Source organism: Clostridium sp. MSTE9 (assembly GCF_000277625.1).
GTDB lineage: Bacteria > Bacillota > Clostridia > Oscillospirales > Acutalibacteraceae > Faecalispora > Faecalispora jeddahensis.
Genome location: NZ_AKFU01000035.1, coordinates 400,251 through 492,210 on the forward strand (window position 1 = coordinate 400,251; position 91,960 = coordinate 492,210).

95 protein-coding genes, 5 tRNA genes and 1 riboswitch are annotated in these 91,960 nt (G+C 51.8%); of the genes, 20 read left to right on the forward strand and 80 right to left on the reverse strand.

What is annotated here, in order from left to right; genetic code table 11:
- The first annotated feature begins 7 nt into the window (after positions 1-7).
- Complete coding sequence (locus tag HMPREF1141_RS10735; protein WP_009064191.1) at positions 8-2,674, forward strand: YfhO family protein; 2,667 nt, start codon at positions 8-10, stop codon at positions 2,672-2,674.
- 183 nt (positions 2,675-2,857) lie between these two features.
- Here HMPREF1141_RS10735 and HMPREF1141_RS10740 read toward each other — a convergent pair whose 3' ends face one another.
- The 5 genes from HMPREF1141_RS10740 to asd all read right to left on the reverse strand — a co-directional run bounded on the left by HMPREF1141_RS10740 (position 2,858) and on the right by asd (position 7,553).
- Positions 2,858-3,853 carry a spore photoproduct lyase family protein gene (locus tag HMPREF1141_RS10740; protein WP_187119571.1) on the reverse strand — a complete coding sequence of 332 codons (996 nt, stop codon included), beginning with the start codon at positions 3,851-3,853 and terminating at the stop codon, positions 2,858-2,860.
- Positions 3,854-4,057: 204 nt separating this feature from the next.
- On the reverse strand, positions 4,058-4,528 hold the full coding sequence (locus HMPREF1141_RS10745) for a hypothetical protein (RefSeq protein ID WP_009064317.1): 471 nt from the start codon (positions 4,526-4,528) through the stop codon (positions 4,058-4,060).
- On the reverse strand, positions 4,525-5,295 hold the full coding sequence (gene dapB, locus HMPREF1141_RS10750) for a 4-hydroxy-tetrahydrodipicolinate reductase (RefSeq protein ID WP_081488007.1): 771 nt from the start codon (positions 5,293-5,295) through the stop codon (positions 4,525-4,527). The genes HMPREF1141_RS10745 and dapB overlap by 4 nt, the downstream gene beginning before the upstream one ends.
- Positions 5,296-5,518: 223 nt before the next feature.
- Positions 5,519-6,406, reverse strand: a complete 888-nt coding sequence (gene dapA, locus HMPREF1141_RS10755) for a 4-hydroxy-tetrahydrodipicolinate synthase (protein WP_009063781.1) — start codon at positions 6,404-6,406, stop codon at positions 5,519-5,521.
- A 67-nt stretch (positions 6,407-6,473) separates the two neighbouring features.
- Positions 6,474-7,553 carry an aspartate-semialdehyde dehydrogenase gene (gene asd, locus HMPREF1141_RS10760; protein ID WP_009064104.1) on the reverse strand — a complete coding sequence of 360 codons (1,080 nt, stop codon included), beginning with the start codon at positions 7,551-7,553 and terminating at the stop codon, positions 6,474-6,476.
- Between the two features lie 113 nt (positions 7,554-7,666).
- Positions 7,667-7,842, reverse strand: a riboswitch (Lysine riboswitch).
- Between the two features lie 98 nt (positions 7,843-7,940).
- Between asd and queA the strand changes: the two genes are divergently transcribed.
- The 12 genes from queA to HMPREF1141_RS10815 all read left to right on the forward strand — a co-directional run bounded on the left by queA (position 7,941) and on the right by HMPREF1141_RS10815 (position 17,978).
- The gene (gene queA / locus HMPREF1141_RS10765) at positions 7,941-8,990 is read left to right on the forward strand and encodes a tRNA preQ1(34) S-adenosylmethionine ribosyltransferase-isomerase QueA (RefSeq protein WP_009063517.1); all 1,050 of its coding nucleotides are present in this window, start codon (positions 7,941-7,943) and stop codon (positions 8,988-8,990) included.
- Between the two features lie 130 nt (positions 8,991-9,120).
- Positions 9,121-10,251, forward strand: a complete 1,131-nt coding sequence (gene tgt, locus HMPREF1141_RS10770; RefSeq protein ID WP_035316982.1) for a tRNA guanosine(34) transglycosylase Tgt — start codon at positions 9,121-9,123, stop codon at positions 10,249-10,251.
- A gap of 67 nt (positions 10,252-10,318) precedes the next feature.
- On the forward strand, positions 10,319-10,651 hold the full coding sequence (yajC, locus tag HMPREF1141_RS10775; protein WP_009064050.1) for a preprotein translocase subunit YajC: 333 nt from the start codon (positions 10,319-10,321) through the stop codon (positions 10,649-10,651).
- Positions 10,652-10,744: 93 nt separating this feature from the next.
- Positions 10,745-11,173, forward strand: a complete 429-nt coding sequence (locus HMPREF1141_RS10780) for a TIGR04086 family membrane protein (protein WP_009063747.1) — start codon at positions 10,745-10,747, stop codon at positions 11,171-11,173.
- A 66-nt stretch (positions 11,174-11,239) separates the two neighbouring features.
- Positions 11,240-11,389, forward strand: coding sequence for a six-cysteine ranthipeptide SCIFF (scfA, locus tag HMPREF1141_RS17140; RefSeq protein ID WP_009063491.1), 150 nt, complete (start codon positions 11,240-11,242; stop codon positions 11,387-11,389).
- 89 nt (positions 11,390-11,478) lie between these two features.
- A complete protein-coding gene (gene scfB, locus HMPREF1141_RS10785) occupies positions 11,479-12,843 on the forward strand; it encodes a thioether cross-link-forming SCIFF peptide maturase (RefSeq protein WP_009064172.1) in 1,365 nt (454 codons plus the stop codon).
- A gap of 361 nt (positions 12,844-13,204) precedes the next feature.
- Positions 13,205-14,002, forward strand: a complete 798-nt coding sequence (gene proC / locus HMPREF1141_RS10790; protein ID WP_009063577.1) for a pyrroline-5-carboxylate reductase — start codon at positions 13,205-13,207, stop codon at positions 14,000-14,002.
- A 130-nt stretch (positions 14,003-14,132) separates the two neighbouring features.
- On the forward strand, positions 14,133-14,822 hold the full coding sequence (locus HMPREF1141_RS10795) for a stage II sporulation protein M (protein ID WP_009064284.1): 690 nt from the start codon (positions 14,133-14,135) through the stop codon (positions 14,820-14,822).
- 31 nt (positions 14,823-14,853) lie between these two features.
- The gene (xerD, locus tag HMPREF1141_RS10800) at positions 14,854-15,756 is read left to right on the forward strand and encodes a site-specific tyrosine recombinase XerD (protein ID WP_009064063.1); all 903 of its coding nucleotides are present in this window, start codon (positions 14,854-14,856) and stop codon (positions 15,754-15,756) included.
- 42 nt (positions 15,757-15,798) lie between these two features.
- On the forward strand, positions 15,799-16,749 hold the full coding sequence (locus HMPREF1141_RS10805; protein WP_009063725.1) for a membrane protein: 951 nt from the start codon (positions 15,799-15,801) through the stop codon (positions 16,747-16,749).
- Positions 16,750-16,776: 27 nt separating this feature from the next.
- On the forward strand, positions 16,777-17,649 hold the full coding sequence (locus HMPREF1141_RS10810) for an SseB family protein (RefSeq protein ID WP_009063562.1): 873 nt from the start codon (positions 16,777-16,779) through the stop codon (positions 17,647-17,649).
- 38 nt (positions 17,650-17,687) lie between these two features.
- Positions 17,688-17,978 carry a YciI family protein gene (locus HMPREF1141_RS10815; RefSeq protein WP_009064038.1) on the forward strand — a complete coding sequence of 97 codons (291 nt, stop codon included), beginning with the start codon at positions 17,688-17,690 and terminating at the stop codon, positions 17,976-17,978.
- 51 nt (positions 17,979-18,029) lie between these two features.
- Here HMPREF1141_RS10815 and HMPREF1141_RS10820 read toward each other — a convergent pair whose 3' ends face one another.
- From HMPREF1141_RS10820 to HMPREF1141_RS10835, 4 genes are all read right to left on the reverse strand, one after another.
- The gene (locus tag HMPREF1141_RS10820) at positions 18,030-19,109 is read right to left on the reverse strand and encodes a tyrosine recombinase XerC (protein WP_035316916.1); all 1,080 of its coding nucleotides are present in this window, start codon (positions 19,107-19,109) and stop codon (positions 18,030-18,032) included.
- Positions 19,110-19,358: 249 nt separating this feature from the next.
- Entirely contained in the window at positions 19,359-20,141 is a 783-nt protein-coding gene (locus HMPREF1141_RS10825; RefSeq protein ID WP_242824590.1) for a DUF6873 family GME fold protein, read from the reverse strand.
- A 73-nt stretch (positions 20,142-20,214) separates the two neighbouring features.
- Positions 20,215-21,402 carry an ABC transporter permease gene (locus HMPREF1141_RS10830; protein ID WP_009063975.1) on the reverse strand — a complete coding sequence of 396 codons (1,188 nt, stop codon included), beginning with the start codon at positions 21,400-21,402 and terminating at the stop codon, positions 20,215-20,217.
- A complete protein-coding gene (locus HMPREF1141_RS10835; RefSeq protein ID WP_009064113.1) occupies positions 21,395-22,477 on the reverse strand; it encodes an efflux RND transporter periplasmic adaptor subunit in 1,083 nt (360 codons plus the stop codon). The genes HMPREF1141_RS10830 and HMPREF1141_RS10835 overlap by 8 nt, the downstream gene beginning before the upstream one ends.
- A gap of 119 nt (positions 22,478-22,596) precedes the next feature.
- Between HMPREF1141_RS10835 and HMPREF1141_RS10840 the strand changes: the two genes are divergently transcribed.
- A complete protein-coding gene (locus HMPREF1141_RS10840; protein WP_155863585.1) occupies positions 22,597-22,794 on the forward strand; it encodes a hypothetical protein in 198 nt (65 codons plus the stop codon).
- On the opposite strand, the gene radA is transcribed toward HMPREF1141_RS10840, so the two are convergent.
- From radA to HMPREF1141_RS10985, 29 genes are all read right to left on the reverse strand, one after another.
- Positions 22,763-24,130 carry a DNA repair protein RadA gene (radA, locus tag HMPREF1141_RS10845; protein WP_009064345.1) on the reverse strand — a complete coding sequence of 456 codons (1,368 nt, stop codon included), beginning with the start codon at positions 24,128-24,130 and terminating at the stop codon, positions 22,763-22,765. The genes HMPREF1141_RS10840 and radA overlap by 32 nt on opposite strands.
- A 154-nt stretch (positions 24,131-24,284) precedes the next feature.
- Positions 24,285-25,010, reverse strand: a complete 726-nt coding sequence (locus tag HMPREF1141_RS10850; protein ID WP_147584581.1) for an N-acetylmuramoyl-L-alanine amidase — start codon at positions 25,008-25,010, stop codon at positions 24,285-24,287.
- 218 nt (positions 25,011-25,228) lie between these two features.
- A tRNA-Cys gene (locus HMPREF1141_RS10855) sits at positions 25,229-25,303 on the reverse strand.
- 65 nt (positions 25,304-25,368) lie between these two features.
- A tRNA-Gly gene (locus HMPREF1141_RS10860) sits at positions 25,369-25,444 on the reverse strand.
- 6 nt (positions 25,445-25,450) lie between these two features.
- Positions 25,451-25,526, reverse strand: a tRNA-Phe gene (locus tag HMPREF1141_RS10865).
- A gap of 6 nt (positions 25,527-25,532) precedes the next feature.
- Positions 25,533-25,609: transfer RNA gene (locus HMPREF1141_RS10870), tRNA-Asp, on the reverse strand.
- Positions 25,610-25,612: 3 nt separating this feature from the next.
- Positions 25,613-25,689 (reverse strand) — tRNA-Val (locus HMPREF1141_RS10875).
- 119 nt (positions 25,690-25,808) lie between these two features.
- A complete protein-coding gene (gene hslO / locus HMPREF1141_RS10880; RefSeq protein WP_009064338.1) occupies positions 25,809-26,708 on the reverse strand; it encodes an Hsp33 family molecular chaperone HslO in 900 nt (299 codons plus the stop codon).
- Between the two features lie 4 nt (positions 26,709-26,712).
- On the reverse strand, positions 26,713-27,483 hold the full coding sequence (locus HMPREF1141_RS10885; RefSeq protein WP_009063588.1) for a class I SAM-dependent methyltransferase: 771 nt from the start codon (positions 27,481-27,483) through the stop codon (positions 26,713-26,715).
- Positions 27,480-27,785, reverse strand: coding sequence for a YerC/YecD family TrpR-related protein (locus HMPREF1141_RS10890; protein WP_009063659.1), 306 nt, complete (start codon positions 27,783-27,785; stop codon positions 27,480-27,482). Before HMPREF1141_RS10890 ends, HMPREF1141_RS10885 begins: the two co-directional genes overlap by 4 nt.
- Positions 27,786-27,945: 160 nt before the next feature.
- Positions 27,946-29,244: a diaminopimelate decarboxylase gene (gene lysA / locus HMPREF1141_RS10895; protein WP_009063925.1), complete on the reverse strand. Its 1,299-nt coding sequence runs from the start codon at positions 29,242-29,244 to the stop codon at positions 27,946-27,948.
- Between the two features lie 26 nt (positions 29,245-29,270).
- Positions 29,271-29,861 (reverse strand): ribosome biogenesis GTP-binding protein YihA/YsxC, encoded by a 591-nt coding sequence (yihA, locus tag HMPREF1141_RS10900; protein ID WP_009064079.1) that lies wholly within the window; start codon positions 29,859-29,861, stop codon positions 29,271-29,273.
- A gap of 10 nt (positions 29,862-29,871) precedes the next feature.
- The gene (gene lon, locus HMPREF1141_RS10905; protein WP_009063803.1) at positions 29,872-32,328 is read right to left on the reverse strand and encodes an endopeptidase La; all 2,457 of its coding nucleotides are present in this window, start codon (positions 32,326-32,328) and stop codon (positions 29,872-29,874) included.
- Positions 32,329-32,418: 90 nt separating this feature from the next.
- Positions 32,419-33,732, reverse strand: coding sequence for an ATP-dependent Clp protease ATP-binding subunit ClpX (gene clpX / locus HMPREF1141_RS10910; RefSeq protein ID WP_009063560.1), 1,314 nt, complete (start codon positions 33,730-33,732; stop codon positions 32,419-32,421).
- Positions 33,733-33,759: 27 nt separating this feature from the next.
- The gene (clpP, locus tag HMPREF1141_RS10915) at positions 33,760-34,341 is read right to left on the reverse strand and encodes an ATP-dependent Clp endopeptidase proteolytic subunit ClpP (RefSeq protein ID WP_009064157.1); all 582 of its coding nucleotides are present in this window, start codon (positions 34,339-34,341) and stop codon (positions 33,760-33,762) included.
- A gap of 114 nt (positions 34,342-34,455) precedes the next feature.
- Complete coding sequence (tig, locus tag HMPREF1141_RS10920; RefSeq protein ID WP_009064092.1) at positions 34,456-35,748, reverse strand: trigger factor; 1,293 nt, start codon at positions 35,746-35,748, stop codon at positions 34,456-34,458.
- 94 nt (positions 35,749-35,842) lie between these two features.
- Positions 35,843-36,532: a metallophosphoesterase gene (locus HMPREF1141_RS10925; protein ID WP_009064309.1), complete on the reverse strand. Its 690-nt coding sequence runs from the start codon at positions 36,530-36,532 to the stop codon at positions 35,843-35,845.
- Positions 36,533-36,554: 22 nt separating this feature from the next.
- The gene (gene thrC / locus HMPREF1141_RS10930) at positions 36,555-38,069 is read right to left on the reverse strand and encodes a threonine synthase (protein ID WP_009064295.1); all 1,515 of its coding nucleotides are present in this window, start codon (positions 38,067-38,069) and stop codon (positions 36,555-36,557) included.
- A gap of 170 nt (positions 38,070-38,239) precedes the next feature.
- A complete protein-coding gene (locus tag HMPREF1141_RS10935; protein WP_009063742.1) occupies positions 38,240-38,611 on the reverse strand; it encodes a YraN family protein in 372 nt (123 codons plus the stop codon).
- The gene (locus tag HMPREF1141_RS10940) at positions 38,604-39,221 is read right to left on the reverse strand and encodes a ribonuclease HII (RefSeq protein WP_009063902.1); all 618 of its coding nucleotides are present in this window, start codon (positions 39,219-39,221) and stop codon (positions 38,604-38,606) included. Before HMPREF1141_RS10940 ends, HMPREF1141_RS10935 begins: the two co-directional genes overlap by 8 nt.
- On the reverse strand, positions 39,218-40,087 hold the full coding sequence (gene ylqF / locus HMPREF1141_RS10945; protein ID WP_009063863.1) for a ribosome biogenesis GTPase YlqF: 870 nt from the start codon (positions 40,085-40,087) through the stop codon (positions 39,218-39,220). Before ylqF ends, HMPREF1141_RS10940 begins: the two co-directional genes overlap by 4 nt.
- Positions 40,084-40,725: a signal peptidase I gene (gene lepB / locus HMPREF1141_RS10950; RefSeq protein WP_009064307.1), complete on the reverse strand. Its 642-nt coding sequence runs from the start codon at positions 40,723-40,725 to the stop codon at positions 40,084-40,086. The genes ylqF and lepB overlap by 4 nt, the downstream gene beginning before the upstream one ends.
- Positions 40,726-40,856: 131 nt before the next feature.
- A complete protein-coding gene (gene rplS / locus HMPREF1141_RS10955; RefSeq protein WP_009063527.1) occupies positions 40,857-41,201 on the reverse strand; it encodes a 50S ribosomal protein L19 in 345 nt (114 codons plus the stop codon).
- A 266-nt stretch (positions 41,202-41,467) separates the two neighbouring features.
- Positions 41,468-41,944: a 23S rRNA (pseudouridine(1915)-N(3))-methyltransferase RlmH gene (rlmH, locus tag HMPREF1141_RS10960; RefSeq protein ID WP_009063749.1), complete on the reverse strand. Its 477-nt coding sequence runs from the start codon at positions 41,942-41,944 to the stop codon at positions 41,468-41,470.
- Positions 41,945-42,055: 111 nt separating this feature from the next.
- Entirely contained in the window at positions 42,056-42,850 is a 795-nt protein-coding gene (locus HMPREF1141_RS10965; protein WP_009063972.1) for an MBL fold metallo-hydrolase, read from the reverse strand.
- An 81-nt stretch (positions 42,851-42,931) separates the two neighbouring features.
- Entirely contained in the window at positions 42,932-44,215 is a 1,284-nt protein-coding gene (locus HMPREF1141_RS10970; RefSeq protein WP_009063789.1) for a UDP-N-acetylglucosamine 1-carboxyvinyltransferase, read from the reverse strand.
- A 309-nt stretch (positions 44,216-44,524) separates the two neighbouring features.
- Positions 44,525-46,219 carry a peptidoglycan DD-metalloendopeptidase family protein gene (locus tag HMPREF1141_RS10975; protein WP_009064326.1) on the reverse strand — a complete coding sequence of 565 codons (1,695 nt, stop codon included), beginning with the start codon at positions 46,217-46,219 and terminating at the stop codon, positions 44,525-44,527.
- A 153-nt stretch (positions 46,220-46,372) separates the two neighbouring features.
- On the reverse strand, positions 46,373-46,831 hold the full coding sequence (locus HMPREF1141_RS10980) for an S-ribosylhomocysteine lyase (protein ID WP_009063595.1): 459 nt from the start codon (positions 46,829-46,831) through the stop codon (positions 46,373-46,375).
- 247 nt (positions 46,832-47,078) lie between these two features.
- Entirely contained in the window at positions 47,079-47,495 is a 417-nt protein-coding gene (locus tag HMPREF1141_RS10985) for a hypothetical protein (RefSeq protein WP_009064196.1), read from the reverse strand.
- Positions 47,496-47,621: 126 nt separating this feature from the next.
- Between HMPREF1141_RS10985 and HMPREF1141_RS17570 the strand changes: the two genes are divergently transcribed.
- The gene (locus HMPREF1141_RS17570; RefSeq protein WP_009063668.1) at positions 47,622-47,783 is read left to right on the forward strand and encodes a hypothetical protein; all 162 of its coding nucleotides are present in this window, start codon (positions 47,622-47,624) and stop codon (positions 47,781-47,783) included.
- Between the two features lie 137 nt (positions 47,784-47,920).
- On the opposite strand, the gene HMPREF1141_RS10990 is transcribed toward HMPREF1141_RS17570, so the two are convergent.
- From HMPREF1141_RS10990 to HMPREF1141_RS11015, 6 genes are all read right to left on the reverse strand, one after another.
- Positions 47,921-48,655, reverse strand: coding sequence for an amino acid ABC transporter ATP-binding protein (locus tag HMPREF1141_RS10990; RefSeq protein WP_009063983.1), 735 nt, complete (start codon positions 48,653-48,655; stop codon positions 47,921-47,923).
- A complete protein-coding gene (locus HMPREF1141_RS10995) occupies positions 48,642-49,400 on the reverse strand; it encodes an amino acid ABC transporter permease (RefSeq protein ID WP_009064185.1) in 759 nt (252 codons plus the stop codon). The genes HMPREF1141_RS10990 and HMPREF1141_RS10995 overlap by 14 nt, the downstream gene beginning before the upstream one ends.
- Before the next feature lie 83 nt (positions 49,401-49,483).
- Positions 49,484-50,320, reverse strand: coding sequence for a transporter substrate-binding domain-containing protein (locus HMPREF1141_RS11000; protein WP_009063653.1), 837 nt, complete (start codon positions 50,318-50,320; stop codon positions 49,484-49,486).
- Positions 50,321-50,473: 153 nt separating this feature from the next.
- Entirely contained in the window at positions 50,474-51,355 is an 882-nt protein-coding gene (locus HMPREF1141_RS11005) for an RluA family pseudouridine synthase (RefSeq protein ID WP_009063903.1), read from the reverse strand.
- Positions 51,356-51,432: 77 nt separating this feature from the next.
- Entirely contained in the window at positions 51,433-52,500 is a 1,068-nt protein-coding gene (locus HMPREF1141_RS11010) for a branched-chain amino acid aminotransferase (protein WP_035316918.1), read from the reverse strand.
- Positions 52,501-52,606: 106 nt separating this feature from the next.
- Positions 52,607-53,944, reverse strand: coding sequence for an RsmB/NOP family class I SAM-dependent RNA methyltransferase (locus tag HMPREF1141_RS11015; RefSeq protein WP_009063600.1), 1,338 nt, complete (start codon positions 53,942-53,944; stop codon positions 52,607-52,609).
- A gap of 77 nt (positions 53,945-54,021) precedes the next feature.
- Here HMPREF1141_RS11015 and HMPREF1141_RS11020 point away from each other — a divergent pair, with 77 nt between their 5' ends.
- On the forward strand, positions 54,022-54,225 hold the full coding sequence (locus HMPREF1141_RS11020) for a hypothetical protein (protein WP_009063482.1): 204 nt from the start codon (positions 54,022-54,024) through the stop codon (positions 54,223-54,225).
- A gap of 87 nt (positions 54,226-54,312) precedes the next feature.
- On the opposite strand, the gene HMPREF1141_RS11025 is transcribed toward HMPREF1141_RS11020, so the two are convergent.
- The 30 genes from HMPREF1141_RS11025 to HMPREF1141_RS11175 form a co-directional block, all read right to left on the reverse strand.
- A complete protein-coding gene (locus HMPREF1141_RS11025; protein ID WP_009063840.1) occupies positions 54,313-55,239 on the reverse strand; it encodes a YitT family protein in 927 nt (308 codons plus the stop codon).
- An 11-nt stretch (positions 55,240-55,250) separates the two neighbouring features.
- Entirely contained in the window at positions 55,251-55,643 is a 393-nt protein-coding gene (locus tag HMPREF1141_RS11030; RefSeq protein WP_009063963.1) for a ribonuclease III domain-containing protein, read from the reverse strand.
- Positions 55,644-55,655: 12 nt separating this feature from the next.
- The gene (obgE, locus tag HMPREF1141_RS11035) at positions 55,656-56,927 is read right to left on the reverse strand and encodes a GTPase ObgE (RefSeq protein WP_009063710.1); all 1,272 of its coding nucleotides are present in this window, start codon (positions 56,925-56,927) and stop codon (positions 55,656-55,658) included.
- Between the two features lie 270 nt (positions 56,928-57,197).
- Complete coding sequence (rpmA, locus tag HMPREF1141_RS11040) at positions 57,198-57,482, reverse strand: 50S ribosomal protein L27 (protein ID WP_009063459.1); 285 nt, start codon at positions 57,480-57,482, stop codon at positions 57,198-57,200.
- A 4-nt stretch (positions 57,483-57,486) separates the two neighbouring features.
- Positions 57,487-57,807 carry a ribosomal-processing cysteine protease Prp gene (locus HMPREF1141_RS11045; RefSeq protein WP_009064032.1) on the reverse strand — a complete coding sequence of 107 codons (321 nt, stop codon included), beginning with the start codon at positions 57,805-57,807 and terminating at the stop codon, positions 57,487-57,489.
- A 2-nt stretch (positions 57,808-57,809) separates the two neighbouring features.
- Positions 57,810-58,118 (reverse strand): 50S ribosomal protein L21, encoded by a 309-nt coding sequence (gene rplU, locus HMPREF1141_RS11050; protein WP_009063990.1) that lies wholly within the window; start codon positions 58,116-58,118, stop codon positions 57,810-57,812.
- A 601-nt stretch (positions 58,119-58,719) separates the two neighbouring features.
- A complete protein-coding gene (locus HMPREF1141_RS11055) occupies positions 58,720-59,607 on the reverse strand; it encodes a polyprenyl synthetase family protein (RefSeq protein ID WP_009063787.1) in 888 nt (295 codons plus the stop codon).
- On the reverse strand, positions 59,604-59,810 hold the full coding sequence (xseB, locus tag HMPREF1141_RS11060) for an exodeoxyribonuclease VII small subunit (RefSeq protein ID WP_009064138.1): 207 nt from the start codon (positions 59,808-59,810) through the stop codon (positions 59,604-59,606). Before xseB ends, HMPREF1141_RS11055 begins: the two co-directional genes overlap by 4 nt.
- On the reverse strand, positions 59,807-60,970 hold the full coding sequence (gene xseA, locus HMPREF1141_RS11065; protein WP_009063461.1) for an exodeoxyribonuclease VII large subunit: 1,164 nt from the start codon (positions 60,968-60,970) through the stop codon (positions 59,807-59,809). The genes xseB and xseA overlap by 4 nt, the downstream gene beginning before the upstream one ends.
- Complete coding sequence (locus HMPREF1141_RS11070; RefSeq protein ID WP_009063794.1) at positions 60,967-61,905, reverse strand: peptidase M22; 939 nt, start codon at positions 61,903-61,905, stop codon at positions 60,967-60,969. Before HMPREF1141_RS11070 ends, xseA begins: the two co-directional genes overlap by 4 nt.
- A complete protein-coding gene (gene nusB / locus HMPREF1141_RS11075) occupies positions 61,892-62,320 on the reverse strand; it encodes a transcription antitermination factor NusB (protein ID WP_009063633.1) in 429 nt (142 codons plus the stop codon). The genes HMPREF1141_RS11070 and nusB overlap by 14 nt, the downstream gene beginning before the upstream one ends.
- Positions 62,321-62,740: 420 nt before the next feature.
- A complete protein-coding gene (locus tag HMPREF1141_RS11080; protein ID WP_009063919.1) occupies positions 62,741-63,328 on the reverse strand; it encodes a SpoIIIAH-like family protein in 588 nt (195 codons plus the stop codon).
- 24 nt (positions 63,329-63,352) lie between these two features.
- Positions 63,353-63,952, reverse strand: a complete 600-nt coding sequence (locus HMPREF1141_RS11085) for a stage III sporulation protein AG (RefSeq protein ID WP_009064269.1) — start codon at positions 63,950-63,952, stop codon at positions 63,353-63,355.
- Positions 63,939-64,424, reverse strand: a complete 486-nt coding sequence (locus HMPREF1141_RS11090; RefSeq protein ID WP_009063779.1) for a stage III sporulation protein AF — start codon at positions 64,422-64,424, stop codon at positions 63,939-63,941. The genes HMPREF1141_RS11085 and HMPREF1141_RS11090 overlap by 14 nt, the downstream gene beginning before the upstream one ends.
- A complete protein-coding gene (locus tag HMPREF1141_RS11095) occupies positions 64,421-65,557 on the reverse strand; it encodes a stage III sporulation protein AE (RefSeq protein ID WP_009063455.1) in 1,137 nt (378 codons plus the stop codon). Before HMPREF1141_RS11095 ends, HMPREF1141_RS11090 begins: the two co-directional genes overlap by 4 nt.
- 3 nt (positions 65,558-65,560) lie before the next feature.
- The gene (locus tag HMPREF1141_RS11100; protein WP_009063615.1) at positions 65,561-65,950 is read right to left on the reverse strand and encodes a SpoIIIAC/SpoIIIAD family protein; all 390 of its coding nucleotides are present in this window, start codon (positions 65,948-65,950) and stop codon (positions 65,561-65,563) included.
- A 5-nt stretch (positions 65,951-65,955) separates the two neighbouring features.
- Complete coding sequence (gene spoIIIAC, locus HMPREF1141_RS11105) at positions 65,956-66,150, reverse strand: stage III sporulation protein AC (RefSeq protein ID WP_009064075.1); 195 nt, start codon at positions 66,148-66,150, stop codon at positions 65,956-65,958.
- Positions 66,151-66,166: 16 nt separating this feature from the next.
- Entirely contained in the window at positions 66,167-66,664 is a 498-nt protein-coding gene (locus HMPREF1141_RS11110) for a stage III sporulation protein AB (RefSeq protein WP_242824592.1), read from the reverse strand.
- Complete coding sequence (locus HMPREF1141_RS11115) at positions 66,594-67,607, reverse strand: stage III sporulation protein AA (RefSeq protein ID WP_009063403.1); 1,014 nt, start codon at positions 67,605-67,607, stop codon at positions 66,594-66,596. The genes HMPREF1141_RS11110 and HMPREF1141_RS11115 overlap by 71 nt, the downstream gene beginning before the upstream one ends.
- A 325-nt stretch (positions 67,608-67,932) precedes the next feature.
- Positions 67,933-69,930 (reverse strand): NAD-dependent DNA ligase LigA, encoded by a 1,998-nt coding sequence (gene ligA, locus HMPREF1141_RS11125; protein ID WP_035316923.1) that lies wholly within the window; start codon positions 69,928-69,930, stop codon positions 67,933-67,935.
- A 7-nt stretch (positions 69,931-69,937) separates the two neighbouring features.
- Entirely contained in the window at positions 69,938-70,600 is a 663-nt protein-coding gene (gene yunB / locus HMPREF1141_RS11130) for a sporulation protein YunB (protein WP_155863600.1), read from the reverse strand.
- Between the two features lie 235 nt (positions 70,601-70,835).
- Positions 70,836-72,833 (reverse strand): bifunctional 4-hydroxy-3-methylbut-2-enyl diphosphate reductase/30S ribosomal protein S1, encoded by a 1,998-nt coding sequence (locus HMPREF1141_RS11135; RefSeq protein ID WP_009063846.1) that lies wholly within the window; start codon positions 72,831-72,833, stop codon positions 70,836-70,838.
- Positions 72,830-73,477, reverse strand: coding sequence for a lysophospholipid acyltransferase family protein (locus HMPREF1141_RS11140; RefSeq protein ID WP_009063833.1), 648 nt, complete (start codon positions 73,475-73,477; stop codon positions 72,830-72,832). Before HMPREF1141_RS11140 ends, HMPREF1141_RS11135 begins: the two co-directional genes overlap by 4 nt.
- A 40-nt stretch (positions 73,478-73,517) precedes the next feature.
- Positions 73,518-74,180 carry a (d)CMP kinase gene (gene cmk / locus HMPREF1141_RS11145; RefSeq protein ID WP_009063961.1) on the reverse strand — a complete coding sequence of 221 codons (663 nt, stop codon included), beginning with the start codon at positions 74,178-74,180 and terminating at the stop codon, positions 73,518-73,520.
- Positions 74,177-75,430, reverse strand: coding sequence for an NAD(P)/FAD-dependent oxidoreductase (locus HMPREF1141_RS11150; protein ID WP_009064321.1), 1,254 nt, complete (start codon positions 75,428-75,430; stop codon positions 74,177-74,179). The genes cmk and HMPREF1141_RS11150 overlap by 4 nt, the downstream gene beginning before the upstream one ends.
- Entirely contained in the window at positions 75,405-76,298 is an 894-nt protein-coding gene (locus tag HMPREF1141_RS11155) for a MurR/RpiR family transcriptional regulator (protein ID WP_035316925.1), read from the reverse strand. The genes HMPREF1141_RS11150 and HMPREF1141_RS11155 overlap by 26 nt, the downstream gene beginning before the upstream one ends.
- Before the next feature lie 255 nt (positions 76,299-76,553).
- On the reverse strand, positions 76,554-76,991 hold the full coding sequence (locus HMPREF1141_RS11160; protein ID WP_009063867.1) for a GNAT family N-acetyltransferase: 438 nt from the start codon (positions 76,989-76,991) through the stop codon (positions 76,554-76,556).
- Between the two features lie 224 nt (positions 76,992-77,215).
- Positions 77,216-77,758 carry a hypothetical protein gene (locus HMPREF1141_RS11165; RefSeq protein WP_009063423.1) on the reverse strand — a complete coding sequence of 181 codons (543 nt, stop codon included), beginning with the start codon at positions 77,756-77,758 and terminating at the stop codon, positions 77,216-77,218.
- Entirely contained in the window at positions 77,749-78,402 is a 654-nt protein-coding gene (locus tag HMPREF1141_RS11170; RefSeq protein ID WP_009063732.1) for a DnaJ domain-containing protein, read from the reverse strand. The genes HMPREF1141_RS11165 and HMPREF1141_RS11170 overlap by 10 nt, the downstream gene beginning before the upstream one ends.
- On the reverse strand, positions 78,386-79,285 hold the full coding sequence (locus HMPREF1141_RS11175; RefSeq protein ID WP_009064036.1) for a DUF5685 family protein: 900 nt from the start codon (positions 79,283-79,285) through the stop codon (positions 78,386-78,388). Before HMPREF1141_RS11175 ends, HMPREF1141_RS11170 begins: the two co-directional genes overlap by 17 nt.
- A 258-nt stretch (positions 79,286-79,543) precedes the next feature.
- On the opposite strand from HMPREF1141_RS11175, the gene HMPREF1141_RS11180 reads away from it, so the two are divergent.
- Complete coding sequence (locus tag HMPREF1141_RS11180; RefSeq protein ID WP_009064155.1) at positions 79,544-79,831, forward strand: zinc-ribbon domain containing protein; 288 nt, start codon at positions 79,544-79,546, stop codon at positions 79,829-79,831.
- A gap of 124 nt (positions 79,832-79,955) precedes the next feature.
- Here the strand turns inward: HMPREF1141_RS11180 and HMPREF1141_RS11185 are convergent, their stop codons facing one another.
- The 6 genes from HMPREF1141_RS11185 to pyrE form a co-directional block, all read right to left on the reverse strand.
- A complete protein-coding gene (locus tag HMPREF1141_RS11185; protein ID WP_347475936.1) occupies positions 79,956-81,287 on the reverse strand; it encodes a LysM peptidoglycan-binding domain-containing protein in 1,332 nt (443 codons plus the stop codon).
- A 185-nt stretch (positions 81,288-81,472) separates the two neighbouring features.
- A complete protein-coding gene (gene uvrA, locus HMPREF1141_RS11190) occupies positions 81,473-84,334 on the reverse strand; it encodes an excinuclease ABC subunit UvrA (RefSeq protein ID WP_009064348.1) in 2,862 nt (953 codons plus the stop codon).
- Between the two features lie 154 nt (positions 84,335-84,488).
- Positions 84,489-86,450: an excinuclease ABC subunit UvrB gene (gene uvrB, locus HMPREF1141_RS11195; protein ID WP_009063858.1), complete on the reverse strand. Its 1,962-nt coding sequence runs from the start codon at positions 86,448-86,450 to the stop codon at positions 84,489-84,491.
- Positions 86,451-87,035: 585 nt separating this feature from the next.
- Positions 87,036-87,482, reverse strand: a complete 447-nt coding sequence (locus HMPREF1141_RS11200) for a hypothetical protein (RefSeq protein ID WP_009063431.1) — start codon at positions 87,480-87,482, stop codon at positions 87,036-87,038.
- A 44-nt stretch (positions 87,483-87,526) separates the two neighbouring features.
- Positions 87,527-88,249 carry a DNA repair protein RadC gene (gene radC / locus HMPREF1141_RS11205; RefSeq protein WP_009063687.1) on the reverse strand — a complete coding sequence of 241 codons (723 nt, stop codon included), beginning with the start codon at positions 88,247-88,249 and terminating at the stop codon, positions 87,527-87,529.
- A gap of 81 nt (positions 88,250-88,330) precedes the next feature.
- A complete protein-coding gene (gene pyrE / locus HMPREF1141_RS11210; protein WP_009064249.1) occupies positions 88,331-88,909 on the reverse strand; it encodes an orotate phosphoribosyltransferase in 579 nt (192 codons plus the stop codon).
- Between the two features lie 393 nt (positions 88,910-89,302).
- On the opposite strand from pyrE, the gene HMPREF1141_RS11215 reads away from it, so the two are divergent.
- The 3 genes from HMPREF1141_RS11215 (at position 89,303) to HMPREF1141_RS11225 (ending at position 91,203) form a co-directional block, all read left to right on the forward strand.
- Positions 89,303-90,265, forward strand: coding sequence for an RluA family pseudouridine synthase (locus HMPREF1141_RS11215; protein ID WP_009064207.1), 963 nt, complete (start codon positions 89,303-89,305; stop codon positions 90,263-90,265).
- Positions 90,266-90,277: 12 nt separating this feature from the next.
- Positions 90,278-90,781, forward strand: coding sequence for a GNAT family protein (locus HMPREF1141_RS11220; RefSeq protein WP_009063880.1), 504 nt, complete (start codon positions 90,278-90,280; stop codon positions 90,779-90,781).
- 104 nt (positions 90,782-90,885) lie between these two features.
- Positions 90,886-91,203 carry a hypothetical protein gene (locus HMPREF1141_RS11225; protein ID WP_009064289.1) on the forward strand — a complete coding sequence of 106 codons (318 nt, stop codon included), beginning with the start codon at positions 90,886-90,888 and terminating at the stop codon, positions 91,201-91,203.
- Positions 91,204-91,960 lie beyond the last annotated feature (757 nt).

Below are 91,960 nucleotides of genomic sequence, written 5' to 3' on the forward strand. Positions count from 1 at the left end.
AGGAACCATGAAACGTCGCTGCTGGCCCGCTCCGATTGCAACCGCCGCACTGACATTGCTTCTGTTCTTCCTCTTTGACCTGTATCCTTTCGAAAATCAGACCCTGGCCTGGTGCGACATGAAGCAGCAGGTCATTCCCTTTTTGCTCGATTTCCAAAACATATTAAAGGGAAACGCCGATTTCCTCTTAAACACGCAGAATGCGGGCGGAATGAGCTTTTTGGGCGTTTTCTTCTTTTTTGTATCGAGCCCGTTTACCTTTTTGGTACTGTTTGTTCCGTCAGAGCAGATGTATCTGTTTGCGAACATCCTCGTTCTGCTGAAAATGGCGTTATGCTCGTTTACCGCAGCGCTCTTTTTCCGGCATCGGTTTTCCAATCTCAACACCGTGCAGATTCTGGCACTGTCGATCATGTATGCCTTTGGCGGGTACACCATGCTGTATTTTCAGAACATGGTATGGCTCGACGTCATGGCGATGTTTCCCATCCTGATGATCGGGCTGGACCGGCTGATCCGGCAGCGCAAACCGCTTTGCTATGCGCTGAGTCTGGCGGCGATCATGGTTCTGAATTTTTACCTGACCTATATGGTCGTTCTCTTTGTAGTTCTGGCGTTCGGAATTTATCTGCGCCTGACACAGGAGAAAGTGGAGGAGAGAAGACAATCGGTTCTTCTGCTGGGGATTTCCACAATTTGCGCATTGCTGGCCACCGGTGTGGTCTGGCTGCCGTCTCTGTTTCAATATCTGTCGTCGGCCCGCACCGTCGGTTTGATCGAGAGCATTTCCTCCGGCACACTATTGACCAGCTTTTATACCACGCTGCCCATTCTGCTTTGCAGTGCGGGCGTGTTTGCCGCACTGGCGTGCTTGAACCCGCGCAAATGCTGGCAGGATTCCCACATGCGCAGTCTGCTGATTCTGTGGGTACTCCTTGTTGTGCCTTTGTTTATCGAGCCGATCAATAAAATGTGGCACACCGGCAGCTATCAGGCTTTCCCGGCACGGTACGGATATATGACGGCTCTTCTCGGCCTTCTGTTTTTGGCCAAGGCGATCTCCGACCTAAATCGGGAGGAAGGGCGCTTCCTGCATCAGGATTGGCCGGGAATCGGCATTGGCATTTTCCTTTTTGCCTGCATGTCTCTGGTGGCATATCTACTTCTGTATTACCGCTACCGCGATTTGAGCGTCTACACCAGAACTCTTTGGCTGGATGAAAACGCCGTGCTCTATTTTCTGCTGTTTACGGTGCTGGCCATCCTGTGCTACTATTTGATTCTGTATTTGTACCAGCATCAATATCTGACTAAAAAATATTTCTCGTTGTTTCTATTACTGCTGGCTTGCTGTGAATCCGTATTTTCCGGCAGTGTGTTTATCGGCTCGGCGGCAAATCCGGTGTCTTTTTACAGCTCCGTGTTCGATCTGAAAGATAAAATAGACGACACCGATTTGTACCGGGTGAAAAACGGACACAAGTATTTTGACGTCAACCTTTTGGGTGGGATCAATTACCCAACGCTCAATCACTATACCTCGCTGACAGACGAGGATTTTATGTTCGCGATGAAGCGGATGGGGTATTCCTCCTACTGGATGGAGGTCAGCTCCCACGGCGGTACCGAGCTGACGGACGCCCTGTGGGGAAACCGCTATACCATCAAGCGGGAGTACGAAACGACCGACCGCGATCATATCCTTTATCAAAATGACCGCTACGCTCTTGTCAAGAACCAGGAACTGATGTCCTTTGGGACCGTCATTCAGTCCGACGACATCAGTGGGCTGCAGGATCTGCCCAGCATGACCCGCCGCGAAATTCAGCAGTATCTTTTTACAAAGGTATTTGGTTCGGAGGAACAGCTGACGGAGGAATATGAACCGTCCTCTACAACAAATCTGTTTGTGTACGACACCGGCTCCCAGATGGAGCTGGTACGGGAAAATTCCGAAAAGGACGGCGATCTGGAATACCACATCCTGGTGGAGGGAACGCAGACCTTGTATCTGGACTGCTTCGATCAGGTCACCAATCATCTGACGGAACCGGCCTATAAAAGCCTGCGTGTTTCTGTCAATGACGAAACGGTGGCATATCAGTATCCGACCCAGCAGGAAAACGGACTTCTCAATCTCGGTACCTTTACCGATGAAACCGTAGACATCCGCGTTTCGGTTCTTCGTGATTTCCATGCGAAATCGTTCGGCGTGTTCGGTATGAATTTGGAAACACTTGACGCCGCCGAGGCTTCCGCGCCTAAGGTACAGCTGACGCAAAACGGGAACAGCATTTCCGGAACTGTGCAGGCCTCAGGCAATAATCCCTATTTGCTGCTGCCTCTTTCGTACCAGAAGGGATATTCTTTTCAGGTAAATGAAGAAAAATCAGCCGAAGCATCTCAGGTGTTCGGCGATATGATCGCCATTCCTTTGGAACAGGGAGAAAACAGGGTAACGATCACGTTTGTGCCGCAGGGCCTGAAGCCCGGTATTCTTCTTTCCGTCTTGGGTATTTTCGCACTCCTGGGATTCTGGCTGTTTTTAAGAAAGGGTGGTTACCGTTACCTGAGGCCGCTGGAACCGCTGGCTTTGTGGGCCTACCGGATTTTATTCTGCGCTGTTCTGGCCGGGGTTTATGTGTTCCCGCTTATTATTTACGCATTCGGGTAGCAGGGAAGAGGGACTTTTCTTCAGCTTTACTTTTGCAATGATAAAAGCAATTGATAATGGAATTTGCAAAAAGGGCCACGCGAAAACGCGTGGCCCTTTTTATACACCTGATCGATCACAAATTCTAACGGTCAGCTATCATAAAATCAAGTGAAGTTATAATTAAAATCTACCACAGACAGTCTATGATATATATAAAATCGGCATATTCGGCAGCTCTTTGGACAGCTTTTCCCGTAAAAAAGACTCGGCTTCTGCGCGTATATCGTTTCGGTAACAGTATTTGCCGCGCCCACGCCCGGTCATCGTCTCCCGGTTAAACAGTTCCACACCATTGGGAAATGCATCCGTATTAATGGCGTTTTGAACAAAGCTGTAGGTCATCAAGATAATTTCTATAAAACCGTTTTGCGTCACCTTTGGGCTCAGTTCTTCCGCCAGCTGCTCGATCAGTTCCCCATACAGGCGCTTCCAGTCCGGCACCAGGATGATTGGCGCAAGTAACATCCCCACCGGATACCCTGCTTCCGCCATATCATTCAGTGCCCCAATGCGTGCATGCAGCGGCGATGTCCCCAGCTCTATGCGGCGGATGAGCTCCTCCGGATTGATGCTCATGCGAAATATGGTCTTTCCTCCGTGGTCAAGGCTCAGCAAGGGTTTTACCATATCAAATTTGGTGGGGAAGGTAAGGTGTCCGCGGCCCTCACGCGCAAAACGCTCGATGGTGTAAATCAGATTATCCGTAATGGTGTTTTCCAGCACCAAATCGCTGTTGCTGCCGATTTCAAAGGTCTGCGGCGCAGGAGCTTCGGCATCCTTTTTCAAAATTCTGTCCAGCATTTGCTCACGGTTTACGAACAGGCGCAGATAGGCACATTTGTTATAATTGCATACCAGATAGCAATACAGGCACATGGCTCTGCACCCCGAAGAGGTATACGGTACCAGCCAGTCGGAAACTTTATAATTCGGCACATATTTATGTGTTTTTCTCAGGCCGATGATCAGATGCTGTTTCAGCTTTGGAAAGTCCCGATTTTCCGAAGCCGTCAATTCCGGTATCCGGTTATGGCTCTCAATTTCGATCCAAGGCAAGCTTTCATATTTGGCCCGGAGCATTTTTCCCAATTCATAATGAAGTGCAGCCGGTTCGTAATAAACCGCATCAAAACCCATATTCACTGTAAACGCCTCCTCTGCACTCAGTTTTCCCAAAACAGCGGATACTATAGCAATAAGGATTCTGTGCTGCACATCGTTTTGAATCAAAACAGTCATGTGTCATTTTTTAGTTGAAATGGAACCACGCAAAAAGCACCTGAAGCTTCTTCAAAGAAGCTTCAGGTGCTTTTTTTAAATCAGGATTTCTCCCAAATCAATTTAGTCCTGTGGTTCTCTCATCGCCTGCTCAATGGCGGTCAGGGTTTCCGGATAATCCGCAAAGGTAACCAGTAAAGACACTTCATCTTCCGACGTGGTGATAATCCGTACATCGGTCGAAACACGGGCTGCTGCTGCAAATACTGCGGCCGCAATACCGGGGGTATGTTTCATACGCTGATCGCTCACGGTAATTTTACTGTTGCCGCTGCTGACGATCATTTTGATTTCATGTCTTGCCTGCAGCTCAGAGGTGAATTGCAGCATTCTTCCCAAATCTTCATCTGCAATCGTAAACGAAAGGGAGGTAAAGGCCCCTTGTGTGGGGGACAGGGAAATCATATCGACATTCACTTCCAGCGCTGCGATCTTTTCGAATATCTCCGATAAAAAGGAAATATTCGCCGAGCAGTTCTGCAAAGTGATCAGGGTAATTTCACTGGACGAAGCAATGGTCGCTCCTGGCATCATGATTCCTCCTTATGATCGGCCAGCAGGTCGCTCATGTTGTATAAACCCGCAGGTTTACCGATTAGGAACAGAGCGGCATTGATAGAGCCTGTTGCGAAAATCTCTTTGGATTGAGCCGAATGAGTGATGCTCAAAATCTCGTCGGGGCCGGCAAACAGAACCTCGTGTTCCCCAACAATGGTGCCGCCGCGAACAGAATGCAGACCGATTTCCGTTTTGCTTCTCTTCTTGCGCTGAGAATGCCGATCATATTCGTAATGGGGTTCTTCTTCCACTACAGAAGAGATTGCGTCTGCAATCATCAGTGCGGTACCGCTGGGAGCGTCGACCTTCTGATTATGGTGCTTTTCGATGATCTCTACATCGAACTGGCCCCACAGTACAGAAGCAGCCTTTTTCGCAAGCTCGATCAGCAGATTCACCCCAAGGGACATATTGCCGGAGTAAAAGATCGGGACGCTTTGGGCAGCTCTTTTGATTTGAGCCACCTGATCCTTCGAATAGCCCGTGGTGCAGATAACCATGGGCATTTTACGGGAAAGCCCCAGCTCCAGCAGGGAAGAGAGAAGAGAGGGGTTGGAAAAATCAATCAGAACATCCGCTTCGCAGCTGATATCGGCCGGAGTAGAGAACACGGGAAATTCCTTTTCCACGCCGGTAAAAGCATCGATTCCCGCAACTGTGATGCAGTTGGGGCGGGTTTTCAGCCCCGCGGCAATCTGATTGCCCATTTTTCCGTTGCACCCGCTTATGATAAATCTAGTCATTTTATCATTCCATTCTTAAATTAATACTATTTCCAATGAAACCGCGGATTTTATCCGCGATTTCATTCCTGCCGCAGGGCGGCAGACGACAGCATAATCTGCCGTGAAAGCCGTGTAATACCGAAATCTTGTTTTTGCGAGCTGCTGATAGCGGCAGGAAAAAGCGTTTTTTGCTTTTTTACTTAGAAATTTAGTATTATCACGATTGGCCCAATTACAGAAATCAGATCAGACCATGCTTTTTCATCACAGAAACCATCTTTTCGCGGTTTGCGTCATTCATGGCTACGAGGGGCAGACGGCATTCGCCGCTTTCATAGCCGATCAGATTGACAGCTTCCTTTACCGGAATGGGGTTCACATCGATAAACATGGCATTCATCAGATCGAGATATTCCAGAGAAAGTGCGCGGCTCTTTGCAATATCACCGTCAAAGAAGCTCTGGCAGATATTGTGCATCAAAGCGGGGCAGATGTTCGCAATCACCGAGATGATTCCCTTGCCGCCCAAAGAGAGGATCGGCAGAGTCTGGTCGTCGTTGCCGGAATAGATGTGCAGGTTATCTCCGCACAGAGCAGCCGTTTGCGCAATGGCGGAAATATCTCCGTTCGCTTCTTTTGTCGCCACAATATTGGGGTGCTTGGAAAGCTCCAGATAGGTAGCGGGCTGAATGCCGCAGCCGGTGCGGGAAGGAACATTATACAGAATGATCGGCAGATCGGTCGCGTCTGCAATATGAGTAAAATGCTGAACCAATCCCGCCTGAGAGGTCTTGTTGTAATAAGGGGTCACGCTCAGCTGAGCATCCGCTCCGTAGCGCTTTGCCTCAACAGCCAGCTCAATTGCGTAAGCCGTGTCGTTGCTGCCGGTACCGGCAATCACGGGAACACGGTGATTGACCTTCTTGATCGAGTATTCCAAAACACCGCAGTGCTCTTCATGTGACAATGTGGCGGATTCGCCCGTGGTCCCGCAGGCGATAATCGCGTCGGTCCCGTTTTCAATCTGGAAATCGATCAGGCGGCCCAGCATCTCATAGTTGACGGAGCCATCTTGATTCATAGGAGTTACAATGGCAACACCGGAGCCGAGAAAAGGTGCCTTTTTCATAGTAGCAACCTCCTGTTATACAAATAATAATATAATAAATAGTAATCTGAAATCGGATGAAAAATGCTTAGTCCATATATCCCTGAGCACAGAGCAGCTCACCCAGCAGAACGGCGCCGCCGGCGGCTCCGCGCAGAGTGTTGTGGGACAGGCAGACAAATTTGATGTCGTACTGGGTATCGGGACGCAGACGGCCAACGGATACCGCCATGCCGCCCTCCAGATTTCTGTCCAGCTTTGTCTGCGGACGGTCGTTTTCTTCAAAGTAGTGGATAAACTGCTTCGGGGCGCTGGGCAGCCCGAGCTGCTGAGGTACACCGGCAAAGTTCTTCCAGCGGTTCAAAATCTCTTCGATTTCGGGTTTCTTTTCAAAGGAAGCAAACACCGCCGCAATGTGGCCGTCGGTTACCGGTACACGAATGCACTGAGAGGTGATCGACGGGGAAGTGGCATTGACAATCTTGTCGCCCTCAATGTGGCCCCAGATCTTCATGGGCTCCTGCTCGGATTTCTCTTCCTCGCCGCCGATATAGGGGATCACGTTGTCGATCATTTCGGGCCAGGATTCAAAATTCTTACCCGCTCCGGAAATTGCCTGATAGGTGCAGGCCAGAACCTTTGTAACGCCGAAGTCCATCAAAGGATGCAGAGCCGGAACGTAGCTTTGCAGAGAGCAGTTGGATTTTACCGCGATAAAGCCGCGCTTTGTTCCAAGACGCTTTCTCTGCGCCGCGATGATTTCAGTATGCTCGGGGTTGAGCTCCGGAACCACCATGGGAACATCGGGGGTACCGCGATGCGCGCTGTTGTTTGAAACAACCGGGCATTCCGCCTTGGCATAGGCTTCTTCCAGCGCTTTGATTTCTTCTTTCTTCATATCGACCGCGCAGAATACGAAATCGACCATAGAAGCGATTTTCTCTACATCCGTATCAGCATTTAACACAATCATATCGGCCATCTTCTCAGGAATGGGAGAAGACATCAGCCAGCGTTTGCCTACGGCCTCGCGATATGTTTTCCCGGCGGAACGGGCACTCGCGGCCAACGCGGTCACCTGGAACCACGGGTGGTTTTCCAATAATGTGGCAAAACGCTGTCCCACCATACCTGTTGCTCCAATAATGCCAACCTTATACTGTTTCATGGGATGTTCCTCCTAATGTAAGAAAATGGAATAAGAAATAAAAAAACCGGTTGAAAACCGGTCATCAATCAAATATAATAAAAAGCATTCCAGATGCAGTATTCCTGCTGATACTCTGTGATAGCTCTCCACCATAATCTCATGATGACAGTCATGCTGCTGTTCGCAGACATAACCAGGCGAATGCCTGCCGGGGCATTCCCTTCGGCGACTTTCCCTTTCACAGGCTCTCGTCGGTTTTGGCAACCTACATCCCGCTACTTTTGAAAGACGCGCCTCTATCTTCTTATTTTTATCTTGCTTTATCATAGCACGGGTTGCTATCGGTTGTCAATTTATTTATAATAGAATTCGAAAATAATCTGAACCCAATTTAGGAGAGTAAGAATGGAAAGCACTTTAAGCACAAAAGACTTTGATTTCGACCTGCCCGAGGAGCTGATTGCGCAAACTCCCATTGAGCCGCGCGACGCTTCCCGGCTTTTGATTTTGGACAAAATAAGCGGTGAAATTCAGCACCGGCATTTTTATGACATCATCGATTATCTGAACCCAAACGACTGTCTGATCCTGAACGATTCCCGCGTTCTTCCCGCCAGAATATACGGCATCAAAGAGGGAACGGGGGCAAGGGTGGAGTTTTTGCTTTTGGCCGCGAAAGGGGACGACGTTTGGGAGGTACTGGCCGGCCCCGGCAAACGTGCCAAGCCCGGAAATCACTTTTCCTTTGGCGGCGGACTCATGACTGCCGAAGTACTGGAAATCATAGAGGATGGAAACCGTCTGGTCAAATTCTCTTATCAGGGGAATTTCTACGCTGTTCTTGACCAGATCGGCCAGATGCCGCTGCCGCCTTATATTAAGAAGAAGCTCGAGGATAAGGAACGCTACCAGACGGTTTATTCCCGCGAGGTCGGCTCCGCCGCCGCCCCCACCGCCGGGCTGCATTTTACCAAAGAGCTTCTGGGAAAAATCCGGGAGAAAGGGATCAAGATCGGGTATGTGACGCTTCACGTCGGGCTTGGTACCTTCCGTCCCGTCAGCGTGGACAAGATCACGGATCACAAGATGCACTCGGAGCATTACTGGCTGCCGCAGGAAACCGCCGATTTAATCAACGAGACGAAGAAGAACGGCGGCAGAGTCATTTCCGTCGGCACCACCAGCTGCCGCACGATCGAATCCGTTGCAAAAAAAGAGGGCTGCATCAAAGAAAGCGACGGCTTTACGGATATTTTCATCTACCCCGGGTTCCAGTTCAAGGTACTGGACGGCCTGATTACGAACTTCCACTTGCCCGAAAGCACCCTGATCATGCTGGTATCCGCCTTGGCCGGCCGGGAGCACATTCTGAACGCTTACCGGATCGCCGTGCAGGAAAAATACCGATTTTTCAGCTTTGGCGACGCGATGTTCATCGGAAGCAGGACGGAGTAAACCTTGAGCGGGATTAGCGAAATGCAATTTCAACAAAAGGATTGCGATATTCTGTCTCCCGTTTACGTGGATGATGCCATACCGATTCGGTGAAAGCCGCAAAATGAAGAAAGAAAAGGAATTACGAAATATGCTGAAAGTACAAACCACTCAGGGACGAGCCCGACGCGGTTCGTTTGAAACCATACACGGTGCGGTTCAGACCCCGGCCTTTATGAATGTCGCGACCGCCGGAGCAATCAAGGGCGCCGTTTCCGCTCTGGATTTAAAGGAGTTGAAATGCCAGGTACAGCTTTGCAACACCTATCACCTGCATTTGCGTCCGGGGGACGAAAGCGTTTATCAGCTGGGCGGTCTGCATCGCTTTACCCGGTGGGACGGCCCCATTTTGACAGACAGCGGCGGCTTTCAGGTGTTTTCCCTCGCGAAGCTGCGCAACATCCGGGAAGAAGGCGTGACGTTCTCCTCTCACATCGATGGGCACAAAATCTTTATGGGGCCGGAGGAAAGCATGCAGATTCAGTCTCACCTGGCTTCGACCATCGCGATGGCGTTTGACGAATGCGTGGAAAATCCCGCCGAATACGCTTATGCCAAGCAGTCCTGCGCGCGTACCACGCGTTGGCTGCACCGCTGTAAGGCTGAGATGGATCGCCTGAACACCCTGCCGGGTACCATCAACCCGCATCAGATGCTGTGGGGAATCAATCAGGGCAGCACGTATGAGGATCTGCGCATCGAGCACATGAAGCAGATCCGCGAGCTGGATCTGCCGGGCTATGCCATCGGCGGCCTGGCGGTAGGGGAAAGCGCACAGGAGATGTACCGGATCATTGAAGCCGTTGAACCGGAAATGCCTGCGGATAAGCCCCGCTACCTGATGGGAGTCGGCACCCCCGACAACATTCTGGAATCCGTTCGCCGCGGCGTCGATTTCTTCGACTGCGTCATGCCCACCCGGAATGCGCGCCATGCCCACCTGTTCACCTGGCAGGGAAGAAGAAATCTGCTCAACGCCAAGTATGCGCTGGACGATACCCCGCTGGATTCCGAGTGCGACTGCCCGGTGTGCCGCAGCTTCAGCCGCGCTTATTTGCACCATCTGTTCAAGGCCGGCGAGATGCTGGCGATGCGTCTGGCGGTCATGCACAACATCTATTTTTACAATACGCTGATGGAGAAAATTCGCTACTCTTTGGAGCAGGGAAGCTTTGACACATTTTATCTTGAAAACGTTGAAAAACTTGGACAAAGAATCTAATTTCGCTTGCATGATTTCCCATTTATTGATATAATCAAAATTACTAATATGGAGGTGCTTTTTTCTTATGAATCATTTATTACCTTTGGCGGCAACTGCGGCTGCGTCTTCCGGGAATTCCATTTGGAGCATTATCGTTATTTACGCACTGTTGTTCGGTGCGTTGTATTTCTTTATGATCCGCCCGCAGCAGAAGAAGAAAAAGGCGGAGGAAGCTCTGCGCAAGAACGTTCAGGTCGGCGACGAAATTACGACAATTGGCGGTATTGTCGGCCGCATTGTGGCCATCAAGGAAGAGAGCGAAAGCTTTGTGCTGGAAACCGGAATCGACCGCACCAAGATCATTGTGAAGCGCTGGGCGCTGGGCAAGATCAACACCGTTCATGAGGATGACAAATAAACAATCCTCCATCGGCTGAAGAAAAACTAGTATATTTTACCTCTCCTGCGAATATCTATGAAGCGTAGAGAACATGCAGGAGGGGTATTTTATATGAAAAGACCAAAAAGAGTGAAATCCAATAGAGAGCGTTCCCAAAATCCAGTTTGGAAAATACTTCGTCCAATTGTGTTCGGCACTTTGGCCGGGGCGGTAATATGCACCGTTCTGCTGCTGGTGCTTTCTCTGATTCTGGTCGCCGCAAAGCAATTACCCCAAAGCCTGCTTCAGCCGATTACTGTGCTGATCGCCGCTCTGGGTGCGTTTTTTGCCGGGTATACAGCCGCGCGTATGTCTGGTGAACGCGGAATGCTGTACGGCGCAGGCTCAGCCCTTTTGCTGTTTGGGCTACTGTTTTTGGCTGGGCTCACCGTTTCGGGAGAAAGCGTTTCGGCCTTCATGCTCACAAAGGGCCTGATCATGGTTTTGACAGGAGCCATCGCCGGTATTTTGTCGGTAAACAAAAAATCCAGGCGAAAATAGGCTTTTCAAGTTTCCATTCTTGTGCTATAATATTGGCATTAAAATTTGTGAAATGGGGATTTTGAAATGAAACAGATCAAAACTTTGAATAAAGCCAACCTGAAAGAGAGCGCTGTCAAGGGCGGCTGCGGCGAGTGCCAGGCGTCCTGCCAGTCTGCCTGCAAAACCTCCTGCACCGTAGCGAACCAGAAGTGTGAGAATGCGCAGAGAGCGTAATTTCTGATTGAGACTGCGGCCGGATAAGATCAAATGATGGAAGGGACAGAATTCTGTCCCTTCCATTTTGTGCGGATGGAGAAAGATATATGATACACAAATATTACCTGAACGGATATTACATTGTCCTCGATACCAACAGCGGAGCAGTTCACGTGTTTGACGAGCTGCCCTACCTGATGCTGGATTCTTTTACGGACAGTGTGCCGGAAGAGCAGCCGGAGGAGATCAAACGAAATCTTCTCGGGCGGTTCTCGGAATCCGAAATTGACGAGGCCTATGAGGAGCTGCTCGAGCTATACCGTTCCGGCCTGCTGTACTCCAAGGATGAGTACGAGCAGTTCTGCGATATGCTGCGGGATGCTCCGGTCAAATCGATGTGCCTGAACGTAGCGCACGACTGTAACCTGCGCTGCGAATACTGCTTTGCGGCCAAGGGCGACTTCGGCCGCGGTCGGATGCTGATGCCCTTTGAGGTCGGCAAGCGCGCGATCGATTTTCTGATCGAGCAGTCCGTGGGTCGCCACAATCTGGAGGTTGATTTCTTCGGCGGCGAGCCGCTGATGAATTTTGAGGTCGTGAAGAAGGTTGTGGATTACGCCCGCAGCATCGAAAAGCAGCACAACAAGAACTTCCGCTTTACGATCACAACGAACGGCCTGCTGCTGACAGACGACAAGATCGAATATATCAACCGCGAGATGTCCAATGTGGTTCTCTCCCTGGACGGCCGCAAGGAGATCAACGATCTGCTCCGTGTCCGTACGGACGGACGCGGCAGCTACGACCGGATCGTTCCGAATTATCAGAAGCTGGTTTCTACCCGCGGCGATAAGGACTACTATGTGCGCGGTACGTTTACCACCCATAACCTCGACTTTTCTAAGGATGTACTGCATATGGCAGAGCTGGGGTTTGATCAGCTCTCCATTGAGCCGGTGGTATCGGACGAAAAGCTGGATTACTCCCTGAAAGAAAAGGACCTGCCAAGTGTGTTTGAGGAATACGACCGTCTGGCAAATCTCCTCATTCAGCGCAGGAAAGAGGGAAGAGGCTTTAATTTCTTCCACTTTATGCTCGATCTTGACCAGGGCCCCTGTGCGATCAAGCGGCTGCGCGGCTGCGGCTGCGGCAACGAATACATCGCGGTCACTCCGGAGGGAGATATTTTCCCGTGTCATCAGTTCGTCGGGGATGATGAGTGGAAGATGGGAAATATCATGCAGGGAATCTTCGATCGTTCGATGAAACAAAAATTTGCTCAATATAATATTTACAGCAAAAAGGATTGCCGGAACTGTTGGGCTAAGTTCTACTGCAGCGGCGGATGCAACGCCAACAGCTGGCAGTATGAGGGGGACATTCTGAAACCCCATACGATTTCCTGTGAGCTGGAGAAAAAGCGTTTGGAATGCGCCATTATGATGAAGGCCGCTCTGGCAGATACAGAGTAAGCCAAGGCTTTTTCTATCGTAACCTTTTGTGTGAGCCCACCCGAAAAACGTGATATGGAATGCCCATTATGCACACGCTTGCTGGTAACATTCAGGCGTGTGCATAATTATGCATCCGCATATTTTCGTACAAGTTTACATAATATTTTAGAGGGTTACATAATTCGGACGCATGTTTTTCTGCATACTGTATAAATTTTACATTTCCTCCTGATTCTGCTTGCTTTGGGGATGGAAAAGTATTATAGTATATTATATTTCATATCGTAAAAGTGGGGGTCAAAATCCAAAACTGGCCCAATCTGGCAGAAAAATGGTGGGTTTTGATGTTGATATTACTGTGTAAAGGAATGAGAATGGTATGGTAGTAGGATTTGTCGGGGCCGGAAATATGGCCGGTGCAATTATGAATGGAATCCTTCGCGCGGGGATTCATCCGGCGCAGGACATGATCGTATTTGACATCAGTGAAGAAAAGCGTTCTGTGTTTCAGCAAAAGGGATTGCGGACTGCCGCATCCGTTTCTGAAGTCGTGAAGGATGCCGACATTGTTTTTCTTGCCGTGAAACCGCAGAATTTTGCGGAGGTGCTGGAGGAAGCGAAAAAAACGGTAACGGAGCAGACTCGCTTTGTCACCATTGCGGCCGGAATTTCGATTCATTATATTACCTCTACGCTGGGCTGTGACTGCCCTGTGATCCGTGCAATGCCGAACACCCCTCTGCTCGTGGGCAAGGGCGCTACCGCGCTGTGCCGTTCTGAGAAGGTGTCGGATGAGGATTTTGCGTTTGTGCGTTCCATTTTTGAAGCCTGCGGCACGGTAGAAATCCTGCAGGAGGATCAGATCAATGTGGCGACCTCCGTCAACGGCAGCGGCCCGGCTTATGTGTATCTGTTCGCAAAAGCGGCAGCCGAAAGCGCAGACCGTCAGGGAATCCCCGCGGACGCGGCTCTGCGTCTGTTCAGCCAGACCCTGATCGGCAGCGCCGAAATGCTTCTGCATTCCGGCCATACGCCCGACGAGCTGATCAAAATGGTATCCTCTCCGGGCGGCACCACCCTCAAAGCGCTGGATGTTTTTTACAGCAGAGGCTTTGAGGCAATCATCGACGAAGCGATGCTGGCCTGCACACACCGGGCGGAGGAGCTTGGGAAATAGGCGCTCCCAGGGCTGCTGATTAAAACGATATTTTTTACTCCATAATGAAAATAGAGTTTTTCCCATAGACTCATATTACGCCGTTTCGGCTCATACAATTCAGTAGGCAACCGCCCTCAGGAGGATCTGTATGAGTAGGAAAGGGACAAGAATCATACCGCTGTACTATCGTTCGCAAAAGAAATCGCGGCCTGTCCATGAATCGCGGTTTCGTCTGTTTGATCTGCAAAGCATGTTTCAGGTGGTTACGGAAAATCCCCTGCTGACAGCACTGGCGCTTCTGCTTTTGGTGGGAACCATCTTTGGCGCGCTGTTTGCCAGGGGGGCCGACGACTCTATTTTGCAAAAGCTGGATCTGCTGTTCGCCAGTGACGTAAAGGCCCGGGCCGTACAATCCTCCGGCTCAGCGTTTGTTGCGTCGCTCGGTTCTTCTTTTTTCTTTGTTGCGGTTTGTTTTTTATTGGGAATGTCTTTGTGGGGGGCGTTCGTTCTCCCGCTCGTTCCATTATTTCGAGGATTCGGCTTTGGTCTGGCCTCCGGTTACCTGTATTCGGCATATGGGTTTCAGGGAGTTTTATTCAATGCGGTGGTGGTTTTGCCAGGCGCCTTTTTATCGATGATCGCCATTCTTCTTGCGGCGAAGGAAGGCATGCTGTTTTCGAAAGAGGCCCTGTTAGAAGCGTTAAGACGAGAGCAAAGCAAAACGCTTTCTTTAAAGGAATATGCGGTTCAGTTTGGCTCTTTCCTGATTCTTTCTGCTGCTGCGGCTGCAATCGATCTGATTACAACCGTATGTTTTACCGGCGCGTTTTCCTTTTAAGCCCAAAAGCCAATTAGGGGGTACAATTGAGATGAAAGAATGTTGTTCCGACTACCGGGACTATCTGCGTTTTCAAAAATCCGTTTCTCAAAACACTCTGGATTCGTATACCAGAGATGTAGAGCATTTTTTAGAATATGTAGAACAGCAGAACCTTCGGGGGCCGGAACAGGTAACCGAGTCTGTTATGGAGGAGTATGTCAAAGCTCTGAACAGCCGTCAGTGCTCTGTATCGACTGTGACGCGCAACATGGCGTCCATCCGCGGTTTCTATCAGTTCCTGATTCTGACGGGAAAAGCGTCTGACAATCCTGCCAAAAACATACGGCTTGAAAAGGTTCAAAAAAAGCCGCCTCAGATTCTGAGCAGCGAAGAAATTGAGCTTTTATTTGCACAGCCCGATATTTCAGAGCCGAAGGGCTGCCGCGATAAGGCGATGCTGGAGCTGCTGTACGCCACCGGCATTCGCGTATCTGAGCTGGTGGATCTGAATGTGACCGATATCAATCTGCATACGGCGATGCTTTGCTGTGGGGGACACGGAAAAAATGAGCGGATGATTCCGATCTATTCCAAGGCGATCGCCGCTGTCTCCGATTATTTGTTCCGCGTCAGGAGCATCATGATCCGCGCGGACGGAGGACAGGCTTTGTTCACCAATCTGAACGGCAAGCGCCTGACCCGGCAGGGCTTCTGGAAGATCATCAAAGGCTACGCCGAACAGGCCAAAATCACGAAAGAGATTACCCCGCACACACTTCGGCATTCGTTTGCGCTGCATCTGCTGGAAAACGGCGCAAGCCTCAAGGATATTCAGCTGATGCTGGGGCATGCGGATATTTCTTCCACGCAGGTTTATGTTCAGCTGATGAATGACCATTTTAAAGAAGTTTACAACCATTGCCATCCCAAGGCCAAGCTGGGGGTAAGCTAGAAAGAACCCGCAGCGAGGGTAACACAAAAGGAGTGACTCTGTTTGTCAGGATTTTCTCTGTTCGGTGGCTACCAGAAGCCGGGACCTGGAGTAAGCAAAGACGCACCGCAAAAGCCGCCGGTTCAAAGATTTTTTGAAGTGCTGTTCCGCAAATTTTTTGAGCTGGTAAAGCTGAATCTGCTGTTCCTGGTTCCATTTGCAGTCGTAGCGATCCTTTCTTATCTGGTAGGCCTCGTTACCGGGCAGGCGTTTTTGTGGAATCTGCCGTTCGTTTTGCTCAGTCCCTTTTTGGCGGGTCTGACTTTTGTCACCCGCAATTACGCAAGGGAAGAGCACGCGTTTATCGCGTCTGATTTTAAAGACGCTGTTTTGCTCAACTGGAAGCAGTTCTCGATTCATGGCATCATCTGTTATGTGCTGGTCAGCCTGATTACCTTCTGCATTCGCTTTTATTACACACTGGCGGCCTCGCAGGGGACTCTGTTCATGGTTCTGTTCGGAGTCAGCATTGCGGTATTTCTAGTGTTTATCTTCATGCAGTACTACATTCCGCTGATGATCGTAACCTTTGATCTAAGCCTGAAGCAGATTTATAAAAACGCGTTCATTTTCGCCATTATCGGCCTGTGGCGCAATATTTTATTAACGGCGATCTTCGGCGCGATTTTGTTCCTCAATTATTTCCTGTACTATATGAATCCGGCTTTGGTTCTTTTGATCAACGGATTCCTGGTTCTGTTTTTTGCATTTTCTTTTTCCTCCTTTTTGATTAATTTTACTGTTTACCCGTTAATTGAAAAGCTGATGATTCACCCCGCGCTGGAACCTGCGGATGCACAATCGTCTGAAAGCGAAGGTGGGGAAGAGAGCACAGAGGCGGAGGGGGAAGAGGAGAAGAAATCCGAACCCGAATATGTATTTTATCAGGGAAAACTAGTGAAGAGAAGCACTCTGGAAAATGACGATGGTTCTATTTTTCAGGATAGAAGCTGACCAAAATCGAAAGGAATAGAAAGCGATATGACAAAGGATAATGGAAACTCTACCGAAGCCTCCTATACCATTCAGGATTTAATCCAGAGGCATATTTCGGGAGACAAAAAAATTCAAAACCTGCTTTTGGAACGTTTGAAAACAGATGAGCCGATTTGGGCTGTCACTTGCTCCTATACCAAGAATTATTGGCTGGAATTTGTGGGCACTGTTCCGAGCACGCTTTTATTTACGGAAAAACGGTTTTTCGAGGATTTTCAGCAGAAATGCAAAGAGCAAGGGATTGAGGTAAGCTGTGAGGAAAACAGCGCGGAAGAAAGAATGCGTTTGCTGGGGGACTTTTACAGAAGCGGATTTGAAGGCCTGATTATTGATAAAGGCCAGCCGGCTGTGCATCTGAGCCTGTTTGCCTTAATGAAAAAACCTGACTTTTCCAAATTACCGGAAATTCAGCGCCCCGTTATGAATCCTTCTCTGGTAAGGGCGGCCAACCAGTTTTTTCAGCTTTTGAACCAGAAGAAAGCCACCTTAGAGCATCAGAACAATTTGTTTCGGGAGATTTACAACGCACAATTTTTGATGGCGATGGATGCAAGTAATGTTGATCTGGAACAAAAGGATTCTAAAAGCGGAAAGGCGATTATTAAGGAGGGCACCAGTTTCGCCCTGCCCACGATCAGCAATAGCGAGAACCAGCATTTTTATCCGGTATTTACCGACTGGAATGAACTACGGAAATATGATCCGGAGCAGAAATACAATGGAATGCTGGTGAAGCTGGAAGATATTAAACATTTTATACAGCAGTCAGATGGGGCTGTGATCAATCCCTACGGCGCCAATATCGTTCTTTCAGAAGAACGAATCAAAGAGATTGAAGCGGTCTGCGAAGCAGAATAGCAACCGGAAAGTTCGGAAAGCAAGGGGAGTGCCAAAAAATGTATATCGCAAATTTAACTTATCTAAAACCATTATCAGAAGTTGAGAAATATCTTGAAGAACATGTCGCGTTTTTGGATCGGTATTATGAAGCAGGAAAATTCATCTGCTCCGGCAGGAAAAATCCCCGTATTGGCGGAGTGATTTTGTTCCATGCAAAAGATGAAGCTGAAATGAAACAAATCATCTCCGAAGATCCATTTCATATAAACGGGATCGCAAGCTATGAAATGATCGAATTTAATCCCACAAAATGCGCTCCAAACTTTCAATGCTTTACAGAGCAATAAACTACTAGCCGGAACGCTGAAGCTTACTTGCCATCAGTGTTCCGGCTAGTTTTATCGGCTCTTTTTTTCTTCCGAATCTTCTCCCTGTTCCGCTTTATCGACGCTTTCAGATACCGCGAGTTTCTTCACGGCAGCCGCGGAAACAACACGGTTTCCTCTGGATTTCACCTTAGACAGCGGATTGGCGTTCGCCGCATCGCGCATCTGCTGATTGGATAAATGCGTATAGATTTCGGTGGTACCCAGATTTTCATGCCCGAGAACGTCCTTCAAAACCCGAATATCCACATGGCCGTGCTGATACATTAGGGTAGCCGCCGTGTGGCGCAGCTTATGTACGGAATACCCAGGGCCTTCAAATTCGATTTTCGCCAGATATTTTTTCACCAGATGCTGCACGGTTTTCGGGCTGATCCGTTTGCGCTGCCGGCTGATGAACAGCGCCTCGCGGTCGATTAGATTGTTATTCGGGCGAACCGCTAGATACTGCCGGATCGCTTCCTGACAGGCATCATTTAGATACACGACTCTCTCCTTATCACCTTTTCCCACAATGCGTAAAGTCGATGCATTCTGCCGAACGTCTTTTACATTGATCCCCACCAGTTCAGAAAGCCGCATGCCGCAGTTTAAAAATAATGTGAGGATGCAGTAATCACGCTGCCGATCCGGGCCGTCCACTGCATTCAGCAGTTCCATGCTCTGTTCGAGCGTTAAATACTTCGGCAGGGCCTTTTTGAGCTTCGGCGTTTCCAGCTCTGCCATGGGATTCACAGAAAGCTTATGGGCCTTATTGGTCAGGTAGCCGTAAAACGCCCGCAAACTGGAAGCCTTTCTGGCTCTCGTCGCAGCTTTATTTCCGCGAACCGCTGAAAGGTAATTCATATATTCGAATACATCTGTCAGAGAAATCGACTGAATCAGAGCTAAATCTACATCTGAGATAGATATTTCATCTATGGGCAAATCATCCGAAGCCAATCCGCGCTGCTTTTTTATGTAACGAAAAAACGTCCTCAAATCGCGAAAATATTCTTCCATTGTATGATCGGATTTTCCTTTGACCGTACCGATATAACCCAGGAATTCACGGATAATCAAAGGACATTCATGCATTAATCTCGGATCCATTTTTATCACTCCAATTTCATTTATATCGATTCAATTATTTAGCTTTAATTATTTATATTTACTGTTCACTTATAACACCATTGGATTTCCGAACAAATGCTTCAGGCGGCCTGGATTGCGTTATCAGCTCCTGAAAGCCGATTTTGAAATTTCAGCTCCCCCGAATGAGACAAAATAGTTATTATGACTAATTATATCATTTTTAAAAGGGATCGTCAATTGTGTATCCAGAATATACTTTCAATTACTCTATCTGTTCTCCTCTTTCACCGGCAGAATTCCGCCAATGTCGATCAAAGGATTTTGTGTCAGTTCCAAAACCTGTTTTTTCTGCACTTCAATAAAGCGGCGCATTTGCAAACCATCCGGATGAAATTTCAGAGCTCCTGTAAATGCCACAACGGATTCAGAAATCAGTCCGCAGCAGCCGCCGATAAATCCGTATTCATATCCAGGCAGCCGAATATTTCCCGTGCTGATTCTCAGCACTTCAATTCCATGCTGCTCCGCCGCTTGTGCGATCCCGGTATCCGCTGTAATCATCGCTTTTTCAGATAGGATCGCGGCGGAACAATTTGTGTAGCCCTGCCGCACCAAAATAGTATGTATTCCGGCAAAACCGCAGGCTTTTTGCAGCGCCGGATCTAGTTCTTTTAATTTTCCGAACATTTGTTTATTGAGGATAAGTGCATTCAATCGAATATCCGCCGGGTATTTATTTCCCAGTCTCTGCTCTGTCAGCAGCACTTCGGCTCCCTCGTCTTTCAGCCTTTGCTGCAGATCGATTTCTGACCGCACCACGAGCCAGCTTTTCCCTTGAAGGTGAATACACTGCAGATCCGCGTGCCGATTGACCGGCTCCGGCAAATCCGCATTCACTTGTGGGGTTATCACACGAATTCCCCTGCTCTGCAATGCGGTGATTATTTCCGGCACGAGATCGGAAGCAATTACAGCGGTGACTTTGGATGACGGCAGATTTGGCGTATCTACAAAGCGTTCTGTTCGTATCCTGTCAGATGTCATTCCCATTCTCAATATCACCCTTATTACAATTTAAACCCAAAATGAAACGGGCCCCTCTCAAACACAATGGAATACGCTTCTATTCCATTCTCAGGGCGTCTACGGGGTTCATTTTAGCCGCTTTCATGGCAGGATATACACCAAATATCATCCCTGTTAAAACGGAGAAACCGACCGCAAGGGCCATAATATCCAACCGAATACCCAGTGCAAATCCAAAATATGAGGCACCCAAATAAGAAATCCCATAGCCGGCCAGAATTCCAAATAAGGAGCCAAACAGCGTGATCAAAATCGCTTCGAACATAAATTCTAACAGGATATCTTTTTTTCTGGCCCCGATTGATTTTTTAATCCCGATTTCCCGCGTTCTTTCATTGACGGAAACCAGCATCACTGTCATGATGCTCAGGCTGGCCACCAGCAGCGAAATCGCCCCAACAGAGGACAGAATCAGCGTGACGACCCCAAGAATATTAGAAAGGCTGTCGCGCTGCTTCATCAGATTGTTTGAAACAAAGGCATTGCTGCTCCCGTTCGTACGGTTCAGGGACTGCACCAACATATCCCCTGTTTTGTCCACATCTGTTCCGGATTTCAGCTTGACGGCGATCTGGTCGAATGAATTCTTTCCCAGCAGCTGCTGCATGGTGGAATATGGTACATAGACAAAATTCGGAATGTAGCTGCCGATAAAGTTCTGGAGCAATCCGCTGCCTGTTTTTACAATCCCAACCACTTCAAATTCTTCCGTGCCGCCGCTGCAGGTAATCGACAGCTTTTTCCCGATGATATTATTTCTTTTATAAGAAGCCTGCGAAAAATTCTCGTCCACCATACAAACTCGCGCGCCGGATTTAACATCACTGACGCTGATCGACCGGCCATACAGAACATTCAAAGAAATGATCTGGTTCGCGTCGGCATCTATTCCCCATACCAGCGCCTTTCCGGTGATCCGCGTTGTCTGCACACTGGTCGCCTGCATCATTACAGGCATGGCCTTCTCTACATTTTCCGATTCCCGTACAATTTTCAGGTCGGTATCGGTCAGCACAACCTGGCTGTCGTTTTCCAAAGTGCTGATCGACAGTCCGCTCAGGCCCAGGCTGTCAAATTCGTGGGTCAGCGCGTCGGTGCCGCACTGGCTGATATTGCCGATCATAATGACCGACGCAACGCCAATGGCTACCCCCATCATCGTCAAAGCCGTGCGGAGCCTTTTTCTGCCAAGGTTTTGAAAAGCGGAGCGAAAAATGTCAGCCATTGGAGGATCCCTCCTCCTGCGGAAGCACCGCAGCTCCGTCAGTAATCGAATCGGGATTCATAATAATGGTATCCTGATCCTGCAGGCCCGACAAAACCTCAAAGCCGGATTCGAATTCCTTCCGGGTGGTCACGGGCACCTTTATGGCCTTCCGGCCATGCAGCAGGTACACATACTCCTTGCCGTCGTCGTCGGCGCGAACGGCCTCATACGGCGCTACCAGAACATTTTTGCTTTCTTCTGTTATGATTCTTGCTTTTGCGGAGAAACCGGGCTTAATATCGCTTTTCGGATTTTGAATGCGAACCAGTACTTCAACCACGGTTTCCGTACCGGTGGTATGGTATTCCTGCTTCGCTTCCGAAGAAATAGAGGTTACCGTACCCTCATAAACGGTATGAAAGCCAGCCCCGGTGATAACCGCCCTCTGCCCTATTTTGATTTCTGAAATTTGCGACTCATTTACGGCCAGACGCACCTGTAGATCGGAGGAAGCCGATACCGTCATAACAGCCTTGTTGCGTTCCACCGTTTCCTGTTCCGAAATTGCAACAGAAGTCAGCACACCGGCCACAGGCGCTGTAATCTCGACATCCTTTGTCTCAATCGGTTCTGCCGGAGATGATGTGGACGAGCTGGCGGAGGAACTGCCTTGCTCTGAGGAAGAAGACGTTCCCGGAACTGCTGCGGAGCTACTTCCACCGGCAATCTGGCTATAATACGTTTCGAGCAGATCCTGATACGTTTGCTCATTCAGAGAATCCGGTAAAGAAACCGTATCCGATATATCCTGCGCAGATGACACCGACAGAGTCATCAGAACCTGGCCGGCTTTGACGGAGTCACCGGTTTTGACATGGATTTTCTGCACGACCGCCCCGGCCTGTGCATAGATATTGCGGGAATCCACTCGCTCGACTGTGCCATTGTTCGAATAAACCGAGCTTTCTGCTGTAACGGGACTCACCTTTACAACAGAAACCGGCACATAAGTACCTTTATAGACATTTCCCGCGTGAATAATCAGCAAACTTAAAATTAGTGTAAAGCTGAAAAGCATTCCATACTTTTTCATTCCAATCCCCCCATACACTCTTATTTTGTGATGGGAAGTCCATTTTATGAATGGAAAAGCACAGTTTTTCAATGAATAATTGCACCCGAAATTCAAAGAATACCGATGAGGTGAAATGCATGAATATCATTCAATGTGACGAAGACTGCATTTATCAGCGGGAAGGATATTGTTCGCTTGAAATCCCCACAATGGTAACAAACGATACCGGGCAAGGCTGTGTTCACCGTATTCAGGCCTCTTCCCGAAAGGGGAACCGTGTTCCCCGCACTACTCCCCTTTCCGTTAAAGAACAGCCGCCTCAAACGCTTCCCTGATATTCCGCACCCCAATCAGCTGGATTCCACGATGCTCTATGTTCACCTGCTTGAGACACGCATGCGGCAGAATGCAGGTCTCAAATCCCAGGTGCGCTGCTTCCGCGATACGTGCATTCACATGAGAAACAGACCGCAGCTCTCCTGTCAGGCCGATCTCACCGAACACCAAAACGTTATCGCCGATCTGCGCGTCCTTCAGGCTGGAAATCAGCGCCATGGCCACCGCAAGATCCGCCGCAGGCTCGTCCAGGCGCAGGCCGCCGACAATGTTCACGTAGGCGTCCAGATTCGAAAAATAGTAGCCCGCTTTCTTCTCCAAAACCGCCAGAAGCAGAGACATGCGGTTATAATCAAAACCGGTAGCGGTTCTTCTGGGGTTGCCGAAACCGGTAGTGGTTGCAAGACCTTGGACCTCTGCCAAAATCGGCCTGGTTCCTTCCATAACGCACGTCACACACGTACCCGATACATTCTTGGGCCGGCCGGATAATAACGCCATAGAAGGGTTGTCCACCTGGGACAGCCCTTTTTCGCCCATGTCGAATACGCCGATTTCATTGGTGGAGCCGTATCGGTTTTTCACCGCCCGCAGAATGCGGTACGACATCTGTCGATCCCCTTCAAAATACAACACGGCGTCTACAATATGCTCTAAAACCTTCGGCCCGGCGATCGCGCCATCTTTGTTCACGTGCCCCACAACCATGATCGGAATATCCAGTGATTTGGCTGTGCGCATCACGTAATTCGTGCATTCCCTTACCTGGGTCACACTGCCGGGCGATGAGCTGAGCTCCGGATGATTCATCGTTTGAATGGAGTCGATCATGACAAGATCGGGCTTGAGCTCCTGAATCTGCTCAACAACAATCTGAATATCGGTTTCGGTCAGGATCAGCAGATTTTCGCTGCTGACTCCCAAACGGCGCGCCCTGAGCTTAATCTGGCGGCTGGATTCCTCCCCCGATACATATAAAATGCGCAGCTGTTGCCCCAAATACTCGCAGATCTGAAGCAGAATCGTCGATTTTCCGATTCCGGGGTCACCGCTGATCAAAATCAGAGAACCGCGCACGATTCCGCCGCCCAGCACTCTGTCCAGCTCAGAAAGCCCTGTCTGGTAGCGCTGTTCGTCCTCCGTATCGATTTCATTGATGGATATCGGGCGCGACATAGAGTGATGCCCGGCCGTTTTGGGAGCCGAACGAACAGGCTCGCGTATTTCCTCACTCATCGTGTTCCATTCCCCGCATCCGGGGCATTTCCCGTACCATTTGGGGGACTCAAATCCGCAGCCGGAGCACACGAATACCGATTTGCTTTTCGATGCCATATGATATCTCCATTTATCCTTACTTTATTTTCATTATCCTGATTTTTTCCTGCCCACGGCGAAGAAGTATTGCTATTTCACGCTATTTGCGACGAGGAAAGAACGTAAATCCATTTATATCTATTATAGCGCGGCAGCGGGGCTAGGGCAACAGTTATGCCATGGTTTGCGAAACAGAAATCCAATAGCTTAAAAAGCCCTGATAGATCGCAAATGCCATTTGCTTTTGATATTCCGGCTGACTCAGCTTTTTCGCTTCTCCGGCATTAGAGAGGAAACCGCATTCTACAATAACAGCTGGAACATCAGCGTTCCTCAGCAGATAGATAGAATCGGTAGCAGGCTTGGTTTCTCTTTGATTATCGGGCTGCAAAAGGGTAGAAATTGTTTTTTGAGTCGTATCTGCCAAAGCCTGGCTTTTGGGATTTTTGGTACCATAAAAAATCTGAGCGCCGCTGTATTTGCCATTTGTAAAATGATTCTGATGAATGCTCAGAAACACGCAGTCGCCGTTCTCTTCGATGATTTTCAGCCGATTGTGCATGTCTGAGGTCTTTCTCGCCTTCACCGTATCGAGCGTATTGTCCCCTACGGAGACATCGGAGTCCCGGATCATGACGACCCGAAACCCGGACATCTCAAGCATGGGCTTCAGATCCATCGCAATCGCAAGATTAATATCCTTTTCAACGATTCCGGATTTACTGACAGCGCCGCCGTCTTCCCCGCCGTGTCCCGCATCGAGAACGATGGTCGGCATATAGTCTCCGGCCAGCGCAGAAACCATCTGGTCGATTTTTTCAAAGGAAAGATAAGTCAGGCGGATAAACATCATACAGCAAAAGATCAGCAGCAGCAGGGGCAGTCGAAGCTTCTTCAAAGTCATCACCTCTGAGGAAGTATATGCACCCATCTACAAAAAAACAACGCCAATTGTACACAGAAACAAAATCCGTAGAAAGGGCCAAAATCATTCCATTTTATTTTAAGACTGCCGCAACTTTTGACATCATTCTTTTTCATACTATTCCTTTTCAAACAGCATAAAAAATAGAATAAAACGAAAAAACCGCAGGCTGCTAAACAGCTTGCGGTTCCTGGAGGCGTCACCCAGATTTGAACTGGGGAATCAGGGTTTTGCAGACCCTTGCCTTACCACTTGGCTATGACGCCATATTGATGATTACGGTGACAAAGATAACGCTTAATATTGCTTTAAGCGTTATCCAGTCAAGCCATGGAGCGGATGACGAGGCTCGAACTCGCTACCTCCACCTTGGCAAGGTGGCGCTCTACCAGATGAGCTACATCCGCGTTTGTTGGTGCCTCCGGACGGAATCGAACCATCGACACGGGGATTTTCAGTCCCCTGCTCTACCAACTGAGCTACAGAGGCAAATTTTGGCGACTCGGAACGGGTTCGAACCGTCGACCTCTAGCGTGACAGGCTAGCGTTCTAACCAACTGAACTACCGAGCCGTATGGTGGGAGTAATAGGACTCGAACCTATGACCCCCTGCTTGTAAGGCAGGTGCTCTAACCAGCTGAGCTATACTCCCATTTCGGCTGCCGCCGTACATCTGTGCATCAGCGACGTGTTATATAATACTATATATTGTGTCAGTTGTCAACAGGTATTTTCAAATTTTTTCAAAATTTGGTTGGATATTTTTCCACGCTATTTTTGCCCATGCTCTCTCTCGACAGAGTCCGCTAATTGGTTCAGCTGCTCTTGGGTAAACTCGTACGTTTTGGCGCAATACTGGCATTTGGCTTCCATCTTGCCGCTCTCATCCGCGAGGGTGCGGATATCCCCCGGGTGCAGCGTAGAAAGCGCACGGGTCACACGGTCTGCACTGCAGGTACAGACATACTTGACCGGCGACTCGTCCAATATTTCCATCTCAAAGCCATCCAGAGCCTGGCGGCACATTTCTTCCATACTCATGCCCTTGGCCAGCATGGTGGTAACCGGCTCGAGCAAAGCGGCATTGCGCTCCAGCTTTGCGATGGCAGCACCGTCTGCGCCGGGCAGCACCTGAACCAGCATACCGCCGGAAAGCAAAGACTGCCCGCTCTCCTTATCCACCAGAACGCCCAACGCACAGATGGTGGGAACCTGCTCACTCACAGCAAAATACTGGCTGATATCCTCACCGATCTCGCCGCTGACCAGCTCAACCTGACCAACATAGGGCTCGCCCTCACCCAAATCGCGCATAACGCTCAAAAGACCGTCGGCGCCAACTGCCGCGCCGACATCGAGCTTCCCGTTCGGCTTATTCGGAAGAGATACCTCAGGATGCTCGACATATCCGCGGCAATTCCCGGTGCTATCGGCGATTGCCACCACAGCGCCCGCAGGGCCGTTTCCCTTTATTTTCAGCGTGATCACGGCATCCTTCTTTTTGAGCATATTTCCCATCAAAGAAGCCGCCGACAGCAGCCGCCCCAAAGCAGCCGTTGTAACAGCACTGGTGTGGTGAATCTGCTGAGCCGTGTACACAATATCGGTTGTTTCCACCGCAGACGCCATGATACTGCCGTCGGTGGTGATGCAGCGAATAATTCTGTCCATAGATTTAAAGTTCCTTTTCTGATTCTGATATGGGTTCTTTTCTTGCGACTACAACAACGCGCTCACTGTCCGGCCTGGGCGGCTCCATACTGCAGTCGTCGTAGCAGGCTGTGAGCGTTAAGCCCGCAGTATGTAACAGCTCACCGATTTTTTCTATGGAATAGGCCCTTTCATAGAAATGCTCGGAGCTTCTGCGGTACAGAGCGCCCTCTTTCCCAAAAAAGTCCAGATGGATCCCGACTCTGTCCGTTTTTTCTTCATAATGATTCTGCCATACACAGTATACGTGGTCCGTATCATATAGAAAAATATGATTGGCCAGCACCTCTCGGTGCTTATATAGTGTGTTCATGTCGAACAAAAAATACCCGCCCGGATTCAGAAAAAGGGAGACCCTGCGGAAAGCTGCCAGAACATCCCGTTCCGAAGTCAAATGATTGATGCTGTCCAGCGCACAGATCACGGTATCCACCGTGCCGTACAGATCCAGCTTCTGCATCGGCTGACAAAGAAACAGAATCTCCTGCTCCGCTTCGGCAGCCTTCTGCTGGGCAACGGACAGCATCTCATAAGAAGCGTCTGCACCGTAAACATCCAGCCCTCGTTTTTTCAGCTGCAAAGTCAGGCTGCCGGTGCCGCAGGCCAAATCCAGCACCAGGTCGGCCGGATGACGCAGGCTGTTCAAAAGCCCGCAGAAATACTCTGCCCGCTCTGCGTAATCGACATTTTGCGTAAGCTCATCATAATACTGTGCGAAGGTGGAATAAGAGCTCATTGTTCCGTGTCTCCATTTTCCTCCAGACGCTTGAACACAATCTCATATCCATCGCAGCCGTAGTTCAAAGAGCGGTTCACGCGGCTGATTGTTGCGGTGGACGCACCGGTTTTCGCAACAATATCGCTGTAAACACATTTACTGCGCAGCATATGCGCCACTGTCAGGCGCTGAGACATTGCCTTGATTTCGGGAACGGTGCAGAGATCCTCGAAAAAGTCATAGCATTCTTCGACGGTCTTGAGAGATAACACGGCTTGAAAGAGCAGATCTACGCTTTTGTCTTTGATTTTAGAATTCATAATACTCCATCCTTCTTTTTCATACTAAAACCGGTATGCGTACTCTAAAAGCCATCAAACGCCCTTAGAGGTCATACCGGCGCGGCTTGTTCAAGCGTTAAAGCGTGAAAGCGATAACGGCATGACAACAGGCCCCGAACCGGCATGGCCGGGCGAAGATTTACAGATCGTTACGAATCAAATCCTCATAAGACTCGCGCCGAATCACAACGCGCGGATTGCCGTCCTTTACCATCACGACAGCCGGGCGAGGATTGCGGTTATAATTGGATGCCATGGAATAGTTGTAAGCCCCGGTAGACAGTACCGCCAGCACATCGCCTACCTGCGGCTCCTGAATCATCGCGTCCTCCTGAATCAGATCGCCGCTTTCGCAGCACTTGCCCGCGATGGTTACCTTGGTTTCAGCCGGCTGATTGGCTTTGTTCGCAATCAGCGCGGTGTATTTTGCCTGGTACAAAATATAGCGGGGATTGTCCGTCATACCGCCGTCTACAGATACATAAGTACGGATATCGGGGATATGCTTGATCCCGCCAATATGGTACAGGGTGATTCCGGCTTCGCCCACCATGGAACGGCCCGGCTCGATGAAGATAAAGGGAACCTTCAGATCAAGCTCCTCGCACTTGCGGAATACGGCGGTAGAAACCAGCTCCATATACTGATCATACGGCAGCGGCGCGTCGTCCTTTGCGTAATGGATTCCAAATCCGCCGCCAAGGTTCAGCTCTTCTATTTCTATGCCGGTTTTCGCTTTGATATCCGCGATGAACTGCAGCATGACTTCCGCTGCCAATACGAAGGGAGAACTTTCAAAAATTTGAGAACCGATGTGGCAGTGAACGCCCTTGAGGTCGATGTTCTGATATTTCAGCGCGGCCTCGACCGCTTCCATCGCTTCGCCGGTCTCAAGCGCAAAACCAAATTTGGAATCGATCTGGCCGGTTTGGATAAAGCTGTGCGTATGGGCGTCGATGCCCGGCTTTACGCGCAGGGAAACATGGGCAACCTTGCCCGCCTCTTTCGCAAGGCGGTCAATCGTTTGCAGCTCGGTCAGGTTATCCGCGATAAAGTGTCCGATTTCATACTCCAGTGCCAGTCGAATTTCCTGCTCGGTCTTATTGTTGCCGTGAAAATGGATGCGCTCTGCCGGGAAGCCCGCCTGAATCGCGGTGTAAAGCTCGCCGCCGGAGGCGACATCCAGGCCAAGACCCTCTTCCTCAATAATACGGCAGATTGCCTTGCAGTTAAAGGCCTTGCTGGCATAGACGGTCATGCCTCTGCCCTGATAATGCTTTTCAAAGGAGCTCTGGTATCTGCGGCAGTTGCTGCGAATCTGGTTTTCATCCATGACATACAGCGGCGTGCCGAATTGCTCCGCCAGCTGCACGGTATCGCAGCCGCCGATGCTCAGATGCCCCTGCTCATTGATTTGTAAGTGGTCGGAAACATACATTGGTCGAATTCCCCCTTTGGTATTCCTTACTCTTGTACGGCGCAAGCCGCCGTAATCCATTCCTTCAGCGTATCGAGCCCTTCCCCGTTGGTCGAAGAAAAAGGCAGACGCCGAACCTGCTCCCGGTTTTGAAACAGGTCGTCGTATAGCTGAATTTGAGCGGTGCGCTCTCCCTTGTTGAGCTTATCGCTCTTTGTCATGACTACCACAAAGGGAAATCCGCCCGCACTCAAAAAGTCGATCATATGCAGGTCGTCTGCCGTAGGCTTATGGCGCATATCCACAATCTGCACCACCAGCCCGATGCGGCGGCCGGCGGAAAAATAGCCCTCCACCAGATTGGCCCACCGCAGCTTTTCGGACTGCGAAACCTTCGCGTAGCCGTAACCCGGCAAATCCACAAGCCGGCAGTCTGCCAGCCCGTAAAAATTGATGGTACCGGTCTTGCCGGGCGTGGCGCTGACGCGCGCCAGCGCTTTCCGGTTGACCAGCTTATTGATTAAAGAGGATTTTCCGACGTTCGACCGGCCGGAGAAAACGATCTCCGGCAGATCATCGGGCGGAAGCTGTTCCACCCGACCGGCGGCAAACTCAAAAGCGGCATTATCAAATCTCAATTCAACACCTCTAGCATTGAGGCTGCTCCCGTATCACAGGCGGCTGGGGCTGTGCAACGGGGTCTGCATTGTTAGCAGCAGGCTCAGCAGCCGGAACCGCGGCCTTGGCCTGCGGCAGCGGGCGGGGCCTTTTGGTCAGCGCCAAGCCAAGCACCTCATCGATTTTCTTGACCGGAACAAAATGGATATTCTCCTTGACCACGTCGTCAAATTCCGATACGTCGGAGAAATTATCCTCCGGAATGATGACCGTACGGATTCCGTTGCGGTAAGCGGCCATGGATTTCTCCTTCAGGCCGCCGATCGGCAGCACCCGGCCGCGCAGCGTAATCTCACCGGTCATTGCCACGTCGTGGCGGATGGGAATCTGGGAAAGCGCCGAGGTAATGGCAGTCGCCATCGCGATACCGGCCGATGGGCCGTCCTTCGGGATAGCGCCCTCCGGCACATGGATGTGAATATCCGTTTTATTGTAGAACTGCCCGTCAATTCCCAGCTGCGCCGCCTTGGAGCGAATGCAGCTGATCGCTGTTTGGGCAGATTCCTTCATCACGTTGCCGAGCGAACCTGTCAGCTGCAGCTTTCCGTTTCCTTCCATCACAGCGACCTCGATCGGCATCGTCTGGCCGCCTACGCTGGTCCATGCCAAACCGTTCACAAGACCGACCTCGTCGAGCTTGTTCCGGCTTTCCGGCTTAAAGCGGCGGGGGCCGAGCAGTCCCTCCAGGTCGGAAGGCTTCACTGTGATTTTCAGACTCTCTCCCGTTTCCGCTACAATCTGCTTTGCGCATTTTCTGCAGATCGCCGCAATGTTGCGCTCCAGATTTCGCACACCCGCCTCACGGGTGTAGCTGTCAATCAGGTCACGCACAGCTGCGGGGGTGATCCGAAGAGTCTGCGCGCTGATCCCATGCTTTTTCAGCTGCTTGGGAATCAGGTGTCTTGTTGCAATCTGGAATTTTTCCTCATGCGTATAGCTCGAAAGAAAAATCACGTCCATGCGGTCAAAAAGAGGCTCCGGAATCGTGCTGGCGTCGTTGGCCGTTGTCAAAAACAGCACCTTGCTCAAATCGAACGGCATATCAATATAGTGATCGTAAAACGCGGAATTCTGCTCCGAATCCAGCACCTCAAGCAGTGCGGCCGCGGGGTCGCCGCGGAAGCTGCTGCTCAGCTTGTCGATTTCATCCAGCAGAATCAGGGGGTTATTGACCCCGGCCTGCTTGACCGCGTTCATGATCCGCCCCGGCATGGAACCGATATACGTGCGCCGGTGCCCCATGATATCGGACTCGTCGTGGATGCCGCCCAAGGATACCCGCACATATTTGCGGCCGATCGCCTTGGCAATGGATTTGGCAATGGAGGTTTTGCCGACGCCGGGCGGGCCCACAAGGCAAACGATCTGCCCGTTGATGTCCGGTGCAAGCTTTCGGACGGCCAGCGTTTCCAGAATTCGTTCCTTTACCTTTTTCAGGCCGTAATGATCTCTATCCAGAACACGCTGTGCCTTCGCAAGATCGATCGTTTCCTTGGAGGAAGTGCTCCAGGGCAGCTCCACGCAAATATCGAGATAATTGCGGATCACGCTCGCCTCGTGCGAGCCAAACGGCATTTTGCCGAAGCGGTCGCATTCCTTCAGCAGCTTTTCGCGCTGCTTTTCCGGCATATCGAGCTGTAAAATCCTCTCGCGCAGCTCTTCGGCTTCCTCCTGGGGGTTGTCGTCCTCCCCCAGCTCGTAGTTGATCGCCTTGATCTGCTCCCGCAGAAAATAATCCCGCTGGTTCTGGTTCATCTGCTCCCGGGCTTTTTCGGTGATCTCATTCTCGATTTCCAGTACCTGAACCTCGTGCTCGAGAATATCCACCAGCTTTTCCAGCCGGCGAACCGGGTGCAGCTCTTCCAGAATGACCTGCTTCTGCTCAAAATCCAGCATCAGATTCGAAGCAATATAATCAGCCAGAGGACCACAGCTTTTATTTTTCACAACACCGATCACGATGTCGGGCGAAATACGCTTGTAATTCTGCAGGTATCTTTCAAACAGACTCTGCGTATAGCGAACCAAAGCTTCCGTTTTATGGGTAACACGGGCAGGCGGTGTTTGCATCACCGCAGCCTTTACCGTCAAAAACGGAGTTTCGCTGACAACCTCTTCTATCCGCGCGCGGCAGATCCCCTCGGCCAGAAGGCGGACTCCGTCCTCCGTATGATGAAGAATCTGCTTGATCTTCGCGATGACGCCAATCTGGAACACCTGTTCGGAATCCGGATCATTGTCTTCGAAATCTCTTTGAGCTACCAGGAAAATCGTCTGATTTTGCTCCATTGCTTCGTGCAGGGCCAAAATCGATTTTTTTCTTCCCGCATCAAATTGCAGAATCATACCGGGAAACAAAACCAGCCCGCGCAATGCCAAAACCGGCAAGGTTTGTAGTTCTGTTTGTCGCTCGATTTTTTTGCTCATATTTCACTCCTGTAGTTTTCAGTGAAGAAAAAAGCTGCTGCTAACAAGGATAAGATTCCTGTTCCTTGTCAACAACAGCTATGCTGTGAATTAAGACGCGGTATCCTTGCGCCCGCGTTTTTGGGGATTTGAAATTTTAATTTTGACCGGCTTGCGGTTTTCATTATAAACCAGCTCCGGCGCAGTACCCTTTTTCACGGCTTCCGGCGTAATCATCACCTTTTCCACCGTATATTCCGAAGGAACGTCGTACATCAGCGGGGTGAGGATTTCTTCCAGAATAGAACGAAGTCCGCGCGCACCTGTCTGGCGTTCAATGGTCTTTTTGGCAATCTCACGCAGCGCATCCGGCTGGAAATCAAGATCAACCTTATCGAGCTGGAACAGGTGCTTATACTGTTTCACAAGCGAGTTTTTCGGCTCGGTCAGAATGCGCACCAGCGCTTCCTCGTCCAATCCGTTCAGTGCGGTGATGACCGGCAGACGGCCCACCAGCTCGGGGATCAGGCCGTATTTGACCAGATCGTGAGGGATTACCTCGGACATCCACGCAGTCGTATCCAGTTCTTTTTTGCTCTTGATCTGTGCGCCGAAGCCCATCGAGGAAGAGGCTGTCCTTCTCTCAATAATTTTCTCCAGTCCGTCAAAAGCGCCGCCGCAGATAAACAAGATGTTCGAGGTATCAATTTGCAGGAATTCCTGCTGCGGATGCTTTCGGCCGCCCTGCGGCGGCACATTGCAGACGGAGCCTTCCAGAATCTTCAGCAGAGCCTGCTGAACACCCTCGCCGCTGACGTCGCGGGTAATGGAAGGGTTTTCGGATTTTCTGGCAATCTTATCGATTTCATCGATATAGATAATACCGTTCTCTGCGCGTTCAATATCAAAATCGGCAGCCTGAATCAGGCGGAGCAGGATGTTTTCCACATCCTCGCCCACATAGCCGGCCTCTGTCAGCGTTGTGGCATCGGCAATTGCAAACGGAACATCGAGAAGTTTTGCAAGCGTTTGCGCCAGCAGGGTCTTTCCCACACCGGTGGGGCCCAGCAAAAGCACATTGCTTTTGCTGATTTCCACATCCTCGCCGCCGTAATAAACGCGTTTATAGTGGTTGTAAACCGCGACGGAAAGAGCAACTTTTGCCTTATCCTGCCCGATTACATATTCATCCAGCTTCTTTTTGATCTCCTGCGGTTTGAGCAGGATCGTGCCGGTATCGCCCGTATAGGTCTTTTTTCGGTTGGATAAGTGCGACTCATCCTCCAGGATGGAATTGCAAAGCTGCACGCACTCGTCGCAAATATAAACACCCGGACCGGCGATCAGGCGGCGAGCCTGGCTTTGCGGCTTACCGCAAAAGGAGCAGCACAATTCTCTCTCCTTGGTATCGTCGTTATTCGGCATTCTATTATCACCTGCTTCACATAGAAGTTATCTCTTGGCAATCACTTTATCAACCAGACCGTATGCAGCGGCCTGTTCTGCGGTCATAAAGTTATCACGCTCGGTGTCCTTCATGATCACTTCAATAGGCTGCCCGGTTTTCTCCGCCAAAATCTCATTGAGCTTCTTTTTCGTGGCGATAATGTGATCTGCGTGGATCATAATATCCGTCGCCTGGCCCTGCGCACCGCCGCTGGGCTGATGGATCATGATTTCGCTGTTGGGCAGTGCAAAGCGTTTGCCTTTTGCACCGGCAGCCAGCAGGAACGCGCCCATAGAAGCGGCCATACCGATGCAGATCGTGGAAACATCGCACTTAATATACTGCATGGTATCGTAGATTGCCAGGCCGGCCGTTACAGAGCCGCCCGGGCTGTTGATATAAAGGCTGATATCCTTCGACGGATCCTGGCCTTCCAAATACAGAAGCTGCGCAACCACGAGACTTGCCGTCACGTTGTTGACCTCTTCATTCAACATCACAATTCTATCATTTAACAAGCGGGAAAAAATGTCGTACGAGCGTTCACCGCGATTTGTTTGTTCAATAACATAAGGGACTAAACTCATCTTAACCACCTTTCTTCCATGCGGGTTTTCTTTGTATTTCCGCCGCCGATTCGCACGGTAATCGGCGGCGGAATATCCATTTGTATCGTCAAAGCTCCAGAAGGCGCTTTGTCATTAATCTTTCTTCTCCGTGATCTTTGCGCTGTCACGGACGATGCCGACCGCTTTTTCCACCGCCAGATCCTGAGCCAGATCCTTTTCGGGGATAAAGCTCTTTACCTTGTCGACTTCCATGCTGTAGGTCTTGGCGAGCTTTTCGAATTCAGCTTCAATTTCTTCCGCTGTGGTCTTAATTTCTTCCAGCTCGGCAATCTTTTCAAGAGCCAGGCGAACCTTGACCTGCTTCTCAGCCTGGGGCTTGAAGTGGTCGCGGATCGTGTTCTGATCCATGCCGGTATACTTCAGGTAGGTATTGAAGTCCAGACCCTGAGACTGCAGGCGATATGCGAAGTCGCGCAGATCGTCGTTGATCTTGTTCTGGTACAGAGCCTCCGGAATTTCACCCTGCAGCTTTTCTACCAGCTGGTCGATCAGCTGAGCCTCAACCTCATCCTGGGCAGCCTTCTCACGGGATTCCAGCAGATTTTTGCGAATATCCTCTTTATAAGCTTCCAGCGTATCGAATTCGCTGACGTCTTTTGCAAAATCATCGTCAACGGTCGGCAGCTCTTTCTGCTTGATTTCATGCAGCTTGATCTTAAATACGGCCTCTTTGTTCTGGAGAGTGGAAGCCTGATAATCCTCCGGGAAGGTTACGGTGATATCGAACTCTTCGCCGGTGGAGTGGCCGACAACCTGCTCCTCAAAGCCCGGGATAAACTGGCCGGAGCCAAGATCCAGCGTGTGGTTTTCCGCCTTGCCGCCTTCAAAGGCAACGCCGTCCACGAAACCTTCAAAATCGATGACAGCCGCGTCGCCGAGCTGAGCCGGACGATCTTCCACGGTGATCATTCTGGAATTGCGCTCCTGAACCTTTTGGATTTCCTTGTCAATGTCCTCATCGGTTACTTCAACCGGAGTCTTGGACGCTTCAAGGCCCTTATAGTCGCTGATGCTGACCTCGGGCCAGGTGGTAACAATTGCCTTAAACACCAGTCCGTCTTTGCCGATACTGACGACGTCAAAATCAATTTTGTCATCAACCAGTCTGAGCTGAGCTGCTTTTACAGCCTCATCCAAAGCAGCAGGGTAAACAGTGTTTACAGCGTCCTCGTAGAAAAACTGCTCTCCGTAATATTTTTCGATGAAAGCGCGCGGAGCCTTGCCTTTGCGGAAGCCCGGGATCGTAATTTTTTTGCCTTGTTTATGAAAAGCCTGGTTAACCGCTTTTTCAAAAGTATCCGCGTCAACCTCAACCTCAAGTTGATAACGGTTAGTTTCTACCTGATTGGACGATTTTAAACTCATTTTGTTTTCCTCCTGCTAATTGCAAATTATCTTATTTATTATAGCATACCGGGGGCAAATATTCCATATTTTCACGGAAATGTTCATAATTTATTTAACAGACAAAAAGCGGTGCAAACCCAAGATAATCACAGGAAATAAGGTGTAGCTCAATTCCCTGATACTCCCCTGTCACGGCCCTGCGGGACGCCTGTGTGCCGTGAATATGCCCAAAATAACATTTCCGGATTCCCCGGCTGATCAGAACCTCTAAAATCTCTTTGCAGACCATCCCGTCATATACGGGGGGATAATGTAAAAACACAATGGGCCTGAGCCCTTGCGCCACTGCATGATCGATGGAGGCGTTCAGACGGCCCGCCTCGCGGTTGACGATCTTGATGTCCTCATCGCTGGCCGCGTTATACAGCCAGCCGCGCGTACCGCATACCCCAAACTGCCCGACGGGATAAGAATCATTGTGCACGATTTGCAGCGAATCAAAGCCCTTTGCGGCAAGATACGTATCGATTTTGCTTCTGGTGCTCCACCAGTAGTCATGATTGCCCTTCAGGAGCAGCTTTTTCCCCGGCAGAGAATGCAAAAATGCAAAATCCTTTTCGGTTTCTTCCAGCTTCATCGCCCAGGAGATATCCCCGGCGATCACCACCGTATCCTCCGGCCGCACGATACTGCGCCAGTTTTTCTCCAGCCTTTCCACATAATTGTGCCAGCCCTCAAACACATCCATGGGCTTATTGGCGCCAAGGGAAAGGTGCAGATCGGCAATCGCATACAACGCCATGTGCTACCTCATTTCTATCTGTTCAGGCTTTGGGGGCTTCTAGCCCAGCCATCTGCAGTACCACCTGGGGCATTTGCGCAATCTCGCAGCAATTCTGGAAGCGAACGGTCTTTTCCTGAAGCTGCGCGATCGGCGCGGGCGCTGTGGTGCCGGTCAGAGAAGAAAGCTGCCCGATCTTTGCGAAGTCGTCGGCTTCCTGCTTCTCATCGGGTGCGACGGCCTCGAGCACACTGTCCGCAAACTTATACGGGCTTGCGGTCGAAACGATCACCGTAGAAGTCTTCTCATCGCCGGTCGCTTTCACATACTGCTCATAGACAGCCTCAGCCACCGCCGTATGGGGGTCGCAAAGATAGTTCTTGCTCTGGAACATTTCATGGATTGTTTGCTTCGTCTGAGCATCATCGCAGAAGCTCGAGAAGAACAAATCCTTCAAAGTTGCGGCCAGTTCAGCCCCAACCTCGTATTTACCTGTGGTGCCGAGCTCCTTCATCCAGCCGGACACCTGTTCGGAATTGCCGCCGGTCAGATCAAACAGCAGGCGCTCCAGATTGCTGGATACCAGAATATCCATCGAGGGGGAAATCGTCGTATAGAATTTGCGGTTGCGGTCATAGACGCCGGTACTCAAAAATTCCGTCAGCACATTATTGGAGTTTGACGCACAAATCAGCTTTCCAATCGGCAGACCCATTTTTTTCGCATAATAGGCAGCCAGAATATTGCCGAAGTTGCCGGTGGGCACCACAACATTCAGGGGCTGTCCCAGCTCAAGCATCCCCTGCTCGGCCGCGTCGCAGTAAGCGGAGAAATAATAAACGATCTGCGGCAGCAGGCGGCCCCAATTGATGGAGTTCGCGCTGGAGAACAGCATGCCGTTTTCATCGAGCTCTTTGCGGATTTCCGGATTTGTAAAAATGCGCTTCACGCCGGTCTGGGCATCATCAAAGTTGCCCTCAATGGCGCAAACGGCAACATTTTCGCCCTCCTGCGTGTTCATCTGGCGCTGCTGCATGGCGCTGACGCCTTTATCCGGATAAAATACCAGGATCTTGGTGCCGGGAACATCGCGGAAGCCTTCCAGCGCCGCCTTACCCGTATCACCGGAGGTGGCAACCAGAATCACAGCCGTTTTATCGCAGTTTGTCTTTTTCAAAGATCTGGTCAGCAAATGCGGCAAAAGCTGCAAAGCCATATCTTTAAAGGCGCAGGTCGGCCCGTGCCACAGCTCCAGAAAAGCCTCGTTGCTTTCCGGAATGCGGTGAAGCGGCGCCGCGCCGCCGGGAAATTTTTGTTCGGAATAGGCACTCTCTACGCATTCACGGATTTCCTCCGCGGAAAACTCCGGCAGAAAATCGGCCAAAATGCGAGCGGCCCGCTCGGTGTAGCTGCTTTTGCTGAGCACCTTTAAATCGTCTGCGGTATAAGCCGGAAGGCTTTCCGGAACAAACAGTCCCCCGTCCGCCGAAATCCCCTGTACGATCGCCTGAGCGGCGGAAAGTGACTCTGCTTTGTTTCTGGTGCATTTATACTGCAAGGTGAATTCCCCCTTTTCGTACGTTCCTTGCCTTATTTTATAATAAATTGTTCAGCGTGTCAAAGAATTCCGAGAAATTGAGAACGGCAGCGGCACAGAATTTCATTTCAGAAAAAAGCCTCTCTTTTCCATACAAAAATCTATGGACCAAAGAGGGTTTTCTCGTATTTTTATGCAAAGCAGCCTTCTGCGTCAAAGGCGTTTTCAAAATACTCAGTCAAAACGACCTGTTCCGCTTCATCTGTGCGCACCACGGCAACATCAAATCGCGGCTGCAGCCCGGAATCATGTTCCGAAAGGTACTGCGAGGCGGTCAGAATCAGCTTTCGCCGTTTTGACGCGGTCACAGCTTCCTGCGGAACGCCAAAACAGCGCTTTCCGCGGGTTTTGACCTCTACAAAGACCAGATAACCGCCGTCCTGCGCAATGATGTCGATCTCGCCGAAGCGGGAGTGATAATTGCGGCACAGAATCCGGCAGCCGCGCTGCTCCAACAAATCCGCAACATACGTCTCGCCTGTTTTTCCGGAGTGATTATCCAACGAAACCCTCTCCCAGAATTTTTTTCAAAAAGCTTCTTCGATGCACGGGACAAGGGCCATGTTTCAGCAGAAGCTCTCTGTGCAGCGCGGTGCCATATCCCTTGTGCTTTTGAAACTGATATTCCGGATACAGCTTATCAATCTCGGTCATCAGCCGGTCACGGCTGACCTTGGCCAGAATCGAAGCCGCCGCGATACTCGCGCTCTGCGCGTCGCCCTTGATGATCAAAGTAGTGGGCACCGGCAGATGCGGGTCGCGGTTGCCGTCCACCAAAGCGCAGTCCGAGGGAACCGACAAGCCGGAAAAGGCGCGGTTCATCGCAAGAAAGGTCGCCTGCAAAATATTGATGCTGTCGATCTCCTGCTCCGTGGCAAATGCAATGGAATACGAAACCGCCTGCTGCTGAATCTGGTCAAAGAGAAGCTCTCTCTTTTTTTCACTGAGCTTTTTGGAATCGTTCAGGCCATCGATTTCGCAGTGCTGCGGCAAAATCACCGCGGCGGCGAATACCGGGCCGGCCAAGGGCCCCCGGCCTGCCTCGTCAATACCGCAAACAGCCGAAAAGCCCTGCTTCTGCACGCCGCATTCATAGGCATACCAATCCATCATTTCTGCACCTGCTCCAGCGTGACGCGTCCAAGCTTCGCACCGCGGAATTCATCCAGCACGGTAATGGCCGCGCGCTCGGTATCCACTTCCCCGCCGGAAATCAGCATGCCGCGTTTTTTGGCGATCAGCGCAAGCACCTCGTGGCCTTTCATTCCGGTGAAATCCACATCCTGAAGCTTATACCGCTCTTTCAGCGGCGCCGGGTAGGACACGCACAGAACTTCCAGCAGACGGGCGGCCAGATGCTCGGTATCCACCACATCGTCCTTCACCGCGCCTGTAAAGGCCAGACGCTCCCCCACCAGGGGGTCTTCAAATTTGGGCCAGAGAACACCGGGAGTATCCAGAAGCTCAAAGCCGCCGCCCAGCGTAAACCACTGGTTGTTGCGGGTAACGCCGGGCCTGTCCTCCACATTGGCTTTCCCTCCGTGAGAAAGCTTATTGATAAACGAGGATTTCCCCACGTTCGGCACACCCACCACCATCACGCGGACGGGGCGGCCCACCATGCCCTTTGCTCTCCACGCCGCGATGCGGTCAGAAAGAACATCGCGCACCAGCGGGAAAAAGGCTTTCAGATTTTTGCCCGAGCGGCTATCCAGCGCAACAGCGGAAATCCCCTGCGACTGGTAGAAGCGGATCCAGCGCTCGGTCTGCGCAGAATCCGCCAAATCGGACTTATTCATTAAAATGACCCGCGGCTTATTCTGGATCAGGCTGTCCAACACAGGATTTCTGCTGCTGACCGGAACGCGGGCGTCGATCATCTCCGCCGCAATATCCACCAGCTTGAGGCTTTTTTCAATTTGTCGCTTTGTCCGGGTCATATGCCCCGGATACCAATGAACCGATTGTGGCTCGCTCATGATCCAATCCTTCCAAACCGGGAAACCGGGAACAAAACCAATTCCGCTTTCCCTAAAATATATCGTTCATCCACCATGCCGACCGCCTCAAAGCGGCTGTCTTCCGAAACCTCGCGATTGTCACCGAGAACAAAGATATGCCCGGCAGGAACTGTCTGCGGGAATTGCAGCAGCGATTCCGACGTCATCGGCTCGTGCGTGATTCCGTTTTCAATATAGGTAGATTCATCCAGCTCTTTTCCGTCCACAGAAACCGTACCGGTAATGTAGTCAATATCCACTGTCTGCCCCGGCAGCGCGATCACGCGCTTGACGATCGGCTTTGTCAGGCCGATGGTACGCTTCAGCACAACCACATCGCCCTGCTTCGGCTGATAAAAATAGCTGGAGACCACAATTCTGTCTCCACTATAAAGATTCGGCAGCATAGAGGTACCGTCCACCGTTACCACACGGAACAAAAAGGTAAACAGAATGACTACGGCGACCAGCGCCATGACCAGAGAATCCACCCATTCAAAACAGCTTACGGTAAACGCACTGGGATGAGGAGACGGATCATTCGGGTCCGAATCATTCTGCTGCAGCTCTGATTCCGGTGCGGTCTGCACCAATGGGTTCTTTTCTTCCTCTTGCAACGGACGAGCGCCTCCTTTTCGCGAATAGCAAAAAAGGGACAATCAATGTCCCTTTCTAGCCGTTGAAGGCTGTGTGGAACCTCCCCCCACAGCCTTTTGAAATCCAAATATAACGGGAGTGGTTCGCCCGATTAGCGAATCTGCTCCTTCACCTTGGCAGCCTTACCAACTCTGTCACGCAGGTAGTACAGCTTCGCACGGCGTACACGGCCCTTGCGCACAATGGCAACATCCTTCACGTTGGGGGAATGGATCGGGAAAACTCTCTCCACGCCTACGCCATAGGATACACGTCTGACAGTAAAGGTTTCGGTAATGCCGCTGCCTTTACGGGCGATTACGGTGCCCTCAAACAGCTGAATTCTCTCTCTTTCACCTTCACGGATATTTACGCTGACCTTAACGGTATCGCCGATTCCAAACTTCGGCAGCTCGGTCTTTGCAGATTCCTGAGCAATTAATTTTAAAGCATCCATTCTTTTTCCTCCTAAAATATCAGACATTCATGCAATGCAGAGGACTGTCCGCTTCAATGTCACGGGAACTCCCGGGCATTGAACCCCGCCGGAAAGGCCAACGGTATCCAAATGCCCATATATCATACCATAACACGGTAAAAACTGCAAGATTTTTTTCAAAATTCCCGAAGCAAATGACTCCGATTTTCCTGTTATAAAATGAAAGATTCCTTTTTCGTCTTTCTCTTCGCAAAAAGGATGGCGAATGAAGGGCGATTTTGAGATTATTTATGATATTTTCCGTTGCTGTTGATCTGAAACGCCCGGTAAATCTGTTCGCACAGCATTACCCTGGCAAGCTGATGGGGAAATGTCATCGGCGACATGGAAAGCCGCAGCGCACTTTTCTCTTTCACCTCGTCAGAAAGCCCGAACGAGCTGCCGATGATAAATGTAAATGCGCTGGCTCCGCCCACCGCACGGCGCTCGATCTCTGCCGCAAGCTGCGGCGACGAAAGGAGTTTGCCCTCAATGCACAGGGATATCACAGCACCCTGCGCCAGAGAAAGCAAATGTTCCCCTTCTTTTTTAAGGGCCGCCTGAATCTGCGCCTCAGAGGGAGCATCCGGCAGACGCTCCTCCGCGATCTCGGTGATGGAAAAGCGGCAGAAAGCACCCAGACGCTTTGCGTATTCCTCACAAGCCGACTGCAGGTATTTTTCCTTCAGCTTGCCGACACATAAGATTTGAATCGTTACCATATGATCTCCTGATCCTGAAAGCTCATTTCAAGCCGTCAGGAAAGCTGATTTCTGCGCTGTTGCCCAACAAGCTAATTTCTCCCTGCCGAAAGCGGGGAGAAACATTTCAGGCTAAAACAGCAGAATCTTCCCCGTTTGATTTTCTCTTGGTGCAACCGTCAGCTCAAAATCGATCTGCTGCTGCATTCCGGCCATTTTCAGCGCACACAGAGAGGTCTGGTACGCAATATCCGGCGTGTTGTTCTCCGTGCTCAGGTGAGCCAGCACAAAACGTGTCGTCCCCGTTTCGGCCAGATGCGGCAGCATACTGGAGCAGACCTCATTCGATAAATGCCCCACATCAGACAAAATCCGGCGCTTTAAATAATAAGGATAAGGGCCGTTCTGCAGCATCCCCACATCGTGGTTTGATTCCAGCACCACCAGATCACTGTTTTCCAGCTCCCGACGAACCTCGTCGGATATGTACCCCAAATCTGTTGCAAGGGTAAATGTTCTGTCATCGCCCGTGTGGACGCGGTACCCAAAGCCCTCGGCACAGTCGTGCGAAATCGGGAACGGGCGAATCATCATTTCGGCACATTCCGTTCCGCGTTCCTCCGCCACACAGCAACTCATTTTCGCGGTGAGCTCACCAGCCTCTTCCAAGGCCAGGAGCGTCCCGGCGGAGGCGTAAACCGGGATACGATTCTTTTCCGAAAACACACGCAGGCCTTTTACGTGATCCGTATGCTCGTGCGTAATAAAAATCCCCTTAACAGCCTCAATGGGAATTTCACAGCTTTCGAGCATCTTCGTGATCTGTCGGGCGCTTCGGCCCACGTCGATCAGAATTCCCGCGTCACGGCTGCCGATATAAAAACTGTTTCCGCTGCTGCCGCTGAACAGCGGGCAAAACCTTGCCATAGCATGCTCCTTCACTGACAAAAATGGTTCAGGCCGGCCATACTTACCGGGACCTGAACCTTTGTGACTACTTTATTCGTTTCAGACCGCCTGCGCCACCGAAGGGTCCGGCACATGAACCCGTTTGATGTCTGCGCCCAAAGCCAGAAGCTTTTTCTCTACATCCTCATACCCGCGCTCAATGTGCTGAATATCCTCTACCTGGCTGACGCCGTGCGCACACAAAGCCGCGATCAGCATGGCAGCGCCGGCACGAAGATCCGTAGCCCTTACCGGAGCGGCATTCAGGTGATCAACACCTTCCACTACCGCCAGCTTGCCGTCGACGGAAATCTGAGCGCCCATGCGCTTGAGCTCCTCCACATAACGGAAGCGATTGTCCCATACGCTTTCATTGATAATGCTTGTTCCGTGGGCAATCGAAAGCACAACCGCAATCTGCGGCTGCATATCGGTCGGGAAGCCCGGGTGAGGCATCGTTTTAATATTGCAGCGATTCAGAGGCTGATTGCGTTTGATCCGGATGGAATCATCGTATTCTTCCACAGTAACGCCCATTTCCTCCAGCTTGGCAGAAATGGATTCGAGATGCTTCGGAATCACGTTTTTGATCAGCACGTCGCCGCCGGTAGCCGCAGCCGCGGCCATATACGTTCCGGCTTCAATCTGATCCGGAATAATGGAGTAGGTTGTCCCTTTGAGGTGCTCGACACCGTAGATTTTGATCACATCGGTGCCCGCACCGCGGACATCTGCCCCCATCGAGTTTAAAAAGTTCGCCAAATCGACAATATGAGGCTCTTTGGCGGCGTTTTCAATTACCGTCGTACCCTTGGCCCGTACGGCCGCCAGCATAATATTAACCGTCGCACCGACCGAAACTACGTCCATGTAAATATTGTTCCCGATAAGCTCTTTCGCGGAAACGTCCACCATGCCGCCTTCCAGCGCATAGGTTGCGCCAAGCGCCCCAAACCCCTTTAAATGCTGATCAATCGGACGTACGCCGAAATCGCAGCCGCCGGGCATGCTGACCACCGCGTGGCGGAACCGGCCGAGCAAAGCGCCCAGCAGATAGTACGAGCCGCGGATATGCCGGGCCAGCTCATACGAAGCCACACAGGTATGAATCGGCCTTGGGTCGATTTCAATGGTAGAAGAGTTGATTTTTCGAATCTTAGCCCCCATATCGTACAAAATTCGGGTAATTGCTGTAACATCGGTTATATTGGGAATGTTTTCAATTCTGCAAATATCATCCGCCATAATAGCTGCCGGAATAATGGCAATAGCGGCGTTCTTAGCGCCACTCACGATTACTTCACCGGTCAGCCGATTGCCACCGGTAATCACAAATTTATCCAACGCGGCACGCTCCAATCATTATAATAACAGGTAGTATTGTCATGAAATTCAAAGGATAACTGTAATATTGTCAAAACAAAAAAATTGTCAGTAAAATTCAATTGAAAAGTCGTTTCTGAAATAAGAGAAAATCATCCTGTTTTTGTCAGAAAAAGAAGCTAAAATCAGTTTCTTTCAAAGCTATTTTGTACTTCTAAGATGATAATACACCAAGGAAAAAAAGTCAATAAAATCCCTAAATTTATCGATTCTGCGCAAAGAAATAAAAAAAGCATTTCGGTTTTATGCGAAATGCTTTTTCGTTCTTTCTCAGCGGCTCACATACAGCAACGGATTCACTTTTTGGCCATTTTTAATTACCTCAAAATGCAGGTGAGCACCGGTGGAATCTCCTGTGCTGCCGATCAGCGCGATGGGCTGGCCCTTTGAAACCCTTTGCCCAGAGGAAACCAGAATCTTGCTGGTGTGACCGTACAGAGTAGAAATGCCGTTTCCATGGTTGATCTGCAGATGATATCCGTATCCACTGGAGCTGTATTTGACATAAGAAACCACGCCGCCGTCTGCCGCCACAATGGTTTTGCCGTAAGAATTACCGCCGGAAATGTCGATACCGGTGTGCATTCTGCCCCAGCGATAAGCAAAGTAGCTGGTGATATTGCGGATGGAAGGCACAGGCCACATCAGAGACCCGCTGCTCTCGCCAGAACCGCTGTACTGCGGACGCTTTTTTGTACCGGTCACAACCTTTTTGTCCACAGCCTCGGTAACAACACGCTTGCTGAGCGTTGTGCGCGAGGTTTCAATCCCGTTGACATAGGTGACCTCTTCTGTAATTTCCTGAACGCCCTCCTGACCCTGTGTTACGATTTTGGAATAATCCGTATACTGGCTGTCATCCTTCTCTGTAACGGTTTTATAGGGCAAAGAGGTTGTCCGGGTTTCTTTTTTCACTACTTTTACATGCAGCAGGGTCTGTGGAGTCTGTACGTTCAGCTGCATGCCAATTTTCAAATCGTCGCCGACCCGATTATTATTCAGGCGGTTCAGTTCCGATAACGTAAGGTTGTACTGCCTCGCGATCGAGGTGGCGGTATCGCCGTCTTTTACCGTATACACCGCCGCAGCCTGCTCAGAACCGGTCAGCTTTTCGGCCATATTCTCGGCGCTGATAATGCTGGCAGTCGGGAACAATCCGTTGATGGTTTCCACATCCTCGGAAAAAGAAACCTTTGCCGCCTGATCACCGGCTTTCGCAGTGTTGAGAATGTTCTGCAAAAGATATGTCATGTCCGCACTGCTTTTCACCGCGCCGATCAGTTCCCCGTCAACATATAATCCGCTGCCCTCTTCAATGATCCCGTTGGACTGTTGAATCAGGCGGTCGCATAACGTGCTGGCAGCATAAAATCTGCCGCTGTCCATCGCGGTAAGAATAAAGGTGGGTGTGATTTTCAAATTGGCGGAGGCCACGGTGTTGTACACCATGCGCTGATTCACCATTTCTGTCGCTTTTTCAAAAACAGATTCGTCTTTGATCGTCGCAATCTGTTTTCCGTCATAGCTTAAAACCAGACCGTAATCCTGATGATTCCAATAGCTGATGGTACCCAGCAGCAAAAATACGGAACAAACCGGAGCCGCGATGTTCAGCACAGACATCACAAATTTTTTGCGGATCACAAAGTGAAGTCCAACATGCTGAAGACGCCCGATCGCACCTGTGAGGGTCAATCCTTTGGAAAGCTCTTTTAAATGCTCTCCATCTTTTCGAAAATTATCCCAAAACAGGCGGATCTCTTTTTTCAGCTTGAGCAATTGTTTGCCAATGGTTTTCGCATAAATCAATCCGGCCAGCTCCACAGCGGGAGTCATAAAACGGACAAATCTTCTGCGCAGTCTTTTTAAAATCCGGACAGACTGAACCCCGGTGATATATATCATACGGCAGCCAGCGGCGCCGTACCCCTGAATCGAAACTCGATGAAGGGATAATTGTTGCATTCCGTCAGTCCTTCCTTTCGCGCAAGGAAAATTGGTTACAAATTTGTAATGAACTCTTATATGATAATATAAAAATCAAAAATATGCAACCTTTTGGAAGGAATTTACAATTTGGTAAATTTTTCTGGAGGATTCAGGCGAAAGAAAAGAGACTCAGACGGGATAGGTCAGACGCTGTTCCGTCCAGTCTGAAATGACCGGCAGAAAGGCTGCCGCCTCCTGTTTGGCTTCTTCAAGATCGTGCTCCAGATAGTTGCCGCACTCAATGGAGGTGCAGCCGGGAACCTCGCCGGAATAATCCGCGATCTTTGCAAAAATGTCTTTCATCAGGGCAATGGCATCGGAATGCTTCATATCTCTGACAAGAAAATAGAATCCGGTGCGGCATCCCATAGGGCCAAAGTAAATGATCTGGTCACGGAACGCGGAGTTGCGGGCCATCGTCGCAAACAAATGCTCCATTGTATGCATGGCCGGATTCGATAAAAACGGCGGCACATTCGGTTTTCTCAGGCGAACGTCGTATGTGGTGATATCTCCGTCTATGCGGGAAAGGTAAATTCCAGGAGTTAAAATGTCGTGGTTGATCTGAAAGCTTGCAATTTTATCCATGTTAAATCCCTCTTATCAGCAGATTTCAGTTTCAGTCTTGTTTGCAAATGAAAAATCGATGGATTTTCGAGATGAAATTATGCCCGACAAGGAAGCCGCACAGGAATACTTGCCGTATTCCAGGCATTTTTGATACAGACGGACGCAATTTCAGCTGAAACAGGCGAGACTCTTGATTTTACAAACAAGGCCTCACTGTCTCTTGTTTTATTCTACCGTTTTTGCCTGCTCTTTGCAAGCATGCCTTTTAACTTAGCCGGTAATACGGTCTGTCTTCGTCGAAAAACCAATAGCGGATCCAGTCGTCCAGCATAATTCCCACACTGGACAACAGAAACCAAATCACGCTGGATTTCAGGCTGATCTGCCCCAGCAGCTGAAAGCGCAGCTTGGAATAATCCCACACCTGCCACCCCAGCCAAAGATTGACGATACAGCCTGTCAGGAATTCCAGCGCAGTGATCATCAAAGCCGAAATCAGCATTTGAAGCAGCAGCGGCATATCCCAGGAAACAACCTCGTTGATTAGTCCGCACAGGACAAAGCACAGCCCGCCGAGCAGAAACATACTCCAATGAGAATACCCTCTCCACAGCATTTCGAGCCAAAAATAAATCAGGCCGCCGACCAGAAAAAGCAAAATTCCTTTTCCAAACGCTTTCATCAGAATCCCCTCCTGCCCAGATATATTCCGTGCCGCGCGGCAATATGAAAGTGCTGGCGGATGAATATCTGCAGGGGAACTGGAAAATCTACCAAATAGGAATGAACTTTTCAGGAGGCGATTCACATGTTTCAGGCGAATGATCAGGAAATGAACCGATATTTTTCTTCTCTTCCCCATTTTATTCAGGAATCCATCCATCAGTCCAGCGTTGAGATTCATACAATTGATGAGCTGAAAGCGATTGCTGAGAATCTGCAGTCGCAGGAAAGGCAGAACAATTCCTGACCTTTGCAATTCCCATGCAAAACCGAATTTCTCCCCTAAACACAAAAGATGCGCCTTGATGGCTTCAGCAGCCCAATCAAGACGCATTTTTTATACACTGTTTTTGGAATGGAACTGTTTTGCAACAGCCCCATCTATTACAGAACCTTCGAAAGAAAGTCCTGAAGTCTTGCATGCTTCGGGCTCGCGAAGAACTCCTGCGGAGGAGCTTCCTCCAGAACCTGCCCCTGATCCATAAACAGAATCCGGGTGGCGACCTCTCTGGCAAAACCCATTTCATGGGTGACGACGATCATCGTCATACCCTCCTGGGCCAGCTGCTTCATGACCTGCAGAACCTCGCCGACCATTTCAGGGTCCAGCGCGGAGGTGGGCTCGTCAAACAGCATCACTTTCGGCTCCATCGCCAACGAGCGAACGATGGCAATGCGCTGCTTCTGCCCGCCGGAAAGCTGAGCAGGGTATGCCTGTGCCTTATCGGCCAGGCCGACTCGTTCGAGAAGCTGCATGGCCGAACGCTCGGCCTCTTCCTGAGTTTTCAGCTTCAAAGATGTCGGGGCCAGCGTGATGTTCTCCAGAATCGTCAGGTGCGGGAACAGATTGAAGTGCTGAAACACCATTCCCATCTTCTGGCGGAGAAGATTAATGTTGCATTTGGGGTTGGTGATTTCCTCCTCCTCAAACCAGATTTCACCGGAAGTCGGCTGCTCCAAAAGGTTCAGGCAGCGCAGAAAGGTGCTTTTTCCCGAGCCGGACGGCCCGACGATAACTACCTTTTCTCCCTTTTCGATTGTCTGATTGATTCCCATGAGAACGGGAAGATCTCCGCGGGAGGTGTGAAACGTCTTTTCCAGGTTTTTAACGGATATCACTTGCGCTCAGCCTCCTTTCCAGCACGGTGAGGAATCTGGTGAGAATCATGACGATCAACAGATAAACCGCGGCGACCGTTAACAGCGGCGTATACGCGTCGTAGGTAATGCTGCGGATGACATCGCCCGCCTTGGTCAGATCCTGCACACCGATATAACCGGCGACAGAGGTTTCCTTGAGCAGGGAAATGAACTCATTGAAGATAGCAGGAGCCACGTTTTTCAGCGCCTGCGGGAACACGATTTTGATCATCGTGGTTTTCTGATTCAGACCAAGGGAACGCCCCGCCTCGATCTGACCCTTGTCCACAGACTGAATTCCGCTGCGGATGACCTCGGCCACATACGCACCGGAATTGATGCCGAACGCGATGACGGCCGCAACCATTTTATCCGCAGACTGATAAATCACATAATACGTAATCAAAAGCTGAACCACAACAGGGGTTCCGCGAATGACCGTCAGGTAAATGCTGCAAATCGCATTCAGAAAGCGAAATTTTTTCTTATCATTATTATGTGTTACGCGGATGAGGGCAACCAGTGTGCCAAGCACAATACCGATCATCACCGCGAACAGGGTGATCAGCAGTGTGTTCCCCAAACCGGAAACGATATATTTATACCGGTTTTTCACGATAAAAGCATCATAAAAATGCTGCCCCAAATTCATGTACAGATCTTGAAAGAAACGCCCAATATCAAAACCGGCCAGATATTGTGGGTTCAGGATCAGATTCCCCATAGCAACCTCCTTAAATGGGACGAAAAGGCAAAGGAGGGCAGCGGGGAATCCCGCTACCCAGCCCGAAAATCACAGAAGCTCTGTTATGATTCCTGTGCCAGATATTTATCAAAGATTTTCTGCAGATCGCCGCTGTCCTTCAACTCTTTCAAAGTCTCATTGATCAGATCGGTAAGCTCGGTGTTGCCCTTTTTCACGGCAATTGCATACTGCTCACTCGTCAGCATGTCGTCGAGCTTTGCAATTTTATCGCTGTTCTTCTCAACGTATTTCTGAGCCGGGAAATCATCGATAACAACCGCGTCGATTCTGCCGGCGATCAGATCGGAAACAGCATCCATACCCTTGTTGTAACGCTCAACGGAGCCAACCTTGATCTCGCTGGTGCCGTCTTCGTTGGTGCAGTACTTGTCGCCTGTGGTACCGGTCTGCACGCCGACCTTCTTGCCGTCCAGATCTTTGGGTGCCTTAATGTCTCCGCCCTTTTTCACGATGACCGCCTGGCCTGCGTCAAAATAGCTGTCGGAGAAATCAACATTCTTTCTTCTCTCGTCATCAGCAGTCATGCCGGCTGCAACAAAATCCGCTTTGCCGGAGGTGATTTCCGGAATCAGAGAATCGAAAGCAACGTCGTTCACCTTCAGTTCAACGCCAAGCTTATCGGCGATTTTCTGGGAAATTTCAAGATCGATGCCCACAATGCTTTCGCCGTCTTTGTATTCAAACGGCTCAAATTCCGCGTTGGTAGACATGGTGATAAATCCGTTTTTCTTGATCGTATCCAAAGTGCTGGTGCTGACGCCGTTGTTGCTGGAATCAGACGCCGACCCGCTGGAGGTACCGCCGCCGTTGCAGGCGGACATGGACAGCATGGCTGCGGCTGCAAGACAGACCGCTAAAAACTTTACTGATTTTTTCATGGTTCTATCCCTCTTCTATTCAATCTCATTTTTCTCACAGAACTAAAATATGAATGTATTATATCGCATAATTATACATAAATCAAGTCATAAATCTTATAAAAACCAATTTTGTCAGGTTCGTTGTTTTCAAAAGGAATCGTTTTTCAAATTTTATGCAATTGATACATTCAGCTCCTGCAACAGCAGAACAAAATCTTCTGGTATGGGGGCCTGCAAAAAAAGCGCTTCTTTGGTAACGGGATGGATCAGACTGGCCGAAAGGCAATGCAGCGCCTGACGCCCGATTTTATCCAGATGTCCTCCATACAAGTCATCCCCGGAAAGCGGATGAAAAATACTCGACAAATGTACTCGAATCTGATGAGTTCGACCGGTTTCCAGGTGTATTTTCAGAAAAGTAAGGTCATTTTTCGAGCATACGCTCTGCCAGTGGGTGACGGCTGCCTCACCGGAAGGCGAAACCATTCTCTGAATTTTGCTGCCGGGAGCCAGCGCAATCGGCGAATCGATCGTTCCACGTCCCGACAGAACACCTTCGCAGACAGCAATGTATTCTTTTTGTATATTATGGGACAAAGCTGCCGCAATATAGGAATTTTTTGCAATAATTACAATTCCGCTTGTATTTTTATCCAATCGATATACAGGCCGGAACCGGCAGGTCTCCCCTGCCCTGCGCCAATGAAACGCCACCGCATTCGACAGCGTGCCTGAGTCTGAGCCCGGCACGGGATACATCGCCATGCCGGCAGGTTTATTCACTGCCAGCAGATCGGCATCCTCATACAAAACCGAAATCGGCACTTCCGATGGAACGGGAATCTCCTCGTCCTGCGGCAGGTTCAGGCAAACATTGTCCCCTGCATGCAGCAGAGTAATGGCCGTGGCATGTGTTCCGTTGACACAAAGGCCGTTCGGAACCCGCTTGAGTTTTACCAGAAGGCGGGCCGATACACGGCAATACCCGCGCAGAAAGCCCTTCAGGCGGCAGCCTTCATATTCCGCGGGAACCGCAAAAGTCAGTGTGCGCAAAGCATTTTCCCTCCCTCTCATCAAAAAAGCGGCAGCCGAAGCCGCCGCTTTCTGAACATCAGCGAATGACCTGATGATTAATCTACTGCAACTGTCCAGCCGAAGGTATCCGGCAGTTTGCCCCACTGAATACCGGTCATGGTATCGTACAGACGCTGGGACAACGGGCCGATTTTACCGTCGTTGAACTCCATGATCACATCGCCCCACTTGAGGTGACCGATCGGGGAAATTACAGCCGCGGTACCGGTACCGAACGCTTCTTTGAGATTGCCCTCTTTGGCCGCGTCGGCCACTTCCTGAATCGACAGACGACGCTCAGTGACATTCAGGCCCCAGGATTTCAGGATATCGATAGCGGACATACGGGTCACACCGGACAAAATGGAACCCTGCAAAGCGGGAGTGACCACTTCGTCGCCGATCTGGAAGAATACGTTCATGGTGCCGACTTCTTCAATGTATTTGCGCTCCACACCGTCGAGCCACAAAACCTGTGTATAGTTCTGCTTTTCCGCCTCGTCCTGCGCCTTGAGGGACGCCGCGTAGTTGCCGGCGGTCTTTGCAAAGCCCATGCCGCCCTTTACCGCACGCACATAGCCGTCTTCCACATAAATCTTCACCGGGTTCAGGCCTTCGGGATAATATGCGCCGACGGGCGAGCAGATGATGATAAACATGAGGTGATGCGCGGGATGCACGCCCACAACCGGATCAACGCCGATAATAAACGGGCGTATGTATAATGATGTACCGGGAGCAGAAGGCACCCAGTCACGATCTACAGAGACCAGCTTCTTGATTGCTTCCACCGCAAACTGCTCGTCGATCTGCGGAATACAGAGACGTTCGTTCGATACGTTCAAACGCGCCATATTTCTGTCGGGACGAAACAGCAGAATCCGGTTATCGTCCGTACGGTAAGCTTTCATACCCTCAAAAACAGATTGTCCATAATGCAGGCACATGGCGGACGGCTCCAGATTCAGGGGAGCATACGGTACGATTCGGGGATCATGCCAGCCCTCGCCGCTGGTGTAGTCCATAATAAACATATGGTCCGTAAAAGTACGGCCGAATCCCAATTTTGTCTCATCCGCAGGCTTGGCCTTGGGGTGTTGAGTGTGTTCAACTCTGATTTGCATAGTTAGCCCTCCCTGATATTTTATCACTTTAACTCATTGTAACATCATTCATTTTTAAATTCAAGACACCTGTCATCCGCAATCGGACAGAAAAATACACAAAATATCAGGTATGGCTGCGCAGACCTTTTGGATACCGGTTCTTCATTTTACCGGAAGAACACTTGCCGAATCCCGTCATCACACTGTCAACAGCGACCCCCGCATAGCCTTTCAAAGCGGGATCGACCTCCAGCTCTTCCCCGTGCAGATACGCGCGGATCTCCGATGAGCGGGACGAAAAATCCACCGTCTGCCTTAGCTGGTGCGGCAACGATGACAAAAACAGCGCATGCGCCGGCTCGATACGTCCTTTCTGGATTTCACCGAGCATCACGCCGGCACGGATCACCCCAAGGCCGGACAACCCGGGAAGAAACTCTGGCGCAATCAGAATCGAACTGCCGCTTTGAATCAGCGGGCGCGACAGCGGAGTGTTAAAAATCTGGCCGTACAGCGCTTTTGCGTCTGCCTCTGCAGAGAATTTTGCAAAGGGATAGTCCGCCGCACGGCAAGCAGCGGGCGAAGTCCTTCTCATTTTTGCCACAAAGTGCCCGTCTCCGCCGTCCATCGGGAAAACGCGCCGTGCCTGCGGCATTCCGATTCCGGGCCTGCCAAAGGAAACGCCGGAATCCTCCAGAATAAAATCCGGATGCCGGAGCAGAAACGCACGGACGGTTTCTTCGTTTTCTTCCGGTGAAAAGGTGCAGGTAGAATAAACAAGGATTCCGTTTTCCCGCAGGGCGTTTGCGGCGCTGTCCAGAATCAGGCCCTGACGAACCGCGCACGTTTTCACATGCTCCTCGCTCCAATCCTGCACGGCCTGCGCGTCGCGGCGAAACATTCCCTCCCCGGAGCAGGGCGCGTCCACCAGAACACGGTCAAAAAAACCGGAAAGCGTTTCGCACAGCAGCTCGGGATGACACGAGGAAATCACGGCGTTTGAAACACCCATGCGCTCCAGATTGGAAAGCAGCGCCATCGCGCGGGAGCGAACCACCTCGTTCGACCACAGCAGTCCCCTGCCGGCCAGCAAAGCCGCGATTTGCGTGGATTTTCCGCCCGGCGCGGCGCACAGATCGAGGATTTTCTCCCCCGGCTGAGGGCTCAGTATGGTCACGGCGGAAGCCGCGGAAGGCTCCTGCGAATAAAAGGCCCCCGCGTGGTGCAGCGGGATGCTGCCGGGCTTGTCCGCATCCTCGGGAATATAGTAAGAATATGGAGAAAACGGGCTGATTTCGATTGGAAAATCGAGTGCGTTTTTTAGTGTTTTTTCGTCGCATTTGATCGGATTTAATCGAATTCCGCGCATGGAAGGCTGCTCCATACACTTTAAAAAATCGGCGTATTCGTCGCCCAGCAGCGTGTGCATACGGCCCAAAAACGCCGAAGGATATTCGTTCATAAACAGGTCAGCTCCCAAAGATTGTTTGTATATTTCAAAAGGAACGGAAAACAATAATCGCGAAGGGGGTGAAATACTTGGATAAAAATTATGAGAAGAGCACAAACAAGACCCAGAATTCCACCAGCAACTGCAAATCCCAGAGCAGCAACAATAGAACCAACAACTCTACTCAGAACAGCAACTCTACTCAGAGCAACAATAAGACCAGCAATTCCACTCAGCAGAAGAAGGACTCTTCCTCCTACAATAACGTAGAGAACAACAATAACTACCGCTAAACGACTAGTAACATTTTAGAGCAGACGGTTTTGACGAATGGCAAAACCGTCTGCTCTTCCCTTTTTGCGGCTTTCTTTCGAATGTACTTATTGATCTTCGGGCTTCTCGCTTTTATTCAGAAGATCTTTCAGGGTTTTTTCTTCCTTCCTGATCTCTCGGAAGCCCTGCCCGGTGATCTGTCCTGCTTCACCGATAATGATAAAGGCCTTGTGGTCTGTGGAGCGGATCACGTCTGTCATTTTGCTGACCTCATAGCGCCGCACGGCACACAGCAGCACTTCCCCGTCACGGTTGCTGTATACGCCCCTTGATTTCAGGGCCGTAACGCCGCGATCCATCTCAGAGAGGATTTTCGCCGCGATTTCGTCATTCTTTTCCGAAATGATAAAGAGCATTTTGCCGGTACCGGCGTCCGCGCCGTACAGGATCGTATCGATCAGACGGGTGGATACAAAAACGGCGATAAACGCATAAAGGGCGCTTTCCAGACTGCGGTACACAAATCCGGAGAGCAGAATCACCATCGCGTCCACACCCATCATCAGCTGGCCGATGGAAAGTCCGCGCAGCCTTAGTTCCAGTAAACGGGCGATCAGGTCTGTGCCGCCGGTCGTCGCGCCCCGCAGCAGAACCAGGGAAAGCCCGATTCCCTCCAGTACGCCGCCAAAAATTGCGGCGAGCATGTGGTCGCCCTCATACACAGGGAGGTAAGAAGCAAGCGCGTCAATGGTAACGGAACACATCAGGGTAGCCAAAATGGTCTTTCCTACCAAGCGGTATCCCAGCTCCCAGATGGCCCACAGGAACACCGGAACGTTGATGACAAACAGCATGGTTCCGATCGGTGTACCAAAGAGATAATTGAGAACCGTTGCAAGACCGGTAATTCCGCCGGGTGCGATGTGATTCGGTGCGGTAAAACAGTTGACCGAAACCGAAAACAGTACACTGCCGATCAGAAAATACAGGACATCCAAAAAAACAATCTGATTGCGCTTTTTCAAAGCTCCCATACGAAAGCACCTCACTCCTCGCAGATTAAGGCAAAGAATTGACGCAGGCGCGCCAACTCCCCTTTCAAATATAAATATCCAAATAAGGCTTCCAGCGCAGTGGCCGCGTGGTAATCGGCCGGGCTGGAGTTTTTCGGTACATGAGATACTTTTGCGTTTCGTCCCCGGCGGAAAACGGCTTCTTCCTCTTCGGTAAACAAAGGGATCAGCTTTTGCGCCGCCTGTGCCTGCGCACCGCAGCACACCTGGGCCACAGCATTTTTATGCAACGTATTCACCGGGCAGTTTGCCTGGCAGACCAGGCGCTCCCGCACAAACAGTTCGAATACGCCGTCGCCGACAAAGGCAAGGGTCAGGGGACTGAGCTGACGCGGATCGCAGTCTTTCTCTAAAAAGCGTTCCAAAAATCAGGCCCCCTATTCCACAAAATCGAATTCCAGATCATACATACTGACGGTGTCGCCTTCTTCGGCCCCTGCCTCACGCAGGGCGTCGATGACACCGGAACTGATCAGAACACGCTGGAAATATTGCAGGGACTCGTAATCGTCAAAGTTGACGGAGCGCAGCAGCTGAAGCAGCCATTCTCCCTCTACCACAAAGACACCGTCCTGATTGGTAACCGTAAATTTCTCCGCCTGTTCGGGAGTGATTTCGAGCAGCGGCACCGGATCGGGCTCGAAGCGAATCACTGGCGGCAGCTGCGAGAGCTTTTCCTGAATCCGCTTTAAAAGCGGGTCTACCCCATAACGAATGGCAGCCATAATCGGGAAGAACTCATAGCCCTGCTCTTCCACAAAGCGGCGAAACTCCTCGATCTGCTCCTCGGTCGCGAGGTCGCATTTGTTCCCCGCCACGAGCATCGGGCGTTCGGAAAGTTCCCCATTAAACTTTTTCAGCTCACGGTTGATGGTCTCAAAATCTTCTTTGGGATCGCGCCCTTCGCTGCCTGCAACATCTACAATATGCACCAGCAGACGGCAGCGCTCCACGTGACGCAAAAACTGGTGGCCCAGTCCGGCGCCCTCTCCGGCACCTTCAATCAGGCCGGGAATGTCTGCCATAACGAAGGATTGTCCCTCACCCAGAAAGACAACGCCCAAAACCGGCGTAATGGTCGTAAAGTGATAATTCGCAATGTTCGGCTTTGCCTCACTCACGACGGAAACGAGCGTCGATTTTCCAACATTTGGGAAACCGACCAGACCGACATCCGCCAAAAGCTTCAGCTCAAGCTGCACATCGAACGCTTCGCCGGGCTGGCCCGGCTTTGCAAAACGAGGGGTCTGCCGCGTGGGAGTGGCAAAATGGGCATTTCCCCACCCGCCGTTTCCGCCGCGGGCAATGATCTGCGGCTCATCGGTAGACAAGTCCGCGAGCAGACGGCCGCTTTCCAGATCGCGCACCAGAGTTCCCTGCGGCACACGGATCACCAGATCGGGCGCGCCCCTGCCGGAGCATCGTTTCCCCGCGCCGTTCTGCCCGTTCTCGGCAATATACTTGCGTTTATAGCGGAAGTCCGCCAGAGTGGAAAGGTTCTTGTCCACCTGAAACACGACATTTCCGCCGCGGCCGCCATCGCCGCCGTCCGGCCCGCCGGCCGCAACATATTTTTCCCGGTGAAAGCTGACGGCACCGTTGCCGCCGTCGCCGGCCTTCACTTTAACTTTCGCGATATCTACAAACATATGCTTTCCGGCTCCTTATACTATTCCCCTATTTCAAAACGATATATGATATTTTCTCTGTTTTCTCCCCTTCAAAGCAAAGAATAATGGAATGCCGCTTTCAAAAAGAAATCGGCACCTACCATTCGGCTGCTTTTTACGGGAATTGACGATGACAAGGCATCTATAATCGGTCGGAGAACAGTAGGACTGCTCCCGCTTAGTATAGACCTGATCATATCAAAAAATCCCGGGAAAATCCCGGGATTTTGCTTTCAGTTGGTAACTGAATTACTGTTCAACAGCGTATACGCTGACCTTTTTGCGGTCGCGGCCAAGACGCTCGAACTTCACAGTACCGTCAATCAGAGCAAAGAGAGAATCGTCGGAACCTCTGCCCACATTGTTGCCGGGATGAATGTGAGTACCGCGCTGTTTTACCAGAATGTTTCCGGCCAGAACGAACTGACCGTCCGCACGCTTCGCGCCCAGGCGCTTGGATTCGGAATCACGGCCGTTCTTTGTGGAACCGCCGCCCTTCTTATGCGCGAAAAGCTGAATATTTATCTTTAACATAGCTTTACACCTCCGTAAAATTTATCCTGATATTGTCTGGATATTGCTCCTGCAGGCCCATCAAATGGAGCCTGAGTCCTTGCAGCAGGGTTCGGCACAGAAATACCGCTTTTTCAGGAATTCGAAGAGACATGTCGCCCTCCGAAACAGAAAGATCTGCCTTGATCTGAACCACATCGGTAATCGCGTTCGCCACCAGATACGCCGCGGAAGAAACCGCCGCGCACAGAATGTCGGAACCCTCTTCCGCCAATCCGGAATGTCCGGTCATCTGAAATCCCAAAAGCTCGCCGTTCGGCTGCTGCAAAAATAAAACCTGAATCATAATTAAGCGTTAATGGTCTCGATCTGTACCTTTGTGTAAGGCTGACGATGGCCCATCTTGCGCTTTGAGCTCTTCTTCGGCTTATAGGTAAAGACGGTAATTTTTCTCTGCTTGCCGTTCTTCAGCACCTTGCCGGTTACGCTTGCGCCCTCAACAAAGGGAGCTCCCACTTTCAGGCCTTCTTCGCCGCCAAGAGCAACAACTTTAAATTCAACGGTGGCGTCCTGCTCCGCTGCAAGCTTCTCGATATAGATGACATCGCCATACTGTACCTTGTACTGCTTGCCGCCGGTCTCAATTACTGCATACATAAATAGAGTATCCTGCCTTTTTTCAATCTCGCTATCCCAGGCGGATCAAACGATCACTTCAAAAGCCCGTAATATGCGGCCTAACAATATTATCATACCCTGTCAATTTTGTCAAGATAGGTTGTCCCGATCCACCTGCAATTCTGAAAATAAAAAAACGGGCCTTCCCCCGCCGCAGGCAGGGGTGGAATAACGATTGTGTTTTGTTATTATAACAGGATAACCAGAACCAATTTACAGTTCATTTATAAAAAGCTGTTTTCTGCTCTATACCATCATGCTTCAATGCTCTCTCAGGCGTCGAAAGCTCCGCTTTCGCTTACGCCGTGAGGTTATTATATCATCCCGTTCCCCGCTTTGTTGAGTAAAAACAACCAGACACCTGTTTTTTTCGGGCCGTATGATTCAATGCTCTCTCAGGCGTCGAAAGCTCCGCTTTCGCTTGCGCCGTGAGGTTATTATATCATCCCGTTCCCCGCTCTGTTGAGTAAAAACAGCCAGACACCTGTTTTTTTTTGGACTGGATGATTCAATGCTCTCTCAGGCGTCGAAAGCTCCGCTTTCGCTTACGCCGTGAGGTTATTATAACACAAAATCAGTGTCAGTTCTTTCGGACCGACAGCTCACGGGCCAAATCAGCCAGATAAGCGGTATCGCCGTCAAACTTTGCAAGGGCCGTAACGGCCTCATCGGTCAGCTCGCGCACGGCTTTTTTCGCGCCGTCCAACCCCATGAGGGAAACGTAGGTGCTTTTGTCGTTCAGATCATCGACGCCGACGTTTTTGCCCAGAAGCGTGCTGTCGCCGGTCACATCAAGGATATCGTCCACGATCTGAAACGCCAGCCCCAAAGCCTTGGCATATTCGCGTGCGGCACGAATCTTCTCATTGCCTGCCCCGCCGACGACACAGCCCATTTCCGCCGCAGCCAGAATCAGCGCGCCGGTTTTGCGCTCGTCCATCACGCGCAGCGTGGAAAGCGGAATCTTCTTCCCCTCCGAGGCAAGGTCGATGATCTGCCCGCCCACCATTCCGGTCGCACCTGCCGCACGGGCCAGAACACCGGCCGCCGTGGCTGTTTTCACCGCGCCCGCCGTGCGGATGGTCTGCGGCGAAAGCATCGTTTCAAATGCCAGCGTCAGAAGGGCGTCGCCCGCCAGCAGTGCGGTGGCCTCACCGTACACCCGGTGATTGGTGGGTCGGCCGCGCCGCAGCTCGTCGTCATCCATACAGGGAAGGTCGTCATGGATCAGTGAATAGGTGTGAATCATTTCGATGGCGCAGGCAAACGGCAGCGCCGCCGTGAGACTGCCGCCGCACAGGCGACAGAATTCCAGCGTCAGGATCGGACGAATCCGCTTTCCGCCGGAAAGCAGACTGTATTCCATAGAAGAGAACAATTCCTGCTGCAATTGATCGCCGCCCGGCAAATAGCGGGACAAAGCCTCCTCCAGCATTTCCACATACTGCTCCTGACGCTTCATGCTCATTCCTCTCGCCTTTCTTCCAGCTCAGAAATCTCCTTGATTTTCTGCTCCGCGTTCTGTAATTTCTCATAGCAGAACGAAGCCAGCTTCGTCCCCGATTCAAACAGCTTTAAGGATTCGTCCAACGTGGCCTCTCCGCTTTCCATCCGGTCCACGATCTGCGAAAGCTCCGTCATCGCCGCTTCAAAGGTCATATTTTTTTTCATGGAGTATCCCCCTCCTGCCCAATTTGTTCTTCCCGTACCTCGTTTACGGTACAGGCCAGCCGCCCGTCCTGCACAATCAGGTTCAGCGAATCACCCTGCCGCACCTGTGCTGCCGAGCGGACGGTTTCCCCGTCGGCATCCAGTGCAACGGAATACCCGCGCGCCAGAACCCGCAGCGGACTGAACGCCTGCAGCGAAGCCGAACGCTCCGCCAGACACATGCGCCCGGTTTCCAGATCGCGCTTCATCTTTCCGCTCATGCGGTCGACCAGCCGGTCGATCTGCATGCGGTGCATCTCGATCCCCAGGGATTTCTTCATCCGCAGCATCGAGCCGGAAACATAGGCCATCAGCTCGCGGATATCCGGAACGGCCAGCTCCGCTGCCGCGGACGGGGTCGGCGCACGCAGATCGGCCGCAAAATCGCAGATGGTAAAATCCGTTTCGTGCCCCACGGCAGAGATCACGGGAATCCTGGAATTCGCTACGGCACGCGCCACTATCTCTTCGTTGAACGCCCACAGGTCTTCCATCGAACCGCCACCGCGCCCGACGATCAAAACATCGGCACAATCAAGGCGATTAAAGCGCTCTACCGCCGCGGCGATCTGATCCGCCGCGCCTGCGCCCTGCACCAGCACCGGGCAGAGAATCACCTCCGCCAGCGGAAAGCGCCGTCCCAAAATCTGCTTGATATCCTGTACGGCCGCGCCGGTAGGAGAAGTGACGACTCCCACGGCTTTGGGGTAAGCAGGCAGCGGCTTTTTACGGGAAGCATCGAACAGCCCCTCCGCCGCAAGCCGGGTTTTGAGCTGTTCATAGGCGAGGTTCAGCGCCCCCAGGCCGTCCGGCTGCATATCGTCCACATAGACCTGGTACTGCCCGCTCTGCTCATAGACCGTCACCCGCCCGCGCACGATCACCTTCATGCCATCCTGCGGCAGAAAGCGCAAACGCCGGGCCTGCGCGGCAAACATGACGGCGCGTACCACGCACTGGCTGTCTTTGAGCGAAAAGTACATGTGACCTGATTTATAATGATTGGTAAAGTTTGAAATCTCTCCGGTCAAAAACACGGAGGACAGCATCTGATCGCCGTCCAGCAGGGATTTGATGTACCGGTTGAGCTGAGAAATCGTAAGAACAACAGGAGTATTCATGCCTGTCCCTCCTTTATGGCCGCCAAAATCGCCGCACCCGCCGCGTTGTCTGCGGAAAACTCAGGGGTCGCGAACGATGCGCCCCAGCGCTGTGTCAGCGCCTGCCGAATGATGCTGTTGGACATCACCCCGCCCGCAAACAAAACGGGAAGATCCCCGTATTCTTTCAGCAACGCGCCGCACATGGCGTCGAGCGCCGCGAGCAAAGAGAGCAGGCAGAAACGCGCGATCTCTTCTTTGGGCACACCCTTATCGAGCATGGCGCGGCACTGATTTTCAATCCCGGAAAGCGAGCAGTCGCACCCGCGCATGGTGGGGCGGATTTTGAACTTCGCGTCGCTTTGCAGCGCCAGCCGCTCCAGTTCCGGCCCTGCCGGGAACGAAAGACCCAGCATGACCCCGACGCGGTCAACAGCCTGTCCGCCTTTCAAATCCAGAGAAGAAGCGACGAGCCGGGTCCTGATCAGATGCTCTGCGTCCGGCTCTACCAATACCGCCTCCGTCGTACCGCCCGAAACATGAAACGCAAGAAAGGTCTGCCTCAGCAGTTCCAGCCGACCGGCGGAATACAGCGCCGCCGCAATATGATTTTCCTGATGCGAGCAGGGATACAGCGGAATGCCGAGCGTATCCGCCAGTATTTTCGCAGTGCCAAGCCCCACGGTAAAGCAGGGCATATAGGAGTCCTCCGCCGAACGGGGACGGCTCGAAGCGCCGATGGCCCGAAGAACAGGATGCTGCCGGAGCAAAGGCTCAAGGATTTGCGGCAGCTGCTGCACATGATGAAACACCGCATCGCTCTGGCGCAGGCCGAGCTGGCCTTTCTTCACCGGCAGAAGCCGTTTGGAGTGCGTGACGCTTTGATCCTCCCGGTACAGCGCGGCGGAGGTTGTATAATTGCTCGTATCGATTCCGAGATAGTTACCGTTCTTCATTTGCCGGTTCCAATTCCTTGGCCACAGAGCCGAGAACGCCGTTGATAAACGGTGCGTCGTCCGCTCCGCCGTATTTTTTCGCCAGATCGACCGCCTCGTTGATCGAAACGCTGACGGGGATGCTGTCGACAAACATCATTTCGTAGATCGCTACCCGCAGCAAAGCGAAGGAAACCTTCGAAAGGCGCGTCATCGACCAGCCGCGGATATTCTTTTCGATCTTATCGTCCACCACGGCGTTGTTTTTCTCCACACCGCTGGCGAGCCGCTCCGCAAACTCCGCAATGCGGATCTCCGCCGATTCTTCCGCCGCGTCAATGATCTCCTCAATGGTATTCCGGTTGATCAGCTGCTGGAATACCAGAATAAACGCCTGCTCTCTTTCTTCCCGCCGTGTCATCTTGCCTTTGCTCATAGTTTGTCCTCCAAACGATTTTCTTATTGTCCCCTTATGAGAGAGAAAGGCGTATCTTTCCCCGCCCCTGACAGGGGAAAGATACAAACATCGTAATCCCTTTAAAAAAAATAACCCTCCAGACAGATATGTGGAGGGTTATCAAATCCGTTTTTCATTCCATTGTCAAGCTTCCGCAGGTACGGCAAAAAAAGCCTAGAGGCTCCTCCCGCCGCGGTACTTCATGAAAATGAACCGCACCACTCTTCATGAGTAGTATTATACCATGATTTTAGTGCAGTGCAACTGTTTTTGCGGGAAAACATGGATTCCGGGCAATTTTGTTTGTTCCCGGCGGCAAAATGAGACTCTGCCGCCGGGAAAATGTCTTCACAAAACACACCAAAAGCCGAATCCTTTCCGATTCGGCGCGGTGCTTTCTTATTTTGCCTCCACAATTTTGATCTTGTCATAGGCAACGCCGGACTGACCGCCGATGATGTCTTTGATGGCGATCGCCTCATTGGGCAGAAGACCGTCGGAACGGACGACAACGCTGCATTCCGAATTCTGCAGGAACACCACACAGTCTGAGAAGCCTTTGGCTTTGATCAGGCTTTCAATATTGCTTTCCTGAACGATGTTCTGAGCAATCTCGGCAGCCTTTTCGAGGGATTCCTTCTTCACCGTGTCATTGGTGGAGGCATCCTGCAAAACCTTCTGCAGCATTTCTACCGAAGCATCCCTTGCCTTTTGACGGGAAAGTTTTGCCTCAGTAAAGTATTCATCTACCTTTGCGGCTGTCTCCACCGCCTTTGAGGAAGTGGACGAAGCGGAAGAAGACGTTTCGGGAGTACTGCTGCTGCCCTTACCGTTCACAAGCTGGGCCGCCCCAAGCTCCGCGCCGGAGGTCAATGTATCCGTTGCAATCAGGGGTCCCTCCCCCTGGAACACCCAATTTAAGTACACAGCCGCTCCCAGCGCGACCACCAGGGACGCAAGCACCAGCTGACGTTTACCAATACCCATAAGACAATTCCTCCTGTTTCTTGTTTATTTTGCTTTTATCACGCACACCCGCGCAGAAGAAAGATTGAGCGCAGTGGTCACCGCATCTATGATATCTTTCTGCACCGCCGGCTGATTTCCGCCCTCACATACAACGACTACCCCCTTCACGATCGGCTCGACCTCTGTTACGGCCAGCGCCTGCTGCGAGCCGTCGGCACCTTTGACCAGAATGTACTTGGTTTCGCGGCTGTCATTCTCCTGATTTTTCACGGTAGCGTTCGCCGCCTGATCCTGCGTGCTCTGAGTCGTTTTCTTTTCCTCTGTGGCGTACACATACTGCGTGTTCCGCTCCAGAGTGACAAGCACCTTCACAGAGCCTGCGCCGTTGATATTGCCGATCAGCTCGGTCAGGCTTTTTTCTACCTGCTGCGTGTATTCCTGCGCAGTGGTTTTTGTCGGCTCTTCCTCCGCCTGGGCATTGGTTGCCTTGGAATCGTGATTTTGAAAGATTCCCGACAAAAAAATCAGGGCGATCCCGGCAAACCCCAGGATCAGAATCACCTTACGCCAAATGTCGTTTTCCGCGAGCTTTTGAATCCAGGATACGCTCTCTTTTCTGTCTTCTTTTTCACGAGCCGCCATCGGCCGTCACCTCCGTTGTTAATCCCAATTCCTGCTCAAGCAGCTTTTTTGTTTCCTGAAGCTTTCCCGATTCCCTCTGGTCAAGGCTGACAAACACTTTAGTAATTGATATGCGGCCGTCCTCGTTTGTATCCATATTCAGCGCAACATTTTTGCACTGAATTCCCTTCTCGGAAAGCGTTGCGATGACCACGGTGCGAACGGCGGCCTGTGCCGCCTCTGCCGTCTGCTGGTTCACCGTGTCCTGATACTGCTGGTTCGGTGCCGCAGCGCCCTCCCCCTGCGCGAAGGCCTGCACATCGAACTGCTGTACCAGACGCCCCACCGGCAAGAGGATGCTGCAGATGATGAACGCTCCGATCACGAGCCGTGTCACCTTTTCCATGCTGCCGGTCGGCATCAGATACTGCAAAATCCCCGCGGCCAGCGCCGCCAGAACAATCACCGAGGACCATTCCCGTACACCGCTCATGTCACCGCACCCCCCATCGCCATCATCAACACCGTAGAGATCATCAAAATGACAAAGCAACACAGAATGATCGAGAGAAGGATCTGTATCACCTTCATGGAAGACCGCAGCAGGGTGGTGATTTCTTTCAGCTCAAAAATATCTCCTGCCGCCGCGCAGGCGGTCAGGGTCAAAAGCCAAATGAGGCATTCGAGCGCCGCGGGCAGAAAAATGGCCCCTGTAGCCAGAAGTCCGAACGCCCCCACTCCCGATTTGAGCAGCTTTACGCTGCTCTGCACACTGCCGATCGCATCGCTGAGCGCGCTGCCTACCACCGGCACGAAGGCGCTTACCATAAAGCGAACGGTTTTGGCGCCCGCGCCGTCCGCTGCCGAGGATACCACCGTCTGCATCGTGAGCAGACCTGAAAAGATCGTCATACAGAAGGTGAGCACCCATTTTACGGTTTTGCTGAACAAATCGCATAGCCCGCCGAGATTCATTGCGGGGGATACGGCGGATACCACCGAAAACGCCAGAAAAATATTGAGTAAAGGTACCAGCACCGTAGAAGCAATGACCGAAATTACGTTGCCCGCACCGAGCATCAACAGGTTGTATGACCCGGCGGAAATCGTCTGCCCGCCCGCAATCATGATCCCGGTGAGAATCGGGATGCTGGCCAGCAGGAATCCGGCGGCCCCCTTGATGACAAACGCCACGTTTTCAATGCACGTAACGATCGGCTGAATGACCACTGTGCAGATACAAAGGGTGCCGACCATACCGATCACGCCGCTCAGCGGGCGATCGCCAAAACTCAGCTTCATCCCGTTCATCAGGGCGCAGAGCAGAATGACCGCCAATACCGACAACAGCGCCCGCACGGGAGCCGCACTCTGCTGGAGCGCCGATGACCCGATCTGCTCAAAGATCGTCTCCGGCGTCAGGTTCAGGATGCTCTGCCAGTCCGGCGAAGAGATACCCAGGCTGTCCATCCATTCCCGTGTCTCTTCCGGCAGTTCGTCGGGCAGGTCGGCCGCACCGCTGTCTTCATACTGCTGGCGGTACAGCTCATCCTGCGAGACGGACTGCGCATGCACGGGAATCGTAAACAGAAAAAGCAAAAAAACAATGCAGATCACTTTTTTCACAGTCTACCCTCCTATCAGCGCGAGCGCCGTAGAAGCAATTTTTTCAAACAGTGGCAGCGCCAGTATTACAATAGAGATCTTTCCGGCCAGCTCAACCTTTGAGGCCAGCGCGCTTTCTCCCGCGTCCCGGCAGGAATCCGCCGCAAACTGAGCCAGAAAGCAGATGCCCAGTGTCTTGAACAGGATGATGCCATATTCCGTTGGCATCTGCGCGGCGGTGAGCAAGCTGTTGATCTGGCGGATCGCCGGGACGATATTCGCTAAAATCTGAACCAGAATAATGACGCCTGCCGTGATGCTGACGACCACCGCGTATTCCTGATTGTACCGGCGCAGCATCACGGCAATCACGGCGGAAACAAGGGCCAGTCCGGCAATTCCAATCACATTCATGGCTGCTATAACCCAAAGATGGATTTGATCGTTTTAAACAGAATATCAATCTGCTCGATCACCATCATCAATACCACAATCAGTCCCGCCAGGGTCGTCATCATCGCCTGCTCCTCGCGCCCCGAGCGAATCAGCAGCTGGTTGAGCACAGCCACAATAATGCCGATCGCCGCGATTTTAAAAATCAAATCCACATCCATTTTTGCTTCCTCCGTTTTAACTCAGCAGGAGTGCCGCCGCGATTCCGCCGAACAGCCCCAGCATAAAATACAGCTTTGCTTTTTTGTCTCTTTCTTCTCTCGCATGGGTCAGAGCACTGCTGATGAAACCCAGATACAGCTGGCAGTGCGCAAGCTGGCCCTCTGTATCGCTTGCGCCGAATCCCAGTCCGAAGTCCCGTATGTATTCCAAATCCTGGCGGTTCATCCCGGTCGTCAGCAGGCCGTCATCCATGCCGTGCTCCCACGCCCGCGGAAAGCTCTCTCCTTTTCGGCAGTACTCGGCGCATAGGACCAGAAACCGCTGGTTTTTTCCGTGCTTTTCAATGATCCGCTCCACCGGCATACCGGAATAGCGGATCTCTTCTCTGGTAAGACATAGAAAGGAGTAGAAAGCTTCCAGCTCCCTCACCCTGCCGCCCAGCTTACGCGATTCCATATAGCCCGCCAGAATACAGGCCGCCATGATCGACAGGATCCCGATTAATTTGACCAAGAAGCTCACCCACCTTGTAAATTCCTTTGATTTTCCCGGGCCGGGCCGCACAGTCCAGCAGAACCACGGTACGAAACGCCCCGGTTTCCATCAGCCGGCGTATCTGGCGGCGGCGAAGAAGCTCCCCCGCAGAGGCCGCGTGCACGCTGACGATCAGTGAAACACCCGCATTGACCACCTCTTCCACAGCGGCGGTTTCGCGCTCGCTCCCCAGCTCGTCGCAGAGGATCACCTCGGGCGAAAGAGAGCGGATGGCCTGCAGGATTCCCTGGCTTTTGGGGTAGCCGTCCAGAATATCGCAGCAGCAGCCAAGATCGTTCTGGGCATCGCCCCGGTAAACGCCTGCCAGCTCGCCGCGTTCGTCGACCACTGTGATTTTCCGGGGAGGCAGCGTCCCTCCCCCGGCCAGCTGGCGCGCCAAATCGCGAAGAATCGTTGTTTTGCCCGTGGAGGGCGCCCCCGCCAGAAGAACGCCCTGCACGATCTCCTCCCCAACCAGAGACAGAACCTCATCTGCCGCGCCGGAGATTTGTCTTGCGACACGGATATTAAAGGAAGAAATGTCCCGCAGCCCTGCAACCTGTCCCTGATCCAGAACGGCTGTGCCGCAGATGCCCACCCTGTGCCCCCCTCGGATGGTGAGAAAACCGTTCCGGATTTCGTTCTGATGCGTATACACGGAATGGCTGCACAGGCTGCGGAACGTCTCCTCCATATCCTCCCGGAATACGGGAATCCCCTCCTCCGGCTTGCGGCTGATTCCGTTCCCTGTCACAAAAAAGCTTTGAACCCCATTAAAAATAGAAAGCGGCAGATTCACCCGCATGCGGATTTCCTGCACAGATTCCTGAATATGCTCCGGCAGCTCCATGAGTACGGGTCTGAGCCGCTGGCAGACCGGCTGTATCGCCGTAGTAAACGAATTGGTATTGCTCTGATTCATGTTACTTGTCCTCCCTTTGCTACCATAAATATGGACAAAGCCCATAGATTAGAACAAAAAAATGAGAGGAAGAAAAATTCCAACACGAGCGCACTTCGACAAATCCATGCAAAAATCCCCTGATTATCAGGCGGAAAATTCAGCCCCCGGCTTCTCCCGCCAAAGGCGGAAAGAAACGATCCATTCCCGGGTACAGACAGCATCTATGATCCGAACAAACGGGAAAGAAAAGTCAGATTTCAGCGAGAGAGCGCTTCGACAGAAAAGCTCAAAAAAAATCCCCCTGAAGAAATTCAGGGGGATGATCATTTGAGTCGGGAGCGGCTTATTCCTCCGCTTTCGAATCTTCCAGCAGTTTGAGGAACTCTTCTTCGCTCAGAATCGGAACATTGAGCTGCTGCGCTTTTGTCAGCTTGCTTCCGGCATCCTCACCGGCGATCACATAGCCGGTCTTTTTGGAAACGGAAGAGGAGGTTTTGCCGCCGTAGCGTTCCACCAGCTCGGAGGCTTCCTGGCGGGTCAGCGTAGGCAGCGTGCCGGTGAGCACAAAGGTCTTGCCGGCCAGGCGCAAATCCTGCGCGGTGCTTTGCGCCGTCATGTTCACTCCGGCCTCTTTCAGGCGGGAAATCAGATGTGCCGTACCGGCAAGGTCAAAATAGGCGCGCACGCTCTTCGCCATGATCGGCCCGAAGCCCTCGATGGCCGCAAGCTCTTCTTCGGAGGCGGCGATGAGCTTCTCCATCGTATGGAAATGACCGGCCAGCAGCTTTGCGGCTTTCAGGCCCGCGTGGGGAATGCCCATGGCGTAGATCAGGCGGTACAGGTCGTTCTGCCGCGAGCGTTCGACCGCAGCCGCAAGGTTCTGTGCGGATTTTTCGCCCATCCGTTCCATCTCCCGCACCTGCTCCATCGGCAGAAAGTAAAGGTCTGCGGGCGAAGCAATCAGCCCTTTCGCGACGAGCTGCTCCAGCACCGCCGGGCCAAGGCCATCCATATCCATGGCGTCGCGGCTCGTAAAATGAATCAGATGGCGCAAAAGCTGTGCGGGACATTCCGGATTCGTACAGCGCGTCGCCGCCTCGTTTTCGTCGCGCACGGCGGGACTGCCGCACGCGGGACAAATCTGCGGAATCCGGTACGGCTCGCTGTCCGGTTCGTGAGAAACCACCGACACGACTTCGGGAATGATATCCCCCGCTTTGCGCAGGATGACGGTATCGCCGACACGGATGTCTTTTTCGGTGATAAAGTCCTGATTGTGCAGCGTAGCCCGGCTGACGGTGGTGCCCGCCAGCGTAACCGGCTCAAACAAACCGGTAGGCGTCAGAACACCTGTTCGCCCCACGTTGATTTCGATACTGAGCAGCTTTGTCGGCTTTTCCTCCGGCGGGTATTTAAACGCCTGCGCCCATTTGGGGAATTTAGAGGTGCTGCCGAGCAGCTGCCGCTGCGCGAAGGAATTCACCTTCACCACGGCACCGTCGATGGAATACTCGAGGGAGCCGCGCATTTCACCGATTTCCCGGATGGCCTCGAGCACCTGCTCAAGGGTCTGGCATTTGCGGTAAAACGGCGTGGCAGGGAGCCCCAGCTTTTTCAGGTACTCGAGCGATTCGTCGTGATAAGAGAGCTCCGCGCCCTGAATCTGCTGCACGTTAAACAGGAAAATATCCAGCTTTCTCTGGGCCGCAATGCGCGGATCCTTTTGCCGGAGAGAGCCTGCCGCCGCGTTGCGGGGGTTCTTAAACGTTTTTTCCTGATTCAGCTCCTGCTTGGTGCAAAGCTCTTCAAAGACGCTGTGCGCCATATAGACCTCGCCGCGCACCTCCAGAAACTCCGGGCCGTCTTTCAGGCGCTTCGGTATGCTGCGAATGGTGCGGATATTCTCTGTGACATCCTCGCCCACCAGACCGTCGCCGCGCGTGGAGCCGCGCTCATAAACGCCGTTCCGGTATTCCAGGGCGACGGAAAGCCCATCGAACTTCGGCTCCACAATATAGACCGGGTCCGGCACTACAGCGCGCACCCGCCGATCAAAATCCGCCATCTCCTCCTCGGAGAAGGCGTCCTGCAAGCTTTCCAGCGGAACAGTATGAACCACCGGCGCAAACTGATTCATGCCCCTGGCTCCAACTTTCTGCGTGGGGGAATCCGGCGTAATCAGCTCGGGGTACTCCTCCTCCAAATCTTCCAGGCAGCGGTACAGGCGGTCGTATTCGTAATCTTCTATTTCAGGAGCATCCTGCTCGTAGTATTTCTGATTGTGGTACTGTATTTCCTGCCGCAGTCTGGCGGCTTCTTCCTTTGCTTTGATTGCATCCATATCTGTTTTATCCTCCCAAGTAGAGCTGCGGTACATCCCCAACAATGACGGTTTCTGCAACCAGCACGCTGGTAGTCACATCCGTTGCGGTATGAAGTCCCGGAATAAAGGAATAGATTTCGGTATGTAGTTCCAGGTAAATCTGGTGACGGGTCTGGTTGATGCCCGCCGATTCAAAGCTGGTCTTAAAGTCGGATTCCACATTCCCCTTGAGCGTAACGACCAGCGGAACATCCGGGCCGCGTCCGTGCAGCAGGCGGCTGCCCAAAAGGGTACCCAGCGGAACACTCGTATTGATTTTGCCCCCATGCAGATTCTTCTGAACCGTATCGGTGATTTTTGCCTTAATCTCGTTTGCTTTTGCCATATTGGTGGTGATCGTCTGCACTTTACCGTCGGCATCTCTCTGCAAATTGATCAGATCGTCATACGTTATGTTATCCGCATTCAGCTCTTTCAATACGCTTTCGTTGATCGCCGTTACCGCAGTCTGCCGCGCGGAATTTACTGTGAGGGATTCCACCGCAGGCACCAGCTGCATATCCAAAAAGATGCCGGCAGCCAGAACCCCGAGAAAAAACACCAGAAGTTTCGGGACGGCAGGGCCGTTCCGTTTTTTCTCCCCGCGGTAAGGCGTGTTGATGGGACAATATTTATGCCAGCGCTTCATCATGGTTCCCCCCTATCGTGCATCCGTTCGATCGTACTGCGTTTTAGAAAGAACCTTTGCATTCTTCCCAATCGAAGGCGGGAAGAATCACTGTTTTCACATAAGGTCACTTAATAAAGCGATCGACTAACTATATAATACACAGGGGTATTTCCATTGGTGAATTATTTCTGCAAAAAGGGCACAAAGACGCATAGCCTCTTTGTGCCCCCAATTCATTCAATTGCAGATGGGATTATTCCTCGTCGGCCGGTTTGTCTTCCGCTACGGGAGCCTCTTCCGCTGTTTCAGCGGCCTGCTCTTCCAGATATGCACGGATCGACAGGCTGACACGATGCTTGTCAAAATCGATGTCGGTGATCTTCGCCTTTACCTTGTCGCCGTTTTTCAGCGCATCCTGCGGCTTCTCGATTCTGTGGTCAGCAATCTGAGAAATGTGGATGAGGCCGTCGATGCCGGGAATGATCCTGGCGAAGGCGCCGAAGGTGGTCAGGCCAACAACCTGTACCTCAACGGTGGTGCCTACGGGGTAATCCTTCTTCAGGATCTCCCACGGATTGTCCTCGTCCTTCTTGTAGCCCAGAGAAATCTTGCCCTTCTCTTTGTCGAGGCCCTTGATGTATACCTTGATGGTATCGCCCACATTCACAACCTCGGACGGATGCTTGATGCGATTCCAGGACAGCTCGGAGATGTGAACCATTCCGTCGATGCCGCCCAGGTCAACAAACGCGCCGTAAGCGGTCAGGGACTTGACAACACCGGTGAACTCTTTGCCTTCCTCGGCGGTTTCCCAGAACTTGTCGGCCAGCTCTTTTCTCTCATCCTTCAGTACGGAACGGATGGAGCCCACCGCACGGCGGCGCTGACGGTTCACTTCGATAATGCGGAATTTGACTTCCTTCTTCAGCAGAGCATCCAGCGGATCATTCCGGGAGGCAGTAGCCTGAGACGCAGGGATAAACACACGCACGCCGTTGGTTACAGCGATCACACCGCCCTTGATAACCTCTGTGACAACACCGGTGAGAACTGTTTCGTTTTCTTCCGCCTCGGAAATGGTCTCCCAGCCCTTCACAGCATCCAGGCGCTTTTTGGAGAGCATGATGGTGCCCTCCTGGTCGTTGGTGCGCATAATGAGCAGATCGAGCTCGTCGCCGATCTTTACCAGATCCTCCGTTTTTGCGTTCGGATCTGCAGAAAGCTCAGACAGCGGCACAAAGCCAGCCTGCTTGCGTCCAACATCCACGTAAATCTCATTGGGAGCAATACCGACAACAACGCCACGTACCTTCTCATCTGTATTTAAACTTTTCAAAGATTCTTCGAGCATCTCCTCAAAGTTAGATTCAGCAGACTCCTGCTCCGTGAGACCCGCGCCTTCAATAATTTCTGTCATGGTATCAAGTACCTCCTTTATTATGCTTGCGGGTGTAGAGGCACCCGCAGTAATACCGATAGAAACGGCCTTTTTCACGGCCTGCGAAGGGATTTCCTCCGCCTTTTCAATCAAGTAAGTAGTGCAACTCTGCGCACAGACATCCCTAAGCTTGGCCGTGTTGGAGCTGTGCCGCCCCCCGATAACCAGCATCAAATCAGATTTTTGAGCAAGATCTGATGCTTCGGACTGCCTTTGAACAGTTGCATTACATATTGTAGCAAAAACGTCCGCATTTGTACATACCTTTTTTAGGATTTGCAAACAATTTCCCCATTCCTCCAGACTAAAAGTTGTCTGGGCAATGACGCAGACTTTCTGATTGGAAAATTCAGGGTGTTTTTCCAGCAAATCCCTAAGCTCCGCGGCGTTTCGAAACACGTACGGCGCCGCGGCGCAATACCCGATCACGCCTTCGATTTCGGGGTGCGAAGCATCGCCCGCGATCAGTACGGTCTGCCCTGCTTCACACGCACGGGAAACGATTTTGTGAATCTTGCGCACAAACGGGCACGTCGCATCCGCGCACTCAAGCCCGCGGCCGGAAATATCTTCCTGCACCGCACGCGCAACCCCGTGAGAACGGATCACCAGCGTGCCGTCCGGCGGAACCTCTGCCGGAGTGTCGACGATGCGGACGCCGCGCTCCTCCAGCTCCTGCACGATCTGGGGATTATGGATGATCGGGCCGAGGGTGTAAACCTGCTTTCCCTCGTCGAGCAGACGGAATACCATCTGAACCGCGCGATCTACGCCAAAGCAGAAACCGGCGGACTTTGCAACATGGATCGTCATTGGGGCTCCTCCCCTTTCAGGGCTTTCGGAACCAGCGCGGGATCGCGCAGCTCCATGATTCTACTCATCACCAGACGGCTTGCCTGGCGGTATTCGGAACCGGAGCCCTTTTCAATCTGCAATTGCTCGGGCATGATCAGCGGGCCACAGACAACGTCTACCCGGTGGAACAGCTTCGGGAAAATGCCCTTTCTGCCGGTAATACACACCGGCAGAATCGGCGTATTGTTCTGAAACGCCAGCATCACGGCCCCGGATTTTGGCTGCAAGAACGCGCCGTCCTTTGACCGTGTGCCCTCAATGAAAATGCCGACCACCTGTTCCTCCTGCAGTAGCTCCTGTGCGCGGTTGATCGCGGAAGAATCCCCTTTGCCGCGATTGACGGCGAAAGCTCCTACTTTTCGGAACAGACTGCCGAGCAGCGGATTTTTGAACAGCTCCATTTTCGCCATAAAGTTGACCTGCCTCTTACCCGCGACCGCGGTTAAAAGAATCGGGTCCTTAAAAGTGAGATGGTTGCAGCAAACGATGACTCTGCCCGACTTCGGCATGTTTTCGGCATTCATGATCCGGTACGGCATGAACAGCCGGAAAAAAACAAGCGCAGCCGATTTACAAAATACATAAAGCGCCGATCGCTTCATGATAAAACTTCCTTTCCTTGCGGTAATTCGCCGGGTGCGGTCAGGATAAACGTTCCCGAATCACAGTCAGCATACGATCTACCGACTGCTCCAGCGTATTACCGGTGGTATCCACCAGAACGGCATCCGGGGCCTGCACCAGCGGGGCGATCGCGCGGGTCGAATCCTGCTCGTCGCGCTTTTTCACGTCTGCAAGCACCGTATCAAAGTCGGCGCTCCCCTTTTCGAGCAGCTCTTTCCAGCGCCGCCGGGCCCGCTCTTCCAGCGAAGCGGTAAGAAAAATTTTCACCTGCGCGTGCGGCAGCACCACGGTTCCAATGTCCCGGCCATCCATAACGACGTCGTTCTGCTCCGCGATATCCCTCTGCAAAGACAGCAAAAACTCCCGAACCTGCGGAATCGCCGAAACCTTGGAGGAAGCGGCCGCTACCTCCGGCGTGCGGATGGATTCCGACACATTTTCAGCGCCCAGAAGCACCTGCTGCTCCCCCCCGACATATCGCAGGGAAACCTCAACTGCTTCGAGCTGCGGGATCACTTCCTCCGGCGATGCCGGATTCTTCCCCGCCCGCAGCATATGAAGGGCAATCGCGCGGTACAGTGCGCCCGTATCTACATACACATATCCGAGCTCCTGCGCAACGCGGCGTGCAATCGTACTTTTCCCCGCGCCGGCAGGACCATCGATGGCAATTGAAATCATCCTTGTTCCTCCTTTGCGGCCTGCGCCGCCAGCCGCCCTGTGGCAAAGGCAATCTGTAAATTGAAGCCCCCGGTGTAAGCGTCCACATCCAAAACCTCACCCGCAAAATACAGCCCATGAATCAGCTTGGATCCCATGGTTTTGGGGTTGATTTCTTTGACATTCACGCCGCCGGAAGTGACGATCGCCTCTTCGATGGGCCGAAAACCCTGAATGTTTACGGAAAACCCTTTGAGCAGCGCGGCAAAGTCCCGGCGCTGTTCGCGGGTGATGGCATTGCACTTTGTTTCGGGAGGAATTCCCGACCGTTCCACCAGAACGGGAATCATTTTACGGGGCAGCAGCGCCCCCAGCGAATTGATAAAATCCTTATTGCTGTTCTGTTCCAGATCGCGCTGGAGTCTTGCGTCCAGCTTCTCGGGCGACAGCGCCGGTTTTAAATCGATCTCGAGCCGGTATACCCCGGGCTCCATACGGCGCATGTGGCTGCTGGCGCTCAGCACCACCGGGCCGGAAAGACCGAAATGCGTAAAGAGCAGCTCGCCGAAATCCTCATAGATCAGCTTCTGCCGCTCATAGACCCGAACGGCGGCATTTTTCAGAGCAAGGCCCTGCATCTGCGCACAGTCTCCCCCCTGCTCGACCAATGGAACCAGAGAAGGACGCAGCGGCAGTACGCTATGCCCGGCCTGGCGCGCCAGGCGGTACCCATCCCCGGTGGAGCCGGTTCCGGGGTAGGACGCTCCGCCGCAGGCAACAATCACTTTCTGGGCAAGCAGCTCCATGCCGTCACGCAGAACGACGCCGTGAACGCCGTCTTCGTCGATGAGGAGCTTTCGGGCTTCTGCCTGCAAAATCTTCACATGATTTTCCTTCAGAAAACGTGTCAGCGCATCGATGACATCGCCAGCGCGGTCCGACTGCGGGAAAACCCGCTGGCCCCGTTCCGTTTTCAGCGGTACGCCAAGGCCCTCAAAAAAAGCCATGGTATCCTGCGGAGCGAACCGGGAAACAGCGCCGTATAAAAAACGGGAGTTGGTCGGCACGGCAGCGATCACATCCTGCACAGAGCAGTTGTTGGTCAGGTTGCACCGGCCTTTTCCGGTGATGCCAAGCTTTCTGCCAAGGCGCGCGTTTTTCTCTACCAGAATCACGCTCAGGCCGAGTTCGGCAGCGGTCCCCGCCGCCATCATTCCAGCCGCGCCGCCCCCGATGATGATCAGATCAGCCTTGTGGTTTGTTTGTGTCAACGTTTTTTTCATCCACCTTTTCGTATACACCGTATTCGTCCCAGATATGCTCCAGGCTGTGCAGAATCTCGGTTACTTCTTCTTTTTTCTTCATCGTGACCATAACGATCAGCGCGTTGATCAGGCTCAGCGGCGCCGCGATCGCATCCACAAAGGAAGCCATGTTGCTGCGGGCCAGCAGCAGATACCCCGCAGGCTCTGCAAGTGGCGACAGGGGGCTGTCCGTAATGGCGATCACCTTGGCCCCGCGGTCCGACGCAAAATGCATTGCCTTGACCGCACGCTTGGAATACCGCGGGAAGCTGATGCCGATGACGGTGTCCGCTTCATTGACCCGGATCATTTTTTCAAAAATTTCCGCTTCGCTGGTAATATTCACCAATTGTACATTTTCTAAAATCAAACCAAAATAATAGGACAAAAAAGTCGCAAGCGCCAAAGAACTGCCGGCCCCCAAAATGTAGATTTTGCGGGAATCCGCGATCGCATCCACCGCGGCGTAAAAATCTTTGCGGGAGGTTTCCTCCAGCGTCCGGCGAATCATGTCGATGTCCTGATTCATCACAGACGAAAGGACATCCGAACTCCCCATGTTATTGACGGTGACCTCGATCCGCTGCACCGACGTCAGACGGCTGCGGATCATCTCCTGCATGGCCTGCTGCAGCTCGGGGTATCCGCTGTATCCAATCTCTGTTGCAAAGCGCACAACCGTGGATTCGCTGACCCCCACCGTAGCACCCAGCCGCGAGGCTGTCATATAGGCTACTTTGTCGTAATGCTCCAATATATATTTGGCGATCAACTTCTGCCCCTTGGAAAATTCAGGCATGTTGTTGAGGATCCTGGCTGTGAGTTGACTATTCATAATCGTGTATTCCTCCACTCATTCTGCCCCTGCGATTTTTTGATTCGTTTTGCAGGAAGGCGCAACTCTTTTATTCATATTAAGGCCTGAGCCTGCAAAAATCAAGAGAAAAATAGGAAATTTAACAGAAAAAACGGTTTATTTTTGCAGGAACAATTCATTTTCCATGCAATTAAATATTCTCAAAAGAAAAAATTCGCCGGATTGGCGGACTTCTATCAAAGGAGGAACGGACAGGCGAAAATATCCCGTAAATTAAGCGTCCTTTACCATTTGGAGATAATCCAGAACCTCGTAACCGAGTCTTTGATACAGCCGAATGGCATTCTCATTCTGTTTTCTGGCCTCGAGACGGAAGCGCTTGGCCGACGGATACTCCTGTTCCAAAAACTCAAAAAATTGATGGCCGTATCCCATCCCTCTGCATGCCTCGCTGAGATAAACCTCTTCAATCAAAACCACCAGGCCGCCGGCCTCATTGGAATAAGTGAACGACAAAAGCGCATATCCCGCGGGTTTTCCCTCCTCTTCCATCATAAGCGCGCGCAGGAAGGGGGATTTCTCCATTGCGGCGGCAAAGGTCGCCTCAAAGTGTTGAGGGTCAACGCTGTGCGCCACCGCATCTGATGAATAAAAGTCCTTTACCATAGATAAAAACACGTTTCTATCGTCCAAACGCAAGTCACGAATCATATTTATTTTCCTCCTTATCATAATCAGTTCCCTGTATCATGATCAAAAGTAACATCCTCCTCCTATCAAAAGATCGATATTTTATTTTCTCCCCCGCTGAAGGCGGAGGAGAAAATAAAGAAAAGATACTTTTACTTTTGAAATAGAAGAATATGTATTATTTTCATATCAGCCATAACGGAAAAAGGCAAACGGCAAAAAACCGTCCGCCTCAATTTTTGATCTTACTTTTGGCGAAGCCACTGCTGTGCCAGACGATGAAACCGCTTATAGTATTCCACCACCAGGCCGGACAGGGTATAATCATACAAAGCGAATACCACGTTGCCTGCTGCCAAAAAAGCCAGCGGAGTGGCACCGCCAAACACTAAAAAGCTATCTCTTGGAATACCCAGAACAAATACCGCAATGAAAAATCCGGCGACCATCGCCAGATTGAACGCTGCAAATTTCAAAACCCAGGAAAGAATCCGCGACAGGCGCTCCACCAAAGCTTTGAGGATCGGATAATACCCAAAAAACAAAACAAACAGTACGACCGCTTCCTTATCTGCCGAAAACAGCAGGGAAAGGATACTGACTACAACGTAAACCGGCCAGGCCCATCGGGTTCCCAGCTCGATTACGATCACCATGCCGGGCAAGCCGGCCAGCGCGGTCAGCGCGTAGGTAGAAATCGGGATCAGCCCGGTCAGAAACATCAGAACCGCAGACAACGCAGCCGCTACGCCGCAGAACGCCACCTGTGCACTTCTGTTCAGCAGCATGGAATCAGATCCCCACCCATACATTCACAACAGGAATCCGCGCAAAGCAGACCCATGCAGGTATCGCACGAGCTGCATCCGCCGGCGCCATACGATGTGTTGTACCCGCCATACATGCCGCCGCGCTGATTCATGGACTGATTGAGCGCCGCACGGTATTCCAGATTATTCGGATCCATCTGGCAGGCACGGGTGAAATGGTTGTGCGCTTCCTCCAGCCAGCCGCGCTGGTAGAGGATCGAGCCCTTCAGGAAATACCACTCCGCGTTTCTGCTGCCCAGCGGCACTCCATTCAGGATCTGCTCCGCATCGGCAATGCGCCCCGCCATAATCAGGTTGCGCACATCGCGGAAGCTGGAATTCGCCGCGCTGCCGTAGCTGTTCTGGTAGCTGCCGGAACCGGCCGTACCGCCATACCCGGCGGAATACTGCGCTCCGCCGTTACTCTTATTATTGCGACGCTGGCTCATGACCTCGTCATAAGCCTCGTTGATTTCTTTCATCTTTTCACCGGCCAGATCTGCGATCGGGCTGCCGGCATAATTATCCGGGTGATATTTTTTCGCCAGCTCCCGGTAAGCGGCCTTTATCTGTTCATCCGTCGCCGCAGGAGAAACCCCAAGTATTTTATACGGATCCGACATTGCTTTTCCCCTTTTCCATTTTCAGCATAAATTCTTTTTGCATCTGCGGCAGGCCAAGACAAACGATATTGTTCAGAATCGGGGCGAACTGCCCCAAATCCAAAAGCCGGAACGCGGCGATCGCCTGAGATACCGTCATATTCAGTACCTGATTGCACCGGTCAGCCGCTTCCTGTAGCTGCTCCTGCGTGCTCTCTGCCGTCAGCCCGTAATCCCGAATAAACGGATTAAACGCGTTTTGTTTTAAATCCTTCGGAATATCGTCGGCGGCGTCCATCAGGTAGACCCATCTGCCCAAAAAATACCCAAACTGTTCGAGAATGCGAAATTCCGGCGTATCCTGCTCAGCCAGTTGCGAAAACACTCCGGAGAGCATTTTTGCGGTCGGCTCCGCACAGGCATCCAGCGGCGGCGATTCCTGCTGCTCGGTTTGCTCTTGCAGCTGCATCGCATCGGCCACCGCCTGCTCCAAACCGGGGTAATCCCGCGCCGCCTTTTTATGCGCGCGCACAGACAGCGGAAAGAGCAGCACGGCACGAAGCCTGGATTTTAAGCCGGGGTCTTTGAGATCATCCCTCAGCTTATAGTATGTCATAATGACGGATAGTGCCGACGCAAACACCAGTTCGGGATATTCCCCTTCACAGAACGGGCATTTTTTCGTTGGATTGAACGTGCACCGGCCCTGCGCCATTTTACAGGGGCGCTCCGAGCGGGCCATCATCAGCATCGCCAAAAATGTACAATCATAGCTTAGGGTAAATCTGGACAAAATGCCATAGCTTTTGCCCAGCTGTTTGCACAGGGAGCAATAAACACCCTTGTACTGTTCATATTCCCGGACAAGCAGTTCGGATTTTTGAGGCTTGATATAACCGAACACAACATTCTCCTAACACTCAGCTTGTACGTTTTATTCTACTATATTTTAAGCGTATCGTTAATTAATAATCTGTAAATTTTTTCACTTCTGTCGAAAAGCGTCGATTTTATTCGGTACAGCAAGGGATATTCTAGAAAATTTTTACAAAAACATTCAGGGAATTTGCCGTAAACTGATTGACAAACTCTGCCGATTCCCATATAATGAATTCAATGCCCGCCAAAACAGGGTATAAATTAAACAAAACGAGGTATCTCAATGTACGAAGACAAAATTTTGATTTGCAAAGACTGCGGCGCAGAATTCGAATTCACCGCCGGCGAGCAGGAGTTTTACGCGGAAAAAGGATTCACCAATGAGCCCCAGCGCTGCAAAGCCTGCCGTTCAAACCGCAAAAATTCCAGAGGGGATTCTTCTTCCGAAAGAGCCCCGAGAGAGATGTATACGGCTGTATGCGCATCTTGCGGCGCAACCTGCAAGGTTCCTTTCCAGCCCCGCGACGAGCGTCCTGTATACTGCAGCGATTGCTTTGCGAACAGAAGATAACAATTGAATTTCGGTCTCATCGTATTGATGAAACGGCCGGTTCCATATCGTTACTTTTCAATCTCTAACAATAAAATGCGCCAAACGCGCGGGAATTCCCGCCGTTTCGGCGCATTTTTTGCGTTTACCCCTGAAAGGCGCGGATGCGGTACAGGGCATTGAGCACCAGCCAGTTTTGCGGGAACGGGCGCATCAGGTTCCAGTACCCGATCCCGAGAAAACCGAATTCCGTTACAAGCGCGAGCTTTGCCCGGATGCTCCGGGCATCCTCAAACCAAACCTCGTGCAGCTCGCCGCTGGTATTGGTGTATTGAAAATGCGGGGATTGCGCCGTTTCATCGTATAAAATCTCCGCGTTGTATTCCCTTGCCAGACGCACCGCCTCCACATTGGAAATCGACTGCGCCCTTGTCGTCCCCCGTACATACGGCAGCGGCCAGTCGTAGCCGTAGTTCGGCATTCCCATGTAAATTTTATTCCGCGCAATCTGCGTGACCGCATAGTTCAGAACCGCACGGATATTCGGGATCGGCGCAACCGCCATCGGCGGGCCATAGGTATAGCCCCACTCGTAGGTCATGAGCAGAACGCCGTTGGCCGCCGCTCCCAGTCCCCCGTAATCATGCCCCTGATACAAAAGCCCCGGCTGATCACTCGAGGTTTTCGGGGCAAGGGCCACGATCACCTCATACCCTTCCGGATTCAGCTTCTGCGTGGCGTTGCGGATAAAGGCCGTATATTTGTCGCGATCCTCGACATAAATGAATTCAAAGTCGACATCCAGCCCTTTATAATTTTTCTGCCGCAGGTTGATTAAAATATTATCTAACAGGCGGTTCTGCACCTGCATGTCGTTCAGCGCGCGGTGCGCGAGCTCGTTGCTGAAGCCCCCTTCTTCCGTTAAGGTAGACAGATGCATCAGCGGGGCGACGCCGTACTGCAGCGCAATATCGATCAGCGCTTCGTCATCCAGCGGAACCAGGTCGCCGTTAAAGGTAAACCCGTAGGTAAAAGGCGTCATGTAGGTCATAAACGGCATTGTCTGCCGGAACAGCGTCCGGTCGACAAACGGATACGCATAGCCGTTGACCGACATATCCCCCAGCCGCTGCTGCTCGTAGGAGATCACCAGCCGCTCCCCAGGGCGCAGAACAGGCAGCGCGCCCAGCTTCGTGTTATTGCGGTACAGCTCGTTGATCGTGATGCCGTACTGCTGGGTAATCGAATACACCGTATCGCCGGCTTCCACAATATGAACCCGGCGCGGGAACAGAATCACGATTGTCTGGCCCGGTACGAGGCGATTCGGCTCATCCAGCTCGTTATACTGAATCACATCCCGCGCGGACACCCCGTACATGGCCGCGATCGAATACACCGTTTCCCCCGGTCTGACCACATGAATCGTCATTGTCACCGCTCCTCTGCTTTTATCGCCAAATAACAAAACAAACATTTCTTCCCCACCGAAGGCGGGGAAGAAATCCATGCTGTTTCAAATATATGCAGTGAAAAGAGAGCACATTCGTAAAACCGGGACAACGGTTATTTTTTGCATAAAGCGCTGTCATGCTTTGCATGACAGCGCTTTACTAAAATATTGATATTACCGAAAGCCGCACCAAAAGGCAAAGGTCACAGCTACGCACCCTGAACGTAGCTTTCTCGGCGGCTCATATCGCGCTCCAGTGCGATTTTTAAATACTGGCCGGTATAGGAGTCTTTGATTTCGGCTACCTGCTCGGGTGTACCCTCGGCCACCAGCGTGCCGCCGCGGTCGCCGCCCTCCGGGCCAAGGTCGATAATATGATCGGCTGTTTTGATCAGGTCAAGGTTGTGCTCGATGACGAGAACCGTGTTGCCGGTATCCACCAGCTTTTGCAGCACATCGATCAGCCGGTGAACGTCCGCGATGTGCAGGCCGGTCGTCGGTTCATCCAAAATATAAATCGTGCGCCCAGTCGGTCGTTTGGACAGCTCTGTCGCAAGCTTGACCCGCTGGGCCTCACCGCCGGAAAGCGTGGTGGCCGGCTGGCCGATCTTGATATACCCAAGGCCAACATCATAAAGCGTTTGCAACTTGCGCTGGATTTTCGGGATGCTGGAGAAAAACTCGAGCCCCTCCTCCACCGTCATTTCCAGCACGTCGTATATATTCTTGCCCTTATAGCGGATTTCCAGCGTTTCGCGATTGTAGCGTCTGCCCTTGCAGACATCACAGGGAACGTAAACATCCGGCAGAAAGTGCATTTCGATTTTCAGAATGCCGTCGCCCTGGCACGCTTCGCACCGGCCGCCCTTCACATTAAACGAAAAACGTCCCGATGTAAAGCCCCTCAGCTTTGCGTCCTGCGTGGAGGCGAACAGCTCGCGGATATCGGTGAACACGCCGGTATAGGTAGCGGGGTTCGAGCGCGGCGTACGCCCAATCGGCGCCTGATTGATCTCGATCACCTTATCGAGCTCTTCCACACCCAAAATATCTTTATGTGCGCCGGGCCTTGTCTTTGCTCCATTGAGCTGGGCCGCGAGCGATTTATACAGAATTTCGTTGATCAAAGAGGATTTGCCGGAACCCGAAACGCCGGTAACGCACACAAATTCACCCAGAGGAATCTTCACCGTCAGGTTTTTCAGGTTATTCTGGGTGGCACCTACAATCTTCAGCTGCTTCCCGTTGCCGGAACGGCGGACCTCCGGTATCTCGATGCGTTTGATTCCGCTGAGGTACTGCCCGGTAATGGACTCCTTGCAGTTGACGATCTCTTTGGCCGGGCCGTTATAAATCACATAGCCGCCGTGAACGCCCGCGCCGGGGCCGATATCTACAATATGGTCCGCCGCGAGCATCGTTTCCTCGTCATGCTCCACGACCAGCACCGTATTCCCGATATCACGCAGATGCTTCAGTGTGTTCAGCAGCTTATCGTTATCCCGCTGGTGCAGGCCGATGCTCGGTTCATCCAGAATATACAGAACGCCCATCAAAGACGAACCGATCTGGGTCGCTAAACGGATGCGCTGGCTTTCGCCGCCGGAGAGCGTTCCCGCGGAGCGCGACAGCGTCAGGTATTCAAGTCCAACGCTCTGCAAAAAGCCCAGGCGGCTCTTGATTTCTTTCAGAATCGCCTTGGCAATCATGCTTTCGCGGGGCGTCAGCTCGAGCCGGTCTAAAAACGCAAGCGCTTCCGATACCGATTTCTCGCAGAAATCGCTGATGTTCACGTCGCCCACCGTCACCGCCAGGCTGGCTGCGGAAAGGCGTTTGCCGTGGCACTCGTCGCACGGGATGGCGCTCATGTAGGATTCGATTTCTTCCTTAATCCAGCTGCTCTGCGTATCGCGGAAGCGGCGCTCAAGGTTATTGATGATGCCCTCAAAGTCGGTCTTATATTTTCCGTAGCCGTATTCGCTCGTGCGCTCCAGCTCAATCTTCTCCCCTTTGGTACCATACAGGAGAATATCGATGATCTCCGGAGGGAGCTCACCCAAAGGCGTATCGAGCGAAAAGCCGTAATGCTTTGCAAGACCGTTCATGTACATTGTGGCGATGCTACTGCCCTCCATCGCCCAGCCGCTGCCCTTCAGGCCGCCCTTGCTGATGGACAGGCGCTTATCCGGGATAATCAGATCCGGGTCGATCTTCATAAACACACCGAGGCCGGTGCACTTGGGGCACGCGCCCGCCGGGTTATTAAAGGAGAACATGCGGGGAGTCAGCTCCTCGATGCTCGCCCCATGCTCCGGGCAGGCATAATTCTGCGAAAAGAGCAGGTCTTCCCCATCCACCACGCTGATGATCATCAGGCCATCGGCCAGAGAAGACGCGGTTTCTGCGGAATCGGACAAACGGGAACGGATGTCGGGGCGGATGACCAGACGATCGACCACGATGTCGATCGAATGCTTCTTGTTCTTTTCGAGCTTAATGGTTTCGGAGAGATCGTACAGGATACCGTCCACCCGAACGCGGACAAAGCCGCCGCGGCGAGCTGCTTCCAGCTCCTTGACGTGCTCGCCCTTGCGCGCGCGGATGACCGGAGCCATCACCTGGATTTTCGTGCCCTCCGGCAGGGAAAGCACCCTGTCGACAATCTGGTCGATCGTCTGCTGCTTGATCTCCCGGCCGCAGACCGGGCAGTGCGGAATGCCGATTCGGGCATACAGCAGGCGCAGGTAATCGTAAATTTCGGTTACGGTTCCCACTGTGGAACGCGGGTTTTTCGAGGTGGTTTTCTGATCGATGGAAATCGCCGGGGACAGACCTTCAATGTAGTCCACGTCCGGCTTGTCCAGCTGCCCCAAAAACTGGCGGGCATAGGACGAAAGCGATTCCACATAGCGGCGCTGACCCTCGGCGTAAATCGTATCAAACGCAAGGGAGGATTTTCCGGAACCGGAAAGGCCGGTGAGAACCACCAGCTCGTCGCGCGGAATCTCAATATCGATGTTCTTCAGGTTGTGCTCTCTGGCGCCTTTGACCAGAATGTTTTTAGCCGTCATACTGTATAAATCCTCCGAAGCCAGATTGAATCCGTTTTGATTGGACAGCGTTATCGTAATGCCGCTTAAAAAGGTTGCCGGCTGCTTCCCTACGCCGCAGGCGGGGAAAAGAAACCGTTGTACTTGTACCAGACTGTTTGAAAGTGAATGTACTCTATTTTCCGCCGCTCAGCTGCTTGATTTTGTCGCGCAGATAAGCCGCATGCTCGAATTCCAGAAGCTTTGCGGCCGCCTTCATCTCGCGGGTCAGCTTTTCGATGGTCTGCTTGCGTTCGGCAGCGCTCATGCGCTTGCCCTTTTTGCCTTTTTCCTCGTCCTTATGCGTCGAGATTTCCAGCACATCTGATACGCTCTTGATGATCGTTTTGGGGGTAATGTGATGCTCTTCATTATATTTCTGCTGAAGCTCGCGGCGGCGCTGGGTTTCGCGCAGCGCACGCTCCATGGAGGGCGTTACGGAATCGGCGTACATGATGACCTGGCCTTCCGAGTTGCGGGCCGCGCGGCCGATCGTCTGAATCAGCGAGCGCTCGGAGCGCAAAAAGCCCTCCTTATCCGCATCGAGAATCGCGACGAGAGAAACCTCCGGCAGATCGATGCCCTCACGCAGCAGGTTGATGCCCACCAGAACATCGAATTCGCCAAGGCGCAGATCGCGGATGATCTCCATGCGCTCCACCGTGTCGATGTCGTGGTGCATATACCGCACACGGATGCCCATGTTTTCAAGGTAGGCAGTCAGATCCTCCGCCATTTTCTTGGTGAGCGTTGTCACCAGTACGCGCTGATTTTTTGCCGACCGCAGGTTGATCTCGGAAATCAGGTCGTCGATCTGCCCCTCTACCGGCTTCACGATCACCTCGGGATCGACCAGCCCGGTGGGGCGGATCACCTGCTCGACGATCTGCGCCGATTTTTGCAGCTCCAGATCGCCCGGCGTTGCACTGACAAAAACCGCCTGATTCACGCGCTCGTAAAACTCGTCAAAATTCAGCGGGCGGTTATCATACGCCGACGGCAGACGGAAGCCGAAATTGATCAGCGTTTCTTTTCTGGCCCGGTCGCCCGCGTACATGGAGCGAACCTGCGGCAACGAAACATGGGACTCGTCCACAAACAGGAGGAAATCCTCGGGGAAGTAATCAAACAGTGTAAACGGCGCGCTGCCCGGCTCACGCCCGGACAGCACACGGGAGTAGTTTTCGATTCCCTTACAGAAACCGATCTCCTGCAGCATTTCCACGTCGTACATCGTGCGCTCGCGGATGCGCTGCGCCTCGATCAGCTTACCTTCCGATTCAAAGAGCTTGACCCGCTCCTGCATCTCCTGTTCGAGCTGCTGCACCGCAACCATCATTTTTTCTCGCGGAACAATATAATGCGACGCAGGAAAAATCGCCACGTGCTTCAGGAACGCTTTCAGCTCACCCGTCAGGGCATTTATTTCAGAAATACGTTCAATCTCATCCCCGAAAAATTCTACGCGAATCGCATTTTCATTGGACTGTACGGGGAAAATCTCGACCACGTCGCCATGCACGCGGAACTTATTACGCACAAAATTCACATCGTTCCGTTCGTATTGCAGCTCCACTAGTTTTTTCAGCAGATCGTCACGCTTTGTCTGCATGCCGGGACGCAGAGAGATTACCATGGTGTGGTAATCGATTGGGTTACCCAAGCTGTAAATACAAGAAACGCTCGCCACAATAATCACATCCCGCCGCTCCGACAGAGCAGCGGTTGCGGAGTGGCGAAGCTTATCGATCTCGTCATTGATGGCGGAATCTTTTTCAATATAAGTGTCTGTCGTGGGGATGTATGCTTCCGGCTGATAGTAGTCGTAATAGCTGACGAAGTACTCCACCGAGTTTTCCGGGAAGAACTCCCGAAACTCAGAGCAGAGCTGCGCCGCCAGTGTTTTATTGTGTGCCAGAACCAGCGTTGGCCGGTTGACCCTTGCGATCACATTCGCCATCGTGAAGGTTTTTCCCGAACCGGTTACGCCAAGGAGCGTCTGCTCCTTATCTCCCCGGTTGAGCCCCTCCACCAGCTGATCAATCGCCCGCGGCTGATCGCCGGTTGGCTGAAACTTTGAAACCAGCTTAAAATCCATGCTTTCCCTCCCCGCAATTACTCTTGTTGCAGTATCTTATACTGAACAAACTTCAAAACAAGACCGTTTTGAAGCGCACGGTTTCCCGTGCGATGCCAGCATTGCTGGCGGTTTGTTGCCGTTCATAATAAATTCGCACCCGAAGAGTGCGCTGCTGGGATACCCCCGCAGCTTAAAAACCGGACGGGTTTCAAGCGAATTGACCCTATCGCACAAGCGCTATTTACAGTAAATCATCAGGTGTTTGACCGTTTTCCCGCCTTCGGCGGAGAAACAGTCAGATCGAATATCATAATAGTACATTTGTTCGTTTTTGTCAACTGTCAGCCATTTCCTGATAAAAAAAGTGTTGGGATACCAATCTGTGAAAAAACAGATGTGACATGGCACACTCCCCCGCCCCCGGCGGAGTGAGTACCTGACCAGATTTTCTGCTTTTTCAATGAGAATTTGTATGGAGAAAAACGCGGCCTATCAAACGATACCGCACAAGGAACAGAAAAAGCACCTTATAACCATTCATCAGGTCACAAAAGTGCTTTTTCATAACAACAGGTATCGCACGACAAATCAGGCGGGAACAGTTCAAATCGAAGAGCTGTCAAGCCCTCCATCAAACAAAAAAGCCTGCTGTTCGGGGTCGTATGTGATCCAAACCTCTAAACCCAGATAGTCGTCCACAGGCAGCCGCGCGCAGGGTTCGGGATAATATCCTAAAAAACGCGTGAAAACGCTGCCCCAAATTCTTTCCTCTTTTTTGAAAAGCTCAATCTCCCCCACATACCATTCGCCTGTCATTTCACTTCTGCGCGGGAACATGTCTTCCTCATCGTTGCAAACGCTTTCGTCCGCCAAATACGCTGTTATTTCCCGGACAACAATTCCCATAATGGCAGCCTCATGCTGTTCAAAAAGAAGCCGAAGCTCCGGATCGGCAAAACGCATACGCGGCTGCAATTGATTCTCATAGTTTGGATATTCATCCGCCAAATTGGGGTTCGGCAGAAAGATTTGTTTTAATTTCCAGCTCATCGCTGACCCTCCATACATCATTCAGGCAGAAAACCGACCACTGGCTAAAACGGCTCCATAATATCCTTCAATATGCCCAGATGAGACAGGGATACATAATCCTTGTCACCGAAAATAATGTGGTCGCGCAGCGGCACATTCACCGCCTGAAGCGCGTGGTACACCGAGATGGTGGATTCAATGTCGCCCCGAGACGGAACCGGGTTCCCGCTGGGGTGATTGTGTGACATGATCGCCGCGCTGGCGTTGTAGCGAACCGCCAGCTCTACCATGCGGCGCACGTAAACCGGCACAGTGCTGACCGTACCCTCGTTGACTACCTCGCAGGAAAGCAAACGGCACTGGCTGTCGAGCAGAAGCAGTACGACCACCTCGTTGCGGCGGCCGATGTACTTTCTGCGCAGAATCTCTGCCGCCTGCTCTACCTCGAACACACGAATCTTTTCTTTGTGGCAGTCTTCGTAATACGCGCGGCACAGCTCGGGAATCAATTTCATCAAAAAGGCGGAAACTCTGCCCACTCCCCGAACCCTGAGCAGCTCTTCATACGGCGCGTGAAATACGCCGGACAAAGAGCCGAACCGGTCGATCAGGCGGTGGGCCAGCTCGTTCGTGTCCCCCCTGCGGATAGAGAAAAAGAGGAGCATTTCCAGCACCTCGTGTGAGGCAAATCCATCAATCCCGTCTTTTAAAAAACGATCCTGCACCCGTTTTCGATGTCCCTCATGAATCCCTGCGGATTTTTCAGGAATGCGTTCCGTTTTCAATCGCACCCCGCCTTTCTGAAAAGAATGGGGGTCTATACCACAGGCGCTGCGCGCTGCTCTGGTATATTTCAGCCGCGCTTTTTACACCTTGCGGCTGCCGGGCTTGACCAGCTCCAGCTTCCCCTCTTTACAGATCGGGCAATCCTGCGGCTCCCAGGATTCCACATCCAGAGAGATCACCGCACGGAACGGAACACCAAAATCGATTTTTCCGCCGGTTCTGTCAACAATAGAACCAACGCCAACCAAATCGCCGCCCGCCGCGCGGACCAGCTCGATCACCTCGCGGACAGAGCCGCCGGTGGTAACGACATCCTCAACGATCAGAACCTTCTGCCCGGGCCTTACTGCAAAGCCGCGGCGCAGGGTCATCTTGCCGTCTTCCCGCTCGGCAAAGAAGTTTTCGCATTTCAGCGCGCGGCTGACCTCGTAGGCCATCTGCACCGCACCCATCGCCGGGCCGATGACCACCTCTACCCCGTCGTTCGCAAAATGCTCTGCCAAAGCGCCGCAGAGCTCTTCACTGTATTTGGTATTGCGGAACACCTTCGCGCATTGCAGGTAACGGTTGCTGTGGCGGCCGGAGGTCAGGCGAAAATGCCCCTCCAGAAGAACGTCGGCCTCTTTTAAAACTTCCAGAACTCTTTCCTGTGTAATCATCGTTTTGCTGTCCCCTTTTCCTCGATTCGACAGTATCCTCATTTCGCTTTAAAAAGGCTGTTGATTTCTTTTCCAGTTTTCAGCAGGGAAAAAAATCGCCGTCTTTCTACCATTTTTAAAGGGATTCGACTGTATCTCTAAAAATTTATTATATCATAAATCATCAAACAAACTTATGAAAACTCTACTCAAATTCTCTTAAACACTGAGCTGATGATTCAATGCTCTCTCAGGCATCGAAAGCTTTGCTTTCGCTTATGCCGTGAGGTTATTATATACTAAAATAAATCATTTGGGAAGCCTTGCACCCCTTTTGCTGTACATGATATTTATGCTATACTGATACAATCAATGGCGGCGCTCCACGCTGCGCTAAAAATAAGGGGATACCATATGAAATCCGTAACCATCGGTGAAAACGACGCCGGACAGCGTCTGGATAAATTTCTGACCAAGGCGTACCACAACCTGCCGCAGGCGATGCTGTACAAGAGCATCCGCAAAAAGGACATCAAGCTCAACGGCAAGCGGTGCGATATTTCTACCCGCCTGAACGCGGGCGACGTGCTGACCATGTATTTAAAGGATGAATTCTTTCAGCAGGAGCCGGAGGAATATGATTTTCTGAAAGCCCCGCTGAAGCTAAATATTTTATTTGAGGATGAAAACATTCTGATTCTGGACAAAAAGCCGGGGCTGATCGTTCATCCCGATGAGAACTACCATTTTGATTCGCTGATCGCCCGGGTGCAGCACTACCTGTACGACAAGGGCGAGTACCGCCCGCAGGAGGAAAACAGCTTTGCGCCCGCGCTCGTCAACCGGATCGACCGCAATACCGGCGGCATCGTGATGGCGGCCAAGAACGCGGAGTCGCTGCGCATTTTAAATGAAAAGGTGAAGAACCGCGAGCTGAAAAAGCTGTACCTGTGCATCGTGTGCGGACGCATGGAGGAAAAATCCGCTACGCTGGAAGGGTTTCTTGAGAAAAATGAAAACCAGAACCGGGTATATATTTCGAGCCACGGCGCGCCGGGCGCCAAGAGCATTCGCACGCGTTACCGTGTTCTGGAAGAGCGCGGCGCGTACAGCCTGCTGGAAATCGACCTTTTGACCGGGCGCACCCATCAGATCCGCGCGCATCTGGCTTCGATCGGCCACCCGCTGGCCGGGGACGGAAAATACGGCACAAACCGCCAGAACAAGAAAACCGGCCTGCCGTATCAGGCGCTGTACTCCTACAAGCTTCGGTTTGAGTTCACATCGCCCGCGGGAATTCTGGAATACCTGAATCACCGTGAGTTTGAGGCAAAGGAAATCTGGTTCCTGAAGGATTTTTATTCCTGGGGCGCATAGGAGGGAAAACGGATGCAATGCACGATCCGCACATGGAGGCCGAGCGACGCGGCTGACCTGGCCGCAGCGATGAACAACCCGAACATTCTGAAAAACCTGCGGGACGGCATCCCCTACCCTTACACACAGGCCGACGCCGAAGAGTACATTCGCACGATGCTCGGCGCAGAGCCGGGCAGCCAGTACGCCTTTGCAATCGATGTGGACGGCCGGGCCGTCGGCAGCATCGGCGTATTTCGGCAGGCAAACATTCATTTTCGCACCGCCGAGCTGGGGTATTATGTGGCGGAGCCATACTGGGGCCAAGGTATCTGCACCAGCGCTGTGCGGCAGATCTGCGACTATGTATTTCAAAACAGCGACATTCTGCGTATTTTCGCCGAGCCGTTTGCCCACAACGCTGCCTCGTGCCGGGTACTGGAAAAGGCAGGATTTATTTTGGAGGGAACTCTTCGGAAGAACGCCTTTAAAAACGGAGAAATTTTGGATATGAAGCTTTATTCTCTGATTAAATAAAAATAAATATAAAACGGTAGCACCGGTAGCCTACATTCTCCTTTTCACTCTGCTATACTGAATCTTAACTAGAGTCATTATTTTGGTATGGAGGAGATGCAAACATGATCATTCGCCAGTTTTCTCAGGAGCAATACGATCTGCTATGCCGTTATCTGACTCAGCAAGGGCACTCCGGCCCTTTGGACGCAAGCTATGAAGTGAGCATGAAGGTAGACGACTACGAATACCGGCTTCGGTTACAGCCCGGCACCAAACGAAAAATCGCCATTTTACAGGCGGTGCGAAGCTGGACGGAACAGGGCGAGCAGCGCTTTCAGCTTATCACCGACAACCTGCCGCTTTCGTGTTTGCTGGAGTTACTTTTATTGGAACGAAAATCCGCCGAACAACATAAAAAGACCTGCCGTCAACATGGTTGACGGCAGGTCTTTTTATACCTCGATGATACCAAGAGAAATTATTTTTTCTGTGAGTTGCCTCACGGGTAATTCTGCTGGCGCAGAGTATGCCCCTCGTGCCGGGGCGGGCACTTACTTTCGTGAAAGGACGAAAGTAAGCAAAGGCCTTCCAAAGGACACCTTTGGAATCCGTTTTTGTGGAACGGCTCCTGACTGTGCAAACGAAAGCTATCCGTAAGGCGCTCCATTGAAAATGCCCACTCTCCGAACTACATCGGGAAATCAGTCTTGCAGTCCCGACTGTCGGCGGGCATTTTCAGAGCGCTCTCGTCAGCCCGCAGTTTTTTAGTGCGGCTTCGCCGCATTTTTCTGCTGGCGCAGGGTCTGCCCCTCATGCCGGGGCGGGCCCTTACTTTCGCTACGAGGCGAAAGTAAGCAAAGACTCGCCAAAGGGCACCTTTGGAATCCGTTTTTGGGAACGATCCCTGACGGCGAAAATGAAAGCTACCGGAAAGGCGCTCCAATGAAAATGCCCACTCTCCGAGTTTCATCGATAAATCAGTCTTGCTGTCCCGACTGTCGGCGGGCATTTTCAGAGCGCTCTCGTTGGCTCGCAGTTTTTTGGTGCGGCTTCGCCGCATGCTTTATTGACTTGTAGAGTACTTTGGTACCATTTGCAGACGTGAAAGCTTCCCTTACGCACTTGCTTCACGCACAGGCTGTGCCTGTGCGTGAGTAAGAACCAGAGCGGGAGCTTCTCCCGGTTTCCAAAGGCAGC

What these genes read in the sequence shown, in the direction of transcription:
- tig (WP_009064092.1), bottom strand. Translation starts at nt 35,748, where the DNA reads ATGAGTTTAAAATCGTCCAATCAGGTAGAAACTAACCGTTATCAACTT.
- HMPREF1141_RS11025 (WP_009063840.1), bottom strand. Translation starts at nt 55,239, where the DNA reads ATGGGAGCTTTGAAAAAGCGCAATCAGATTGTTTTTTTGGATGTCCTG.
- scfA (WP_009063491.1), top strand. Translation starts at nt 11,240, where the DNA reads ATGAAACAGATCAAAACTTTGAATAAAGCCAACCTGAAAGAGAGCGCT.
- HMPREF1141_RS11225 (WP_009064289.1), top strand. Translation starts at nt 90,886, where the DNA reads ATGATCATTCGCCAGTTTTCTCAGGAGCAATACGATCTGCTATGCCGT.
- tgt (WP_035316982.1), top strand. Translation starts at nt 9,121, where the DNA reads ATGCTGAAAGTACAAACCACTCAGGGACGAGCCCGACGCGGTTCGTTT.
- radA (WP_009064345.1), bottom strand. Translation starts at nt 24,130, where the DNA reads ATGGCATCGAAAAGCAAATCGGTATTCGTGTGCTCCGGCTGCGGATTT.
- HMPREF1141_RS10940 (WP_009063902.1), bottom strand. Translation starts at nt 39,221, where the DNA reads ATGATGGATTGGTATGCCTATGAATGCGGCGTGCAGAAGCAGGGCTTT.
- spoIIIAC (WP_009064075.1), bottom strand. Translation starts at nt 66,150, where the DNA reads ATGGATGTGGATTTGATTTTTAAAATCGCGGCGATCGGCATTATTGTG.
- HMPREF1141_RS10740 (WP_187119571.1), bottom strand. Translation starts at nt 3,853, where the DNA reads ATGGGTTTTGATGCGGTTTATTACGAACCGGCTGCACTTCATTATGAA.
- HMPREF1141_RS11080 (WP_009063919.1), bottom strand. Translation starts at nt 63,328, where the DNA reads ATGGGTATTGGTAAACGTCAGCTGGTGCTTGCGTCCCTGGTGGTCGCG.
- nusB (WP_009063633.1), bottom strand. Translation starts at nt 62,320, where the DNA reads ATGAGCAAAGGCAAGATGACACGGCGGGAAGAAAGAGAGCAGGCGTTT.
- HMPREF1141_RS11045 (WP_009064032.1), bottom strand. Translation starts at nt 57,807, where the DNA reads ATGATTCAGGTTTTATTTTTGCAGCAGCCGAACGGCGAGCTTTTGGGA.
- dapB (WP_081488007.1), bottom strand. Translation starts at nt 5,295, where the DNA reads ATGACTAGATTTATCATAAGCGGGTGCAACGGAAAAATGGGCAATCAG.
- lysA (WP_009063925.1), bottom strand. Translation starts at nt 29,244, where the DNA reads ATGTATGTTTCCGACCACTTACAAATCAATGAGCAGGGGCATCTGAGC.
- rplU (WP_009063990.1), bottom strand. Translation starts at nt 58,118, where the DNA reads ATGTATGCAGTAATTGAGACCGGCGGCAAGCAGTACAAGGTACAGTAT.
- queA (WP_009063517.1), top strand. Translation starts at nt 7,941, where the DNA reads ATGGAAAGCACTTTAAGCACAAAAGACTTTGATTTCGACCTGCCCGAG.
- xseB (WP_009064138.1), bottom strand. Translation starts at nt 59,810, where the DNA reads ATGAAAAAAAATATGACCTTTGAAGCGGCGATGACGGAGCTTTCGCAG.
- HMPREF1141_RS11000 (WP_009063653.1), bottom strand. Translation starts at nt 50,320, where the DNA reads ATGAAAAAATCAGTAAAGTTTTTAGCGGTCTGTCTTGCAGCCGCAGCC.
- asd (WP_009064104.1), bottom strand. Translation starts at nt 7,553, where the DNA reads ATGAAACAGTATAAGGTTGGCATTATTGGAGCAACAGGTATGGTGGGA.
- HMPREF1141_RS11180 (WP_009064155.1), top strand. Translation starts at nt 79,544, where the DNA reads ATGTACGAAGACAAAATTTTGATTTGCAAAGACTGCGGCGCAGAATTC.
- yajC (WP_009064050.1), top strand. Translation starts at nt 10,319, where the DNA reads ATGAATCATTTATTACCTTTGGCGGCAACTGCGGCTGCGTCTTCCGGG.
- HMPREF1141_RS11215 (WP_009064207.1), top strand. Translation starts at nt 89,303, where the DNA reads ATGAAATCCGTAACCATCGGTGAAAACGACGCCGGACAGCGTCTGGAT.
- HMPREF1141_RS10825 (WP_242824590.1), bottom strand. Translation starts at nt 20,141, where the DNA reads ATGGGAATGACATCTGACAGGATACGAACAGAACGCTTTGTAGATACG.
- dapA (WP_009063781.1), bottom strand. Translation starts at nt 6,406, where the DNA reads ATGAAAAAGGCACCTTTTCTCGGCTCCGGTGTTGCCATTGTAACTCCT.
- HMPREF1141_RS11010 (WP_035316918.1), bottom strand. Translation starts at nt 52,500, where the DNA reads ATGCAAATCAGAGTTGAACACACTCAACACCCCAAGGCCAAGCCTGCG.
- HMPREF1141_RS10840 (WP_155863585.1), top strand. Translation starts at nt 22,597, where the DNA reads ATGAATATCATTCAATGTGACGAAGACTGCATTTATCAGCGGGAAGGA.
- clpP (WP_009064157.1), bottom strand. Translation starts at nt 34,341, where the DNA reads ATGAGTTTAGTCCCTTATGTTATTGAACAAACAAATCGCGGTGAACGC.
- HMPREF1141_RS11200 (WP_009063431.1), bottom strand. Translation starts at nt 87,482, where the DNA reads ATGAGCTGGAAATTAAAACAAATCTTTCTGCCGAACCCCAATTTGGCG.
- HMPREF1141_RS10810 (WP_009063562.1), top strand. Translation starts at nt 16,777, where the DNA reads ATGACAAAGGATAATGGAAACTCTACCGAAGCCTCCTATACCATTCAG.
- lon (WP_009063803.1), bottom strand. Translation starts at nt 32,328, where the DNA reads ATGAGCAAAAAAATCGAGCGACAAACAGAACTACAAACCTTGCCGGTT.
- HMPREF1141_RS11155 (WP_035316925.1), bottom strand. Translation starts at nt 76,298, where the DNA reads ATGAATAGTCAACTCACAGCCAGGATCCTCAACAACATGCCTGAATTT.
- HMPREF1141_RS11090 (WP_009063779.1), bottom strand. Translation starts at nt 64,424, where the DNA reads ATGAGCGGTGTACGGGAATGGTCCTCGGTGATTGTTCTGGCGGCGCTG.
- HMPREF1141_RS11115 (WP_009063403.1), bottom strand. Translation starts at nt 67,607, where the DNA reads ATGAATCAGAGCAATACCAATTCGTTTACTACGGCGATACAGCCGGTC.
- xseA (WP_009063461.1), bottom strand. Translation starts at nt 60,970, where the DNA reads ATGAATACTCCTGTTGTTCTTACGATTTCTCAGCTCAACCGGTACATC.
- HMPREF1141_RS10890 (WP_009063659.1), bottom strand. Translation starts at nt 27,785, where the DNA reads ATGAATTCTAAAATCAAAGACAAAAGCGTAGATCTGCTCTTTCAAGCC.
- HMPREF1141_RS10830 (WP_009063975.1), bottom strand. Translation starts at nt 21,402, where the DNA reads ATGGCTGACATTTTTCGCTCCGCTTTTCAAAACCTTGGCAGAAAAAGG.
- HMPREF1141_RS11165 (WP_009063423.1), bottom strand. Translation starts at nt 77,758, where the DNA reads ATGCTGCTGAACAGAAGTGCACAGGTGGCGTTCTGCGGCGTAGCGGCT.
- HMPREF1141_RS11170 (WP_009063732.1), bottom strand. Translation starts at nt 78,402, where the DNA reads ATGTCGGATCCGTATAAAATACTTGGGGTTTCTCCTGCGGCGACGGAT.
- HMPREF1141_RS11220 (WP_009063880.1), top strand. Translation starts at nt 90,278, where the DNA reads ATGCAATGCACGATCCGCACATGGAGGCCGAGCGACGCGGCTGACCTG.
- HMPREF1141_RS11085 (WP_009064269.1), bottom strand. Translation starts at nt 63,952, where the DNA reads ATGGCGGCTCGTGAAAAAGAAGACAGAAAAGAGAGCGTATCCTGGATT.
- cmk (WP_009063961.1), bottom strand. Translation starts at nt 74,180, where the DNA reads ATGATTTCAATTGCCATCGATGGTCCTGCCGGCGCGGGGAAAAGTACG.
- HMPREF1141_RS11055 (WP_009063787.1), bottom strand. Translation starts at nt 59,607, where the DNA reads ATGAGCATGAAGCGTCAGGAGCAGTATGTGGAAATGCTGGAGGAGGCT.
- HMPREF1141_RS10795 (WP_009064284.1), top strand. Translation starts at nt 14,133, where the DNA reads ATGAGTAGGAAAGGGACAAGAATCATACCGCTGTACTATCGTTCGCAA.
- xerD (WP_009064063.1), top strand. Translation starts at nt 14,854, where the DNA reads ATGAAAGAATGTTGTTCCGACTACCGGGACTATCTGCGTTTTCAAAAA.
- HMPREF1141_RS10925 (WP_009064309.1), bottom strand. Translation starts at nt 36,532, where the DNA reads ATGGCGTTGTATGCGATTGCCGATCTGCACCTTTCCCTTGGCGCCAAT.
- HMPREF1141_RS10815 (WP_009064038.1), top strand. Translation starts at nt 17,688, where the DNA reads ATGTATATCGCAAATTTAACTTATCTAAAACCATTATCAGAAGTTGAG.
- HMPREF1141_RS10980 (WP_009063595.1), bottom strand. Translation starts at nt 46,831, where the DNA reads ATGGATAAAATTGCAAGCTTTCAGATCAACCACGACATTTTAACTCCT.
- HMPREF1141_RS10835 (WP_009064113.1), bottom strand. Translation starts at nt 22,477, where the DNA reads ATGAAAAAGTATGGAATGCTTTTCAGCTTTACACTAATTTTAAGTTTG.
- rplS (WP_009063527.1), bottom strand. Translation starts at nt 41,201, where the DNA reads ATGGATGCTTTAAAATTAATTGCTCAGGAATCTGCAAAGACCGAGCTG.
- uvrB (WP_009063858.1), bottom strand. Translation starts at nt 86,450, where the DNA reads ATGGATTTTAAGCTGGTTTCAAAGTTTCAGCCAACCGGCGATCAGCCG.
- HMPREF1141_RS10975 (WP_009064326.1), bottom strand. Translation starts at nt 46,219, where the DNA reads ATGCAACAATTATCCCTTCATCGAGTTTCGATTCAGGGGTACGGCGCC.
- HMPREF1141_RS11015 (WP_009063600.1), bottom strand. Translation starts at nt 53,944, where the DNA reads ATGAACGAATATCCTTCGGCGTTTTTGGGCCGTATGCACACGCTGCTG.
- obgE (WP_009063710.1), bottom strand. Translation starts at nt 56,927, where the DNA reads ATGTTTGTAGATATCGCGAAAGTTAAAGTGAAGGCCGGCGACGGCGGC.
- HMPREF1141_RS11070 (WP_009063794.1), bottom strand. Translation starts at nt 61,905, where the DNA reads ATGAAGAACGGTAACTATCTCGGAATCGATACGAGCAATTATACAACC.
- rlmH (WP_009063749.1), bottom strand. Translation starts at nt 41,944, where the DNA reads ATGGTAACGATTCAAATCTTATGTGTCGGCAAGCTGAAGGAAAAATAC.
- HMPREF1141_RS11185 (WP_347475936.1), bottom strand. Translation starts at nt 81,287, where the DNA reads ATGTTTGTTTTGTTATTTGGCGATAAAAGCAGAGGAGCGGTGACAATG.
- yunB (WP_155863600.1), bottom strand. Translation starts at nt 70,600, where the DNA reads ATGAAGCGCTGGCATAAATATTGTCCCATCAACACGCCTTACCGCGGG.
- rpmA (WP_009063459.1), bottom strand. Translation starts at nt 57,482, where the DNA reads ATGTTAAAGATAAATATTCAGCTTTTCGCGCATAAGAAGGGCGGCGGT.
- HMPREF1141_RS10780 (WP_009063747.1), top strand. Translation starts at nt 10,745, where the DNA reads ATGAAAAGACCAAAAAGAGTGAAATCCAATAGAGAGCGTTCCCAAAAT.
- pyrE (WP_009064249.1), bottom strand. Translation starts at nt 88,909, where the DNA reads ATGATTACACAGGAAAGAGTTCTGGAAGTTTTAAAAGAGGCCGACGTT.
- hslO (WP_009064338.1), bottom strand. Translation starts at nt 26,708, where the DNA reads ATGGACAGAATTATTCGCTGCATCACCACCGACGGCAGTATCATGGCG.
- uvrA (WP_009064348.1), bottom strand. Translation starts at nt 84,334, where the DNA reads ATGACGGCTAAAAACATTCTGGTCAAAGGCGCCAGAGAGCACAACCTG.
- HMPREF1141_RS10735 (WP_009064191.1), top strand. Translation starts at nt 8, where the DNA reads ATGAAACGTCGCTGCTGGCCCGCTCCGATTGCAACCGCCGCACTGACA.
- proC (WP_009063577.1), top strand. Translation starts at nt 13,205, where the DNA reads ATGGTAGTAGGATTTGTCGGGGCCGGAAATATGGCCGGTGCAATTATG.
- HMPREF1141_RS11160 (WP_009063867.1), bottom strand. Translation starts at nt 76,991, where the DNA reads ATGATTCGTGACTTGCGTTTGGACGATAGAAACGTGTTTTTATCTATG.
- ligA (WP_035316923.1), bottom strand. Translation starts at nt 69,930, where the DNA reads ATGGATGCAATCAAAGCAAAGGAAGAAGCCGCCAGACTGCGGCAGGAA.
- HMPREF1141_RS10820 (WP_035316916.1), bottom strand. Translation starts at nt 19,109, where the DNA reads ATGGATCCGAGATTAATGCATGAATGTCCTTTGATTATCCGTGAATTC.
- HMPREF1141_RS10885 (WP_009063588.1), bottom strand. Translation starts at nt 27,483, where the DNA reads ATGAGCTCTTATTCCACCTTCGCACAGTATTATGATGAGCTTACGCAA.
- HMPREF1141_RS11140 (WP_009063833.1), bottom strand. Translation starts at nt 73,477, where the DNA reads ATGAAGCGATCGGCGCTTTATGTATTTTGTAAATCGGCTGCGCTTGTT.
- HMPREF1141_RS10985 (WP_009064196.1), bottom strand. Translation starts at nt 47,495, where the DNA reads ATGAAAGCGTTTGGAAAAGGAATTTTGCTTTTTCTGGTCGGCGGCCTG.
- clpX (WP_009063560.1), bottom strand. Translation starts at nt 33,732, where the DNA reads ATGCCGAATAACGACGATACCAAGGAGAGAGAATTGTGCTGCTCCTTT.
- ylqF (WP_009063863.1), bottom strand. Translation starts at nt 40,087, where the DNA reads ATGAGCGAGCCACAATCGGTTCATTGGTATCCGGGGCATATGACCCGG.
- HMPREF1141_RS10745 (WP_009064317.1), bottom strand. Translation starts at nt 4,528, where the DNA reads ATGATGCCAGGAGCGACCATTGCTTCGTCCAGTGAAATTACCCTGATC.
- HMPREF1141_RS10995 (WP_009064185.1), bottom strand. Translation starts at nt 49,400, where the DNA reads ATGGGGAATCTGATCCTGAACCCACAATATCTGGCCGGTTTTGATATT.
- scfB (WP_009064172.1), top strand. Translation starts at nt 11,479, where the DNA reads ATGATACACAAATATTACCTGAACGGATATTACATTGTCCTCGATACC.
- HMPREF1141_RS10965 (WP_009063972.1), bottom strand. Translation starts at nt 42,850, where the DNA reads ATGGCAAGGTTTTGCCCGCTGTTCAGCGGCAGCAGCGGAAACAGTTTT.
- HMPREF1141_RS11100 (WP_009063615.1), bottom strand. Translation starts at nt 65,950, where the DNA reads ATGAATGTGATTGGAATTGCCGGACTGGCCCTTGTTTCCGCCGTGATT.
- HMPREF1141_RS17570 (WP_009063668.1), top strand. Translation starts at nt 47,622, where the DNA reads ATGTTTCAGGCGAATGATCAGGAAATGAACCGATATTTTTCTTCTCTT.
- HMPREF1141_RS11135 (WP_009063846.1), bottom strand. Translation starts at nt 72,833, where the DNA reads ATGACGATCCATGTTGCAAAGTCCGCCGGTTTCTGCTTTGGCGTAGAT.